We start from the raw sequence: 86,854 nt of genomic DNA on the forward strand, positions 1-86,854 counted from the left end.
CTTGATGCCGGGTTCCAGTTGCTCGATGAAGGGGCCGGCAATGTGCGCCCGGCGTTCCCATCAGGCTATGGTATTATTAGCAGAAGGTTTACTTCGGAAGGGCGGCCGCGATTCGTGTTCATTGAATCACCACCGCCCGCCCAGCGACTTCGGTCGCCCGGTCGCCCAGACGTCGTGGCGATCCCCAGGTCCGGTGGTTCAAATTGCTCGATAATCACAAGCTCTCACGCATCCGGACCTACCGCCCGTCAGGCCTGCTAGCTATGCATCCTTGTTCGATGTCACTCGGTAGCCTGACAGGTTAAAGAACATGTGGTCGATACCGCGGCTGGCCATGGTAAGCCCCGCGCTCTGCTGACGTACCAGACGACAGCGTCGCAATCAGGAAGCCCGCCCGGCGATGAAAATTAGTACGCCTGCGTAATCGGCGATGTAACCATGCTGGCCTTTCCTTTAATTATTTTCTAACGCGTGACAGAAGCCGGCACGTCGGCCCCGGTGCGCGGCTTCTGCGGACTTCCTCGACGGGCAAGGCTGGTTAAAGTTTCGTCAGGTCACTCGAACAGTGCGAGAGCGGTCTGTCAGCGAGTTGAAAAACGGATCCGCTGGGGGCCGTGCGAAAACAGCGCAAACGAAGCGTTGAACCCAAGGAGCGTGGAACACGCAACTGCAGCGAGGCCAGGCAGGGGGTTTGCGGTGAAAACGCTGTAACTGCCGCAAAGTAGCTCGGTGTGCTGGCGACCGAAATAGGAGGGAAAACAGGAAAGGAGCTTTCTTGACGGCGTTTCGGTCAGATTTTCTTGACGAGTACGAAAAGGGTGGCCAGCGAAGAACCTGGCGCGACAGACGTATGTCTGGTTTCTATCAGGAGCGCCTCGAAGTCATGAGAGAGCAAAGCCAAATTCCGCGATAGGCTTCTTGCCGACTGATGCCGGGGCCTGGCCTGCGCTGGAGCACCGCAAGGCGCGAGTTAGCATGCGCCAGAGCGTGCCGAAGGTCGCTAGCAAGTCAAAGCTGGCGCGAGGTGCACCATGGCATGCTGAAGCGAATTCTAGGGGCCGAGCGATGTTTCGGGTATCGAGAAGACGGGCCGCTTGCTCTGGAAGGGACTTGTCATGGCCTGTGCGAAGTACGGATACGAAGGGTGGATCGTTTTTTGACAGGGCGCTGCGGCAGCAGTCATACCACGAGCCGGCATGCGCACCACTGACAGACGATGAATGAAACAGAAGCCAGCGAACGTAACGACGTTGTGCGCTCCGGCGGTTGTCGGAGGGCGGCATGCCTTGAACAGGACGAAAACTGCTTGTGGGTGATTGACGCCGATGCGGGAAGGCGGCTATTGCGGCACACTGTCAGAGGGCATGCGCTCTGCCGAAGCCAATAGTCAGGTTCCGGGTTGTGTCGTTTCGGGTGGAACGGGGCCGAGGCTGTGCCGAGCCCTTCGGGCGCCCCCACCCCTGAACCCGCCCCCGAGGGCGGGAAGTCTCGCCGCGGACGACTCGTGGGGCGGGCTCAGAGGCCTGGGACGGAAGAAAAAAAAACCGCACCAGCCCCAAGCCTGAGCTACTAGCGTTTCTGGCGCATAAAGGGTTCGCTTCGTCGGGCTTCGCCCGCCCTGACAGCGCTTCCAACGCTCGCAACGCCGCTGGTCGGGGTGGACATGTAGCCGCAGCCACACACAGGTCGGTTGTCGCCGTTCCACACGAAAACGACATAGACCCTCAGTTCTTGATCGCGTTCTCGGAAGTGTCGCCGAGAGGCGATACCAGATCAAGGTTGTAGGACGTCAGCGGACCCCAGCATCAAATTCCCAGTCAAACCCCGTGCGTCGATACCCGGGTCGCTTATCGAGCGTCGTCGCCAATACCTGCTGCGCTTAGCTTGACAGACGGACGGTTCGCTGCGCAAAGCGTCGCCGGAGCTGGTACGTCCGGCACCCTACGGTCATTGCGTGAGGCGGCTCGCGCCACCCGGATGATGAAAGAAAATACGAGTGGGTGGAAACGGCAGAGGTCGAGCAATGAGATGGTGGTTGGGACCCCGATGCCTAACGTGACCCGCTGAACCGACTCGTACCCCGGATTGCCTCGTAGAGAGCGCACGGTAAAAAGGCCGCAGGGGCAACCCTGCAGGTTGTTTTCGGTCAAGCGCCGTTCCCACCCGTTCGTGACTTTACGGGGAAGGAGTAACGGATGGAACTGGCGAAACTGTACAAGCGTGTCGTCGGGCTGGACGTTCATCAGGCGAAGATCACGGCCTGTGCGATCACGGAAGATGAGGCCGGCCAGACGAGTGTCGAGGTTGGCCGAGTTTGGTGGTTTCAAGCGTGACCGCCAGGCGATGGCGAATGGTGGCGCCGCTCACGGCGCCGAGATTGGTCCGTCATGGAGTACAAGCACCGGCATTCTCCTGGAGAGCGCCGCATGCGGCGCAGAATGGAACCAGGTCGGGATCCGTATAGGGCGACGGTGGTTTCAATGAGAGCCGGCCGTGAAGACCGTACCCGGCCGCCAAGACGGAACTGGGCGGATGCGCATGGCTGGCCCCGATGCTGGCGAGAGCGGCATGATACGCGCGTCCTTTGTCCGCCAGGGCACCAGTTTCGGGCTTGCGCCACGTCGGGCGGACGACAACGACAGCCAGTGGGCGGATACCTTTTCGAAGCGAGAAGAACCGCGTGCACAAGCTCTCTCGAGGGCGGCATTCGTTTGCGGTGGGGTGAGCGGAAATCCACGGCTAGCCGGGCGGGCGATGGTCAAGGCGGTCTGATCGCCAGAGCACTCTCCCGACCGATGTGTTGATGCTCGCGGTCACACGTCTCAAGGCCGACCGGTATCGGAATCTGCTCGACCGCGCTCGACGGCGAACTCAACGGAAGACAACGCTTCGTGCGGCCTGAATGATCGCGCAAGATCGAGGAGCTCGAAAGCCGTACGGGATCGTTTCGACGTATCTGCTCGATAATGACACCTACGAAGCACGCTGGCATTTGGTGCGACCATCCGCATCGCCGCCCGTCGGTTGCTTGCGCCTTGCTGATGGTCGAGATCGTGTCATGACAGGCGTCTCGGAGCGGTTGATACGACTGGACTCTGGGTGGGCTTTGTCATGGCAACAACGAGTCCGCCGGCAAGCGAAAGAACGGACGGGATACGAAAAGGTAACCCATGGGTCCGCCCGCCTGCTTGCCAGTTCAGCGCACGCGGACCAGTCAGGACCGCGATATGTGCTTTCAAGTCCCAGTTCGGGCGCTTCGCTTGCGACGAGATAGGCGCAATCGTCGCAAATCGCCCCACAAGATTCTCAAAACGGTTCTTCCTGTTGATCAGCCGACAGGGGACGCATACCGGGATCGGCAACCGATTCGAAAGCCCATCGTTGCACGCAACGCCCCCTCGCTGGTTGAAGATGCTCAAGGAAGCACGGTTTTATCCCCGCTGCCGCCTGAAGCTACTCTTCCCGCCTGTTGCTCTCAATGGCATCAAGTGCCAGAGATTCGCTCGCCTTCAGGAGGGTGTTCTTTCACGGTAATCAGACTCCTCGGCCCAAGCTTTTCGAGCAACGGTGTCCGGTTGCCTCATAGGTATGCCAATAACAATGGCCGCAGCTGGGCCTCATAAAGCGCCTGCGAGGCCGGTTTGTGAAAACAGTGCTTGAAAGAAGCGCAGGACCTGGCGGCTCACCTTCGAGGTGTAGCGGAATACCGGGGTGCTCCAGTCGGGGCGATCGGTTCGTCGGTCGCGGAGGTCTGGCGCCGGTCCTGCTTGCGCAATGCTTTCTCGTCCTCGATTCCGTGCTGACCCATTTTGCGGTGCAACAGCAGGGCCACCAGGAGGCTGGTGACAATCGCCAGCGCCTCGACGCTCACGAAACCTGACCCTTTTTCGCTCACTAGAACGGATCCAGGAGATGCGCAGGAGTCGGCCATCTGCGCGATGCCGGCTGTGATCGAATGAGGTTTTGTGGCGGCGCGGCGGCGCGGCGACACGCTCCGTCCGACGGGGATTTTTTTGACGGTAAATGGATGCGCTTGGCGCGTGCGGCAGGGAGGCCTCGGAGCTGGGTCAAGGGCAGGCTGCGGCTTTTTGCAGCCTGGCGAAGCCTCCCTTGACGCCGCGGAGGGGCGCGAGACTGAGGGGTGGCAGTAAGCGCGGCAGTATCGGGCTTACTGCCCTGGAGACGGGTGTTTGCGTGGATCGAATTCGCGCCGATCGCCGTTTCAGCTACTGATTATGGTGACCCTCCCGGCGGCGGTCAGGGCGCGAGCGGGCGAGCAGCTCAGCCGCCGGCGAGCGATCCAGTGCACACGCCGCCGCGCCTTCAGGACGCCGCGGACTCGTTCGTTGGGGCGATGCTCCTCGACGCCGAGCCTTTCGCCGCCGCTACCGAGGCCGCCGTCGCGATCGTCGGGGCGCTTCCTGGCTCGCTGCGCAGAGAAGGTCCGCTCAAGCGCAGGATGATGCAACGATGCTGAAGTCGGTCGAGCAGCGCATCGACGAGCGGCTTCCTCTGAAACAGCTCGTACCAGTCGGGCAGATCGAGATTCGTCGTGATCAGCGTTGACAGCCCCAGGCTATAGCGCTGATCCATCAGGCGGAAGAAGGCGTTGACCTGTTCCGGCTTCAGGTTGAGGTAGCCCAGTTCATCGATGGCGATCAGCGGCATGCGGCACAACTGGTTGAGCAGGCCCACCGTCGAGCGATCGGCAAGCGAGGCATACAAGGCGTCGAGCAAAGCCTGCGCGTTGAAGAAGCGTGCGCGATAACCGTTCAGACACGCTTCACGGAGCAATCCCAGCGCGATCCCGGACTTGCCGGTCCCCGGCGGACCGATCAACAACACGTTCTCGCCCCGGCGCAGGAATTCCAGTCCGGCCAGCGTCATCACCTGCGCCTTGTTCACGCTCGGCTGCCGCGCAAACGGAAACGACTGCAAGGTCCACGGCCAAGGCAAATGCGCCTGGCTCAGGCGATAAGCCAGACTCTTCTCACGTCGGGCCGCGTCTTCCGCGCCGAGCAGACGGAAGAGCACCTCCGGAACCGGCGTCCCCTGGCGCTCGGCCAAATCGAGTTCCGCATCGAGCACCGCCGCCATCCCCGACCAGCGCATCTGCCCAAGCAAAGCCTTCAGACGCTCACGCATCATCACCTCCATCGTCGAGATTGAAGAAAATCCCCCGCCACCTGCTGCAGGATCATGTGCTCCAGGCGACCCATGTCGAACAGACCGAACTGCAGCGCCTGTGCCACGGCTGCCAGCAAAGGCTCCTTCGGATAGGTCCGCTTGAAGTCCAGCAAGCGGCGCAGCGGTCGCACCCCCCGGCCATGCGCCTGCCGGACCAGCGCGGCGACATACGCATCGAGCAGCGGGTCGTGCCCCTGCAACAATGTCGCCTCGCGAGGCGGCGTGCGCGGCCGCGGCTGCGGGGTCGGGTGATGCCCGGGGAGCTTCTGCTTCGTATCGCGCACGCCAAGCAGGCGGGCATGCACGGCGAGCAGTTGCTCACCCCGGCAGACCCTGACCTCGGTGGCATACAGATAGACGCTCAGCGCCTTGCCCACCCAGCGCTCGGGCACCGAATAGCGATTCGTCTCAAGCGACACGAAGCCCTGCAGATCGACCACCCGCTCGACGACTTGATAGACCGGCGGCAGCACCGCCGGCAGCGGCCTGCAGGCAAGGCCTCTCGACGGCGTAGGCGGCGCTTGGCGCCACCCCCAGAGCGCGCTTCGGTTTGGCATTGGCGACGTTCTCGCACCAGGCCAGCACCTGCGCGTTCAGGTCGGCGAAATCGCGGAACGTCCGGCCGGCCAGGAAATTGCCTTCGATCCAGGAAAAAGGTCTTTCAATCCTCCCCTTCAAATGAGCAGCCGACTGCACGTGATGCAGTCGATGGGCAAGAAGTCTTTCAGGTCACCCATCCCTTCCACCCCCTCTTCGGACGCGAGTTCGTTCTGATCGAGCGGCGCAATGCCTGGGGCGAGGAGCGCGTCTACTTTCACGATGACAGTGGCCGGGTACGCCGCCTGACGGCCGCCTGGACCAACGCGGTTGCGCCAGATCCGTTCGAGAGGGTGTCGGCCGGACGCTCGCACTTCCGCGTCGACCACCTCTTGCACCTCGTGGCGCTGATTGCCCGCCAGAACGAGGCCAAGGGTGCCCTCAGGGCGCGTCCGCGGTCGCGGAAAGTGTCAAGTAAATAATGCCGTCGATGTAAAGACAATTATGCCTTGTTTGACGAGGCCAGGCTCGTGGTCCGGCCTCTAGAAGGCGTATTGGCGGGCATATAGTGGATAATAATCCTTGGGTTATCGTCAGATTCTCACAAATATCCCTTGACGTCGTGCAATGTTTGACATAATTTAAATTACACATGGCCCACTCCTTCAAACCCGACCTCAAGCTCCTTGCGCTGGCAGAGAGCGGCACCGTGAATCCGCATGCGCAGGACGTGCAGGATGCCGCCTTCATCGGCAGCGATTTCTTCGATGCGCGGGATTTGGTGCAGGTGCGTTACGAGATGCTGCGTCGGGTACGCACCGAGGGTCAGAGCATTGCCGACATCGCGACGCGCTTCGGGGTCTCCCGGCCGACTTTCTACAAGGTCCAGGCAGATTTCGAACGGGCCGGTCTGGCGGGGCTGCTGCCGGCTAAACGGGGACCCGCACGGACCGCACAAGATCACCGCCGAGGTGATGGCCTTCATCGAAACGGCACGCACCCAGGAAGAAGGCCTGGAGGCCCAGGTTCTGGTCGAGAGGATCGCGCAGCACTTCGGGCTGGCCGTCCATCGGCGGACCGTGGAACGGGCTCTGGCCCGGAGCAAAAAAAAACACCCATGAAAGCCGCTACGGTGATCGGTGGCCACACGCTGGCCGAGCGTTACGAGTCCTTGCGGCAAGACGTGGTCGAGTTGTGCGGGCGCGGTGTGCACGGGCGCGCGCTGCTGATGTTCAAAGGGATGGCGGCCTGGATGCGCGGCGCGGACGAGACCGCCCCGCGTCCGATCCCCGCCGCCTCGCCAAGTGAGTCGCGCTTACCGGCGGGGATCGAGCAGAACCTGATTCATCTCGTCGCCAACATGACGCTGGCGATGGCAAGGGAGAGCCAGCCATGATGGGTGAGACACACGCGAAAGTGCAGGCACGACACCTCAAGAGAAATGCCTATCTCTACGTGCGCCAGTCGACACTGCGCCAGGTCCTCGAGAATACCGAGAGTACCAAGCGCCAGTATGCTTTGCGCGAGCGGGCCGTGGCGCTGGGGTGGCGTCTCGATCAAGTCATCGTCATCGATTCTGATCTCGGGCAATCGGGCGCGAGTGCAGTGGATCGCGAAGGTTTCCAGCATCTGGTCAGCGAGGTCGGTCTGGGGCGGGCGGGAATCGTCATGGGCCTGGAAGTGTCGCGTCTGGCGCGCAATTCGACCGACTGGCACCGCCTCCTGGAAATCTGTGCGCTGGCCGACACGCTGATCCTGGACGAGGACGGGGTGTACGACCCGGCGCACTTCAATGATCGCTTGCTGCTCGGTCTGAAGGGAACGATGAGCGAAGCCGAGCTGCACGTCTTGCGGGCCCGGTTACGCGGCGGCATCCTCAACAAGGCACGCCGTGGCGAACTGGAGATGCGCTTGCCGATTGGCTTTGACTACGATCCGGCCGGGCGCGTCCGTCTGGATCCCGATGTCCGTGTTCAGGAAAGCCTGCGCCAGTTCTTCCGGACGTTTCGGCGCACCGGCTCGGCGACGGCGACGGTCAAGGCCTTTCGTGCCGAAGGGCTGAGCTTCCCGCACCGGATTTACCGCGGCCCCCAAACCGGCGAGCTGTTGTGGACTGATCTCGAACACTCGCGCGCGCTATGGCTTCTGCATCATCCGCGTTATACCGGCGCCTTTTGCTTTGGACGCACGCGCGTACGCAAACGGCCCGACGGTTCTTGCCAGCATCAACGGCTGCCGACGGAAGAATGGATCGCGCTGATTCGTGACGCCCACCCCGGGTACATCACCTGGGACGAGTACGAGCAGAACCTCCAGATCCTGCGTGACAATACCCAGGGGCCGGCCGCGGGGCGTGATCGGGGCCCGCCGCGTGAAGGGCCGGCGCTGCTACAGGGATTGCTGATCTGCGCCAAGTGTGGTGATCGCATGACCGTGCGCTATCACCTGCAAGGCGCACGGCGCGTGCCGGATTATCTCTGTCAGCACCACGGTGTCGCGCATGCCGAACCTATCTGTCAGCAGATCGTGGGCGGCGAACTCGACGCGGCCATCGGCCGCTTGCTGGTGGAGGCGGTGACCCCGGTCACCCTGGAGGTGGCGCTGGCCGTGCAGAAGGAACTGGAGAGTCGCTCCGAGGAAAGCGACCGCTTGCGCCGTCAAGCCGTTGAACGGGCACGCTACGAGTCCGATCTGGCACGCCGCCGGTATATGCGCTGCGATCCCGACAACCGCCTGGTCGCCGACTCGCTGGAAGCGGAATGGAACCAGGCGCTGCGCAACCAGACGGCGGCCCAGGAGCACTACGACAAACAGCGCGAGAGCGAGACCGGGCTCGACGACCAGCAGCGCGCCGCCATCCTGGCGCTGGCGAAAGACTTCCCGCGACTGTGGAACGATCCCCATACGGCTGACCGGGAGCGCAAACGCATGGCTCGCCTGCTGATTGCCGATGTCACCTTGCTCAAGGAGAGCGGGGTCCGGGCGCAAGTGCGCTTTCACGGCGGTGCGACGCACACGCTACACCTTCCCCCGCCCAAGCCGGCCTGGCTGCTGCGCCAGACACCGGCCAAGGTGGTGGCCGAGATTGACCGACTCCTGGAAGATCATACCGACGGCGAAATCGCCGCCTTGCTCAACGGCCAGGGCTTGCTCTCGGGCGAGGGCAAACCCTTGCATCGCCTGATGGTTCGTCACATCCGAATGGCCTATGCGCTCCCCAGTCGTCATGATCGCCTGCAGACACGTGGCTTGCTGACCCTGCATGAAATGGCACAGCGTCTCGACATCTGTTCGGACACCCTCAAATACTGGCGCCGCGCCGGCCTGCTCAAAGCGCACAAGTATGACGACAGGGGCGGCTACCTCTTCGAACTGCCTGATTCTGACACGCCGATCAAGCATCAACATCAAGGCAAAACCACAGGCAAATCAACCACCCGCGAGGGAAGTTTCCCCGCACATACCGCATGAGGTGCAATATGCAGCACACTCCTTGCGATCGGGTTTGTTCACCGCGTGCGCGCGGAAAGCGAAGCCCAGCGTACGTGCCAGGGCGACCATCTCGGGCGCGAACACGGCCTCGTCGCCGGCCCCGGCGACGACGATCACGCTGGTATTGTCGATGACGCAGGTCGGGCAGCTGCCGGCCATGAAACGGACGGCTTCGAGCAGGAACTGCTTGGCTTCGAAACGCGTGAAACGCGGAAAGTACTGAACGAAGAGCCGCCGCGAGTACGCCAGGATCAGTGACGCGCATTGCGCCGTCAGCGGCTTGCCGGCCAGGATCACGCGATGCGGCGAGGTGTCGTGCTGCATCTCCTGGCGAAGTAATATTCGCCGGCGCGTTTCGGCGGCGTGCGCAGATCGGCTTCGCGGATCCAGCGGGTCAGCGTGCTGTAGCCCGGACGCAGGTCCAGCTCCGCCGCCAGCATCTCCTGGATCCGCACCCCATTGCCGCGCGCGCGCTCGAAGGCCGAGACCAGCCACAGCCGAACCGGCGCCGGGCACGCGACAGGCGCCGGGCACGCGGCTGGCCGCGCACCCTCTGCGGTATCGGGCGGAGCCGCCACGGGCGAGCGCAAGATACGGCGAACGGTGTTACGCGAGAGCTTCAAGAGCCGGCTGATCTCGCGCAGCGCCAGACCTTGCTGACGCAGTGTCTGCACGGCTTGATGAATTTCGGGCGATTTCATCGGGGCATACCTTCCTCAGATGGCACTGGAGAGACGCCAGCGCCAATTGCAAAGCGCCGACCGCGGCGGTGATGGCGGGCGGCAGCTCCGCTGGCGAGGGCGCCAGGGCGAACAGACGCCGAGTCAAGCGGGCGCCCACCGCGTCGAGAATGCGGATGTCGGCCAGCACCTCGCCTTCTGGACCCTGGTGCAGGCGCTCGGCGCTCTTCTCGTCGGCCTTGGCGGTCAGCGAATTGAGCAACAGTTGCGGCGCCTCGACCATCCGCTCGCGCACCGTCCGCGAAGCGCCTTGATAGTGCGCGAACCAGGTCGCCAGCTGCCGGGTCGTCAGCGGCGTCGTGTGCAAACTCTCCAGTAGCTGTTCGGCGTGGGCGCTGTTGGCGCGCGCCAACGGGCCGAGAATCCGCACCGCCGCCCAGGTCGAGACCTTTCCCTGGCGTACCGCCGTCAACACCGCATCCGAGAGGACCGTCACGAGTTGCAGGCGGCGACTGACCCAGCTCACGTCGCGGCCGCAGCGGCGGGCGATTTCATGCTGGCTCAGGGGGCCGCTGGCGATCAGTTCGCGCAGCAGCAGCGCTTCTTCGATCGGCGCAAACGCGCGGCTGCGGGTTCGTGCCAACACGCCCAGCAGGCCTTGCACCGGATCGCCGTCCCAGCATTCGACCTCGGCCGTATCCCGGCCGAGTTGCCGCAACGCGGCGACGCGTCGATAGCCGTCGAGCAGGATCGCCGAGTTGCCCTCGCCGGCGACCGCGATGCACGGGACGAGCTGGCCATTGACCGCGATCGATTGGGCCAGACGCGTGATCGCCGCCGTATCCAGCACGCGAAGATCGGCGTAGCGCAACTCCAGGCGGTGCAAATCCAGAGTCTGAGCCGTAGCGGCCGTGTGATCCATGCGCTTGACCTCCTATGGCATCCAGCCTAGCGAGGCGACCGCCGCAAGGCGATCGAGTCCTCTCTTTGCAAGCCGCGGCAGGGGCCTCAGGGCGAGGCGCAAGCGGCTGAAATAACGGTGATTTCAACCATCCACGCGTTCTTCTTTGCAAGCGACGCGTCCACTACCCGCGATAGGCGATAAGTGCCTGAGGAAAAGCCTGTTTCAGCCATTGACGCGTCCATCTTTGCAACGCCGGCCGGGGCGGGCGCGCGTTCCCGCTGCCGAGCCCGATTGCGTGCGACGTACTCCGGATGCTGCTCTCGATACGCCCGCCAGTAGTCGGGGTGACGCTCCGCCCAGGCCTTCTGCGCACGCTTCTGGTTATCGCGATAGTCGGGATCGTTCTGGCGCTTGGCCGCCTGCCAACGCCGTCGCCGTTCGCGCTGGCAGGCGGCGGCCGAACAGAAGCATTGGTCGGGGTTCTGCGGACGCGGCCGGAACGGCTGGTGACACGCCTCGCACTGTCGGAATTCCATGACGGTTTCTCCCCACACGACGTCGTGCGGGAAGAATGGGCCCGTGCCGGGCTTCCTGTCGCGGAGCCGGAGATCTGGCGAGGCCTGACCGCAACCTGGCGGCGGTCGGACTGCACGGACGCGGCGAGCTTGGCGAAGGGGCTTGACCGCGCAATCAGAAGGTCGGGCAGCCGGAGCTACACGCGCTGCCGCGTTGCCAACGGGCGATGCCTGCCGACTGAGCCTGGGGCGGAGCTACGAAGTTCGCTTCCCGGGAACCACTACGGGCCTCAACACGGGCTCACTGGGTCACGCTTGATGGGTCAGCTTTGGTGAGCAAGAGCGGGTCAGTTCCGGAGAGCGTCAAGGCCAGGCGGACCTGATTTTCGATGGCTGCGACACTGGCACCCCAGGCCTTGGCCTGGCTGAAGTCGTTCTTCCAGGTGTCAAAACACTTCTCCTCCTCCCAGCGGCGCGAGTAGAGGAAAGCGATGAGGCCGGGTTCGAGCTTGAACTCGTTGGTCAGAAACTCCACGAGATGCCCACGCCGGCTGCGGAAGGTGATCAAGCGCCAGTCTTGCCGGGAACTGCGCAGGGTGATGCGCAGATCCTTGAGCACGCCTTCGTTGGCCGGGAGGTCCGCCACCGGCAAGGGCTCGGTAGAATCGATGCACAGGCTGCTTTTCATGCGCGTGATCAGGGTCACGCCCAAGCGCTTTTTCCGGCTATCCCAGAACGCCGCGTCGATGAAAGCGCGGTCGACCAGCCACAGGGCATCCTTGTGACGGGTCATGGCCTGCTCGGACTGGTCGTAGTCGCGCAACAGTGTTATCTCGTGGCTGAGTGTGATCACCCGATTTGATGTTCTGATGTTCACCTACGGCGATGGTTGGTAGGGGTGATGGTAGGCGACCCTGGGGCTCCGCCCCAGACCCCGCGCTCGTCGCGAGGCAGCCGCCGGGGATGAACAAGTACTTCCCCGGCAACTGCTCGCAAGCATCGGGACCCTCCAAGGCGTCAAGAGGCTTTCGCGGCATAAACGGGCCGATGAAGCCGGCCCATTTATTCCACGGTCCTCTTGACGCCTTTCCTGGTCAAAGAGCCACCCCCTTCTGTCGGCTCGTTCGTCGAGAGGGCCAAGACGACGCCTCCCGAGCGGACTTTCCGTCCGTCGTTCCTGTCGCCGCTGGTCATTCCGTGACCGTCATGAATCCGTACCGCTGACCGAAAGCCAGCCACGCCCGTCGGGCTGAAGAACGAGCCGGGTCGGATACCTCCACTCGCCCCAGGAGGTCGAGCAGCGCCCGAAGTGGCGCGTCGGTCTCATTGCCGATGGCGTCAATGACCGTTCTTCGGTCGCGCATCCGCTGGGCACGCTTGCGCTCTCGGTCTGTCATCGCTCGCTCGCCCTGGGGTGGGCGGCCTCTTTTCGTGACGGTCACCAAGGGCTCGGTCATCTTGTCCTCCTGTTTTTGTGCCCGTCACGGGAAGAACCGAACGTTCTGCGGTAGCCCCTCCCAAGGTCCGCAGGCGTCGTTCCGCCCGGGGCAGCGGTCAAGGGTCTTGGGGCGTGATCGCACAACAGCGCGGGCCCGTCGCCTGGCGGGAGGGTCGTCACCGGCCGGCCGCCACACGACGCAGCGCAGGGGCCTCGGGTGACGCGAAGACCTCGAGGTAAAGTTTCTCGTCGAGTTGCGGCAACTCACGCTGCGCCGCGGCGGCGAGCAGTTCGGCCGCGAGGGTGGTCAGGATGCGGTAGTTACCGGCGGCGTGATCGCACAGCGTATGACAGAGTGCGGGGGTCATCAGGCTGGCGTTCCCGGCGCGGCTCAGCAGATGGGTCAGGCAGGCGAGTAGCTCGTCACGCGACGCATACTCGGTGGCGAGGCGGGTACGGATGCGGGAGCCGAGCGGGATCAACTCCTCACGACGCAGCTTCTCGATGAGACGCGCATCGCCGGCCAGCACCACACACAGGAGCGGCTGCGAATCGAACCGCGCACTGGCGAGCAGGCGCAACTCGCAAAGAACGGCCGGACTCATCTCCTGCGCCTCATCGACCAGCAACACCACCCGGCGACGGGTCGTTTCCAGATGCGCGAACCAGACTTCGCGCAGCGCCTTGAAGCCACCCCAGCGGTTATGCGGGCGCAAGGGCACGGTGAAGATGTCGCCCATTTCGCGATAGAAATCGGCCAGGTTGCTCTGCGGATGGTTGATCGCGCCGACGGTGACGTCCGACTGACTTCCCAGACGGTCGGCCAGGAGGCGCAAGGCCACGCTTTTGCCGGTGCCTGGATCGCCGTGGATCATCGCGAAGCCCCCTTCGCGGATCTGAGCGTGTTCGATTCGCCAGCAGAAGTTCTCGATCCGGGGCGGAACAAAGAGGACCTCGATTGGCAATTCAGGGGAGAAGGGATTCCACTTCAGCCCGTAGAGGGCGAGGAGCCGATGGTTCATGCCGGCTCCTTGTCGGCGGACGGTAAATACGCAGGCGGCAAGCCCGTCGCAGCGTAGTCAGCGAGCAGCTGGCGCAGCAGCGGCGCGATCCCGGTAGACGGCGGCGCCAGAGCCTCTGTCGTGACGGGCGCGAGGTGCCGACGCTGACCGTCGGCGTTGGCCGACTTGTCGAGCACCTTGACCGGGCACAGCACGACGCCGGTGCTCGGATCCACGAGATCGACGTGCCTGAGGTCCCAGCGGGCGTAGCGTAGATGAACCACCGGCAGGTGCCGATAACTGGCGGGGATCTCGAAGCGTATGCCAGCCAGACTGACCGTGCCATCGGCACGCCGCTGGCGGCGCGCGACCTCAATCCGGAAGGCGGCCTGCAGCGTGCCAGTATCCGGGCAGTCACGGCGAACACTGGGCCCAGCGAGATAGCGCGCCAAGGGGGTCGCATCGATCTCGGAATGGAGCGTACGGTGGTACTCTTGTTCGACCCAGGCCTGGCTGGCCTGATTGAGCAGGTCCAGCGTCAGCAATTTCTCGCCTTCGAGCATCGCCATCAGGCGCCCTTCGATGCGCCCCCAAAACGATTCCTGTTTGGCATTTTGATAGTTACGTGGCCGGCCACGTAACTATCAGTATGTGGCGCTCAAAGATATGTGGCCCCGGGCCTCATTCTCTTGAAGACACGAGGCCGGGAGCCGGGCAAATGCCACATAAACTTTGTCTACAAACCGCGCAAGAAAGCCAGCAGGTCTGGCTGTTGGCGCCAGGACTTATTGATCGCGCCCTCTGCCGCCGGCGCGCACATGGCCAGTGCACGGGCCTTGGTCGCAAGATCGGTCTCTGCATAGAGATTTGTCGTGGCGAGCGAAACGTGACCCAGCCAGGCACGGACAGTGTTGATGTCGGCGCCGGACCGTAGCAGATGGGTTGCCGCGGTGTGGCGAATCACGTGCGGGCTGACTCGCTTGCTGGCCAGCGACGGTGATTGCGCACAAGCTCTGGATGCGTAGCGTTCGACCAGCGTATGGATGCCGAAGCGAGTAAGAGGCTGACCGTTGCGGTTCAGAAACAGACGCTGCTCCGGCGCGCGGTTTGCCACCAGGAACTGCAACTCATCCAAGGTGTTTGGCCACAATGGACAGGCACGCCGTTTGTTACCCTTGCCGGTGATTCGAACGCATTGAGCATACCAGTCAATGGCGCTGACCCGGACCTCCGCCGCTTCGCTCGCGCGCGCCCCCGAGTTGTAGAGGAAGAGCAACAGCACGTAGTCGCGCCGACCCAGAGCGGTATGGCGATCCGGAGACGCCAGGATCGCATCCATTTCCGGTTTCTCGAGATAGGTGATGCCAGGGTGAGCCGTTTTCTTGAAGGGGATCAGCCGGATCTGTGCGCACCACGCGATGTGCTCGGGACTGTTCTGGCCGATGAATCGAGCCAAGGCGTGAAGGCCGCCGAGGCGTTGATTGCGAGTGGCGGCGATACAGCGACGCCTCGCTTCCAGATCAGCGAGGAACTGGCGGACCAGATCTACCGACAGATCTTCGACGGTCAGTCGGTCCACCGATTTCTTGAGATGATCGCCAACGTAGGGGAGGAGCAGCGCCAGCATGTCGCGATAGCTTCTCTGGGTGTTGATCGAAAGGTTGCGCTCCTGCACCAGATAGTCGATCAGGAAACGCCGGACCCAAGGTCCGAGCAAAGCGTGGTCAGTCATGATCATTCTCCATGGCGTAACGTTCGAATCGCCGGCTTGCCTCTTGAAGCAAGTCAGGCGTCATCGTCAAATAGTGTTGCGTGGCCGACAGGTTCACGTGGCCGAGGTAGGTCGCCAGCTTGGGCAGGAGATCGTGCAGGTCTGCGCCGCTGCGATACCAGGCGACGAGCCGATGAACGGCGGCCGAATGACGCAAGTCGTGGAGTCGTGGCTGCTCTCTTGAGCCACCGTCGCGGGCAACGCCGGCGGCAGTTCGCAGGCGTCGAAAGGTGCAGCGCGCGGCAGACTTGCTCAGCGGCGCGCCGTTCCGGAAGCAGAAGAACGGCGTGTCCCCGCCGCCTGAGTGGCGGTCGTTGCGTTTGCCCACATACTCGCTCATGACATGCGTCAGATCCTTGCCCAGTGGCACAAGCCGGCTCTTGTAGAACTTCGTCCCCCGGACGATCAGGCGGGCTTGCTCGAGGTCGACATCAGCGATGTTCAGCGAGACGGCTTCGCTGATGCGGAGCCCCGCCCCGTAGAGCAGCAAGAGCAAGGCTCTGAAGACATACGCGTCGATTGGCGCTCGGCCGGTACAGGCGATGGGGACCGCGTCGAGCAGGCGCTTGAGTTCGTCGTGGGAGTAGATGTAGGGCACGAAGACGGGAGTGTCCAGCCTCGGTAGGCTGTACGGCAACGGCACGCTGCTGACCAAACCACGTGCCAGGGCGAAGCGGTAGAACCCCGAAAGCACGTGGTACTTCTTGACCCAGTACGCGCTCACCGGTCCGTCGCCGTTCAGGAAAGCGAGCACGGACTTGCCTTCAACGCTGGCCAGTGGGCCTTCACCGACGGTCCGGCAGAAGGATTTGAAGATCGCCTCCTCGGTCTCGAACTTGTATCCCAAGGCGCGCTTATGAGCGATGTACATGGAAACCTGCGCGGAGAGCGTCATAGCAGTGCCCCCAGATCGAGTTCGGCCACCTGCCGCAGCCCCGTCAGGTCGACCTTGGTATAGCTCAGGGTCGAATTGGCGCTGCGATGTCCGAGATGGTCGCCAATCTGCTTCAGGGAGAAGCCCGACGCGAGAAGGTGGCTGGCACAGGCGTGCCGCAAACAGTGCGCCCCACGTGGCGACAGGGTGAGGCCCAGGCGACTCAGATGGGCATGCGCAACCGGCGTAATGCTCGGCGCCGACAGCGGGCGAATGGGTGCGCCGAGCGTCAAGAACAATGCCCGATGCCCGCAGCGCGGTCGCACTTCGCGCAGGTAGCGCAAGATCGCCTCGCCCACGGCGTGCAGCAAAGGATAACGCTGAGCACGACGTTGCTTGGGTCGCGTGATGTGGATCGACTCGCCTTCCCAATCCAGATCGTCCAGCCGCAACGCCGCGACCTCGCCTCGCCGCAGGCCGTAGACCGCGAGCAACATCAGGATGGCGTGGTCGCGAATATCTGCCGGTCGATCACCGCTTGTGGCGACAAGGAGGCGCTGGACGTCGTCCCAGCCTGGGCCTTCCGGGATACCTTCACGGGTATAGAGCCGCGGCGATTCGATGACCGCAGTGATTCCCGAAGGGCACCACCCGCGGGCTTCGGCGAAGGCGAAGAAGCTGCGCAACGAACTGGACAACGCGGCCAAAGAGGCACGTGTCCAACCTTTCTTACTCTTCGACTCAATGAAGGCGTCGACATCGGCAACGGTAATCGCGCTCAACGTATCCCGGGGCGGGCACAGTCCGGCAAAGAACCAGGTCAGGCGCTCACAACGCGTGCTGATCGTCACTGGCGACAGGCCTCGTTCGTCGCGCATATGGCAGGCAAAGGCGTCAATCTGAGCCATGAAGGCGTTCGGTGCCTCTTCGGTCGTAAGTATTCGGCCAACCCGTAGCGCGCCAGCGCCATTGCCGAGGCGGGTTAGCGGCAGAGGACTGATCGGAAGGCTCTGTGAAGGGGGTAGAGCCAGATGTCCTTGATCGGGAGGATGGACTTGCTGGTGGGGCATTTCTTGCCTCGCCCGGCGGTTTGACCGACCTTGATCCAGTTGGCGGCCTGGTAGCAGGTGCCGCGATGGCGGGGCGTCTCGACGAAGGTTTCGAGCAGTACGGGGCGGTAGCCGTAGCGCGCCAGCCAGTCCTTGGGCAGTTGCCGCTGCATAAGCGAGAGGATCTTGGAGGCCAGGCCCTTGCACTGGATCCAGGGCAGGATCAGAAAGCGGGCATTGTTCACCACCAGTTGCAGGTTCCTTTGTCGCTGCTCATCGTGCCAACCGATGAATTGCTCGCGCGCGGCGAGTTTCCAGGCGCTGGCGCCGAAGCTGAGCAAGGCGACCAGGGTCTCGCCGGCGAAGACGAAGTAGCGGCTCTGACTGCCCGCCATGGGCGTGTGGCCGAGATAGTGGTAGCGGGCGATGTACTCGTTCCACAGACGCGAGTTCGCCGAACCGACGACCTGATGCAGACGCAGCGGCGGCAGTTCATGCACCGGCTGAGTGAGCAACGGTTGTGGATCGGTGGCGTGAGTAGGCAGATACTCGGGTTGGCGAGGAGCGGCCCGTCGTGCCGCCGGCAGGGTGAGCAGGCCGTCGGCCTGCATACGCAGCATGGCCACCCGGCAGGTCATATCCTTCAGCTCGCCATTGGGCTTACGCCAGTCGAAGAGCTCACACACCTGGCGCGACAGTTGCGCGCGGCTGCTGCCAGGATGGGCTTCGATCAGGCGGCAGAGGGCCTGCAGTTCGTCGTCGGTAAAGTGACGCCCGCAATAAGGCTTCACGAGCTATCGATGGGACGGCTCTGATCGACCGGGATGCCACGCATCTGAGCCAGTCGATCGGTCGCCATCGCCCAGGGCAGAAAGGCACTCAAGTCCGTCGGCGGCAGGTTGCCGTTGGCGGCGCAGGCCTCCAGATACGCCGTCAGCCAGGTGCGCGGGTTGATTCCCCACAAGCGCAGCGTCAGCAGCAAGCTGAACATCGTCGCGGCGAGTGCGCCGGACCAGAGACTGCCCGACCCATAGAAGTTCTTGCGTGCGACCACCGGCGTGCGCTGTGCGCGCTCGGCGGCATTATTGTCCATCGCCACCTCGGGGCGGTCGACAAAGACGGTCAGGCCGGACCAATGTTTGCGCATGCTTCGCAGCACCTTGCTCGCCGGCATTTTGAGCGCCGGGTTCGCCAGTTCGCTTTCCCGTTGACTGGCCATTTGCGTGATCGCCTGCCGCAAGGCGCGGTCGCGTTCGGCCCACTGTACTGGGTCGCTACGGACTTCCAGGCGCCGTCCATTCAAGTGGTAGAGCTGAGCGATCTGCTCGACCCAGGCCAGTGCCCAGTCCGCGAGCTCCGGATGGGCGTTGGCCAGTTCCAGGAAATCACGCCGCTGATGTGCCCAGCAGAAAGCCAGAATGAAGTGGTCAAGGACTCGCGCGAGCTTCTTGTAGGCCGAATAGCGATCACAGATGATGACTCCTCCGGCGCTACCGGAGAGCTCCCGGATCGGCACCGCCGCCGAGCGGCTCGGGTCGAGCACGAAGTGGATGACCGATGGGCCGTGGAACACCCAGAAATACCAGCGATGTCCGACCTTCCCTTCGGTCTCGGCAAAGACCCGCCAGCGGGTCTCGTCTGCGTGCCACTGTTTCTCGCTGCGTAGTTGGCCAAGCAGTGCTTCTTCAAGCGGCTCGAACAGCGGTGCCAAGGCACGCAGTCCGCCGGCCACCGTTCCTGCCGAGAGCGTCAGTCCGTGGTCGGACAAGTCTCGCAGAAGCCGATGCGTCGGCTGGCCGTACAAGAACTTCGACAGCAGCAGGTGCACCCAGATCGACACGCCGTACTTTCCACGCGGGATCAATCGTGCCGGCGGTGGCGCGGTCAGAATACCCCGCGCGCCCGAACACTGACAGGTCCGCCGGTAGCGCCGCCGGCAGATCTTCCGGCGGTAGGCCTTGACCTCGATCTCGAGGACTTCACTGTCTTCCGTGCCGGGAAAGTCGACGTAGCCCAGACCACAGTCCGGGCAATGCGGGCAGTCGATGTCGATGACCTCGATCTGCGTCGGCAAGTGACTTTCCGGGTTCCGCCCGTGACCCGCTGCTCCCGGTTGCTGACCTCGAGCTCGCGACGATTTTTGGTCCGCCGCCGGGTTCTTCTCGGCTCCCGAAGAGCGTTCTGACTTGCGACCAAACAGGCGTTTTTGCAGATCGCGGATCTTGCCCTTGGCCTGCTCCAGTTCGCTGCGCAAGGCCGCCTCGCGCGCCGCCGCTTGCGCCATTTCCACCCGATGAGCTGCCTCCGATTGCGCCAACCGAACCAGCGCTTGTCGATGTTGGCTCCGCCAGAAGCTGGCCTCCCAACGGAGCTTGATTTCCTGCTCCTTGGTTAGCGTCACCAACACCTCGGCGAACGGCGCCACTTGGCGGTGACTTGCCGCCGATCCTCCGCCAATGATGTCCGCACCCGTGTCCATGCGCCGCATGGTGCCGGATTTCCGCTGCTGTGTCCAGTCCAGATTTCCGGTCTACCCGCCAATCGCTGACTGAACCACGCCGACCAAAAAAGCGGGGGCTACGGGTTCACCGAATACTTACCTTCGGTCTGCTGAAGGCAGTCCAGGTATCGCAGCCATTCCGTCGCGAAGTGGATAAACATCTGGCGTGTCCACACCGAGTCCTCGGTACGGATGGGCTGATGTCTCAACCGTCGTCTGCAGTCCGCAGCGCGCTCAATGTCCTGCGTACTGACCTTCCCATGCTCAAGGTCAAGGCCCTCTGCGACGGCCAGGAGTACCCAAGCGATCTTCTGCAGCATCGAGCGTGAGTAACCATCGTTGGCACATCGGTCGAGAAATTGTTCTCGCGCTTTTGCAAGCGGGCCTTCCCGGTAGCGCGCCAGCGCCGTGGGGCGCTTGAATAGCTCTTCAATCATGATCGATCTCCGTCTTCAACAAGATGGACGATCATCGTGATCCTGATCCGCGCAAACTTATGTGGCGTAAATTTGACCGACCGCCCGCAACCAAGCGGGGTGCCGGATTCGTCGCCACATATTTCTGAGCGCCACATACTGATAGGGCGAATACGGCAAGGTTGTCTGATGCACGACACCCAGACGGGCGAGGCCGCTGACGGTCTCTTCGGCGAGCATGGCGGCGCCGTTGTCGGTCATCAGGGCTCGTGGCAATCCGCGCTTCATGAAGGCCTGCGACAAGCCGTGCACGAGACTCTCGGCGGTCTCGTCGAGATACCACTGCAGATGGCAGACCAGCCGGGAGCGATCGTCGATGACGCCAAACAGCAGCGGCTTGACCCACAGGCCGGTTCGGGTCAGAACCTTGCGTGAGGCGTGATGGAAGTCGAGATGCCAGAGTGCGCCGACATAGTCGACTTCGTAGCTCCTGACTTCCAGCCGGTCGAGCCGATCCCGGGCCAACAGCGCCCCGGCGGTTGCCCGTTTGGCGGACGCCTGGCGGAACATTCCCCGGGCCTTGAGATAGCGACGGATCGTCGGATACGACGCCAGGGAAGAGTCGGTCCCGGCCAGGGCGACACGGAGGTTGTCGAAGTGCAGTTGCACCGTCCAGCCCGGATGCTCGTGGTACTGGGCGGTCAGAATCTGGATGGCCACGGGCGTGATGCTCTTGAACCGACCGACGTTGCTGCGCAGGCGATTCCTGAGAACCGCTACCGGATCGGCGGCCGCGCGGGCCGCGTAGTATCAGCGCTCAATTGTCGAGGCGCCAAAGCACACCTCCTGTCCTGATACCGGATGCCGCCAGGACTTGGTCGACAGGGCGCGCAGCGCCGGGGATAACTCGCCGGCGGCGGGCGGAGCCGCCAGCAAGGGGCCGATGATCGCAAAGCGCAGGCGCGCCCAGCGATCGCGTTTGAGGGGATCGATGTGAGAGGTCAAAAGGGTCTTCCAGAAGGTCGGTGCCGGCGGCACCAGGACGGGAAGTGAAGGCTACAAGCCCTTGAGGAACGGGCCTATCGACATCTTCTGCGGGTCATCAGCACCCCCCACGCAACGTGCTCGGCCGGACCGTGATCGGCGCCAGAAAGAGGAGGAAATGCCCCATGGCTTCTGTGGCGTCGCCGACAAAACGTTCCAGCAAACGGCTCGGGAAGTCGTCAGTTACCGGCGGCATGAAGCGCGCACAACACGCTTGCCATAGCGCGGTCAGCGGAAACTGTTCTTTCCACCACTGACGCCAACGCGCCAGGGTAAGCAACGGAATCGCCAGGGTCATGGAGAGCCGCGCCGCCGCTGGGTTCTGCCCGGCATGCCGGGCAGAACCCAGCACTACCAGCAGCGCCAGATAGACGCGCCGGCCCAGGAAACGTACGGACATCGAGGTCGTCCGACGACGACAAGCGTTGCAGCAGAAGCTGAACCGCCGAGCAAAGTCGGCACGCGCTTCCGGCGGGCACCCACGGGGCTTTCGCGGATAGTCAGCGCGGTGCAGAACGCCGCCGCACGCACATCCTGCCGCTCGCGCCTCGTCCGCCAGCTCCGTGTCAACGCGCAGCAACCATCGAAAAAATTGGGGATTTTGCAGGAGGGCATGGCACACTGGAATGGTCTCTTGGCGTCGAAACCAGAGACTCCCCCAACGGGTGCGTTTGTTCAAGCCCCCTGAGGGGGGTCACCACCTCAACATCACCCTGCTTGACCAGTCAGGCAGCGAATTCCACCACGATTGGTGACCGTGCTCAGCCGGAATCCCCGAAGCCGCCTGGAAAAACTACGTGGACTGTGCCGTTGCCGAAACGCTGCACAGCATGAACGAGACCAGGAAAGCGTTCCGCTTGATCGTCGTCAAATATCGACGGCAGGCCGAGCTGTTCGACGACGCACCGAAATACCACGTCATTGTCAGCAATCGGGTCGAATCGACCGCAGACACCTTGATCTGGTATCGCCAGCGCGGCGAAACTTCCGAGAACGGGATCAAGGAACTGAAGATCGGCTTCGGCATGGAGCGCATGCCCTGCGGACAGTTTGCCGCCAACGCCGCCTTTTTCCGCATCGGCGTCATCGCCCACAACCTGTTCGTCCTGTTCAAGCAGGCCGCCCTGGACACCGCCTGGCAACGCCACAAAGTCGCTACCGTTCGCTGGCGTCTGTTTCATCTGCCGGGCAAGGTCGTGCGCCATGCCGGGGCATGGGTGTTGAAGGTCGCCGGCGACACCGTCGACTTATTCCACAGCATTCGCACCCGTAGCTTCGCGCAGGCCATGGCAAGTCCTCCATAGCAAGCGCCCGTTCTCTCTCGACACGCCGGAAAAAACTCCCCCGCGCCGCGATGCGCGAGGATCGGTTCGCCCAGAATTCGCGTCAGCAATGCCATTGGGATCCTTTCGTCCCGCTTTTGACTGCTCAGCGACCTTCAGCACGCTCTGGCGCAGGCTAACTCGCGCCTTGAGGTGCTCCAGCGTAGGGCAGAGCCCCGGCATCAGGTCGGCAAGAATTCCAATCGCGGAATTTGGGACCGAAGCTTAACGTGCGTTATTTTCCGTTTTCTGAGAGGATCCCAACTAGGCGCGCGCGACCAACCTTGTCCGAACGAGCCGGTACCTATCGCTGTCAGAGCGCAAGTCCTCCGGCTTGGTGTTGCGAACTGCCATAGCCGCAAGTGAGCCGGTCCGGTAGAGTTCGGAACACCGTGCCAAGTGATCCGCATATGCCGAACGAATTCTTCCCTCATAGTGTTCTGCCACCTTCTCCAGAGGCTCCCCGCCTGTGACTGCGACAAGGCATGCGGCCAACAGCACGGCCCCGCGTAGGGCATGCCCGGTTCCATCCCCACCCATCGGATCGAAGGACACAGCAGCGTCACCCACGGCCCACACTCCTTGACGTTGCATCGGTGTCGTCAGAGCTGGGGACGCGTCGAAGCGCAGCCAGCAAGACTTGCGAGCACCGAGCCGTTGACCGATCTCTGGTGGCAGTTCCACGGCCCCTGCAGGGACTCGCTGAAGCACGGCGGTCGCGTGACTCACAGGCTGAAGAAAAAACCAGGCACCTCGATGCATGGACCAGATTGCACTAGTGTTTAATTGCATAGATTAACGATAGTATTCCGCAGCTGCGCGCCCTTGACCTCTCGCTTTCGCCAGGCGAATGGGGCGGCGTTCTGGTTGTAAGCCGCGGTGAAGCTGTGAATGGCGGCAACGAGTTGATCCAGGCTCGAGAAGCTGGCGTTTCTCAGGGTCTTGCGCTGGAAGATGCCGAACCAAAGTAAGCGTCCAGCCCGACCATCTATAAGTTATCCCTGCTCTCGTTCAAGCTGACGACTTTCGACGAGAGGAAGACATGGACAAGAACGCGGAGCGGGAAGCGTACTGGCGCGCGCATGTGGGTGCCTGGCGGGCGAGCGGCGAGAGCCAGAAGGCGTATTGCCACCGTCAAGGGCTGAAGGAGCACTCGCTCAGCTACTGGCACCTTCGCCTGGCAAGAGGCGAAAGCGCGCCTGGAGCCGAGACGCCATTGACGCTGATTCCGGCGGTGAAGATCGGCAATAGCCCGAGCGCACAGCCGAGCCTGTCGCTCGACACGCCCACCGGCTGGCGCCTGGAATTTGCGGCGCTGCCTCCGGCCACGTGGTTGGCCGCGCTCTGCGCTGAACATTCATGATCGCCCCGCTCAGCCGCCCGTTGGCCGGCGTCTGGCTGGCGATCGAACCGGTGGACATGCGCCTGGGCATTGATGGCCTATCCGCTCGCCTGCAGAACAGCCTTGGGCGCTCCCCCTGCGACGGCAGCGCCTACGCCTTCACCAATCGCAAGCGCAGCCGCCTCAAACTACTGCTCTGGGACGGCGCCGGCGTCTGGTTATCGCAACGGCGACTGCACCGCGGGAGCTTCACCTGGCCCCAAGCCGGCGACCCCGTATGCGCCCTGACAGCGGCCCAATGGCGGTGGCTGATCGCCGGCGTGGACTGGCAGCGTCGCGACGCGCCCGCACCGGCGCACTGGCAGGTCTAAGCACCTGTGCTTGATAAGAAAGCTAGCAAAAGCGGCTACTTGCGCCCCTTCCGGACGATCTGTTTGGTATAATCTGTTATGGATTTCGCCACCGAACTTGCCGCCTTTGACCCCTCGCCAGAACTGCTGGCGTGGATGGAAAAGCGGGTCGGTGGCCTGGTCGAAAACGCACGTACCCGGGCCACGGAGATTCACTGGCGCGACGTCAAAATCGAGAAGCTCACGCTCGAACTGGCGCATTTGCGCCGCATGAAATTCGGCGTCAAGAGCGAAGCGCTGATCGCCGGCAACAGAGACCTCTTCGATGAAACGCTGGCGGCGGACCTGGCCGTCTGCGAAGCGCGCCTGGCCGAAGAACGCCAGGCGGCCGAAATGGGGCCGCATCAACCGCTTCCCGAAAAACCCAAGCGCGAACGTGCTGGCCGTCAGCCCCTGCCCGCACAGCTGCCGCGCGTCGAGCACCGGCACGAGCCCGAGACGTGCACCTGTGGTCAATGCGGTCAAGCGCTGGTACTGATCGGCGAGGACGTGACCGAGAAGCTCAATATCGTTCCGGCCGAGTTCTTCGTCGATCGCCACATCTACCCCAAGTACGCCTGCCGCCCCTGCGCGACCGTGACGGCGGCAGCGGCCGTGCCGTCGGTGATCGATGGCGGCCTGGCCGCGCCGGCCTTGCTGGCCTGGGTCATGGTCAGCAAGTACGCCGATCACCTGCCGCTCTATCGTCTGGAGCAGCAGGCGGCTCGTTCGGGGGTATCGCTGGCGCGCTCGACCCTGGCCGACTGGGTCGGGCGCATCGGCTACGCGCTTGAACCGCTCGGCGATCGCCTCGCCGACTTGCTGCGTCAAGGAACGATGCTGCATGCGGACGAAACGCCGGTACAGCAACTCGACCCGGGCAAGGGAAAAACCAAACGTGCGTATCTCTGGGCCTACCGCAGCAATGACCTGAGCACCGATCCGCCGATCGTCGTCTTCGACTACCAGACGGGCCGGGCCGGGGCGCATGCGGTGAACTTCCTGAACGGCTGGCGAGGGGTCTTGATGGTCGATGATTTCGCCGGTTACAAAGTGCTGTTTCGCGGCGGCACGATCGAACTCGCCTGCATGGTGCATGCGCGACGAAAGTTCTTCGACCTGCACAAGGCGAATGGCAACCCGATCGCCGCGGAGGCGGTGCGTCGGATCGGCGAGTTGTATGCGATCGAAGCGCAGGCCAAGGAGAAAACGGCGGCGGAACGGGCCGAGCTACGCCAGGCTTACAGCAAGCCGCGGCTTGATGCTCTGCACCTGTGGCTCTCGCACACCCGCCGCTCGGTCGCCGACGGCGGCGCCCTTGCCAAGGCCATCGACTACAGCTTGAGGCGCTGGTCGGCCTTCGCCCGCTATGCCGAGAATGGCTTCTACCCGATCGACAACAACCCCGTCGAAAATGCCATCCGCCCGATTTGCCTGGGGAAAAAGAATTGGCTGTTCGCCGGTTCCGAGGCCGCCGGCCAACGCGCCGCAGTGATTCAGTCCTTGCTCGCCACCGCCCGACTGAATGGTATCGAGCCTATGGCCTGGCTCACCGACACGCTCGAGAAACTCCCCACCTGGCCCAATAGCCGCATCGACGAGTTGTTACCCATCAAACAACCCGCCTGATCTGCACAAGGGAAGGTGGGTGCGCTGCACGCTTACGAACCAAATCTCCACTTGGTTTAGCCAACTGGCGCTGGTGGGCGTGAAGTGAAAGGTGACGTTGGGGTGAGCGGCGAGCCACTCGTCGTTTTTCTTGTGCGTGTTGAGGTTGTCCAAGATGACGTGGATCTCACGGTCGACGGGTTCATCAGCGATGGTCTCCTCCATGAAGGCCTGGAAATCAGCGCGCTTCTTGGTTAGGGTAGTCTTGCCTCGAATGACGCCGGTGGCCACTTCGAGGGCGGCGAACAGGTTGACCGTGCCATGGCGTTTGTAGGTGCTTTTCAGTCCCTGAACCACCTTTCCGCTACTGGTTTGGACATAGCCGCGCCGACGCTCCAGAGCCTGGATCGAGGGTTTCTCGTCGACGCTCAGGACCAGCGCGTTTTCAGGTGGGTTAAGGTACAACCCGATGACATCCGCTGCTTTGGCGGCGAACTCTGGGTCCGTGCTCACGCACCAGGAGCGATGCCGCTGCAGCTGGATGCCCTCCCGACGCAACACGCGCCACACGGCATCGTCCGATACTTCCAGCGCCTTCGCCAGCGAACCACCATCCCAACTTGCCATACCTTCCGGCGGTGTCCGTTCGAGTTGCGCCAGAATGCGGTCACGCAGATCCTGCCCGTACTTCGCCGGCTTGCCCGGCCGCGCAGCATCACGCAAGCCCGACAAACCATGCTCGGCAAAGCGCCGACGCCACAGCCCCACCGTGTTCGCACGTACGCCAACTGCGCGGGCAACCTCGTCGTTTCGCAGACCCTCCAAACAACCCAGCACGATTCTCGCTCGCTCGGCCAAGCGAACCTCGCCACTGCGACTCCGTGACATACGCTCCAATTCCTCCTTCACCTCCGCTGTGCAAGACAGCGCCACCGCCACACGTCCCACCACATCTACTCCACCACGAAGCAATGGAGAAGCATGATAGTTACTACCGGTTAACAATGCAATTAGACACTAGCATTGTGTTCACTCAACTCGAAATATGCTTGGTCAGCCCAGCGATCATCTGCGCGGATGCGCTGTACCTCTGGTTGTTGGCGCAGTACTCGGGCTCCACGCCCCGTGGCGTCGATCGTTTTGCTGGAGTCGAGTGGTTGGTCGCCAACGCCCAACTCTTTCAGGCGCGCCACCATACGTGTTGCCAATACGGCAAGGTCGACGACAGGCGTGCGAACCTGTTGAATGCCATGTCGATGGCCATCATGGTGCACTTCGCGTTCTGCGACCCTCCACGCATCAACGAGAATGTTCGGCCCCCACAGGTCAGCAAGGAGGCGCTCAGCCGCCGGCGAGAGTCCGATAATGGGTGCGCTGTGTGTGGGCTGGCGTACCTGAGCCACCCGCCACCCAGCTGTTGCCAAGAGTAACGCGACAGTGCATCCGGCCACACCGCCACCGTGGACCGTAGTAGCTTTCATTACTATGTCCCAGGCCTGCGCAGCCGAACGACGCGGCTCTCCGCATCGTTGTCGACCGTCAGGCGGTAAACATATATCCCCCCGGGGAGACCTTCGCCGCCGTCGTTGTCGCCGTCCCACTCCAAATGCCTGAACCCGGAAGCGGGGCTCTCGTCGTCGACCAATGTGCGCACCAAGCGTCCAAACTGATTCCAGACGTGCAGCGCAGCATGGCGAGCCCCCTTGGGAATGGTCAATTCGATTCCGATAGGGCCATCGAAGGATGCCGGCTGAGTCGTCGTCAGCATCTTTGCGCAGGGGATGCCGGGGGGGCTGGATTTCGGAAGTGCGCCCACCGTCAGCTTATATACGGTGCGACCGCTTGCATAGCCAGTGTGCACAGGGTCGCCGAAAAAGCGAAAGCGGTTGATGAAGGCGCCAACCTCGTTGGCATTCGCCCAACTTTCGCCCGCATCGGTAGTGGCACTGGTGAAGCCGCCGGTGAATGTGTCGTCGCCCCAGCCACCTACCCAGCCCCGGTTTTCATCAATGAATCCGACGCCTTCGAGATTTGCGTTGGTCTGGGGGTCGTTTATAGCCAGCCGTACCCACGTCTGCCCCCCGTCAACACTCTTGGCGATGGCTCCGGCGTTGACGTTTTCGAGCGAGACGTAACCGACATCGTCGTTGACCCAATGGATCTTCCAGCCCCACTCTCCTCGAGGATACTCATCCACCGTGGCGGCGAGGCGGTCGCGCCAAGTCGTGCCTCCATCATCGGTGTAGAGGATCACCGGCTGGACATCAGATCGGGAGGGCTCGCCCTTTCCGGATCGATCGAGCCCCCCGACTACCATACCCCGCTCGGCATTGAAGAAGTAGATATCCACGAGCAGGGTTGCGTTGGCCGACATGTCGAAGACCTGCCAAGTAGCTCCACCATCGGTCGTCTTCATCACCCGTGCTGGGTCATCCGGCTCGTTTGTACCGGAGGCCCACACGGTGTTCTCGTCGACGATGGATAGCCCACAAATCTTGACCGGTGCGTCTGAGGGGAGGTTGTTGACCGCCCGCCAGCTCTGGCCACCATCTTCAGTGTCGAACAGCACCTGCTCGGCAGAGATGGTTCCTGCCCACCCCCGTCGGGATGTGGCGAATGCCACCGAGCGAAGATAGATGGGGCGTCCATTCACCAGCGGCGTCTGGAACTGGCGGTTCCAGGAGTCACCGCCATCTGTTGTATGCAGGATATGCCCGTTGCTGTTCACCGCCCATCCAGTGTCCTTGTCCAGAAACCAGATATCGTCGTAGCGGGAACTCGCGTCCGGAGCGCCCGTCGGTGTCCAGTGGAAAGGCATGGGCTGCGGCTCCCCCACGGGACATCCCGCGTCGAGCCATTTGCGGAAGCACGTGATCTGCTTCGGCGCCCATGGCTGGCCGGGCGGCATGGACCCGCTCTTCACGGATCGGTAGATCACTTCGCCCTGCTCTTTTACCTGCTCGTAGCGACCGAGGTTTAGACCACGCATCGTTAGCATGCAGCTAATATCCCGTGCAGTGAACATCCCGCGAATGGTTCCGTGCCAAGTTACCTGCTCGGGGCAGTCGAAGGGGCGACCGTGGACAGAGGCTGCCCATTGGATGAATGCCTGCACGCGCGCCGAGGTCCAGCTGCCCTCCGGGTTTCGGTAGGCTGCGGGTGCGTCCTCGTCACCCAAGAGGTAGTTTGGCGGCATCGTGACCGAGCCGCCTGCACCCGTCACTCGCTCCAGGATTTGCACGACATTCTCGCGAATGGCGTCTTCGGACGCGATCCACGTGCCCATGCGGAATACATCTAGTGTCTAATTGCATTATTAACCGGTAGTAACTATCATGCTTCTCCATTGCTTCGTGGTGGAGGAGATGTGGTGGGACGTGTGGCGGTGGCGCTGTCTTGCACAGCGGAGGTGAAGGAGGAATTGGAGCGTATGTCACGGAGTCGCAGTGGCGAGGTTCGCTTGGCCGAGCGAGCGAGAATCGTGCTGGGTTGTTTGGAGGGTCTGCGAAACGACGAGGTTGCCCGCGCAGTTGGCGTACGTGCGAACACGGTGGGGCTGTGGCGTCGGCGCTTTGCCGAGCATGGTTTGTCGGGCTTGCGTGATGCTGCGCGGCCGGGCAAGCCGGCGAAGTACGGGCAGGATCTGCGTGACCGCATTCTGGCGCAACTCGAACGGACACCGCCGGAAGGTATGGCAAGTTGGGATGGTGGTTCGCTGGCGAAGGCGCTGGAAGTATCGGACGATGCCGTGTGGCGCGTGTTGCGTCGGGAGGGCATCCAGCTGCAGCGGCATCGCTCCTGGTGCGTGAGCACGGACCCAGAGTTCGCCGCCAAAGCAGCGGATGTCATCGGGTTGTACCTTAACCCACCTGAAAACGCGCTGGTCCTGAGCGTCGACGAGAAACCCTCGATCCAGGCTCTGGAGCGTCGGCGCGTGTTACGTCCGGCCGTAATCCAGACTCCTTGGCCCAAGCTTTTCGAGGTTGAAACGATGGCCGAGTCCCTCGCTGCAAGCGGAAGAGAGATCCCGCCTTGACGCTCTCAGGAATTGACCCACTTTTGCTCACGAAACCGGACCCGCCTAGTCGTCATGGCTGTGCGCACGAAAATGCCGCGCACACAGTCATTCCCGAGCGTACTCGCCTCTACACGGCGTCAAGGGTACGCTGCGCCGGGCTGCAAAAACCGCAGCCCGCCCTTGACCCCGCTCCGAGGCGAAAACCTGGGTGTTGGCGCGCGCCAACGGTGGGTCAATTTCCGTGAGCGAAAAAGGGTCAGTTTTCGTGAGCGTTGAGATCCCGGCGGCAGCGTGGGATGAAGGCCCTACCGAGGCGGCAGCGGTGGCGTCCGCCAAGGGGCTTCGGGATCGTACAGATTAATCTGCCGCTGGTGATAGCGGCGTAGCTGCACGAAGTAGGGGCTTTCGCATGCGGCGGCGAGCTGATTAAGGAATTCACTGAGCGCTGCCGCGCTTTCATCGGAGAGCCCATCGGGGAACAGCGGGAGAGCCGGATGGCGCTTCATCGCAATTCCTCGATCGCCAACTGCAACAGATCGTCCGGCAAATGATTCAGGCCACGCGGCACCGCCAGGCGCATCGCCGTGCGCAGAATTCGCCCGGCATGCCGCGGCAAGCCCTTGCTCGCCTGGCGCAAGATCTCCAGGCCTGAATCGCTGAGCAGCGTACTGGTACAACCGGCACTCTTCAGGCTGTGCTGGATCAGCTGCGCGAAGCGCTCGCGTTCGAGCACCGGCTTGAGCTGCACGCGCACCTGAATCCGCCCCGCCAGCGCCGCGTACGGCGCCCGCTCCAGCGTTTGCGCCAGTGTCGGATGGCCGATCAACCAGACCGCCATCACATCGCGCGTATCGAAGGCGAAGTTGAGGAAGGCCGGCAAATCCCGAAAGAACTCCGGCGGCAGATTCTGCGCCTCATCGATGATCCACACCGGCATCAGCTGACGGCTATCGACCAACTGCAGAATCCGCTCCTTCAGATCGCGCCACAGCTGCGCCCGCCGATACCCCGGCTCGACACCCAGCGCCCGTGCCAGACCGCGATAGATATCCAGCCGACCAAAGTCGGTCTCCGCCTGATAGATCACCTGATAACGATGCGGATTCAGGCCACGGGTCAATTGGCGCAAGGCCGCCGTCTTGCCCACCCCGGGTTCGCCGGTGATCAGGCCGACCCCGGGCGAGTGCAACAACCAGGCAAAGCGCTCGGCCAACTGTCCCAGCGTACCGTCATCCCACAGCTCGGCCGCTTGCTTGCCCAGCGGCGGATGCCGCAAACCAAAGTGTTGAAGGTCCACCTCACTCTCCTTCGGGGTCGTAGTACTGCTGATAGATCTGCTCGATCAGATTCGGGCCGCTCGTCCCTTTCTGGGGTTGGCTAGCGTCCGCCGGGTCAGGCGAGCGTCGTTGGCGCGTGGCATTGGCCAGCGCATCGAGTGGCGTCGCCGCACCGATCGATTCCCCTTGCTCGTCCTCGACGCCGATCACCGTCTCGGTATGCGGATCGACCACCAGAGACACCGTTTTACCCGACAGTTCAAAGGGCACCTCGAAGCGTTGTCCCTGATACGATACCGTGCCATCTTTGCGAACCAGTCGCGTGACGCGATGCTGGAACAGGGCATCGAGGCTTGCCGCCAACGGCCCCAACGGACGAATCCTGGACAGGTCCTGCTGGTAACGCGCCAACTGTGCGCGGCGGCGTGAATTTCGGTGGAAATGGGCGGTTTGAAATTCGTGCCTGTAAAGTGGCCGAGAGAGCGACGATTGGCGGCTCAATCGGGTCGTTCGAGCTATAGATCGTGGTCGTGATGAGGAGATGTTTCGCCCTGGTGGATCTGGCCGCCGGGTTCGAAACGCAACGGGCTAACGGACGCGTGCAATCGCCCGTCGACAGAAATCTGCGACGGGCGGTAGCCAGACTGGCGGCGAACTACCGCTTGTTACGCGGTAACGCGAAGTACTGATCGAAGACCTCGTCGCTCATCGCCCGCGTGGTGATCCGATCGGCGTCGAGGATGAGCTTTTCCAGGAAGGCCCGTCTCGTCACGCTGGCGTGGCGAGCCAAGCGAGCCAGAGCGAGGGCCGTCGCGGTCGAGACCCATACCTGCAAACGGCGTTCGCCGTTTTCGCCGGCGCAGGGTCGCTTGGCACGATAGGCTCGCTGCCTTTCTGCGGAAGTCGTCGCCATGAGCGCTCGTCCGTTACCGCGTAACGCCGACCGGATTGGCACCGGCGAACGACAGGTGCGCGCAGATCGGCCGGCAAATGGTGCCAGTCATGGCTCGATCTGGTCCTTCATGCGATAGCTCTTGCCCTCGATGATGACGGTTTCGGCATGGTGGAGCAGGCGGTCGAGGAGCGCTGAGGTCAGCGTGCTGTCGTGGTTGAAGATTTCCGACCAATGTTTGTAGGCGAGATTGGTCGTGATGACCAAGGCGCCGCGCTCATAGCGTTCGCTGATCACCTGGAAGAGCAGATCGGCGCCATGCTTGTCGATGGGCAGATAGCCGAGCTCGTCGACGACCAGCAGTCGCGGCTGCAGATACTTGCGCAGCTCGCGCTTGAGGCCACCCTGCGCCTGCGCGGCAGAAAGCGAGTTGATGATCTCGACCGCCGTGGTAAACAGCACCGGGTAGCCGTGCAGACAGGCGGTGTGGGCCAGCGCGATACTGAGATGGCTCTTGCCCAGGCCGACATTGGCCATGAAGATCACATTGCCCTTGTCCTCGATGAAACGCAGGCGAAAGAGATTCTGGATCTGCGGCCGGTTGATCTTCGTCGGCCAACTCCACTGGAACTGATCGAGCGTCTTGAGCACCGGCAATCGAGCCAGCCCGACGCGTCGCTGGATGCTGCGATCTTCACGGGCATGCGCCTCCCCTTCGATCAGGCGCGCCAGATACTCGACGTGCGACCACTGCTCGGCGCCCGCTTGCTGCGCCAGGGATTCAAAGTGCTCGCCCAGATGCGACAGTTTCAGGCTCGCCAGTTGGACGCGTAAGGCCTCGCTTGCCGCGGTGCCGGAAGCTTCAGTGCGCATGGCCATGCCCCTCATAAAGGGAGAGATCGGGTGCGGCGATCTCGATTTCCAGGAGGTCCTGGCGGCGGGTGAGATGGAGCGCACCGGCCGCCGGGATTTCGCGGGCCCGCATCTCCAGGATGTTGGCGACGTACTCACTACTGTAGGCGGCAAAGGCAATGCCATCCTGGATCGCCCGGTCGACGGCGTCGGCGCCATAGATCTCGCTCAAGGCGACGATCTTGCGCAGGTGATGGCGCGAGTTCACGCGGCGTTGCTCGATGCCCTCCAGATAGGCCGATGCGTGCCGCGAGAGACTCAGGAACTGCACCAGCAAGCGCTGCTCACGGGCATTTCGCCGCTGCGCGAGCAGCTCCTTCGGATGCTCGGGGTCCTCGATATCCTGGCGGCGATCGTAGCTGCGGACATGGCGGGCGACGAGCTTGTTCTGGTGGTAAATGCACACCCGGTCCGGGTACGCCTTCAGCGTCACCCGCTGACTCGCCAACTCGGCGGGGACCGAATAGTGGTTGCCTTCGAGCGCCACACGGAACTGCTTGGAAGCGCGCTGACTCTGGATGCGAGCGATGTCGTAGGGCATCGGATTGAGTGACTGCAGCTTCGCTTGCTCGTCCTTGAACAGGTCGACGGGTCGCTGGTGCGTTTCCCCATGGATGCGAACATTGGCGATGCTCGCCAGCCACAGCTCGGCGGCCGGGTTCACCGCGCTGAAGTCGAGAAGCTCCAGACCGTTCAGGAAATTCTTTTTGACATAACCCACACCGTTTTCGACGCGTCCTTTTTCGTGGCCTTGCCCGACGTTACACGCCGAGATCTCGAACCCCCAATGACGAGCGAAATCGACGTAGCGCGGATTGAACAGCGGCGCCTCACCGACGACGCGGGCGAGCACCGCCGATTTCAAATTCAGATTTCCTGATCTCGGAGGAAACCGGGTTGGCACTTCAGACAAGAGTGAAGGTCATTCTTGCCCCGGTTTCCGGATGCGGAAAATCTTGCAGGGTGAGTTCCTCGAGGAGCGCGGCGATAGCGCGATCATGAGCTGGGCTGGCCATCCGGTGAATTTTGATGGTCAGGGTGTTGGCTAGCGCGTTCGGTTCGATGTCAGCGGAAGAAACGAACAATTCGCGAATGAGCGCACGTGCGTCGTCCTCCTTCTTCAAGTGGCGGCGCAATAGCGCCACCATGGCGGTCTCGGCCCGGTAGGCGACCATTTTCACGGTATCGCAGAGCATCTTGTTCAGCGGCGGCAGTTGGGTCGGTCGCTCGGTCTCGGGCAGACTGTCGATCGTCACCTTTCGGGGGCTTGCCTTGCGCGCCGCGCAAAGTCGCTTGAGCTCCTCCTGAACGGCCTGCAGTGCTTCGACAGACTCGGCGTTTTTCTGGATTTCGCCGCCGTCGTTCAAGGCCGTCCTGGCGATTGCGGCCTGCAGTTTTCTTTCGCTCTGGCGGGTTTGCCTGACGGCCTTGTCGAGTTCCCGCCAGCGGGGGTTGACGACCTGGTGAGTGCCGGGAAGAGAGTGTAAGTATTCGGTGAACCCGTAGCCCCCGCTTTTTTGGTCGGCGTGGTTCAGTCAGCGATTGGCGGGTAGACCGGAAATCTGGACTGGACACAGCAGCGGAAATCCGGCACCATGCGGCGCATGGACACGGGTGCGGACATCATTGGCGGAGGATCGGCGGCAAGTCACCGCCAAGTGGCGCCGTTCGCCGAGGTGTTGGTGACGCTAACCAAGGAGCAGGAAATCAAGCTCCGTTGGGAGGCCAGCTTCTGGCGGAGCCAACATCGACAAGCGCTGGTTCGGTTGGCGCAATCGGAGGCAGCTCATCGGGTGGAAATGGCGCAAGCGGCGGCGCGCGAGGCGGCCTTGCGCAGCGAACTGGAGCAGGCCAAGGGCAAGATCCGCGATCTGCAAAAACGCCTGTTTGGTCGCAAGTCAGAACGCTCTTCGGGAGCCGAGAAGAACCCGGCGGCGGACCAAAAATCGTCGCGAGCTCGAGGTCAGCAACCGGGAGCAGCGGGTCACGGGCGGAACCCGGAAAGTCACTTGCCGACGCAGATCGAGGTCATCGACATCGACTGCCCGCATTGCCCGGACTGTGGTCTGGGCTACGTCGACTTTCCCGGCACGGAAGACAGTGAAGTCCTCGAGATCGAGGTCAAGGCCTACCGCCGGAAGATCTGCCGGCGGCGCTACCGGCGGACCTGTCAGTGTTCGGGCGCGCGGGGTATTCTGACCGCGCCACCGCCGGCACGATTGATCCCGCGTGGAAAGTACGGCGTGTCGATCTGGGTGCACCTGCTGCTGTCGAAGTTCTTGTACGGCCAGCCGACGCATCGGCTTCTGCGAGACTTGTCCGACCACGGACTGACGCTCTCGGCAGGAACGGTGGCCGGCGGACTGCGTGCCTTGGCACCGCTGTTCGAGCCGCTTGAAGAAGCACTGCTTGGCCAACTACGCAGCGAGAAACAGTGGCACGCAGACGAGACCCGCTGGCGGGTCTTTGCCGAGACCGAAGGGAAGGTCGGACATCGCTGGTATTTCTGGGTGTTCCACGGCCCATCGGTCATCCACTTCGTGCTCGACCCGAGCCGCTCGGCGGCGGTGCCGATCCGGGAGCTCTCCGGTAGCGCCGGAGGAGTCATCATCTGTGATCGCTATTCGGCCTACAAGAAGCTCGCGCGAGTCCTTGACCACTTCATTCTGGCTTTCTGCTGGGCACATCAGCGGCGTGATTTCCTGGAACTGGCCAACGCCCATCCGGAGCTCGCGGACTGGGCACTGGCCTGGGTCGAGCAGATCGCTCAGCTCTACCACTTGAATGGACGGCGCCTGGAAGTCCGTAGCGACCCAGTACAGTGGGCCGAACGCGACCGCGCCTTGCGGCAGGCGATCACGCAAATGGCCAGTCAACGGGAAAGCGAACTGGCGAACCCGGCGCTCAAAATGCCGGCGAGCAAGGTGCTGCGAAGCATGCGCAAACATTGGTCCGGCCTGACCGTCTTTGTCGACCGCCCCGAGGTGGCGATGGACAATAATGCCGCCGAGCGCGCACAGCGCACGCCGGTGGTCGCACGCAAGAACTTCTATGGGTCGGGCAGTCTCTGGTCCGGCGCACTCGCCGCGACGATGTTCAGCTTGCTGCTGACGCTGCGCTTGTGGGGAATCAACCCGCGCACCTGGCTGACGGCGTATCTGGAGGCCTGCGCCGCCAACGGCAACCTGCCGCCGACGGACTTGAGTGCCTTTCTGCCCTGGGCGATGGCGACCGATCGACTGGCTCAGATGCGTGGCATCCCGGTCGATCAGAGCCGTCCCATCGATAGCTCGTGAAGCCTTATTGCGGGCGTCACTTTACCGACGACGAACTGCAGGCCCTCTGCCGCCTGATCGAAGCCCATCCTGGCAGCAGCCGCGCGCAACTGTCGCGCCAGGTGTGTGAGCTCTTCGACTGGCGTAAGCCCAATGGCGAGCTGAAGGATATGACCTGCCGGGTGGCCATGCTGCGTATGCAGGCCGACGGCCTGCTCACCCTGCCGGCGGCACGACGGGCCGCTCCTCGCCAACCCGAGTATCTGCCTACTCACGCCACCGATCCACAACCGTTGCTCACTCAGCCGGTGCATGAACTGCCGCCGCTGCGTCTGCATCAGGTCGTCGGTTCGGCGAACTCGCGTCTGTGGAACGAGTACATCGCCCGCTACCACTATCTCGGCCACACGCCCATGGCGGGCAGTCAGAGCCGCTACTTCGTCTTCGCCGGCGAGACCCTGGTCGCCTTGCTCAGCTTCGGCGCCAGCGCCTGGAAACTCGCCGCGCGCGAGCAATTCATCGGTTGGCACGATGAGCAGCGACAAAGGAACCTGCAACTGGTGGTGAACAATGCCCGCTTTCTGATCCTGCCCTGGATCCAGTGCAAGGGCCTGGCCTCCAAGATCCTCTCGCTTATGCAGCGGCAACTGCCCAAGGACTGGCTGGCGCGCTACGGCTACCGCCCCGTACTGCTCGAAACCTTCGTCGAGACGCCCCGCCATCGCGGCACCTGCTACCAGGCCGCCAACTGGATCAAGGTCGGTCAAACCGCCGGGCGAGGCAAGAAATGCCCCACCAGCAAGTCCATCCTCCCGATCAAGGACATCTGGCTCTACCCCCTTCACAGAGCCTTCCGATCAGTCCTCTGCCGCTAACCCGCCTCGGCAATGGCGCTGGCGCGCTACGGGTTGGCCGAATACTTACAAGAGAGTCGTCTCCGTACTCGATAAGTCCATCAATATCATAGTGTTCCATCATGTACGCGAAGTAGTTTTCCTGGCACCAACGGGCGAACATCCGCCCAGCGATGGTGGTGTTTCCGAGTTGCCGGGCGGTCGTGATCACGGCTGTTTGATGTCCCGTCTGGGTCAGCCGACGAACTTCGCTCACGGCCAGGCTGCTATCGCCTGTGCCGAGTCGGGTTTCGCGCATGGCGAGTTTCATCCCGGTGCTGCCGCCTGCCGGCAGATGGACTTCCTGTTCCTGAAACACCTCTTCGGACCAGAGGTCCTTGACGTTCTTGCGGTAGGTCAGTGCGCCGATGCGCTGTTTCCAGAGTCTGCCGAGGAGACTCTGGGTGGCCCCTTCCCGATCGAAGACCATGACAAACCGGTGCAGGGTCGGGTCGGCGTCCAGTTCGGCCGGCGTCGGCTGTCCCGGGACAATCTCCAGCAGTTGGGGGACGATGTCCTTGAGCAGGGTCTCGGCGAGTCCGTCATTGAGCGGCTGCGAAACCACAAAGAACGGGCGACCCAGGGCATCGTTAACCCAGTAGTCGGTGGTGCCCCGCAGGCACAGGCGTTCGCGCGAGACGTAGCGCTTCGACAGCCTGGCCTGCTCGCCGTGATACACCCGAACATGACCATCGACATACAGGTAACCCGCTTCTTCTGGCTCACTTTCCATCCAGAGCTTCGCGAGATCCCGCATCCAGGCTGCCGGGTCACCCGTCTTGGCCAGCAGATGGACCTTTTCCCGCAGGGTGCGGACTTCCGGTACCCGGTCCAGGCCGATGACTTTGCCGAGTTCTCCGGGCGAGGTTTGTCGCAGATGTTCCGGCCGCTTGATTCGCCCCAGGGCCATGAAGCCGAGGACGAGAAGGATGTGCAAGGCGCTGTAGAATCCCCGGGGCAGCTTGAGATGGCGATCCAGGCCGGTCAGTAGCCCGTTCGCGCACAAGGCCGGCAAGCCGGCCAACAGCCCCCCCATCGCCACATCGTGGCTCGCTTCGAAGCGCGTCGTCGCACCGGTCGCCAATCCCAGCGCCGTTTGGATCCGCTCGTCGGCGCGCGTGCAGGCGGTGCCCATCCCCGCGGCGGCTTCCGCATCCGCCCGGCTGCGCTCACTCTTGGTGCTCGCCGCTTCCAACTCCCCTGCCTCTTGCGGCAAGGCGGCCAACTGCGGCACGCCCTGGCGCCGGATCGCCTTGCGCAGCGTCGACTCCTGGACGCCCACCTGCCGTGCCACTTCGGCAGGACGCTTTCCCTCGCTCAACAGCCGCGCGCATTCGGCACTCTTGTCCGGCGTCATGATCCGCGGCCGGCTCGCCGCCGCCGGTCGAAAGAAAGACGATGGCCCGGCTTTGCGGCTTTGTCCCACCCAGTTCATCAGCGTGCGGTGCGGGATGCACAGCGGTGGCCTTTCCAGTTCGACCGCCTTGACGTGCCCGTTCTCCATCAGGCTGGTCAGAGCGAACCTGCGGCCAGCGTCGTCTCCTACGGGGTGCGAGAAGTAATTGTCTCCCCCAACAAAGTAGATCGCTTGGCCATCCTTCTCCAGAATCGCCAACCCTTCTCCCACTTTCTGCGCACCATCCGGAAACCCTGGAAGCCACGATTGCCTCAACGTCTGCTCCTCCTTGCACTCCTAGCGAAGCTTGGTTTATGCCATAAGAAAATCATGGCCGTCAAAATAAAGTGCCACGTGCAATTCCGGAATTCTACCTACATTCCCGGCCGGGATCAGGAAATCTGAAATTGTCGATCATCAAGCGGGCTGGGCAACCCCGGAACGCCGTGAAGGCGTGCTCATGGGCGGCGAGGAAATGCTCCATGGTTTGCGAGACGGTGAACTCGACGTACATCAGGCGGCTGTAGCACAGCACCATGACGAAGAAGGACAGTCGCCGACGCGTCGAGCCGACCGCGATGCTGCCGTATTCGCCCCAGTCAACCTGGGCGCATTCCCCGGGGGCAAAGGAGAGCTTGAGAAAGGCGGGCCGACGCACCGGCCGGACCTTGCGTACATACGTCTTGACGATCGTGTAGCCGCCCGTAAAACCTTCCTCGCGCAGGCGCTGGAAGATCTGCTGCGCGCTGTACGGGTGGCTTTCCAGCAGGCGAACGATGCGCGCCTTGAAGGGGTCGAGGCGACTGCTGCGTGGTGGCGACTGGCGGGCATGAAACTGCGCGACGCCGACCCACTTCGCCACCGTGTCCGCATCCAGAGCGAGGGCGCGGGCGGTCTGCGCGATGGTCAGCTGCTGCCGATCGTGGTGATCCTTGATCTTGCAGTAGGTTTCGTAGTCGATCATGGCGTCCGTCCCAGAGCAGCGCGCAGCTGACCGATTCGGATGTCAATCTCGTCCGCTGCCAGTTCGTCCGCTTCGATGCGCCGGGCAGCATCTAGCGCCAGTACCTGGTAGAGCGGGCGTTGATAGGCGATCAGGCCGACGTGGACGAGGTCGCCACGTGCCTGGCTGAGCCGGGCAAGGCCGATCGACAGGCGCCGGCCGAGTACGGCATCCGAGTAGTAGCTGCGCCCCTGGGCGTCGGCGACGGTGACCAGAAACAGATAGAGTGCCGCCGCTGGGGGATCACAGCGATCGAGGTAAGGTTGCCGCACCAGGCGGTGGTCGACCCAGCTGAACTGGGCCGGGATCGTTCGCATCCGTTCCGGACAGAGCACCCGTTTGATGGTCATCGCCGATCCTCCCCGCCAAGATGTCATGCCCCAGTTGTAGCAGCTGGCGGGTGCTCCTGGCGATGTCATCCTGTAACGCACTGCCCGTGAATTGTGCGATAAAGCCAATCAAAACAGCGGGTTGGTCGCGCCAGACATCTTGTAACGCCGTTTCTGCCTTATTCTGGAAATCTTCAGCGATTTCAAGCGCTTGGACCGGGCAGACCTCTTGTAACGCAAGCGTTGGGGGCGACTCCGCAGCGCTTGCCTTGGGTGGTCGTCGCCAGTAGCCCGGGTGCTCAGCCCGCCAAGCCTGCACCCGCGCGACATTCTCTGGTCCGCGGAAGTAGTCCTGGTTCTCCGGTTTGGCGAGCCAGGCGCGACGACTCGCCGCCCGGCTTGCCTTCCGACAGTCCACTTTGGCGCAGTACTTCTGGCGGCCCGCGTTGCGCGCATCCGCCTGGAAGATCTCTCCGCAAAACAAACAGTTGTGCCGTCCCTGGTGCGCCATGGCTCGCCCTCCTTGCGCCGCATAATGCAACGCCATGGCATGCTACGAGGCCCCACGCGCACGCTGACGGAAAGGAGGAAAAGCGAAGAACGAAAAAGAGCGAAGAGCGAGGAAGAAGAGCCAGCAAACCCTTCAGAGGAAAGCCGTCGAAGAAGATCGACGAAGAAAATACACGACTTTCAAACCGCCAGAATTAACGGACTTTCAGAACGCCGCTGACACCAACGGCGTCATGCCGGCGAGACCGGCGTGCGGGCTGCGGTGATAGACCTGTTCAAGCCACGCCCAGAGGCGGGCATTGAGATCGTCCAGGCTGGCGATATGGCGCTCATCGAGTTCGCTGAGAAACTGATCGCGGCAGCGGCGGTGCCAGCGCTCCAACTTCCCTTTGCCCTCGGGCGCGTACGGCCGGCAGTGAATCAGATGGATGCCCAGCCGGGCGCAGATCCCTTGCAGCGTCTCGGCGCGGTAGGCGGCGCCGTTATCGACCACCAGCTTGAGCGGAATGCCGCGCTTGAGCACCGCCTGCTTGAGCACGCCTTCGATATCCAGGGCGGTTTCTCCGGGGCAGAAGGCGCTGTGCGTGAGCAGCCGGGAGGCGTCGTCGAAGAGCGATACGAGATAGCTCTTGGCGAGTTTGCCGTCGATCGGCACGCGTGGGCCGTGCATCACGTCGCCGTACCAGATCGCCCCCGCTGTCGCGGCGACGAAGCTGCGTTTCTCCTCGGGCAGGCTGGCCGAGCCGGTGATCCGTGACAGGCCGTGCTGCTGCAGCAGACGGTGAATGGTCGACCGGGCCAGGCGGCCACGGGCGACGGTGCCGGTGGCTTCGAGCAATTGTCGAATCTGGCACAGCGAGCGCCGCGGGTTGTCGCGCTTGGCGGCGAGAATGGCCGCCTGGGTGGCGGCCGGGAGCTTCGATTGGCCGCGGTCGGCGCGCGGCTTGGGCGTCAGGCCATCAAGCTGGTGGAGGCGCCAGGCGTAGTACCACGCCTGAATCGTCTTCTCGCTCAGATAGCGCCGACGGCTGCCGGGGATGGCGTACTCGCGGCTGGCCAGCTCCCGGAGGAGCTGTTGCAGTTCGCCACGTTCCAGCCGCTCGCGGCTGATCAGGGGACCGAGAACGGACAGGCGAAACAGGGCTTTCGGATCAATCGGGTTCATAACCACTCCTGGTGATAAATCGGAGCGGTGATCAAACCAGAACGGCCGTTCTAATGACAGGAGCAAACTGTGTGGGGTCCCCGCCCGGGCGGGGACCTCACCGTCTGCCGCTCGTTCGGAATCAGTTCATCACGGGACGCTGATCTGCCGATCAAGCCAGGTCATGGCCTGTGCCAGGCCGATCGATTCGAACACCCGGCGCCAGAAAGCGCTGCCGTCGACCGTCCGCCCGAGGTCGGCAAAGCGAGCACGCAGGTGAAACTCGAACAGCAGGCGGCGCTCCTGGAGCCAGGCCCACCAGCGACCGGCGGTGCGCCGCTCGGGCGCCGCGCCGGGTGCGCCGGGGCGATCGGGCGCGCCGCTCAGCCGCTGTGCCAGGACCGCTTGCTGCACTGACCAGTCATACCAGCGGCGCGGCGCGATGCACGCCGGCAGACGCGAACACGTCCGCCGACATCCAGAGCAACAGTAGCGGCAGATCGGCACCGGATTGAGTGAATCCTGCCCGGCTCGCCGGTCGGCCTTGCGCTCGTAGTGCCCGTGCTGCCAGAGAATCTTCAGGCCGCAATGCGGGCAGCACGGCGGTCGATACGCTTCGGGGGTTTGCTTGATGGCCTCAAGATGCTGCTCGATCGTCTCGATGCCGGCTACAATTCGCTGCATGGGCTGGGCGCTTTGCTGTGTGGTTTGTCTTGATAACTTCCCACGATAGCAGAGTTGTCCCGGCCCTTCTTTCGTTCACTTCGTCCCAACATCCTTCAGGCAGGCCGCCTTCTTTCGCTCTGACCGTTCTCGGGATGAAGCGCGCCGTCAGACCCGGGAGAGCGGCGGACGTAGCACTTTGCTCGCCTCGTCGACCGCGTGCTGCGCTTCCGGAGGCATGTAGTTCTCGTCGTGCTTGGCCAACACCTCGTTGGCCATGAAGTGGCCGTTGGCGTCGATCTGGCCGTGGGCGACGACGCCCTTTCCTTCGCGGAACATGTCGGGGAGGATGCCCGTGTAAGCCGTCTGGATATCCTTGGCGGTGTCGGTGACGACCAAGTTCACCGTCAGGTTGTCGCGCTTGACCGAGCCTTCCTTGACCAGCCCGCCGATGCGGAAAGCACGGTCCCTGGGTGCCTCACCGGCGGCGACCTGGGTCGGCGTAAAGAAGAAGACGAGGTTGCTGTTCATGGCATTGAGGACCAGCGCGGTGGCGACGGCGAGGGTCGCCAGTCCGCCACCGATCAAGGCCAGCCGCTTCTGTCGGGGCGTCATGCAGGCCCGGCATTGTTGCGCAGCGCGGCGATACGTTCGGCCAGCGGCGGGTGGGTCATGAACAGGCGCTTGATGCCGCTGCCACCGCCACCGCTGATACCGAAGGCCGCCAGTTTTTCCGGCAGGGGCGCGGGATGCTGCGAGTTCAGGCGCTCCAGCGCGGCGATCATCTGCGGCCGCCCGGCGAGAGCGGCGCCGCCCTGGTCGGCGCGGAATTCGCGTTGGCGTGAGAACCACATGACGATGATCGAAGCGAGGACGCCGAGCACCAGTTCGGCGACGATCATGGTGACGTAGAAAGCCGGCCCCTGGCCGCGCTCGGTCTTGAAAACGACGCGATCGACGAGATGGCCGATGACGCGCGACAGGAACATGACGAAGGTGTTCACCACGCCCTGGATCAGCGCCAGCGTCACCATGTCGCCGTTGGCGATGTGGGCGATTTCGTGACCGATGACGGCTTCGGCCTCGCTTTTCGACATCTGCTGCAAGAGGCCGCTGGAAACCGCCACCAGCGAACTGTTCTTGCTCATGCCGGTGGCGAAGGCGTTGACCTCGGGCGTGTCGAAAATGCCGACCTCGGGCATCTTGATGCCGGCTTTGGCCGAGTAGCTGCGTACCGTTTCCAGCAGCCAGAACTCGGTGCTGTTCGCCGGCGTCTCGATCACCTGCACGCCCATCGCCTTCTTCGCCGACCACTTGGAGATGGCGAGCGAGATGAAGGAACCGCCAACACCCATGACCGCGGCAAAGATCATCAGCGACGTGAGATTCAGCCCGTTGGCGTTCAGGTAGGGCTCGACACCCAGCACGCGCATGCTGACGGAGAGCACCAACACGATGGCCATGTTGGTGGCGAGGAAGAGCACGACGCGTTTCATGGATTGTCCTTGGCGGTGAGGTTTGGCGACGGCGTTTGGCGAAAGCCGGACGGCGCCGTTGCGCCGACCGCGAGCATCGGTTTCAGGGCGCGGATTTCGTCGCGCAGGCTGCGCATCTCGGCGTGCAGGTCGGCCTCGATGTGCTCGCGGGCCGCTTGCACGGCCAGGTTCGTGTCGTGCTGCTCGGCCTCGGTGTAGCTTTGCATGGCGTTGACGATGATGGCGATGAACAGGTTGAGCATGGTGAAGGTCGCCACCAGGATGAAGGGGATGAAGAAAGTCCAGGCGTAGGGGAAGTTCTCCATCACCGGGCGGGCGATGCCCATCGACCAGCTCTCCAGGGTCATGATCTGGAACAGCGTAAAGAGCGAGCGGGCGAGGTCGCCGAACCATTCCGGGTGGGCCGCGGCGAACAGCTTGGTGGCAATCACCGCGAAGACGTAATAGATGATCAGCAGCACCAGGGCGATCGAGCCGAGGCCCGGAATCGCCGCCAGCAAGGCGCTGACCACGCGTCGCATCGACGGCACCATGGTCAGCAGACGCAGCACGCGCAACACCCGTAGCGCCCGCAGCACGGCCAGCGGCCCGCTCGCCGGGAGCAACGCGATGGCGACCACGGCGAGATCGAAGACGCTCCATGGGTCGCGCCAGAAGGCCGCGCGGTGAGCGTAAAGGCGCAAGGCGATTTCGCCGACGAATACCGCCAGAATGGCCCGGTCGAACACGGCGATCAGCCCGCCGGTCGCCGCCATCGCACTGGCCGAGGTTTCCAGGCCGAGCAAGGCGGCATTGAGCACGATCAGCGCGATGATGAAGTTCTGCACGCGCGGCTGCTCGAGCCAGGCGCGTAGCCGCTGGCGGGCATCGCTTGGCAGGTGGTCATCGATGTTGGTATTCATGACCGTTTCAGTGGTACACCAGAAAGCCCAGCGCCAGCAGCGCCACCGTCGCCCAACCCAGGCGGTCGATATAGCGGTGCAGGGCCGCTTCCATGCGCGCGCCGCCCCTGGCCATCAGCGCTGCGACCAGGAAGAAACGCGCGCCGCGGCCGATCAGCGAAGCGATCGTGAACGGCAACAGGGCCATCGACAGGGCGCCGGCGGCGATGGTGAACAGCTTGTAGGGAATCGGTGAGAAGCCAGCGATGAACACCGCCCAGAAGCCCCAGCGCTCGAACCAGTCGACCGCTGTCTGATAGGCCGGCCAATAGCGGCTGCCCTGCAACCAGTGCAGGACAGCGTCGATGGCGAAGTAGCCGATGCCATAGCCGAGGAGCCCGCCGGCCACCGAGGCCAGCGTGGTCAGCAGGGCGAGACGCCACGCGCGCCGCGGCTGCGCCAGGCACATCGGCGCCAGCATCACGTCCGGCGGGATCGGGAAGAACGACGACTCGGCAAAACTCATGCCGCCCAGGTACCAGGGCGCGTGCGGATGCCGGGACCAGACCATGGCCCGGCGATAGAGCGATGAAAACAGTCTCATTGGCGGACATCGTGCGGGTCAAAAGCACGGCAGGGTCCAAGGATGGTCGCCATGACCACGCCGTCCTGCACGGCGCGCCGGCTGCCCAGCAGCGAGCTCCGGGAATAACGCCGTCGCCCCGGCGCGACGGCCGGCGCATCGCTGCGGCCAGGAGCGTCGTCGGCGATGCCGGCAAGCGCCGCCGCCGCCGCGCTGTCCGTCAGCTCCTCGGGGATTTCGGAAAACTGCTCGTCGCCAGCGGGCTCTTCCGGCGCCTGCGGTCCGAAGCGCTTGGTCAGGTACTGAAACGCCAGAATGACCAGAAACACCAGGACATAGAGCAGTTCCTCAGGGATGCTTTGCATGCACTTGCTCCTGGTTTCGCTGCGTGGCCAGCGGCGCGTTATCGGCGCCAGCGATCTCTTCGCGCATGCTCGTATCGGCTTGCAGGTTTTTCATGCGGAAATAATCCATGATGCCCAGGTTGCCCTGGCGGAAAGCCTCGGCCATGGCGCGCGGCACCTCGGCCTCGGATTCGACGACGCGCGCGCGCATCTCCTGCTCGAGCGCGACGGCGATGGCGCGGCGCTCCTCGGCCTTGGCCTGGGCGATCTGCTTGTCGGCATTGGCCTGGTCGATCTGCAACTTGGCGCCGATGTTCTCGCCAACCGTCACGTCGGAGACGTCGATGGATAGAATCTCGTACGCCGTACCCGCGTCCAGGCCCTTGGAGAGGACGTGCTTGGAGATGTGATCCGGACTCTCCAGCACGCTCTTGTGGCTCGCTGAAGAACCGATGGTGCTGACCATCCCTTCGCCGACGCGCGCGATGATCGTCTCCTCGCCGGCGCCGCCGACCAGGCGGTTGATGTTGGTGCGCACGGTGACCAGGCAAACGGCAATCAACTGGATGCCGTCCTTGGCCACGGCGGCGATTTTCGGCGTCTGGATCACCTTCGGCAGCACCGACATCTGTACCGCTTCGAGCACATTGCGTCCGGCCAGATCGATGGCTGCCGCTTGCTTGAAGGGCAGGGGAATGTTCGCCTTGTCCGCTGAAATCATGGCGTTGACCACCCGCACGACATTGCCGCCGGCCAGGAAGTGGGCCTCCAGATCGTTGATGGAAATATCCAGGCCGGCCTTCACCGCGCTGATTCTTGCCGTCACCACCGTTGCCGGCGGCACCCGGCGCAGGCGCATGGCGATCAGTGTGAAGAGGCCGACGTAGGCCCCGGATGCCCACGCGGAAATCCACAGCGGGATGGGCACCAGATAAAGCACCAGGGCCAGCCCCGCCATCACCACCATGAGAATGCCCAGTTCGCCGGTCATGCCATTCAGGATTTCGATCATTTTGGTGTCCTTTGTTGCCGATGTGCGGTATTCGCCGCACGACGATCGCCGCAGAAGCCGCGGCTACTCATTGCTGTTGGCGAACCCCAACAGCGGCAGTGCAGGGGCAGGAAGGTCGATCGCATGGCTCATGCGGCTTCGCCTGTTGCGACCGTTTTGGCTTTCGACAGGGCCAGGCTGGCGACGACCGAAATCACGATGATGCTGCCGACGATGCCGAGTGACCACTGGATCGGCATGTGGAACCACGGCGCCGCCAGCATCTTGCCGCCGATGAACAGCAGCACCAGGGCCAGTCCATACTTGAGCAGGTGGAAGCGATCGGCGACGCCGGCGAGCAGGAAATACAGCGCGCGCAGGCCCATGATGGCGAAGATGTTCGAGGTGAAGACGATGAATGGATCGGTGGTGACGGCGAATATCGCCGGGATGCTGTCTACGGCGAAGACCACGTCGCTGGCCTCGATCAGGATCAGTACGAGAAACATCGGCGTCGCCCAGACGATGCCGTTCTGGCGGACGAAGAAGGATTCGCCCTGGAAGCTCGGCGTGATGCGCAGATGCCCGCGCAGCCAGCGGAGCAGCGGGTTCTTCTCCAGGTCCGGCTGGTGGTCGGCAAAAATCAGCATCTTGATGCCGGTGATCACCAGGAAAGCTCCGAAGACATACAAGGCCCAGGCGAACTCCGATACCAGCCAGACGCCGGCCAGGATCATGCCGGCGCGCATGACAATGGCGCCGAGCACGCCATAGAGCAGCACGCGGCGTTGCAGCTCCGGCGGCACCGCGAAGTAGCCGAAGATCATCAGGAAGACGAACATGTTGTCCACCGACAGCGATTGTTCGATCAGGTAGCCGGCGATGAATTCGAGGGTCTTGCGTTGGGCCACCTCGGCGCCCTGCGTGCCGTTCAGATACCACCAGAGCAGGCCGGCAAAGAGCAGTGCCAGGCAGACCCAGGCAATCACCCAGGCCAGCGACTCCTTGACCGTCACCCGGTGCGCCTTGCGGCCACCGAAGACGAACAGGTCCAGCGCCAGCATGCCGAGCACGAAGGCAATGAAGCCGGCCCACATCGGGCCGGTGGCGAAACTGTCGATGTTGGTGCTCATGCCGGATGCTCGGTGCTAGCGCGCAGCAGCGCCATGATCTGGCCGGCGTCCAGGGTCGAGGCCTGCTGCTGGATTTGCGGCAGGTATTGCGCCTGCAGCTGTTTGGCGGGGCCGAGCAGGTTCTGGAAAGCGTCGCGCAGCATCGCCGTGTGCATCGTCCGGCCGCCGGCGTAATAGCGCTTGGCGACCATCCCGAGCGCGTAAGTGGTGGCAAAGGAAAAGGCCATGCCGACGGCGGCGCCGCCGACCTTGCCGGAGGTCTTTCCCGCCGTCTTGCCGAAGGTCTTGCCGGCGGCCTTGCCGAGCAGCCCGCCGAGCAGCTTGCGGCCGAATTGTTCAAGGTATTGCGAAGTCAGGCCGACCCCGGCGGCGGCAATGAATTCCTTGATGTGACCCTGATCTAGTTCGACCCCGTGGGCGCGGCCGATGCCATAAACCATGCGTATTTGCAGCGGGATGATGGCCATCGATGCCCAGGACTGCGGCAGCAGTTCCAGCGCACCGTTCAACAGAGCGTGCTTGAGAATCGATTGGTCGAGCTCGGCTTCGGCGACTTTCGGCTGTGCCGCCAGCGTGCTTGGCGGCGTGTTGGCGACTGCGATGCCGCTGTTCACCGGTGCGCCAGCCTCGCTCTGGTCGACGATGTCGTCGACCTCCCCCTCGATCAACGCCGCCTGAGCGCTGTCGAGCCCGAGGAGGGGCTGCAGCGTTGCCAGGAAGCGCCGCTCGGCATCGGCCAGGCGTCCGTCGGCCTCGCAGACGCACACCGCCATTTCATAGGCGAGCTGACGCTGGCCGGGATCGGTCAGCGCTGCTGCAGCGCTGGCCAGTGGCAGGCGCTTGAGCAGCACGTCCTGATATAGCCTGGCGAGGTCGGGCGCGCCGGACTGCTCGGCGAGGGCGTCGGCGATGCGGCGCACTTCCTGGCGTTCGTGGTCGTTCTTGACGCCGTCGGCGAAGGCGGCGTACAGCGCAATCGCCAGAACTGCTTTTTGTTCGTCGTGATTCATGCTTTTGTATTTCCAGTAGAGGCCTGGATTATGGCTATGGACAATATTCGAAACAATCATATATAAACACGCGTTACGATCGAAAAATACGAACATTGGAGGCGCCATGATCAACTACAAACACTTGCATTACTTCGTCAGTGTGGCCCGCTCGGGCGGCGTCATCCGCGCCGCGGAGCGCCTGCATCTGACGCCGCAGACGCTCTCCGGGCAAATCTCGCAGTTCGAAGAACGGCTGGGCGTGGCGCTGTTCCAGCGCGTCGGGCGGCGGCTGGAACTAACCGAAACGGGCAAACTGGCGCTCTCCTACGCCGAGGAAATCTTCCAGACCGGCGCCGAGCTGGAAGACATGCTGAAGAATGGCGCCGAGGAGCGCTTCATCACCTTCCGCATCGGCATCGCCGACGTGGTGCCGAAATTCATCGCCCATCGCCTGCTGACGCCGGTCTTGGGGCTGCCCACGCCAGTGCGTCTGATCTGTCAGGAGGACCGCCTGGAGCGTCTGCTGGCGGAACTGGCGATCCACCGTCTCGACATGGTGCTGGCCGATCGCCCGATGCCGCCGGGAACGGAGATCAAGGGCTACAGCCATCCTCTCGGTGAGTCGGCGCTGGCGTTCATGGCGGCGCCGGCCTTGGCGGCGCGGCTGACGGGCGGCTTCCCGGACTGCCTGGACGGCGCGCCGCTACTGCTGCCCGGGCGCGATAGCGCTCTGCACGGCGCCCTGCCGCGCTGGCTGGAACGAACCGGGAAGCGTGTGCGTATCGTCGGCGAATTCGACGACAGCGCCTTGATGAAGGCTTTCGGCGAAGCCGGCGCCGGCGTCTTCCCGACGCCAGCGGCCAGCGTGGCGGACGTGACGGCGCACTACAAGGTCGTCAAGCTCGGCGAAACGGAGGAGATTCGCGAGCGATTTTTCCTCATTTCAGCCGAGCGGCGGCTGACCCACCCCGCTGCGCGGGCGGTCAGCGAGAACGCTCGGGCCGGGGTGTTTGCTACGCTGCCCGAGGCCGGTTGAAGAGAGAGTGCGTCGCGGGATTAATGTGAAAGTTGCGTACGCGACTTACCATTCCAACAGCGTACGCCCCATCCCCGGAGTGGATGGCGGGAAGGGCTCGAGTGGCAGTGAGCACGAAGCGCGAAAGCGCAGGTCAATGGCGAACCGCCTCGGTCGTGCGACTACGACGACGATTCCCCGTCGTCGAGACCGGTAAGCTTCCTAACCCTGCGCCGAATCTCTCGCTGATCGCCGCCAAGCCCTGCCGGATCGCTCTCGGCAAGCCACAGCAGATGCTCATGGAGCACTCCGCTGGCGGCCTCGGCGTCCTCGGCCTGGAGGAGCGCGGCGAACAGATTCCACGCGGAGATCGACGTCTTCGGGTGCTCCTCGCCCAGCACCCGCCGGCGCATCGCCAGCGTCTGTTCATGGAGCTTCCGCGCCCCGGCCAGATCGCCCTGCGCCTTCAGCGCTTCGGCGAGGTTGTTCATCGAGGGGAGGGTAGTAGCCGGGTGCTCGTCGCCTAAAGCTTCGCGGCTCAACGCGAGGGCCCGCTCGATTAGGTTCGTGGCCTGCGAATACAGGGCGGGACCGTATTGAAGATAGGTCGCAATCCGATCCCACAGGCGTCTCAGGCGGGCGGGATCCAGCGGAGAGTGCCCGTGGAGCGGCGCCAGATGCACAGCGTGCGGCCAAAGTGCGGCACAGCGCGGCCAGGCGGCAGGAAGTGCAGCGTGCTCGGGCAGTGCGGCATGCAGCACGACCAGGAGCGTCTCTGCATCGCGCGCGGCATCGGTCAGCATCGCCCGCACCACCTGCTGAGTCAGTCGGTGCAGGGTAAGCGTGCTCGCAGTCGCCATTGCCGGCGTCGAGCGCCTCGATCTCGATCCGCTCGGCCAGCCCGTAGCGGCGCAATTCGGCGACGGTGCTTTGCCAGGCTAGAGGGTTGGCGGCGGCTGTGTTGAGTGCGTCCGGCAGTTGGTCGGCCGCTGCAAGCAGGAAGCGTTCAGGCAGGGGCTCTGGCGCGGCGAACGAGGCCAGGCGAAGCAGTTGTTGCGCCGCCGGTGTGAGTCTGGCGAAGGCCAGCGACAGGGTAGCCGCGACGCTGCGCTCGTAGCCGGTGCTGGCGCGGCCGGCGTCCAGCACCAGCGCGCCGGTAGCTACGCCGGCCTGCAGCCGACGGTATTCGGCGATCGCCAGGCCGGTTTCTTCCAGATAGCTGGCGGCCTGTTCGAGCGCCAGCGGCAAACCGTCGAGGTCGGCGCTGAGCGCGCGCAGGTCATCGCGGCGCCGACCAGCAAACCTCGCTTCAAGAAAGTCGGCGCCCTGTTCTTCGCTCCAGGTCGCCAGCCCCAGCGGCTCGGCCAAGCCACCCCAGGCCGGATTGCGCGAGCTCAGCAACACGTGGTGGCGATCGCCGTCGGGAAGCAGGGGTCGCAACAGCTCGGATCCTCGGCGTTGTCATAGACCAGAAGCCAGGCGGCCGGCTGGCCTGCGAGCCAGCGCTTCAGCGCGGTGCTGGCGGCTTCGCCCTCGCGCTGGGGCGCAGCCACCGCTGCGCAGCAGGCCGCAGCGTCAGCCTCCAGCAGGTCCGCGCTCTCGGCACGAAACCACCACACGCCGGCATAGCGGTCACGAAAGTCGTGGCTGTATTTCAAGGCCAGCTGCGTCTTGCCCAGCCCGCCCATGCCATAGATCGCGGCGCGCGCGACCAGCGCCACCCGCTGCCCGCCAGCCAGTGTTTCACGGAGCTGGCCGAGCTGAGCGTGCGGGTCCTGAAAGTGGGGACTGAGCACCTGATCGATCAGGCGGAACGGCTGCTCGACGCCGGCCGGCAAGCGGAAGCGCGGCGGCGGCACGCCGGGAAGCGTCTTCAGCTTGTCGAGCAGGCGCATGAACTGAAGCTGCCAGTCCGCATCCTTGCCGATGAATCGATGGACCTCGATTTCGGCCAGCGCTTGCAGCGATTCCGGCAGCAAGGCGAAGTTCGGCAGCGTTTCTCGGCCGAGTAGCAGCGGGATCAGCGCCAGTTCGCCAGCCGCGGCGCGGGCCAGGCCGATTTCCACTTCGAGCCGTACCCAGTCTTTCACGCCACCCAATTTGGCCCGCTCGGCCAGGATATTTTCCCAATCCGGCCCGATCACCACGAGCAGTACCCTGGCGCCGGCCAGCCCTTCAAGCCAACAGGCCGGGGGCAGGCGAGTACCGGTAGTGACACGCTTGACGAGGCCTTGGCGATCGACCTTGCGATGCTGAACGTCAAGGTCGGCACCAAGGTCATTGCGGGGCAGGCAGCCGCTTCGTATCATGAGCCATTCGGCGACGTGCTCTACCGCAACTGCAGCACCGACGCGGAGTTGGCAATTCAACCAACTGCGCTTACATCGCTTGCCGGCAGCGCTTCCCTTCAAGAGTTTCAGGATATGACTCGACCATGACGACAACGACCAACGCCCTTGATGCGCTGCTGTATATCCGGGATGGCAGCACCACTGCCCGCTGGAATTTTCCCGATGCCGTCGGTGGCCCGCTTGCCTCGCCAGCGGGGATTGGCCATTCGGTCAGCCTGACCTACAGCTTTCTGACGGCGACTCCTGCCTATTTTCTCGAATCCACTCTTGTGGCGTTTGACAGCACCCAGAAACAGGCCACACGTGATGTCCTGGCCTTGATCGCAGAGGTGGTAGGCGTCAAGTTCGTGGAAGTCTCAGGGGTCGGGCAGATGACATTTGCCATGTCGTCACAGGCCGCTGGGCAAGGGGGCTACGCCTATTCGCCGAGTTATTCCTACAGCTATTCAGGCGCTACGATCACGTCCGTGACCGAGCAAGGCGTCGCCGGCGATGTCTGGCTTAACCGAAATGCAGGCTGGAAAGCCGAGGATTGGCAGCCCGGCCACAATGGCCATCTAACGCTGATCCATGAGATTGGTCATGCCTTGGGATTAAAGCATTCCTTTGCATCAACGCAGAGCGGCTACACGCTGGTGTCGTCTCTGGAAGACGAGAGTCATACGGTGATGTCCTATGCAAGAGCCCCGCATTCGCGCTTGATCAGCGTCTCCGGTACCGCAATGAATTACTCCTGGCAGGAAAGCTTCCTTCGGCCAAGTACCTTGATGCCCCTGGATATCACGGCACTGCAATATCTTTACGGTGCCAATACCGCGACCAGATCTGGTAATGATGTCTATCAGTGGTCACCCAACGCCGAGTTGTTGGCAACGATATGGGATTCTGGTGGCGTCGATACCATTGATTGCTCCAATCAAACGCTGACCTGCGTCATCGACTTGCGAGCAGGCAATTACAGTTCGATCGCCTATCGTCAGACCGATGCCGAGCTTCGCCTGGGCCTCGATTTGCCCTCCTGGTTTACCCAGCCGCTGCCGTCAGATATCTACGACGGCAGCAATAATCTGGCCATCGCGCCCGGCGTTGTCATCGAGAAGGCCTTCGGCGGCATGGGCAACGACCGGATAACCGGTAATGATGCCAACAACACGCTGAATGGCGGCGGTGGAAATGACAGCATCTTTGGGGGCTTGGGCAGTGACAGCATCGACGGCGGCTCCGGCAATGACACTATCGATGGCGGCTCCGGTATCGACAGCATGGTCGGCGGCGACGGCAACGACATCTACTACGTCCGCGACGTCGGCGACATCGTCATCGAGACCAACGCCAGCGCCAGCATCGGCGGCACCGACACCGTCTACAGTTACCTCGCCAGCTACACCCTTGGCACCAACGTCGAGAATGGCCGCATCCTGGCGACGGGCGCCGCCAACCTCACCGGCAACAGTCTTAACAACGTCCTCTACGCCGGTGCCGGCAACAACGCTCTCGACGGCAGCAGCGGCACCGACACCGCCTCGTACGTTTATGCCACCGCCGCAGTGAAGGTCAGCCTCGCGGTCGCCACCGCCCAGGCGACCGGTGGCTCGGGATCGGACACGCTGGTCGCGATCGAGAACCTGACCGGTTCGACATACGCCGACACGCTGACCGGCAACGCCGGTGCCAACGTCCTCGACGGCGGTGCCGGCATCGACACCATGCTCGGTGGCGACGGCAACGACATCTACTACGTCCGCGACGTCGGCGACATCGTCATCGAGACCAACGCCAGCGCCAGCATCGGCGGCACCGACACTGTCTACAGTTACCTCGCCAGCTACACCCTCGGCGCCAACGTCGAGAATGGCCGCATCCTGGCGACGGGCGCCGCCAACCTCACCGGCAACAGTCTTAACAACGTCCTCTACGCCGGTGCCGGTAACAACGTTCTCGACGGCAGTAGCGGTACCGACACCGCCTCGTACGCTTATGCCACCGCCGCAGTGAAGGTCAGCCTCGCGGTCGCCACTGCGCAGGCGACCGGCGGCTCGGGCTCGGACACGCTGGTGGCGATCGAGAACCTGACCGGTTCGACATACGCCGATACGCTGACCGGCAACGCCGGTGCCAACGTCCTCGACGGTGGCGCAGGCATCGACACCATGCTCGGCGGCGACGGTTCCGATATCTACTACGTCCGCGACGTCGGCGACATCGTCATCGAGACCAACGCCAGCGCCAGCTCCGGCGGCAGCGACACCGTCTATAGTTACCTCGCCAGCTACACCCTCGGCGCCAACGTCGAGAATGGGCGCGTTGTCGCGACGGGAACCGCCAACCTCACCGGCAATACCCTCGCCAACGTCCTCTACGCGGGTGCCGGCAACAACGTTCTCGACGGCAGCAGCGGCACCGACACCGCCTCGTACAAATACGCCACGGCCGGGGTGACGGTCAGCCTCGCGGTCGCCGGCGCGCAGGCGACCGGCGGCTCGGCTTCCGACACGCTGACCTTGATCGAGAACCTGACTGGTTCGAAATACAACGACACCCTGACCGGCGACGCTGGTGCCAACGTGATCAATGGTGGAGCTGGCAACGACACCCTGAGCGGCGGCCTGGGTTGCGACATCATCCGCTTCGACTCGGTACTCGACGCGCTGACCAACAGCGACACGATCGTCGACTTCAACGTCCTCGACGATACGATACAACTCGAGAACGCCATTTTCACGTCGCTGACGACTCTCGGCATCCTCGCCGCCGATTTCTTCCGCTCGGGAGCAGGAGTCAGCAGCGCGGCCGATGCCAACGACTTCGTGTTGTACGACAGCACCTCCGGAGCCCTCCGCTATGATCCTGACGGTAGCGGCGTTGCCGCCGCTGTACAATTCGCCACGCTGAGCAGCGGCCTGGCGCTGAGCAATGCGGACTTCCTGGTGACTTGAGCCGGCCCAAAGCGCCTGGTGACCGAGCGGGGGGGCGCAAATCGGAGCAAAGCGGCGGAGCAAACCGCAAACCGGGACAGACGACTGTTTCTGACGTTTGCCAATGATATTGAGAACGGATCATCAAGCCGCTTGCTCAGGCAAAGTTTCCCGAGAACTTGTGAGCAATGCCTCGGGCCATGATCGCCGGGTCCGCTGCGTTGCTCGCGCCAGGCACTGACCGTTATCTGGCCTCAATGCCAGCACCCGCCGGTACCCGGAGCCAGCGCGGCGGCGGCTTGATTGCAAGCGCTGGTCAGAACCGCCTCGTGATCTTCGGCGCGCCGCGCCGGGTAGCCTCAGAGCCGAGACCCGGCCGTCGCAGCGTCGGGGTCGCGGCCACCGTCGGCCTTTCGGGGCGCTGGCTCGGCGCAGGGCTTCGGCGGCGCGCAAAGTTCGCTATAATCCGCCGCGAACCGTTCTCATCTTCGCTCGCCACCATCAGGCTCCGGGGGAGTCTCTCCGATGCGCAATGAATCACTGACGCCAGCGCCTGTTTCAGACGCTCTGCTCGGCTTCACCCCACCGACTTCGCCAGCGACTTCGCGGCACGCCGACAGGACGCTGGTCGACAAGTATGGGCGGCACGTCACCTACATCCGGCTGTCGATCACCGACCGCTGCGACTTCCGCTGCAATTACTGCATGGCCGAGGAGATGACTTTTCTGCCACGTGCGCAGGTGTTGACACTCGAGGAATGCCTGCGCGTTGCCCGTACCTTCGTCGATCTTGGCGTGACCAAGGTGCGCGTCACCGGCGGCGAACCACTCGTTCGACAGAACGTCGTCTGGCTGCTCGAACAGATCGCCGGCCTGCCTGGCCTGAAAGAGCTGGTGATCACCACCAATGGCTCGCAGCTCGATCGCTTTGCGCCGGCCCTGCGTGCCGCCGGCGTCAAGCGCATCAACGTCAGCCTCGATACGCTGCGCGCCGATCGCTTCCGGGCGATCACCCGCGTTGGCGACCTGAGCAAGGTTCTGCGCGGCCTGGACGCGGCGCGGGCGGCGGGTTTCCAGCGCGTCAAACTGAACACGGTGATGATGCGCGGCAGCAACGACGACGAACTCGTCGACCTCGTTCAATTTGCCGTCGACCGCGACATCGATATTTCCTTTATTGAAGAGATGCCGCTCGGTGAAATCGGCCACGGGCGCCAATCAACCTACCTCGGCAGCGAGGAGGCGCTGGCCAGCCTCGAGCAGCGCTTTGTCCTGCTGCCATCCACCGAAAGCAGCGGTGGGCCGGCGCGTTACTGGCGGATCCCCGGCACGGCGACGCGCGTCGGCTTCATCTCGCCGCACAGCCACAACTTCTGCGAGTCGTGCAACCGGGTACGGATCACCGCCCGCGGCGACCTCTATCCTTGCCTGGGTAACAACGACGCCGTGCCCCTGCTGCCGTTGCTGCGTGCGCATCCGACCGACGACGCGCCGCTGCGGGCGGCGATCGTCCATGGCATGGGCATCAAGGCCAAGGGCCACGATTTCAGCCGCCAGATGGACGCCCCGCAGGTCGTCCGCTTCATGTCGATGACCGGCGGCTGATTGGCCGCCGCGGCGCCAGCCGATCGGCTCCGCCTGCCGCCCGCGAGCAGCTGGTCCAGTACCAGCCGGGCTCCGTCAACAGACCGATCAACCCACCAACAAGGTGACTCGCCATGAGCCTTACCTCCCGCTTCAGTTGCCTCAGTGACCACGACCCCAACACCCTTTCGGTCGATCAGGCGCGTGCCTTCATCCGCAGCCAACTGACGCCGCTGGCGATGCACGAGCGTCTGGCGCTGCGCAGCGCGCTGGGCCGCGTCCTGGCCCGCGACGTGATCGCGCCGTTCAACGTCCCGGCGCACGATAACTCGGCGATGGACGGCTACGCGCTGCGCCACGCCGAACTCTCGAGCAGCGCTGAAACGCATTTGCGAATCGTTGGCACGGCGCTCGCCGGCAAGGTGTTTACCGGCACCGTCGGCGCCGGTGAGTGCGTGCGCATCATGACCGGCGCGCTACTGCCGGCGGGCTCCGACACGGTCGTCATCCAGGAGAGCGTCGAGACAGACGGTGAGGACATCGTCGTTCCGGTGGGGCAGCGAGCGGGCCAGAACATTCGGCTCGCTGGTGAAGATCTGGCCGCCGGCCAGCCGGCGCTCGCCGCCGGGCGGCTGATCCGCCCGGCCGAACTGGGGCTGCTGGCTTCGCTGGGCTGTGCCGAAGTCAGCGTCTACCGTCGGCTACGCGTCGCCTTCTTTTCGACCGGTGACGAATTGTGCTCGATCGGCACGCCCCTGGTCGATGGCCAGGTCTACGACAGCAATCGCTACACGATCTTTGGCATGCTCAGCCGTCTCGGCTGCGAAGTCCTTGACATGGGCGTCGTCGGCGACGATCCGGTGACGCTCGAAGCGGCGTTTCGCGACGCCGCGGCGGCCGCCGACGTGGTGATCACCAGCGGCGGCGTATCGGTCGGCGAGGCCGATTTCGTGAAGCGACTGATGGCGCAGCTCGGCGAAGTTCTGTTCTGGAAAATTGCCATGAAGCCCGGTCGCCCGATGGCCTTCGGTCGCCTCGATGGTGGCCCGCAGTCGGCCTGGCTTTTCGGCCTGCCGGGCAATCCGGTGGCGGTGATGGCGACTTTCTACGAGTTCGTTCGCGACGCGCTGTACGTCCTGATGGGTGCCGACCCCGTTCCTGTCGTGCCGCTGCTGCCGGCACGTTGTGCCGCGGCCATCAGGAAGGCGCCGGGGCGTACTGAATTCCAGCGTGGCGTTCTCGGTGTGGTAGATGGGCAGTGGAGCGTTCGTCCGGCCGGCGCCCAGGGTTCGGGCATCCTGCGTTCGATGTCCGACGCCAACTGTTTCATCGTCCTCGAACACGATCGCGGCCCGGTCGCCGTTGGCGATCAGGTCCAGGTGCAGCTGTTTGAGGGACTGGCCTGAGGCGGCAAGCGCCAGCTCGTGCCGTCGGCGAGTGCCCTGAGTGCGCCGCTACACGTTCAGCCGGTCGGCGTAACCCGTCATTTCCAGGTAGCCGCGGCCGCGCACGCTGCCTTCGACGTGCACCAGGCCTTCCCAATAGACGATCGTCGCCGGTTGGTGGGTCGATAGCTCCTGGTCGTCGAGCACCGGGCGCGTGCGTAGCGTCAGCTCGCCGACGCGGATCTCGATCTCGACCGGGTAGCGGCCGCCGCTGCGCGGCGACGACCAGTCCCGCCGCGGCGTGAAGCTGACCTGGTCGGTCGCGAACTGCCGCAAGCGGCCGCCGGCGTCGCGCCAGGCGGCGTGCGCGAAAAGCGTTTGGCGCTGCGCGTCGCGCATGCGGAAAGCCATCAGCGCGCCGCCGTCGTCGAGGTTGATGCCGACCCAGTCCCAGCCGACGGCGCCCGCACCGAGAATCGCCGTCGACCATTCGTGATCGAACCAGGCGCGACCGCTGGCGTTCTGCCGCTTGCCGTCGAGTACCAGCACGCCATCGACGCGCAGCTGCGGCCAGCTGACGTAATAGCTCGCCAGTTCCGGCGCGTCTCCCTTGCGCGAATAGCCGCCGTCGCCCTGTAGCAGCGGCGCTTGTGAAGGCGTCAGCGTGAAGTCGTACGAAAATTGCGGGCTCTGCATCTGCAGCTTAAAGACTTCGCCGCTGCGGCGCTCTGCGCGGGCGATCCGCCAGGCGCCGATATGGACGTCGCAGTCGACTTCGGAAAAGCCGGCGCCGAGATTGGCGCGCGCGGCGCGTTCGCTGTGCCGCAGGCGGTCGCCGGGAAGCGTCAGCGCCGCGTGCGCAAAGAGGATCTGGCGCGCGGCAATCGGCGACTGCAGCGCTTCGGCGACGCCGGGTCGGCTGCGGAAGAAGGTCAGCTGAAAACCGCTGTCGGCGATCGGCGAGTCGAGCGCGCCGGTGACGTACCACCATTCGGTGCGGAAATCGGCGTGCGCGCCGTGGTCGCGCGGGAAGGCGAGGGCGACGCCGCGGCGCACCGGCGGATAGACGATCAGCGCGCTGTTGGCGGCGTCGGCAGCTGCCGATTCGGGCATCACCGTCGCCGCGGCGCGCGCCAGCGCTGGCAGCACGAAGGGCGTGGCGAGGAAGTGGCGGCGGCGCATGGTGATCGTTCGCGGGGCGGCTACTGGGCGCTGGCCAGGACTTGCGCCACCGGCAGTCGGGTGGCCTGGCGCGCCGCGTAGCGACTGGCGAGAACCGCCGCCACCAGGGTCATCGCCGCGCCGGCGATGACCGTCGGCCAGGGGATGTCCAGTGGCATTCGCCAGTGGAAAGCTTGCGGATTGACGACGTAGGTGAGGATCGCACCGATCGCGACGCCGCAAGCGAGGCCCAGCAGCAGGCCGATGCTGGCGATCAGTGCGCCTTCGAGCATCACCGCGCGGCTCAGCATCTGCCGGTCGAAGCCAAGCGCGCCGAGGGTCGCCAACTCGCGGGCGCGCAGCCAGACGCTGGCCGCCAGCGTCACCGCCAGGCCGAACAGCCCGATCAGCATGGCGGCGGCTTCAAGTGCGTAAGTCACGGCGAAGCTCTTGTCGAAGATCGATAGGCTCAAACGCCGGATCTCGGCGCTGTCGACGAGTTCGAGTCCGTATTTGCCGGTGTAGGGCGCCAGCCAGGCGCTGGCGGCTGCCTCTCTTCCCGGGAGAGGCCACAAGGCGAGGTCGGTCGGCTGGAAATCGCCGCCGAGGCGCAGGTAATCGTCGCGGCTGATGACCACCGCGCCGAACTGCCTGGCGTAGTCGCGCCAGACGCCGCCGACGAAGACCTCGACCTGACGTCCGAGCAAGGGCAGGCGCAGCCTTTGCCCGGCGATAAAGCCGTAGATTTCGTGCAGCGGTTCGCTGATCCAGACCACCGGCAGGTCGGCTGGCGGCGCGATCAGCGGGCCGGTGAAGGGTAGCCGCGCCGCTGGTCTGTCGCGATCGAGTTCGCGTATCAGCAGCGTCACCTTGGGCCGCTGCGGGTCGATCGTCAGCGACGCGCTGGCCAGCCCCTCGACGCTGGCGAACGGTGCGTCGGGTTGGCTGAGCGCGTCGAGCAAGTCTTGCGGTAGCGGCGTCGCCTTGCTGCGCAGGTACAGTGGCGCTGGCAGGACGTGCTCCAGCCAGTGGTCGACGGCGACGCGAAAGCTCGAGACCATGATCACCATGCTGGCGGTCAGCGCGAAGCTGACGATCAGTCCGCTGGCCGCGACCTGCGCCATCAACGGCGCCTGCGCGACGTTCTGCAACGCGATCCGTTGCGTCGCCGGCAGCGGCAAGCCGCTGAACCAACTGAAAAGAACTTGCGTCAGCAGGGGTGCGCTGGTGATGCCGACGCCGAGGGTCAGGGCAATCGACGCATAAGCGGCGAGCGGCAATTCGAACAGCGCCGGCAGTTGCGCCAGCGCCAACGCCGCCACCGCCAGCAGCAGCGGCAGCAACAGTTTGCTGCGTGCGGCGTCGCCGGCCGCGGCACGCTGCGCAAAGCCGGTTTTCAGCGCCTGCGCCAGCGGCTGCCTGCCATTCAGGAAGGCCGGGTAGGCGGCGCCGGCGACGCTCGCCAGGCCGCCCAGTGCCAAAAAAATCAGCGCCGGTGCGAGTGCCGGAACGAGCAGTGGAGCGCTGGCTGCGAAGTAGCCGCCGCCGAGGTCGCCACCGAGCAGGCGAGTGAACACGACGGCCAGCGCGTAGCCGAGCGCCAGCCCGAGCAGCGAGCCGGGAACGCCGATCGCCAGCCCCTCGAACAAGACCTGCAGCAGACGCATGCGCGGCGACAGACCAAGGACGCCGAGCACGGCGAACTGCGTCGAGCGTTGCGCAACCGCCGTCAGTTGCGTGGCGAAGACCAGGAAAGCGCCGGTCAGTAAGGCCACCAGCGCCAGGACGTTGAGGTTGACGCGATAGGCGCGCGACAGATTCGAGACGCGCGCACGGTCGTCGTCGGCGGCGCGGATCAGCAGGCCCGCCGGCAGTCGCTGCGCCAGCGCCGTCCGCCAGCTTGCCGGGTCGGTGTCGGGTGCCAGGCGTACGCGACCCTCGCTGACCGCGCCGGCGGGGCCGAAGTACTCCTGCACCCAGGCGATGTCGGCGACCAGCAGCAGCTCGTCGGGGCGTGCCGCCGGCAGGTCACCGGCAATCGTCGTGCGCCACTGCTGCTCTCCGCGAACCAGGGTGAGCGCCGCGCCCGGCTGCAGTCCGAGTTTGTCGAGCAGCGCCGGTGACGCGTAGACGCCGCCGGCGAAGATGTTGGCCGCTAGCGCGCGTTGGTCGTGCCGTGGTAGCAGTTGCGGCATCACGGCCGCGGCGCTGAAGACGTCGAGACCGATCAGCGAGACCGCTGTCGGCGACTGGTCGATGCGCACGCGCGTTTCGATGACCGGTGCGACGAGCAGCACCGCCGGGTCGCTGGCCAGCGCGTTGATGCTCGCCAGCGGCACGCTGCCGGCGCTGTCGCGCGCGGCGAGCACGGCGTCGGGGTCGCCCTGGACGCTCGTCATCGCCCGCGCAAAGTCGGCCAGCGCGGCGTCGTTGATCAGATGGATGGCGTAGCCGAGCGCGACGCCGAGCGCGATCGCCAGCATCGACAGCAGCGTCGCCGCGCGCCGCGTCCGGAACTGCGCGCCGATCAGCCACCAGGCGAGCGTTGCCAGGGCGCGTGTCGAGCTCACGCCAGGCCATCCGGAGTCAGCGTCAGAATCCGGTCGCAGCAGCGCGCGACTTGCTGCGAGTGGGTGACCAGCAGGGCGCTGGCGCGCTGTTCGCGGACGCGTTCGAGGAGCAGCGCGAGAACCTCGTTGGCGGTGCGTGGATCGAGGTTGCCGGTCGGCTCGTCGGCGAGAATCAGCGCCGGCTGGTGCACCAGCGCGCGCGCGATCGCCACGCGCTGCAGTTCGCCACCCGACAGTGAAGCCGGCCAGCGCGATGCGAAGCCCGCCATGCCGACGCGCTCGAGCAGCGCCTGCGTACGTGCGCCGTGCGTGCTCGCCGGCGCGCCGCAGAGCAGCAGCGGTACGGCGATGTTCTGCGCGACGGTCAGCGTCGGCAGGATATGAAAGGCCTGGAAAACGAAACCGATGTGGCGTGCGCGTAGCGCCGCGCGGGCGCTTTCGTCGAGGCGGACGATGTCGATCGCCTGCGGGCCGATGCAGATCGAGCCGCTGTCGGCGGTTTCCAGCCCGGCGATGCAGTTCAGCAGCGTGCTCTTGCCGACGCCCGATTCACCGACCAGGGCGACGATCTCGCCGGCAGCGACGGCAAAAGCGAGGCCGCTGAAGAGCGGCCGGCTGGCCAGAGCGTGCCGCTTGGCGAGGTCGGCGAGCACCAGCATCGCGCCGCCGCTGGCGGCGTCGGCCGTGCTCATGGTCGTGCCGGCAGGTACGACCAATTGATCTTGCGGCGCGGCAGCAGGTAGTCGAGTTCTTCGGCCGGACGCTCCTGCAGCCGCAAGGGCCGCTCGACGGTGAGCGCGCTGTCGCTCGCCAGGTCGATGATGATCGACTGGCGGCGCGGTACCTCGGGCGCGTAAATCATCACTTTCGGGCTGAGCGGCTTGCCGGCCGGCGCCGAGCCGACGACCGCGCCGACCCGGCCGTCGCTGAGCTCGACAATCGAGCCTGGCGGATAGACGCCCATCGCGCGCACGAAGAGTTGCAGCAAGGAGCTGTCGAAGGCTTTCTGTTCGCGCGTCCACATCGTCGACAAGACCTCGGAGGGAGAACGCGCGCGGCGCTGGTCGAGCGGATTGACGAGATTGTCGAAGCGGTTGGCAATGGCCACCATGCGTGCCGCCAGGGGTATCGCGTTGCCACTCTGGCGGTCCGGGAAGCCGCTGCCGTCGAAGCGCTCGTGATGGCGCAGGATGGCGTCGAGCATCGGTTGCGACAGGCTGCCGGCGCGCGACGCGAGGTCGAAGCCCTGGCGGCAGTGCGTCTGATAGAGCGCCTCTTCGTGGCGGTTGCGCTCCTCGCTGCGCAGGACCGCCGGACTGATCGCCAGCTTGCCGATGTCGTGCAGCAGCGCGCCGATGCCGAGCGCCCGCAGCGCCGCTTCCGGCAGCTTGGCCTGCTTGCCGAGCAGCAGCGCCAGCGTCATGACCGACAGCGAGTGCGCAGCGTGGCCGTCGTCGTGCGCTTTTTCGGCAATCAGCACGATGGCGCTGTCGGGGTCGGCGAGCAGCGCCGCGGTCGACTCCTCGCTGACCTGGGCGACTTGCCTGATCGACTCGCGCGGGTTGCGGGTGAAGCCGCTGAGCGCCGCACCGACCGCCCGCGCGGCGCCCAGGTAATGTTGCTGCGCCTTGTCGAGCCGCCCCCTGAGTTCGCTCATCACGCGTGCGCGCTGGTGCTTCTCGGCCATGCGCGCGGCGGCCAGGGCGGCCAGCCGCTCGTTCTCGGCGGCACGCTGCGCCTCGTTTTCGGCGCCGCGTGTGTCGTCGGCGGGCGCGTTGCCCGGCGGTGCCAGCGGCACCGTACAGCGACTGGGGTCGGAGAACAGCTGCGGCAGTTGCATCGCCGCGATCTGTCGCACCTGTTCTTCATCCGCAATGACGAAGGAGTTGAACATGAACTGGTGCTCGATCCACGCCACCGGTAGCCTGACGTGCATTCCCGGACGCAGTTGCGATACGTCGATGGAGATTTCACCTGCGTGCGGGGTGACCGCGTCGGGGGCTGGCGGCATGTCCTGTTCTTTCGTGCGAAACAAGCGCGCGGGCGCGCGCGGCAGCCGCCACTATAGGGCAGTCTGGCCGGCAATCGCTAGCCGCGTCGTGCTCTACGGCGGCAAGCGCGCGGCGGCGCCTGCTCTTTCCGGCTGGCGGCCAGCGGTGCTGGCGCTTACTGGTTAGCGCGCAGGCTGCTCAGCAGCTTCTGCCCGGGACGACCATCGGCTTTCATCCCCAGGCGTTGCTGCTCGACCTGGATCGCCTCGCGCGATTTCGCGCCAATCATCCCGTCGACTTCGCCGATCGGGTGTCCGCGCGCCGCGAGCAGCGTCTGCAGTTCGCGGCGCTCAAGGCGCGAAAGACCCGCGTCGTCGGTTGGCCACGGCGTCACGAAGGGCGTCCCGCCCTTGATCCGGTCGGCGAGGTGCGCGATCGCCAGCGCATAGCTTTCGGCGGCGTTGTAGCCGTAGATCACGTCGAAGTTTCGGAAAACCAGAAAGGCCGAGCCTTGCGGACCAGCCGGCAGGAGCAGGCCGGCGGCGGCATCCGACGCGACGATCGGCTGGCCGTCGGCGCGGCGCACGCCGCGGCCCGTCCAGTACGAAAGCGGCCGCTTGTCGCGGCGTCCGGAAACGCTGGCGTCGAAGCCGGCCGGCAGGATCACCTCGTAGCCCCAGGGTTGGCCTTCGCGCCAGCCGCCCTTGTGCAGGAAGTTGGCGGTCGATGCCAGCGCGTCGGGGACGCTGCCCATCAGGTCGCGCTTGCCGTCGCCATCGCCGTCGACGGCCAGCCGCAGAAAGGTCGACGGCATGAACTGCGTATGGCCGAAGGCACCGGCCCACGATCCGAGCAGCTTCTCCGGCGCGATGTCGCCGGAATCGAGGATCTTCAGCGTACTCACGAACTCGCCGCTGAAATACGATTGCCGGCGGCCGAAGCAGGACAGCGTACCGAGCGAGGTGAGCAGCGGCCGTTTGCCGAAGTTGCGCCCGTAGTTGCTTTCGACACCCCACACGGCAATGATCGTCGCCGGGTCGACCTGATAGCGCTCGCTGGCCAGCGCCAGCGTATCGGCCCACTTGGCGCGCATCGCGATGCCGTCGGTGACGCGCTCGGCGTCCACCAGGCTGGCCAGATAGTCCCAGATCGGCGACTGGAATTCGGGCTGGTAGTCGAGGAATTCGAGCACACTCAGGTCGGGTGTCAGGCCGCTGGTCAGGCGATCGAAGGACGTCGTCGAAACGCCTTTCGCCGCCGCCACCGAGCGCAGTGTCTTCAGGCACGCAGCGAAACGCTCGTTCGGCGCCGCATCCTCGGCGGCTACGGCGCTGTTCATCAGCGGCAGAGCAAGTGGCAGAGCAAGCGAAAGGCAGAGGAGGAGGGGCGGGCAGGTGGATTTCATGGGTCGGCGAGTCGTCGGTGGAGGCTTGGGAAGATGCCGGGGCGCTCAGGCTCCGGCATCACGGGTTGCGCAGCCCTGGCTGGCGAGGCGGCCGTGCGGGCCACGGTGATCGCCTGCGGCCGCCGGCAGAACCATCAAAGCGGCCGGCCTGGTCGCGCGTCAGCTCAGGATTCGTCGCGCGTCGAGTTCCGGTTCGGCCGCTGGCTGCCTGCCGACGAAGCCGGGTCGGCCTCGTCGTTATCAGCGCTGATTACTTCGCCCTCGATCACGCGCCCACCCGGCTGCCGCGCGTCCTGTCGCGAGCCCTGCCGGGCGGCCTGCTGCTGCATCTGCTCGGCGAGATCGCGCAGGTCCCCCGACATGTGGCGGGTCTTCCACTTCAGGTAGGCGAAGAACAGCACGCCGACGATCAGCACGACGCCGAGCGCAACCAGCGAGAACATGAAGGCGACGACCAGAATGGCCACGCCAGCGACGATCGTCAGCAATTTGCCGAAGACGCCGCCGGGCGGCGCCGCGAGTTGCCCTCGCCGGGAGCCGGATTGTTCGTCGTTGCTCATCAGAGTCCTTGAGTCCTTGTCGTCGAAATGTGCGAAAGCTGCCAGGTCGTGCCGCGCCGGCAAAAAAAAGCGTGCGGCACTCATTGTAAGCGCTGCTCGGGGCGCGGACCATCGCCAACAAAGCGTCAGACGCCACCGCCGCTGCCGCGATGCCGAGCGTCAGACCGCTATGGCTCCACGTACAGCAGCCAAAAAAAAGGCCCGCCAGGGGGGGCTGGTCGGGCCTGTGCTGCTGTCGCCGTGACGCTCCCAACGAGGGGAGGGGGAGGAGGAGCATCGCGTCGACAGGGTGGATGCTACGGAGCAAGGCGCTCGGCGTCTGTGTCAACTGTGTTCCACTGTGTGACGGCGTGTAAGAAGTGCTCGTGAACAATTAAAGTGGCGAATAAAGTTACGCATACAACGTTATTCGTTTATGCAAATAGCGACTATGTTTGACGAAGCCGCGACGCAGAGAGAACCGCGGTGCTGAGCTGCTCGCCGCAGCCCGGCGGCGCTAGACCTTGAAGCGCCCGACCAGCGCGCTCAGCGTCCCCGACAGCGACTCGAGATGTCGGGCGGCGTCGTTCACCTTTTTGACGGCAACGGTATTTTCGTCGGTCATCTGGGCAATTTTCTCGACGTTCTGGGCAATCAGTTCGCTGCTGGCGCTTTGTTCGTGCAAGGCCGACGAGATCTCGGACACCGCGCCCTGGACGCTTTGGCTGCTGGCTTCGATATCGGTCATTGAAACGCCCGCCTGCGCTGCCATGCGTACGCCCTCGCCAAGCTGCACACCGCCTTCGCTCATGCCTTGCATGGCGCTCTCGGCGCCGTTCTGGATGGCTTCGATCATGCCCGCCACTTCCTGCGTCGCGACGGTCGTGCGTTCGGCCAGTTTCCTGACCTCATCGGCGACGACAGCGAAGCCACGGCCCTGGTCGCCGGCGCGTGCGGCTTCGATCGCTGCGTTCAGGGCCAGCAAATTGGTCTGGTCGGCGATTTCCTTGATGACCTTGACGATGACCGAGATCTTTGTCGACTGCTCTCTGAGGTTGACGATCAACTCGCTGGAACGTTTGAACGAGTCGGCAATCTTGTTGATCTCGGCGACCGCGCCTTTGACTACCCCTTCGCCTTCGCGCGACAGGGTTCCAGCGGCGACCGCCATCTTGCGCGCATCGTCGGCACTCGACGACACCTGGCGGATGCTGGCGGTCATCTCCTCGACGGCCGCCGCCATCGAACCGGCGGCGTCGCTTTGCTGATTGGAGCCCAGCGCTACTTGATGGGAGGCGGCGCTCATCTTCGTGGCATCGTCAGCCAGGCGGCCAGCGGCATCGCGGATCTGGCCGATGACGTCGTGCAGCGAGGCCTGCATGTGCTTGAGGGCGTTCAGCAGGCTGGACTGGTCGTCACTCCTGGTGGTAATCGCTTCGGAGAGGTCGCCGGAGGCTATCCGGCGGGTGACCGCCGCCGCGTGCGCCGGGTCGCCGCCGAGCACGCGCATGATGCCGCGCTGGATGACGATCGACAGGGTGATGACAACCGCCAGACCGAGCAGAGTGAGCGCGGTGAATAGCGTGCTCGCGCGTTGGTAGCTGGTTTCGGCCCGCTGAGTCTCGATCGTGATGCGCTCCTGGCTATGCTGCTCCATTTGCATCGCGGCCTTTTCCATGCCGGCGCCGGTCGCGCGGTCCATGCCGGCTACCAACTCGTCGACGTGGTGACCGCTCAGGGGGTCGGCCTTGTCGAAGGATTTGAGCGCTGCCCGGTACTTGTCGCCCATCTCCTTGTGGTGACCCTGCAGCTGTTGCAACTCAGCGACGGCGATGCCTTGCTCCTTCATCACCACGATGGCCTCCGCCAGGAAGTCCTGGACCTTCTTTTCCTGCTCGGCAAACTGGCCAACATACTTGTCGAACTTGGCCGCATCGTTGCCGCGAAGGAGGATGTTCTTCCATTCCTGGACCTGGACCTTGAAGTGCACGTGCGCGCCTTCGATGGCCACCAGGATTTTGTTCTCGGTCTTGGCGGCGTTGAGGTCGGCGGAAATTTCCTCCGCCAGCTTGCGCATCTGGTAGATCCCCGTGCCACCGAGCGCCGCGAACAGTGCGGAAGTGACAATCGCCAGCAGAAGCAGCTTCGCATGCGTCGTGAGCTTGTTCATCGAATGGTCATCCTCGCCTTTTTGGTTTTTCAGATTTCTCGCGGTCGACAGGACATCGCACGCCCGTTTCGCGAAGCGCGTGACGCCGCTTGAAGAAACCGCTCTCGTTGCGCACTACGATTTGCCGATTGCGGATTCTATACGAGCGGGCTCGCTCGCTGTACACCTGTTAACTCAACAAGTTGGACGAAGGCGCTACGCTACGCGGGTAAGTATTCGGTGAACCCGTAGCCCCCGCTTTTTTGGTCGGCGTGGTTCAGTCAGCGATTGGCGGGTAGACCGGAAATCTGGACTGGACACAGCAGCGGAAATCCGGCACCATGCGGCGCATGGACACGGGTGCGGACATCATTGGCGGAGGATCGGCGGCAAGTCACCGCCAAGTGGCGCCGTTCGCCGAGGTGTTGGTGACGTTGACCAAGGAGCAGGAAATCAAGCTCCGCTGGGAGGCCAGCTTCTGGCGGAGCCAACATCGACAAGCGCTGGTTCGGTTGGCGCAATCGGAGGCCGCTCATCGGGTGGAAATGGCGCAAGCGGCGGCGCGCGAGGCGGCCTTGCGCAGCGAACTGGAGCAGGCCAAGGGCAAGATCCGCGATCTGCAAAAACGCCTGTTTGGTCGCAAGTCAGAACGCTCTTCGGGAGCCGAGAAGAACCCGGCGGCGGACCAAAAATCGTCGCGAGCTCGAGGTCAGCAACCGGGAGCAGCGGGTCACGGGCGGAACCCGGAAAGTCACTTGCCGACGCAGATCGAGGTCATCGACATCGACTGCCCGCATTGCCCGGACTGTGGTCTGGGCTACGTCGACTTTCCCGGCACGGAAGACAGTGAAGTCCTCGAGATCGAGGTCAAGGCCTACCGCCGGAAGATCTGCCGGCGGCGCTACCGGCGGACCTGTCAGTGTTCGGGCGCGCGGGGTATTCTGACCGCGCCACCGCCGGCACGATTGATCCCGCGTGGAAAGTACGGCGTGTCGATCTGGGTGCACCTGCTGCTGTCGAAGTTCTTGTACGGCCAGCCGACGCATCGGCTTCTGCGAGACTTGTCCGACCACGGACTGACGCTCTCGGCAGGAACGGTGGCCGGCGGACTGCGTGCCTTGGCACCGCTGTTCGAGCCGCTTGAAGAAGCACTGCTTGGCCAACTACGCAGCGAGAAACAGTGGCACGCAGACGAGACCCGCTGGCGGGTCTTTGCCGAGACCGAAGGGAAGGTCGGACATCGCTGGTATTTCTGGGTGTTCCACGGCCCATCGGTCATCCACTTCGTGCTCGACCCGAGCCGCTCGGCGGCGGTGCCGATCCGGGAGCTCTCCGGTAGCGCCGGAGGAGTCATCATCTGTGATCGCTATTCGGCCTACAAGAAGCTCGCGCGAGTTCTTGACCACTTCATTCTGGCTTTCTGCTGGGCACATCAGCGGCGTGATTTCCTGGAACTGGCCAACGCCCATCCGGAGCTCGCGGACTGGGCACTGGCCTGGGTCGAGCAGATCGCTCAGCTCTACCACTTGAATGGACGGCGCCTGGAAGTCCGTAGCGACCCAGTACAGTGGGCCGAACGCGACCGCGCCTTGCGGCAGGCGATCACGCAAATGGCCAGTCAACGGGAAAGCGAACTGGCGAACCCGGCGCTCAAAATGCCGGCGAGCAAGGTGCTGCGAAGCATGCGCAAACATTGGTCCGGCCTGACCGTCTTTGTCGACCGCCCCGAGGTGGCGATGGACAATAATGCCGCCGAGCGCGCACAGCGCACGCCGGTGGTCGCACGCAAGAACTTCTATGGGTCGGGCAGTCTCTGGTCCGGCGCACTCGCCGCGACGATGTTCAGCTTGCTGCTGACGCTGCGCTTGTGGGGAATCAACCCGCGCACCTGGCTGACGGCGTATCTGGAGGCCTGCGCCGCCAACGGCAACCTGCCGCCGACGGACTTGAGTGCCTTTCTGCCCTGGGCGATGGCGACCGATCGACTGGCTCAGATGCGTGGCATCCCGGTCGATCAGAGCCGTCCCATCGATAGCTCGTGAAGCCTTATTGCGGGCGTCACTTTACCGACGACGAACTGCAGGCCCTCTGCCGCCTGATCGAAGCCCATCCTGGCAGCAGCCGCGCGCAACTGTCGCGCCAGGTGTGTGAGCTCTTCGACTGGCGTAAGCCCAATGGCGAGCTGAAGGATATGACCTGCCGGGTGGCCATGCTGCGTATGCAGGCCGACGGCCTGCTCACCCTGCCGGCGGCACGACGGGCCGCTCCTCGCCAACCCGAGTATCTGCCTACTCACGCCACCGATCCACAACCGTTGCTCACCCAGCCGGTGCATGAACTGCCGCCGCTGCGTCTGCATCAGGTCGTCGGTTCGGCGAACTCGCGTCTGTGGAACGAGTACATCGCCCGCTACCACTATCTCGGCCACACGCCCATGGCGGGCAGTCAGAGCCGCTACTTCGTCTTCGCCGGCGAGACCCTGGTCGCCTTGCTCAGCTTCGGCGCCAGCGCCTGGAAACTCGCCGCGCGCGAGCAATTCATCGGTTGGCACGATGAGCAGCGACAAAGGAACCTGCAACTGGTGGTGAACAATGCCCGCTTTCTGATCCTGCCCTGGATCCAGTGCAAGGGCCTGGCCTCCAAGATCCTCTCGCTTATGCAGCGGCAATTGCCCAAGGACTGGCTGGCGCGCTACGGCTACCGCCCCGTACTACTCGAAACCTTCGTCGAGACGCCCCGCCATCGCGGCACCTGCTACCAGGCCGCCAACTGGATCAAGGTCGGCCAAACCGCCGGCCGAGGCAAGAAGTGCCCCACCCGCAAGTCGATCCTCCCGATCAAGGATATCTGGCTCTATCCCCTTCACCGATCCTTCCGATCAGTCCTCTGCCGCTAACCCGCCTCGGCAATGGCGCTGGCGCGCTACGGGTTGGCCGAATACTTACCTACGCGGAGGAAAGCGCGGTTGCCGCAAGATGGCGGGCTTGTCCGCTGTCGCCGCGACGATTCTCGACACAAACGGCGAGCGGCAGCAAAGTCATCGGAAGCTCAAGGGCTGGCAGCCGAAGACGAGCGCGCTCGCGCTGGCTCGACTTCCACGCGCAGGTCCATCTCTTCGCTCCCCAGGGCGGCGTTGATGCGGCGAAGCGGGTCCGCCAGAACGCCGCGCCGCGGCAGCTGCCGGCGCGCGTGCTGCAGGTCGCCGACACGCCGCGCAGCAAGAGCGGTAAGATCGGCGAACTCGCGCGCTGCTACGTGGTCCATGGCAGGGCGGTGAAAAAGGCCGAGGCTCTAGCCAATCCGGCCGCGCTGGAGTCTTTTCGGAATCGTCATGAACTGCGGAACTGGGCGCGCCAGCCCCGTCCGCTCCTTGGCGCCCGCGACGGCTGATGAACGAACGCGCCGCTGTTATCGCCCGATCTATCGGGCGATTCTTCGCTAGTATGGCGAGCTCCCGACACGCGTGGCCGCCATTCCGTTCGCTTCCGCAAGGTCGGTGCAGCAAACCTTCTCCAAGTCACTGAAGTCGGCGGCTCAACGAGGCAGGACAGCAATGAAAAAGATACTGTTGTGGATAGTGTTCTTGACGGTTGTCGGCGCGCAGGCCGCCTCGTCCGACCTGGCGACGCTAGCGGCTCCGCCCTTGCAGCCGCTGCCGGAACAGTCAAAAGCGGCACGCCTGTCGGCGGAGCTGCTGACGCGATACCACTACAGGGCAGTCCCTCTGGATGACGCCCTGTCGGAAAAAATCGCCGAGCGCTACCTGAAATTGCTCGACAGCGAGAAGCTCTTCTTTGTCCAGGGCGACATCGATCAACTCAAAGTGGCGCGCACCAAGTTTGATGACGCAATCTATGCCGAAAACCTTGGCCTTCCCTTTGCCGTCTTCAATCTCTATACGCGACGCGTCTTCGAGCGTTTCACTTACGCCCGCAGTTTGCTTGCCGGCGGCTTCGATTTTAGCGAGAAGGAACGCTATGACTATGGTCGAGAAAAAGCGGCCTGGGCGAAGTCCGGAAAAGAGATCAATGAGCTCTGGCGTGCGCGCGTCAAGAACGACTGGTTGCGACTCAAACTGGCCGGCCGCGACGACAAGAGCATTGTCGAGACGCTCGACAAGCGCTATGAAAATTCCCTGCAGCGAGTTGGCCGGACCAAGAGCGAAGACGCTTTCCAACTGTTCATGAATGCCTACGCGACGGCCATTGAACCTCATACCGACTATATGGGGCCCAGGGCCGCCGAGGAGTTTGAGATTGCGATGCGGCTTTCGCTGGTAGGGATCGGTGCCGTGCTGACCCAAAAGGACGACTATACGGTGATTCGCGAGCTTGTTCCGGGTGGCCCGGCGCAACTCTCCGAGCAATTGAAGCCCGGCGATCGCATCGTCGGTGTCGCGCAGGGCAAGAAAGGAGCCATGACCGACATCGTCGGCTGGCGCATGGACGACGCCGTGGCGCTGATTCGCGGCGAGTCCGACAGCGTCGTGGTGCTCGACATACTTCCCGTCGATGGCGGCCCCGATGGCAAGCACAAGGTGGTTTCCATCACCCGGAAGAAGATAACGCTGGAACAGCAAGCGGCCAAAAAGTCGGTGATCTCGGTGGCTGATGGAAAGACGACTCAGCGCATCGGGGTGATATCGCTGCCGACCTTCTATGCCGATTTTGAGGCGCGCGGAAGAGGCGCCGCGGACTACAAGAGCGCGACTCGCGATGTCGCTCGCCTGCTGGATGAATTGAAGGCCGACAAGGTCGACGGCGTCCTGGTGGATCTGCGCAACAATGGCGGTGGCTCGTTGGCCGAGGCGGTCGAGCTGTCGGGTCTGTTTATTGGCGCCGGGCCAGTGGTACAACAGCGCGATGCCAAAGGTGGCGTCACCGTGGCCAGGGCCGCCGATGCCGTCCTTGCCTGGAACGGACCCTTGGCTGTTCTGATAAACCGGCGTTCGGCGTCGGCATCCGAGATCTTTGCCGCGGCAATTCAAGACTATGGCCGTGGCCTGGTGATTGGTGAGCGAAGTTTCGGTAAAGGCACCGTGCAAACGATGGTCAATCTCAATCGCTTCGTCAAAGACAAGACTCCGGAGCTCGGCGAATTGAAAATGACCATTGCCCAGTTCTTCCGGGTCACTGGCGGCACCACGCAACTCCGGGGCGTCGAGCCGGACATCAGCTTGCCGTCGTTTGCGGACGAGGACAACTCCGGGGAATCAAGCCTTGAGAACGCGCTCCCCTGGGTAAAAATCCCGGCTACGGATTATGCCCGACAAGGCAATCCGAAAGCGCTGGTGCCGGCCTTGAAAATGCGCCATGAGGCGCGTGTCAAATTCATGCAGGACTATCAGTTTCTGAAGGAGGATGTGGCCGAACTGGGTCGCCTTCGCAAGAGGAATTCAATCTCCTTGAACGAGGCGGAAAGGCGCCAGGAGCGTGACACGCAAGAGGCCAGGATCGCCTTGCGAGAGAAATTGCGAGGCGACGGCAAGAGTGCCGGCTCCGACGCTCGCGGCGAGGCCGGCAATGCGGGCAACAGATCGTCATCCCGGGACGATGGCCTGCAGGCGGATGAACGCGATCTCGGCAATGAACTGGCGGCGGAGAAAGCGCGCAAGAACGCCAAGGATATTCTGCTGGAGGAGGCCGCCCGGATCCTTGGTGATGAGGTGGGATTGCTGCCGCGCGAAAACAGGGTGGCGGCACGCCACAAGGCGGATTCCTCGATAATTCCCGGTCAGAATCGCCAGTCCGAACGCGCGCCAGCGACCATTCGGTGAAACCGTCCAAGCGGCGCGTGAACTGGCGTTGCTAGCGGCCGCCAGCGGTTTTCAGCCGCGCAAAATGGCATCGCCATTTTTAAGCCGCCGTCAAACGCTGGAGAAGAAAAAACGCGGTGATTGTTTGCCGACCGGCCTTTCGTTGAGGCGCCTGGAATAGAACAAAGCAATTTCAGCTTCGCTCTTAAACAGTGCTAAACAGGAACCTGGGCTCGCCGCCTCACGTTCATGGCTCAGAATCGCAAGCTCGAAGCTCTGAGCCTTGATTTCGCAGCTCTGAGCTTTGACTTCGAAGCTCTGAGCCTTGACTTCGAAGCTCTGAGCCTTGAAGTCGAAGCTCTGAGCCTTGACTTCGAAGCTCTGAGCCTTGAAGTCGAAGCTCCGAGCCTTGACTTCGAAGCTCTGAGCCTTGATTTCGAAGCTCCGAGCTTTGACTTCGAAGCTCCGAGCCTTGAAGTCGAAGCTCTGAGCCTTGACTTCGAAGCTCTGCTTGATTTCGAAGCTCCGAGCTTTGACTTCGCAGCTCCGAGCCTTGACTTCGAAGCTCGGAGCCTTGACTTCGAAGCTCTGAGCCTTGACGTCGCAGCTCCGAGCTTTGACTTCGCAGCTCCGAGCTTTGACTTCGCAGCTCTGAGCCTTGACTTCGCAGCTCCGAACTTCAGCGGGATGATCCCGGCTTGGCCTTCACCTGCCGGCGTGCCTGTGGACGCGCTCACGCCGTTCAGCAAAGTATTCGGCATTGGCTGCCCCTGGCGGGCGCGACGAGGTCCCGGCCAACAAATCTCAGCTCGGCGATACGCTCTGATTCAGACCGAGCACCTGGTTGCGGCCGCCCTTCTTGGCGAGATAGAGCTGCTTGTCGGCAAGCGCTACGATGCCGTCCGAGTCCGAGCGCTTGTCGAGAGAGACCGTGACGACGCCAAAACTGGCCGTCACCCGCTGCGAGGTGGCTGAGGCGCTGTGCCGTATATCCAGCAGTTCGATGGCCAGCCTGATCGTGTCGGCCAGGCGCATGGCTCCCTCGTGCGGGATATCGGGAAGGATGACCGCGAATTCCTCGCCGCCGTATCTTGCCGCCAGGTCCGACGATCGCTGGGCGACGTCCTTGAGGACCTCGCCGACAGCGCGCAGGCAATTATCTCCCATGACGTGGCCATAGGTGTCGTTGTAGTTCTTGAAGTGGTCCACGTCGAGCATGATGAGCGACAGCAGCTTGCCCGCGCGCGCGACACGCTTGATTTCCAGCGCCAGCCGGTCGTCGAACAGCCGGCGGTTGGCAAGACCGGTCAGGAAATCCTTGCGGGCCAGGCCGGCGAGTTCCTGATTCATGGTTTCGACGTCCCTGGCGGTGGTTTCCACCAGCCGGTGCAGCACGCGCATGCTTTTGAATTGCCGGGACGCCGCGTTCACCGCTTCTGGCTGGTCGTCGATAATCTCATCGCGCTTGCGGTGGCCCTTGCCTTCCGCGAGACAGAGGACGGTCAAGGTCTGACTCAGCAAGCGGGGCTTCTCGTAGGGGCGGCCGAAAAATTCGCCGTAGGAGAAAAAGCCCGTCGAAGGGGCCACACTGTTGACGGGAGCGAGTTCGACGAGTACATCGGCGCCCAGGATCCATTTGCGCGATACGCAGGAGTAGACGAAGGCCGTCTCGGCCGGCTGCGCGCTCAATTCCTCGCAGAGTCTTTGCGCGCCAAGGCCGACGAGCCCGGCGTGGCAGTGGCCGAAGCGGAGTTGTTCGCCGGCGGTGAAATTCTGGATGTAGTCGACGGAGCCATCGGCGTTGACTCCCGTGGCGTGGATGGCCATCAGAACCCCGTCGCGCTCGATCATCAGGGAAAATTCCGCCGCCGATAGTGGCAGGCCGTCCGCTACTTCCTGGCCCAAGTAGTAACTGTAGATATCGTAGGGCGTCTGGCCGTCGATTGCGAAGACCCTGGGTCCTTCAGCGCGGGTGATGGTCAGCGTCTTGCCGATGGGCACCCAACTGAGCGTGTAGGCGTTATTGGCAATCAAGTCCGCACCGGCGATCGAAACGGCGGCCACGCCCTGGTCGGTGATTCCCTGGTCGGTAAAAACCAGAGTCCGGGTGCCCCTACCGTTATCGGCCGCCTGTCCGCCGGCGATGGTGGCCTCGGGTAGTTGTTGGCGAAGTGCTTCGAGCAGCGGTTGCGCCAAAACGGTTCGTTTGTCCTTGATGCCGCAGCTGAAGGCAACCACGACCCTGGTGTCGGGCTGCTTGAGATTGATTCCCAACAGGCGTCCGGCCTCGGGCAGATCGTCGTTCTGCGTGGCCAGCGACGAGCGCACCGTGGAATGTTCAAAACAGCTGATATTGAGAACAACAGAATGGTCGAGTGAGCGCCCTTCGAAAACCTCTCCCGCGGTTGTCGTACCGAGAATGGCGGCGCCCGGGAAGCGGGGTTTTAGTTCGTCCAGCAATCGCTCGATCCGGTCATCGTCCAGAACGCCAGAAAACACCTGGATGAGCATCTTGCCGGGAGCGTGCGCGAGAATTTCTTGTGGGAGTCCGGCTAGATCATTCTCGTTCCGATACAAGATGCTGAGACTCCGAATCACGACGCTTTCCTTCTGGAAATGCAGGACCACCGCCAATCCTGAATCCCGAGTATACGGCAGGCGGCATCTCGATTGAGCGAAACGGCGTGCTCGCGCAGGGCAATTACATGAATCCTGTACAAATGGAGCGGGGTCGGCAAAAGGCGAGGAGAACGGAGCGGCGGCGGTGCTTCAGCGGTGGCAGCAGTTCGTCGAGGTGCCGCCATCCCTGCTTCGGCAAAGCGTTGAGCACCTTATTTTGAGCAAGCCGGGCGACTTCTTCCGCTAGCTCGCACCCGCCTTCATCTGATTTGTTTTGATTGACTAGCAGAGCGCGAATGGCTTGGCCGCGTCGGTGAATAGATTGTTCAGCAGCTGCTGTTCCCGGCGCTCGATCGACGCCAGGAAGTCGGTCGCGGAACCCATTGCGCGAAAGGCATTGAAGCCGCGTTCGAGAAATTCGTGCAGATCGCCCATGCCGGCGAGCTGCGCCGGCCGGCGCATCAGCTTGAGCAGGCCGCTCAGCACCGGCTTTCGTGCGAGCTTGTCGAGTGCTTGTCCGGTCTCGCCGATCAGCACGATCTGGCGTTGCCGCTCGGCCCGGTAGCCGACGGCGCGGTAGGCCGCGGCGTAGGCGTCTTCGTCGAGGAATTCGATCTCGCCGGCGCGGCGCAGTTCGGCGACCATCGCCGCGTCGAGCTGCTCGGTCAGCGCGTCGAGCTCGACGGCCAGCGCGACGGTGCGCAGCGCCGACGCCGGCAGCATCTTGATCAGCAAGGGCAGGATGCGCTCGACTTCTTCGTCGCGGCTGCTAAAGTCCTTGGGCCCGTAGAGATCCGAAATGAAGAACTGCGCGGCGCGACCGAAGCGCGGGCTGGCGAGCAGGTCGGCGTGCGTTCGCGTCAGTCTGGTCGCCTGCCATTCGCGGAGCAGCAGCCGCTGGCGCGCCGCCGGCGGGTCGAAATTGACTCGCGCCCGCAGGCACCTGGCGGCTTGCAGGTGCCGACGCAGTGCTTTGACGTGCTGCTGTTTTTCGATCGAGCTGGTCGTATCGTCCATGGCAATGAGTTTTCCCCGAATCTGTCGGGGATTATGCCTCGCGCGCTGGACTTCGTTTAGAGGGCTTCGCCTAACGGCAAGCGGGCGCGCGGCATACACTGCCCTGGACAAAACACTCCGCGAAAGATCACTCGTGACTCAGGAAGGAGAAAAAGATGCTTCATCCCGACTCGCTGGCCGAGCGCTTTGCCCGCCAGCAGCACGCCGTGCGGTGCGATCCGAATCCGCACGCGGCGCTCCGCGAGCGCCGCCTGGTGGCGCTTGATCGCTTGCTGCGCGACAACGCGCCGGCGATCGTCGACGCGGTCAGCCGTGACTTCGGCCATCGCTCACCGGCCGAAACGCGCTTGCTGGAGCTTTTTCCCAGTTACGAAGCGATCCGCCACGCGCGCCGACACCTGCGCCGCTGGATGCGTCCGCAAGCGCGCTCGGTGTCGCTGTGGTTCCAGCCCGGGCGCGCCGAAGTGCGCTACCAGCCGCTCGGTGCGGTGGGCATCATCGTCCCCTGGAACTACCCGATCTTTCTCGCCATCGCGCCGCTCGCCGCAGCGCTTGCCGCCGGTAATCGCGCGTTGCTCAAGATGTCCGAGATGTCGCCGCATAGCGCGGCGCTGCTCGCCGAGCTGGTCGGCAAGCACTTCGCCGAGGACGAGGTGTCGGTCGTCGAGGGCGACGCCAGCGTCGCGCAGGCGTTCGCCAGGCTGCCCTTCGATCACCTGCTCTTTACCGGCTCGACGCCAGTCGGCCAGCACGTGATGCGCGCCGCCGCCGACAACCTGACGCCGGTGACGCTCGAACTCGGCGGCAAGTCGCCGGCGATCATCGGCCCCGGGCTGGCGTCAACGGCGCATTTCGCGCGTGCCGTCGAGCGCATCGTCATCGGCAAGTGCCTGAACGCCGGCCAGACGTGCATCGCGCCGGATTACGTCCTGCTGCCGGCCGGTCAGGAACAGGCCTTCATCGCCCGCGCTCGCCGCGTCGTCGGCAAGTGCTATCCGGGCATCGCCAACAGCGACGACTACTCGACGATCGTCGATCAGCGTCATTTCAGACGGCTCTGCGCCTACGTGGACGAAGCCCGGGCGAGTGGCGCCAGGATCGTCGACCTGGCGCCCGGCGCGGTCGCCGATCCGCTGACCCGCCGGCTGCCGCCACTGGCGCTGCTCGAGCTTGGCGACGACCTGCGCGTCATGCAGGAGGAGATCTTTGGGCCGCTGTTGCCGATCCGGACCTACCAGCATCTCGACGAGGCGATTGCCTTCGTCAATAGCCGGCCACGGCCGCTGGCGCTGTACTACTTCGATAGCGATCGCGGCAACATCGACCGCGTACTCAACGAAACGGTTTCCGGTGGCGTGACGATCAACGACACCATCCTGCACATCGCGCAGGACGATCTGCCCTTCGGCGGCGTCGGCGCCAGCGGCATGGGTTGCTATCACGGTTTCGAAGGCTTCCAGACCTTCTCGGCAAGGAAGGCGGTCTTCCGGCAATCACGCTGGTCGGGAATCGGCCTCTTCAAGCCGCCTTACGGCGCGCTGTTCGAGCGGCTGACGCGGATCATCATGCGATGATCGTCAGCCGTCGGCGCTTCATCCAGACTGGCCTGGCCGGCAGCGTGTTGCTGTCGTGCGCGGGTTGGCTGAACGCCGCCGGGCCGCGCGCGCTGAGCGCTGGCGAGCGCGAGATGCTCGCCGCGGTGGTCAACGCGATGCTCGATGGGGTGCTGCCGAAGGACCATCCGGAACGGCTGCGGCTCGTCGCGCTGACCGTAGACGGCGTCGCGACGGCGGTCTCGGGGCTCTCTGCAGCGACGCAGAAAGAGCTCGGCGAGTTGTTCGGGCTATTGCTGATGGCGCCGGCAAGGCTGCTGCTGGCTGGTGTCAGCAAGCCGTGGCGCGAAGCCAGCGTCGGCGAAGTCAGCGAGTTTCTCGAGTCCTGGCGAGCGAGTCGGCTGCGCCTGCTGCAGAGCGCCTACGGCGCGTTGCATGATCTGAGCTTCGGCGCCTGGTACGGGCGTCCCGACAGCTGGCCGGCGATTGCCTATCCGGGCCCACCACGGGGGTATTTCTGATGGACGATCCGATTCGTCTCGGGCTGGCGGCCGGCTGGAAGCATATCGACGCGTCGACGCTGGACAAGAGCCAGGTGATAGACACCGACGTGCTGATCGTTGGCACCGGCGCCGGTGGCGGGGTGAGCGCCGACCTGCTCAGCGCCGCCGGTTTGCGCGTCGTGCTCGTCGAAGAGGGGCCGTTGCGCTCGTCGACCGACTTCAAGATGCGCGAGAGCGATGCCTACCCCGAGCTGTACCAGGAGTCGGCGGCGCGCAAGACCGCCGACAAGGCGATCAATATCCTGCAGGGACGCTGCGTCGGTGGCTCGACGACGGTGAACTGGACCAGCAGCTTCCGCACGCCAGCGGAAGTCTTCGACTTCTGGCAAAGCCATTACGGCTTGCACGAACTCAGCGCCAGTTCGATGAGTTCGTGGTTTGCAGTAATGGAACAGAAGCTCTGGGTGCGCCCCTGGGAGACGCCGCCGAACGCCAACAACAAGGTCCTGGCGCTCGGCGGCGAAAAACTCGGCTTCTCGATTGGCGCCATCAAGCGCAACGTCAAGGGCTGCTGGAACCTTGGCTACTGCGGCATGGGTTGCCCGACCAACGCCAAGCAGTCGATGCTGCTGACGACGATTCCGGCAGCGCTCGAGCGTGGCGCCACCCTGTACACGCGCTTGCGCGCCGAGCGCCTGCACTTCGCCGGCAGCCGCGTCTCGGCGCTCGACTGCAGCGCGCTGCAGGCCGACGGCATTCATCCCTCGGGGCGGCAGTTGCAGATCCGCGCCAGCCACTTCGTTATCGCCGCTGGCGCCATCGGCAGCCCGGCGCTGCTGCTGCGGAGCAGCGTCCCTGACCCTTACCGCCTGCTCGGCAAGCGCACCTTCCTGCACCCGGTGGTGATTTCGTCGGCGCTGATGCCCGAGCGCGTCGACGCCTACGCTGGCGCACCGCAATCGATCTATAGCGATCACTTCCTGCACCAGGCGGCGATCGACGGACCGCTGGGTTTCAAACTCGAAACGCCGCCACTGCATCCGGTGCTCTACTCGACGACGCTGCAGGGTTACGGCGAGGCGCACGCGCGCCTGATGCGCGAATTCACCCGCGCTAACGTGATTCTGGCGCTGCTGCGCGATGGCTTCAATCCCGAGAGCCGCGGCGGTCAGGTGCGGCTCGGCAGCGATCGCCTGCCGGTGCTCGACTATCCGCTCGGTGAGGTGATCTGGGAAGCGGCGCGGCGGGCGCTGCTGGCGATGGCCGAAATCCAGTTCGCCGCCGGCGCGCGCTGGGTCAACCCGGTGCACGAGAGCGCGCCGGGCTATACGACCTGGGACGCGGCCCGCCAGGGGATCGCCGCCTTGCCGCTCAAGCCATTGCTGTGCCGACTGGTCAGCGCGCACGTGATGGGCGGTTGCGGCATGGCCGACGCGCCGCATCGTGGCGTCGTCGATCACCGTGGCCGGCATTTCTGGCTCGATAATATGTCGGTGCTCGACGGTTCGCTTTTCCCGACCAGCCTGGGCGTCAATCCGCAGCTGTCGATTTACGGCCTGATCGCCCGCAATGCCAGTCTGCTGGCCGCCGAACTGACTGGCAAGCCATTATTGCCCGCCACCCCCTGAACGAATCGAGACCAGACCGCCCATGCTCGCCTTTGCGCTCCGCCTTTCCCTGCTCCTGGAAATCATTTTCTACGCCGCCCTGACCATGAACTTCGCCGATGCGTCGCTGGCACCGGCGGTCTTCCTGGCGCTGCTGGCGATGCTCGGCGTGCGTGCCGGGGTGATCGCCGTCACCTACGGCTACGCCTGGGCGTATCGCGATCGTTCGCCGAATGCTGCACGGCGTCTTTCACCGCGCCAGGCGATCATGATGGTCCTTGGCGAGTACGCGGCGATGTTGTTCACCTTCATGGTCCTTTCGCCTTTCGAAGCCTGGTGGATGGGCGACGATCGCCTGCCGTCGCCGGCCGGCGGCAAACGGCGCCAGGGGGAGGGCAGCGACGCGCCAGAGCAGCGGCCGCCGATCCTGCTGGTGCATGGCTACGGTTGTTCGCGCGCCGCCTGGTGGTGGTTACGGGCGCGGCTGGAAGCCGCCGGCTGGAGCGTCGCGACGATCAGCCTCGAGCCGATCTACACCAGCATCGACAACTACGTCGAGCCACTGGCGCGGCGGATCGACGCGGTGCTGGCGACGACCGGCGCCGAGCGACTGATCCTGGTCGGCCACAGCATGGGCGGGCTGGTGGCACGCGCCTATCTGCAGCGCTATGGCGAGAAGCGGCTAGCGCGGCTGTTGACGCTAGCCACACCGCACCAGGGGAGCGAACTGGCGCGCCTGGGAATCGGCGAGAACGGCCGTCAGATGCGGCCGCACAGCCGCTGGCTGCAGGCGCTCGCCAAGCCCGGCCCGGCGCTGCCGACGCTGGCCATCTACAGCCCGCAGGACAACTTCGTGATGCCGCCGTCGCTGCTCGAATTGCCGGGCGCGAGGAGCGAGACGATTGACGGCGTCGGGCATCTGGCGATGCTCTACTCGCCACGCGTCGTGCAGGTGCTGCTGGCGGCGCTCGATGAGCGCGGCGTCGCCGGGGCTGGCGGCGAAGCGACGCCCGCGGCCGAAGGCTAACTGAGGTGCAAGAAGCCGGCCAGGAAGTCGAAGAAGAGGCAATACAGCGCGATCGGCAATGGTAGCCCGAGTAGCGTGCCGAGCATGTATTGGCGAAAGCGAACGCCCGACAAGGCCAGCGCGTAGTTGAGCGCCGGCACCGTCTGAAAAACGACGCGCAGGAAAAAGATGCTGCGGATCGGATGCGCGTCGAGCTGCGCCAGCAAGCGAACCGCGAAGCGGCCGGGCAACTGCCGCAAGGCGTCGCCGCCGAGCAGGCGGATGCTCAGGAAAGTCAGCGCACAAGACGTACTCGCGGCGACGTAGGTCAGCGCGCCGCCCGACAGCCGGCCGAGCGCCAGCACCGCCGCCGCGAGGAAGATCCAGCCGGGGATCTGGATCAGGTTGCCGAGCGAGAACAGCAGCACGAAGATCAGCGCGCCGCTGAGCTGGTTATGCGCGAAGCGCTCGCGCAGGAAAGCCAGGCTGAAATGCTCACGCAGCCCGGACAGCTCGAAGACCGCAAACAGCACGCCGAGAAACAGCGCCACCGCCAACAGCCGCGCGTACGGAAAGCTAGTGAGCTTCAACATGCAGCGGACGGGCAAGCGCTTTTCATCGTCGGGAAGAGGCCTGGAATGATCGGTTTCATGCTCGTTTTTTCGGTGCCAGTGTAAGCCTTTGCCGGGTCCTGACGACGATATCAGTGCCATTTCCACGAACCCGATACCGCGCAGGAGTCAGCCCATGTACGCTCGTCTGTTTTTGCCCGTTCGCGCCGAGCTGCCGTACGCCGGCCGGCGCGCCGCCGCGCGACGATCGCCGCTGCTGCTGCCGCCGCTCCGCCGCTGGCCTTGCTGCCGACGCGTCGGCAAACACGCGCATGCTAACGCGCCCTACCGGCGTGCCGTCGAAATGATCGTCGCGGCGTTCGCGATCGTCGTCGCGTCGCTCGCCGGCGCACCCTGCTTGCCGATGCCTGGGCGCGCCGACGCCGTGCGCCGTGCTCACGGCGGCGTCGCCAGGCGCTGCGGCCGATCCATAACTTCCAAACCGAAAGAATGACGATGAACGCGAGCACCGCCAGCAACGACCTCAGCCAGTTCCAGGGACTGTTTTTCTGGGGCTTCCTGCTGTCTTCGGCGCCCTGATGTACCTGATCTCGCCGCGTACGCGCGACGACGCGGGTTTCTTCCGCGGCCACGACGAACAGGGCCGGCCGCCGTCGGAGTGGGCCTGATGATGAGCGTTTTTCATCAGCTGGATCTTCGCCAAGTCGGTGACCAACGCCGCCAACCTCGGCGCGACCTACGGCATCGTCGGCGGCCTGGCCTACGCCACCTACTGGCTGTCGATCCCGGTCGCCGGGCTGGTGATCTACCGCTTGCGGACGCGCGAAGGCGCCAGCGGCCTGGTCCCCTTCCTGATCGGCAAGTACGGACGCGGCGCCGCGCTGGCGTTCTCGGCGGCGATTCTCGTCCGCCTGTTCAACGAAGTGTGGAGCAACACCGCCGTCGTCGGCGGCTATTACGGCGACGCCGGGTCGGCGGCTTTCATCGGCGCGGCGCTGCTGTTCACCGCCGTGGTGCTGTTCTACAGCCTCAAGGGTGGCTTGCGCAGTTCGATCTTCACCGACGTCGTCCAGGCCGTCGTCTTTGTCGTTTTCCTCGGCGTCGTCGTCGCGCTGGTGTTGCCGGCGCATGCGCCGGCGCAGCTGCTGAGCCAGGGCAGCTTCACGCTGGCTGGCGGCGTCGACCTGCTGCTGGTGGCGCTGCTGCAAGTGCTCTCGTATCCTTTCCACGACCCGGTGCTGACCGATCGTGGCTTCATCTCGAACGAAAAAAACATGTTGCGTGCGTTCGTCGTCGCCGGTGTCCTCGGCTTCGTCGCCATCGTCGCCTTCAGCCTGGTTGGCGTCCATGCCCGTCTCGAAGCGATCAGCGCCGGCAGCAACGTCCCCGCCGAGGTCGCGCGTGGACTCGGCTTCGCCGGCTTCCTGGCGATGATCGCAGTGATGATCTCGTCGGCGGCATCGACGCTCGACTCGACCTTCTCGTCGCTGTCGAAGTCGGTTGCCTACGAGCTGCCGCTGCTCGCCGGCCGCGCGCCCCTGCCGCGCGCGATGCGCGTCGGCGCGCTGGCGATGATCGTCTTTGCGCTGCTCGGCAACCTGCCGATGCTCGCCGGCACCGACATCCTCAAGGCGACGACGATCAGCGGCACGATGGTCATCGGCCTGGCGCCGATCTTCCTCTTCTCGCAGCTGGTCGGCTATTCACCGCTGTCCTTCCATCTCGCGTTCTGGACCGGCATGCTGCTCGGCGTCCTGCAGGCGATCAGCCTGATCCCCGCCAGCTGGGCGATCGGCGACGGCAAGTACGCGATCCTGCTCGGCACCAATCTCTACGGCCTGCTGCTCTGCTCGGCAGCGTTCCTGCTGCCGCTGTTGCTGCCCCGCCACCGCCTGCGCGGCTGCGCCAACCCGGCTTGACGCTGGCCGGCGCGCTCGCGGCGCGGGTCTAATAGCGCGCGTCCTTCGGCTTTCCGCCCTGGCGCCAATCGTCTTCCTTGCCGGCAAGGTCGGGGCGCGGCTGTGTGGTGAAGAAGGCGGCGACGTCGAAGGCCTCCTGATCGCTGAGTGTGCCACCCTGGCCCAAGGGCATGTTGGCTTTGACGAAAGCGGCGGCGGTATTCAAGCGCGCCATGCCGGCGCCGATGTTGAACGACCGCGGGCCCCACAGCGCCGGGAACAGGTAGCTGCCGTCCGGGTTATTGATGCCGCCGCCTTCGGCGCCGTGGCACGACGCGCATTTCTCGGCGTAGATCGTCTTGCCCTTGGCCTTGTCCGGCGTCGCCGGCGCGGTTATTTTCCTGAAGCCGCGCCCGTCGACGTCCATGCCGGTCGGCACGCCTTGCGACAGCCACCACACGTACGACAGGACGCCGAGCATCTCGGGGCTATCGTTCGGCAAAGCCTGGCCGTTCATCGAACGTTGGAAGCAGTCGTTGATTCGCGTCTGCAGCGCGTTGACGCTGGCGCTGCGCGAGCGGTATTCGGGAAAGACGCCCCACAGGCCGACAAAAGGCGCTGCCCAGGCGACCGTGCCACCCGTGAGATGGCACGACGAGCAATTGAGCCCGTTGCCGACGTAGGCCTTGGCGTAGGTCTGCGTTTGCGTAACGACCTTGCGTCCGAGCGCGATCGCCTCGCCCATCGCTCCGGCAGGAATGCTCGTCTCGTCGGGTACCTTGAACGGCCAGGCCTTCGTTGGGTCGGCCGCAGCGGCTAGAGGAATCGGGCCAGTGGCGATCAATAGCGATGCCGCGATCAATGCTGCTCGTCTGTTCATTCGTGCGTCCTCCAGTGTTTGAAGAAGCGGTGCGCCGACGGCGCTGGCGGTCCGCGCTTGCGGCGGCAAACCGCGTGGTCCGGGACTTCGCTTCGTCGATGATAAGCGAGAATCGATGATCGACCGATTTGGCGCCAAGCGTACCTGCTGATCTGGCTGGAAGTGTAGGCCGTGCCAGGCACCATCGTGACGGCGACGAACGCGCCAGAATTAACTCCGCTCGATCGCTCACTTCGGCGCAAGCTTGGTCAGCTCGATCTACGGCCGGCTACTCGCCAGCAAGCGCCCAGCGGACGACGGCAAAGGCCATGCCGGCAAGGTACAGCGTGCCAAAAATGAGCTTGTTGTGCCGGGCCAGCCACTGCGGCAGGTAGATGTCGAAGTTGTCGCGCCGGTCGTCGGTGTAGCGCGCGGCGATTGCCGTCAGCGGACAGCGAAAGCCGTTCGCCGCCAGGACGAGCACCTCGCCAGCGACAGCCGCCGCACTCCAGGCGGCAAGCGCGTGCTTGCCCTGAATTGACGCCAGCGGAATGGTGACGATCAGGCCGGCAAAAAACGCCCAGACGAGCGTATGCGTCAGCTTGACGACGAGCAGAGCGTTCGCCGGCTGCAAAGCGCTCAGCCGATCCGCGGCTGGGCGCAGCGGCGATGCGGGCGACCGCCACGCGCTGCGGTGATCGTCGACCGCAACGGCGAGGAGATCGAAAAGGCCAAGCCGGTGATCTGCATTCTGCGCGGCGTCTCTGGCGTCTATCAGCGGCTGGGGAACAGGCCGCGGCCGACGCGATTGCCGATCGAAAAGCCGAAGCCACGAGCGGCGTAGCCGTTCGACCAGTGCGCGAGGGAATTCGCGAAGGAGGGATTGCGCTTCTGTCCGCGCCAGGAGCAAGCGGTATGCAGCGCCGCTATCCACTGAATTACCGGTATCGTCGGTCTGCAGCGCTTGCTGGTCTTGTGGCAATGACCGTCAACGTTTGTTCGCGGCGGCCGAAAAAACCGAGGCTGGCGAGAGCAAGGACGAGCAGTAGCAGCGTGCCCGGCTCGGGTACGGCGGCTATGCCGGGTGCGGGCAGCTTGCCGCCGCCAGGGCCATACCCGGGCGGGTCATAACGCTCGCTCAGCGAGCCGAGCGTGTAAGCACCTCCCGAGCTGGCGCCGACAGCGATCAGGTTGTATACCCGGATCGAGTCCTGATCTGAAAATGTGAAGCCGGACGCCAGGCTTGAAAAATTCAGCAGTCCGAAGTAGTCCATGCGCGCAAACAAGTCGCCGGTGAGGTTGCCGTCGATGAACTTGCCGCTGGCGTCGAAAACGAATTGCAGCGCGGAACCCAGGGCGATATCGGGCAGGCCGTCCGTGGGAAAGCTGTCCGGACCGACGGTGACCGCTGCGGCGGCGGCCTGCAACAGGTCCGCGCTGCGAATGGGCCCCAGCAGCGACGAATCCCGAGTCACGTCGTAGAAGAAGCCGGTGAGCTGCAAGGATTGGATATTGCCGGCGGTGACCGACCAGGTTGGCGCACCATCGAAGCGCAGCCCCGGGTCCACTCCCCACCCGGATTGTCTGGCAAGGACGACC

General features: G+C 64.1%; 76 protein-coding genes and 9 pseudogenes. 27 read left to right on the top strand and 58 right to left on the bottom strand.

The window, feature by feature from the left end:
- Window positions 1-2,195: 2,195 nt before the first annotated feature.
- The gene (locus QZ656_RS18065; RefSeq protein WP_291994709.1) at window positions 2,196-2,333 is read left to right on the top strand and encodes a hypothetical protein; all 138 of its coding nucleotides are present in this window, start codon (window positions 2,196-2,198) and stop codon (window positions 2,331-2,333) included.
- Between the two features lie 1,349 nt (window positions 2,334-3,682).
- Here QZ656_RS18065 and QZ656_RS18070 read toward each other — a convergent pair.
- The 3 genes from QZ656_RS18070 to QZ656_RS18080 all read right to left on the bottom strand — a co-directional run bounded on the left by QZ656_RS18070 (window position 3,683) and on the right by QZ656_RS18080 (window position 5,660).
- Window positions 3,683-3,895: a hypothetical protein gene (locus QZ656_RS18070; RefSeq protein WP_291994710.1), complete on the bottom strand. Its 213-nt coding sequence runs from the start codon at window positions 3,893-3,895 to the stop codon at window positions 3,683-3,685.
- Window positions 3,896-4,323: 428 nt separating this feature from the next.
- Window positions 4,324-5,145 carry an IS21-like element helper ATPase IstB gene (istB, locus tag QZ656_RS18075; RefSeq protein ID WP_291993031.1) on the bottom strand — a complete coding sequence of 274 codons (822 nt, stop codon included), beginning with the start codon at window positions 5,143-5,145 and terminating at the stop codon, window positions 4,324-4,326.
- 2 nt (window positions 5,146-5,147) lie between these two features.
- The gene (locus tag QZ656_RS18080; RefSeq protein ID WP_291994711.1) at window positions 5,148-5,660 is read right to left on the bottom strand and encodes a hypothetical protein; all 513 of its coding nucleotides are present in this window, start codon (window positions 5,658-5,660) and stop codon (window positions 5,148-5,150) included.
- Between the two features lie 48 nt (window positions 5,661-5,708).
- Between QZ656_RS18080 and QZ656_RS18085 the strand changes: the two genes are divergently transcribed.
- The 3 genes from QZ656_RS18085 to QZ656_RS18100 all read left to right on the top strand — a co-directional run bounded on the left by QZ656_RS18085 (window position 5,709) and on the right by QZ656_RS18100 (window position 9,195).
- Complete coding sequence (locus QZ656_RS18085) at window positions 5,709-6,206, top strand: DUF5372 family protein (protein ID WP_291993194.1); 498 nt, start codon at window positions 5,709-5,711, stop codon at window positions 6,204-6,206.
- Window positions 6,207-6,376: 170 nt separating this feature from the next.
- Window positions 6,377-7,120: a helix-turn-helix domain-containing protein gene (locus QZ656_RS24180; RefSeq protein ID WP_366522195.1), complete on the top strand. Its 744-nt coding sequence runs from the start codon at window positions 6,377-6,379 to the stop codon at window positions 7,118-7,120.
- Window positions 7,117-9,195, top strand: a complete 2,079-nt coding sequence (locus QZ656_RS18100) for a recombinase family protein (protein ID WP_291993197.1) — start codon at window positions 7,117-7,119, stop codon at window positions 9,193-9,195. The genes QZ656_RS24180 and QZ656_RS18100 overlap by 4 nt, the downstream gene beginning before the upstream one ends.
- Here the strand turns inward: QZ656_RS18100 and QZ656_RS18105 are convergent.
- The 16 genes and pseudogenes from QZ656_RS18105 to QZ656_RS18180 form a co-directional block, all read right to left on the bottom strand.
- Window positions 9,154-9,540 (bottom strand): hypothetical protein, encoded by a 387-nt coding sequence (locus tag QZ656_RS18105; protein ID WP_291994100.1) that lies wholly within the window; start codon window positions 9,538-9,540, stop codon window positions 9,154-9,156. The two genes, QZ656_RS18100 and QZ656_RS18105, sit on opposite strands and share 42 nt — an antisense overlap.
- Before the next feature lie 257 nt (window positions 9,541-9,797).
- Window positions 9,798-9,917, bottom strand: a pseudogene (locus QZ656_RS18110) (helix-turn-helix domain-containing protein); the annotation flags it as partial.
- 676 nt (window positions 9,918-10,593) lie between these two features.
- Window positions 10,594-10,818 (bottom strand): annotated as a pseudogene (locus tag QZ656_RS24185) (ParB/Srx family N-terminal domain-containing protein); the annotation flags it as partial.
- Window positions 10,819-10,904: 86 nt separating this feature from the next.
- A complete protein-coding gene (locus QZ656_RS18120) occupies window positions 10,905-11,336 on the bottom strand; it encodes a hypothetical protein (protein ID WP_291993034.1) in 432 nt (143 codons plus the stop codon).
- Between the two features lie 280 nt (window positions 11,337-11,616).
- On the bottom strand, window positions 11,617-12,168 hold the full coding sequence (locus QZ656_RS18125; protein ID WP_291994712.1) for a transposase: 552 nt from the start codon (window positions 12,166-12,168) through the stop codon (window positions 11,617-11,619).
- A gap of 337 nt (window positions 12,169-12,505) precedes the next feature.
- A complete protein-coding gene (locus QZ656_RS18130) occupies window positions 12,506-12,772 on the bottom strand; it encodes a hypothetical protein (protein WP_291991609.1) in 267 nt (88 codons plus the stop codon).
- A 157-nt stretch (window positions 12,773-12,929) separates the two neighbouring features.
- Window positions 12,930-13,775, bottom strand: coding sequence for an ATP-binding protein (locus QZ656_RS18135; protein ID WP_291994713.1), 846 nt, complete (start codon window positions 13,773-13,775; stop codon window positions 12,930-12,932).
- Window positions 13,772-14,383 (bottom strand): annotated as a pseudogene (locus tag QZ656_RS18140) (IS481 family transposase); the annotation flags it as partial. The gene QZ656_RS18135 and the pseudogene QZ656_RS18140, both read right to left, overlap by 4 nt.
- Window positions 14,384-14,490: 107 nt before the next feature.
- On the bottom strand, window positions 14,491-15,486 hold the full coding sequence (locus QZ656_RS18145; protein ID WP_291991600.1) for a tyrosine-type recombinase/integrase: 996 nt from the start codon (window positions 15,484-15,486) through the stop codon (window positions 14,491-14,493).
- The gene (locus QZ656_RS18150; RefSeq protein ID WP_291991599.1) at window positions 15,479-16,396 is read right to left on the bottom strand and encodes a tyrosine-type recombinase/integrase; all 918 of its coding nucleotides are present in this window, start codon (window positions 16,394-16,396) and stop codon (window positions 15,479-15,481) included. The genes QZ656_RS18145 and QZ656_RS18150 overlap by 8 nt, the downstream gene beginning before the upstream one ends.
- Window positions 16,397-16,416: 20 nt before the next feature.
- Window positions 16,417-17,307 (bottom strand): tyrosine-type recombinase/integrase, encoded by an 891-nt coding sequence (locus QZ656_RS18155; protein ID WP_291994714.1) that lies wholly within the window; start codon window positions 17,305-17,307, stop codon window positions 16,417-16,419.
- Between the two features lie 74 nt (window positions 17,308-17,381).
- Complete coding sequence (locus tag QZ656_RS18160) at window positions 17,382-18,239, bottom strand: DUF4338 domain-containing protein (protein ID WP_291991636.1); 858 nt, start codon at window positions 18,237-18,239, stop codon at window positions 17,382-17,384.
- A complete protein-coding gene (locus QZ656_RS18165; RefSeq protein WP_291991655.1) occupies window positions 18,236-19,936 on the bottom strand; it encodes an IS66 family transposase in 1,701 nt (566 codons plus the stop codon). The genes QZ656_RS18160 and QZ656_RS18165 overlap by 4 nt, the downstream gene beginning before the upstream one ends.
- Before the next feature lie 89 nt (window positions 19,937-20,025).
- The gene (locus tag QZ656_RS18170) at window positions 20,026-20,385 is read right to left on the bottom strand and encodes a hypothetical protein (RefSeq protein WP_291994715.1); all 360 of its coding nucleotides are present in this window, start codon (window positions 20,383-20,385) and stop codon (window positions 20,026-20,028) included.
- Between the two features lie 138 nt (window positions 20,386-20,523).
- Window positions 20,524-21,369: pseudogene (locus tag QZ656_RS18175) on the bottom strand (DDE-type integrase/transposase/recombinase); the annotation flags it as partial.
- A gap of 97 nt (window positions 21,370-21,466) precedes the next feature.
- Window positions 21,467-21,808: a hypothetical protein gene (locus QZ656_RS18180; protein ID WP_291991894.1), complete on the bottom strand. Its 342-nt coding sequence runs from the start codon at window positions 21,806-21,808 to the stop codon at window positions 21,467-21,469.
- Window positions 21,809-22,205: 397 nt separating this feature from the next.
- Between QZ656_RS18180 and QZ656_RS18185 the strand changes: the two genes are divergently transcribed.
- The gene (locus QZ656_RS18185; protein ID WP_291994716.1) at window positions 22,206-22,712 is read left to right on the top strand and encodes a transposase; all 507 of its coding nucleotides are present in this window, start codon (window positions 22,206-22,208) and stop codon (window positions 22,710-22,712) included.
- Window positions 22,713-22,994: 282 nt separating this feature from the next.
- Here the strand turns inward: QZ656_RS18185 and QZ656_RS24190 are convergent, their stop codons facing one another.
- On the bottom strand, window positions 22,995-23,522 hold the full coding sequence (locus tag QZ656_RS24190) for an FAD-dependent monooxygenase (protein ID WP_366522197.1): 528 nt from the start codon (window positions 23,520-23,522) through the stop codon (window positions 22,995-22,997).
- A pseudogene (locus tag QZ656_RS18190) lies at window positions 23,513-23,698 on the bottom strand (IS630 family transposase); the annotation flags it as partial. The gene QZ656_RS24190 and the pseudogene QZ656_RS18190, both read right to left, overlap by 10 nt.
- A gap of 74 nt (window positions 23,699-23,772) precedes the next feature.
- On the opposite strand from QZ656_RS18190, the gene QZ656_RS18195 reads away from it, so the two are divergent.
- From QZ656_RS18195 to QZ656_RS18205, 3 genes are all read left to right on the top strand, one after another.
- Entirely contained in the window at window positions 23,773-24,093 is a 321-nt protein-coding gene (locus QZ656_RS18195) for an IS66 family insertion sequence element accessory protein TnpB (RefSeq protein ID WP_291992153.1), read from the top strand.
- Complete coding sequence (gene tnpB, locus QZ656_RS18200; RefSeq protein ID WP_291992154.1) at window positions 24,090-24,443, top strand: IS66 family insertion sequence element accessory protein TnpB; 354 nt, start codon at window positions 24,090-24,092, stop codon at window positions 24,441-24,443. Before QZ656_RS18195 ends, tnpB begins: the two co-directional genes overlap by 4 nt.
- Window positions 24,444-24,521: 78 nt before the next feature.
- Window positions 24,522-26,090: an IS66 family transposase gene (locus QZ656_RS18205; RefSeq protein WP_291992155.1), complete on the top strand. Its 1,569-nt coding sequence runs from the start codon at window positions 24,522-24,524 to the stop codon at window positions 26,088-26,090.
- 24 nt (window positions 26,091-26,114) lie between these two features.
- Here the strand turns inward: QZ656_RS18205 and QZ656_RS18210 are convergent.
- Both QZ656_RS18210 and QZ656_RS18215 read right to left on the bottom strand, forming a co-directional pair.
- Window positions 26,115-27,017 (bottom strand): annotated as a pseudogene (locus tag QZ656_RS18210) (IS630 family transposase); the annotation flags it as partial.
- A gap of 535 nt (window positions 27,018-27,552) precedes the next feature.
- Window positions 27,553-29,355, bottom strand: a complete 1,803-nt coding sequence (locus tag QZ656_RS18215; protein ID WP_291994718.1) for a YCF48-related protein — start codon at window positions 29,353-29,355, stop codon at window positions 27,553-27,555.
- A gap of 84 nt (window positions 29,356-29,439) precedes the next feature.
- Here QZ656_RS18215 and QZ656_RS18220 point away from each other — a divergent pair.
- A pseudogene (locus QZ656_RS18220) lies at window positions 29,440-29,997 on the top strand (IS630 family transposase); the annotation flags it as partial.
- A 395-nt stretch (window positions 29,998-30,392) separates the two neighbouring features.
- Here QZ656_RS18220 and QZ656_RS18225 read toward each other — a convergent pair.
- The 7 genes from QZ656_RS18225 to QZ656_RS18255 all read right to left on the bottom strand — a co-directional run bounded on the left by QZ656_RS18225 (window position 30,393) and on the right by QZ656_RS18255 (window position 34,703).
- Window positions 30,393-30,593, bottom strand: coding sequence for a hypothetical protein (locus QZ656_RS18225; protein WP_291994719.1), 201 nt, complete (start codon window positions 30,591-30,593; stop codon window positions 30,393-30,395).
- Window positions 30,590-31,384, bottom strand: a complete 795-nt coding sequence (locus QZ656_RS18230) for an ATP-binding protein (protein WP_291991614.1) — start codon at window positions 31,382-31,384, stop codon at window positions 30,590-30,592. The genes QZ656_RS18225 and QZ656_RS18230 overlap by 4 nt, the downstream gene beginning before the upstream one ends.
- A 1-nt stretch (window position 31,385) precedes the next feature.
- Window positions 31,386-31,775 (bottom strand): Mu transposase C-terminal domain-containing protein, encoded by a 390-nt coding sequence (locus QZ656_RS18235; RefSeq protein WP_291994720.1) that lies wholly within the window; start codon window positions 31,773-31,775, stop codon window positions 31,386-31,388.
- Window positions 31,776-32,019: 244 nt separating this feature from the next.
- Window positions 32,020-32,277 (bottom strand): hypothetical protein, encoded by a 258-nt coding sequence (locus tag QZ656_RS18240; protein WP_291991757.1) that lies wholly within the window; start codon window positions 32,275-32,277, stop codon window positions 32,020-32,022.
- Window positions 32,278-32,364: 87 nt separating this feature from the next.
- Window positions 32,365-33,129 (bottom strand): IS21-like element helper ATPase IstB, encoded by a 765-nt coding sequence (gene istB, locus QZ656_RS18245; protein ID WP_291994721.1) that lies wholly within the window; start codon window positions 33,127-33,129, stop codon window positions 32,365-32,367.
- Window positions 33,119-34,033: a hypothetical protein gene (locus QZ656_RS18250; RefSeq protein WP_291994722.1), complete on the bottom strand. Its 915-nt coding sequence runs from the start codon at window positions 34,031-34,033 to the stop codon at window positions 33,119-33,121. Before QZ656_RS18250 ends, istB (QZ656_RS18245) begins: the two co-directional genes overlap by 11 nt.
- A gap of 40 nt (window positions 34,034-34,073) precedes the next feature.
- Window positions 34,074-34,703 (bottom strand): putative transposase, encoded by a 630-nt coding sequence (locus QZ656_RS18255; protein ID WP_366522201.1) that lies wholly within the window; start codon window positions 34,701-34,703, stop codon window positions 34,074-34,076.
- A 60-nt stretch (window positions 34,704-34,763) separates the two neighbouring features.
- Here QZ656_RS18255 and QZ656_RS18260 point away from each other — a divergent pair, with 60 nt between their 5' ends.
- Complete coding sequence (locus QZ656_RS18260; RefSeq protein WP_291991655.1) at window positions 34,764-36,464, top strand: IS66 family transposase; 1,701 nt, start codon at window positions 34,764-34,766, stop codon at window positions 36,462-36,464.
- Window positions 36,461-37,318: a DUF4338 domain-containing protein gene (locus QZ656_RS18265; RefSeq protein ID WP_291991636.1), complete on the top strand. Its 858-nt coding sequence runs from the start codon at window positions 36,461-36,463 to the stop codon at window positions 37,316-37,318. Before QZ656_RS18260 ends, QZ656_RS18265 begins: the two co-directional genes overlap by 4 nt.
- Here the strand turns inward: QZ656_RS18265 and QZ656_RS18270 are convergent.
- From QZ656_RS18270 to QZ656_RS18330, 13 genes and pseudogenes are all read right to left on the bottom strand, one after another.
- Entirely contained in the window at window positions 37,260-38,951 is a 1,692-nt protein-coding gene (locus tag QZ656_RS18270) for a helix-turn-helix domain-containing protein (RefSeq protein ID WP_291994724.1), read from the bottom strand. The two genes, QZ656_RS18265 and QZ656_RS18270, sit on opposite strands and share 59 nt — an antisense overlap.
- 151 nt (window positions 38,952-39,102) lie before the next feature.
- Window positions 39,103-39,696, bottom strand: a complete 594-nt coding sequence (locus QZ656_RS18275) for a hypothetical protein (protein ID WP_366522198.1) — start codon at window positions 39,694-39,696, stop codon at window positions 39,103-39,105.
- Entirely contained in the window at window positions 39,693-40,085 is a 393-nt protein-coding gene (locus QZ656_RS18280; RefSeq protein ID WP_291994725.1) for a hypothetical protein, read from the bottom strand. The genes QZ656_RS18275 and QZ656_RS18280 overlap by 4 nt, the downstream gene beginning before the upstream one ends.
- A gap of 712 nt (window positions 40,086-40,797) precedes the next feature.
- A pseudogene (locus QZ656_RS18285) lies at window positions 40,798-41,739 on the bottom strand (DDE-type integrase/transposase/recombinase); the annotation flags it as partial.
- Window positions 41,740-41,868: 129 nt separating this feature from the next.
- Window positions 41,869-42,402: a DUF6431 domain-containing protein gene (locus tag QZ656_RS18290; protein ID WP_291991638.1), complete on the bottom strand. Its 534-nt coding sequence runs from the start codon at window positions 42,400-42,402 to the stop codon at window positions 41,869-41,871.
- 147 nt (window positions 42,403-42,549) lie between these two features.
- On the bottom strand, window positions 42,550-42,996 hold the full coding sequence (gene ccmE, locus QZ656_RS18295) for a cytochrome c maturation protein CcmE (RefSeq protein WP_291994726.1): 447 nt from the start codon (window positions 42,994-42,996) through the stop codon (window positions 42,550-42,552).
- Entirely contained in the window at window positions 42,993-43,877 is an 885-nt protein-coding gene (gene htpX, locus QZ656_RS18300; protein ID WP_291994727.1) for a protease HtpX, read from the bottom strand. The genes ccmE and htpX overlap by 4 nt, the downstream gene beginning before the upstream one ends.
- The gene (locus QZ656_RS18305) at window positions 43,874-44,779 is read right to left on the bottom strand and encodes an ion transporter (protein ID WP_291994728.1); all 906 of its coding nucleotides are present in this window, start codon (window positions 44,777-44,779) and stop codon (window positions 43,874-43,876) included. Before QZ656_RS18305 ends, htpX begins: the two co-directional genes overlap by 4 nt.
- A 7-nt stretch (window positions 44,780-44,786) precedes the next feature.
- Window positions 44,787-45,362, bottom strand: a complete 576-nt coding sequence (locus tag QZ656_RS18310; protein WP_291994729.1) for a YqaA family protein — start codon at window positions 45,360-45,362, stop codon at window positions 44,787-44,789.
- Entirely contained in the window at window positions 45,359-45,706 is a 348-nt protein-coding gene (locus QZ656_RS18315) for a hypothetical protein (RefSeq protein WP_291994730.1), read from the bottom strand. Before QZ656_RS18315 ends, QZ656_RS18310 begins: the two co-directional genes overlap by 4 nt.
- Entirely contained in the window at window positions 45,690-46,676 is a 987-nt protein-coding gene (gene floA / locus QZ656_RS18320; RefSeq protein WP_291994731.1) for a flotillin-like protein FloA, read from the bottom strand. Before floA ends, QZ656_RS18315 begins: the two co-directional genes overlap by 17 nt.
- 149 nt (window positions 46,677-46,825) lie before the next feature.
- Complete coding sequence (locus QZ656_RS18325) at window positions 46,826-47,809, bottom strand: TerC family protein (protein WP_291994732.1); 984 nt, start codon at window positions 47,807-47,809, stop codon at window positions 46,826-46,828.
- Window positions 47,806-48,819 (bottom strand): DUF533 domain-containing protein, encoded by a 1,014-nt coding sequence (locus QZ656_RS18330; RefSeq protein ID WP_291994733.1) that lies wholly within the window; start codon window positions 48,817-48,819, stop codon window positions 47,806-47,808. The genes QZ656_RS18325 and QZ656_RS18330 overlap by 4 nt, the downstream gene beginning before the upstream one ends.
- A 106-nt stretch (window positions 48,820-48,925) precedes the next feature.
- Here QZ656_RS18330 and nhaR point away from each other — a divergent pair, with 106 nt between their 5' ends.
- Window positions 48,926-49,837, top strand: a complete 912-nt coding sequence (gene nhaR / locus QZ656_RS18335) for a transcriptional activator NhaR (RefSeq protein WP_291994734.1) — start codon at window positions 48,926-48,928, stop codon at window positions 49,835-49,837.
- A gap of 161 nt (window positions 49,838-49,998) precedes the next feature.
- Here the strand turns inward: nhaR and QZ656_RS18340 are convergent, their stop codons facing one another.
- Window positions 49,999-50,619, bottom strand: coding sequence for a tetratricopeptide repeat protein (locus QZ656_RS18340; RefSeq protein WP_291994735.1), 621 nt, complete (start codon window positions 50,617-50,619; stop codon window positions 49,999-50,001).
- 247 nt (window positions 50,620-50,866) lie between these two features.
- Here QZ656_RS18340 and QZ656_RS18345 point away from each other — a divergent pair, with 247 nt between their 5' ends.
- Window positions 50,867-51,283 carry a hypothetical protein gene (locus tag QZ656_RS18345; protein WP_291994736.1) on the top strand — a complete coding sequence of 139 codons (417 nt, stop codon included), beginning with the start codon at window positions 50,867-50,869 and terminating at the stop codon, window positions 51,281-51,283.
- Here QZ656_RS18345 and QZ656_RS18350 read toward each other — a convergent pair.
- Complete coding sequence (locus QZ656_RS18350; protein WP_291994737.1) at window positions 51,211-51,963, bottom strand: hypothetical protein; 753 nt, start codon at window positions 51,961-51,963, stop codon at window positions 51,211-51,213. The two genes, QZ656_RS18345 and QZ656_RS18350, sit on opposite strands and share 73 nt — an antisense overlap.
- An 84-nt stretch (window positions 51,964-52,047) precedes the next feature.
- Between QZ656_RS18350 and QZ656_RS18355 the strand changes: the two genes are divergently transcribed.
- The 4 genes from QZ656_RS18355 to glp all read left to right on the top strand — a co-directional run bounded on the left by QZ656_RS18355 (window position 52,048) and on the right by glp (window position 58,072).
- Entirely contained in the window at window positions 52,048-52,254 is a 207-nt protein-coding gene (locus QZ656_RS18355; protein WP_291994738.1) for a hypothetical protein, read from the top strand.
- Window positions 52,251-55,103, top strand: a complete 2,853-nt coding sequence (locus QZ656_RS18360; protein WP_291994739.1) for a matrixin family metalloprotease — start codon at window positions 52,251-52,253, stop codon at window positions 55,101-55,103. Before QZ656_RS18355 ends, QZ656_RS18360 begins: the two co-directional genes overlap by 4 nt.
- A 504-nt stretch (window positions 55,104-55,607) precedes the next feature.
- Window positions 55,608-56,687 (top strand): GTP 3',8-cyclase MoaA, encoded by a 1,080-nt coding sequence (moaA, locus tag QZ656_RS18365; protein ID WP_291994740.1) that lies wholly within the window; start codon window positions 55,608-55,610, stop codon window positions 56,685-56,687.
- 113 nt (window positions 56,688-56,800) lie between these two features.
- Window positions 56,801-58,072: a gephyrin-like molybdotransferase Glp gene (gene glp / locus QZ656_RS18370; protein WP_291994741.1), complete on the top strand. Its 1,272-nt coding sequence runs from the start codon at window positions 56,801-56,803 to the stop codon at window positions 58,070-58,072.
- Window positions 58,073-58,120: 48 nt separating this feature from the next.
- On the opposite strand, the gene QZ656_RS18375 is transcribed toward glp, so the two are convergent.
- From QZ656_RS18375 to QZ656_RS18405, 7 genes are all read right to left on the bottom strand, one after another.
- Window positions 58,121-59,233, bottom strand: a complete 1,113-nt coding sequence (locus tag QZ656_RS18375; RefSeq protein ID WP_291994742.1) for a lipocalin-like domain-containing protein — start codon at window positions 59,231-59,233, stop codon at window positions 58,121-58,123.
- 20 nt (window positions 59,234-59,253) lie between these two features.
- Window positions 59,254-61,782 (bottom strand): ABC transporter permease, encoded by a 2,529-nt coding sequence (locus QZ656_RS18380; RefSeq protein ID WP_291994743.1) that lies wholly within the window; start codon window positions 61,780-61,782, stop codon window positions 59,254-59,256.
- Complete coding sequence (locus tag QZ656_RS18385) at window positions 61,779-62,474, bottom strand: ABC transporter ATP-binding protein (RefSeq protein WP_291994744.1); 696 nt, start codon at window positions 62,472-62,474, stop codon at window positions 61,779-61,781. The genes QZ656_RS18380 and QZ656_RS18385 overlap by 4 nt, the downstream gene beginning before the upstream one ends.
- A complete protein-coding gene (locus tag QZ656_RS18390) occupies window positions 62,471-63,793 on the bottom strand; it encodes an HD domain-containing phosphohydrolase (RefSeq protein ID WP_291994745.1) in 1,323 nt (440 codons plus the stop codon). The genes QZ656_RS18385 and QZ656_RS18390 overlap by 4 nt, the downstream gene beginning before the upstream one ends.
- A 155-nt stretch (window positions 63,794-63,948) precedes the next feature.
- Entirely contained in the window at window positions 63,949-65,178 is a 1,230-nt protein-coding gene (locus QZ656_RS18395; RefSeq protein ID WP_291994746.1) for a lytic murein transglycosylase, read from the bottom strand.
- A gap of 164 nt (window positions 65,179-65,342) precedes the next feature.
- Complete coding sequence (locus tag QZ656_RS18400) at window positions 65,343-65,738, bottom strand: hypothetical protein (protein WP_291994747.1); 396 nt, start codon at window positions 65,736-65,738, stop codon at window positions 65,343-65,345.
- Between the two features lie 496 nt (window positions 65,739-66,234).
- Window positions 66,235-67,887, bottom strand: a complete 1,653-nt coding sequence (locus tag QZ656_RS18405) for a methyl-accepting chemotaxis protein (RefSeq protein WP_291994748.1) — start codon at window positions 67,885-67,887, stop codon at window positions 66,235-66,237.
- A 320-nt stretch (window positions 67,888-68,207) separates the two neighbouring features.
- Here QZ656_RS18405 and QZ656_RS18410 point away from each other — a divergent pair, with 320 nt between their 5' ends.
- From QZ656_RS18410 to QZ656_RS18425, 4 genes and pseudogenes are all read left to right on the top strand, one after another.
- Complete coding sequence (locus QZ656_RS18410) at window positions 68,208-69,908, top strand: IS66 family transposase (RefSeq protein WP_291991655.1); 1,701 nt, start codon at window positions 68,208-68,210, stop codon at window positions 69,906-69,908.
- Window positions 69,905-70,762 carry a DUF4338 domain-containing protein gene (locus QZ656_RS18415; RefSeq protein WP_291991654.1) on the top strand — a complete coding sequence of 286 codons (858 nt, stop codon included), beginning with the start codon at window positions 69,905-69,907 and terminating at the stop codon, window positions 70,760-70,762. Before QZ656_RS18410 ends, QZ656_RS18415 begins: the two co-directional genes overlap by 4 nt.
- A 248-nt stretch (window positions 70,763-71,010) precedes the next feature.
- A pseudogene (locus QZ656_RS18420) lies at window positions 71,011-71,256 on the top strand (hypothetical protein); the annotation flags it as partial.
- Window positions 71,257-71,419: 163 nt separating this feature from the next.
- Complete coding sequence (locus QZ656_RS18425; protein WP_291994749.1) at window positions 71,420-73,642, top strand: carboxy terminal-processing peptidase; 2,223 nt, start codon at window positions 71,420-71,422, stop codon at window positions 73,640-73,642.
- A 783-nt stretch (window positions 73,643-74,425) separates the two neighbouring features.
- Here QZ656_RS18425 and QZ656_RS18430 read toward each other — a convergent pair.
- Together QZ656_RS18430 and QZ656_RS18435 are read right to left on the bottom strand one after the other, a co-directional pair.
- A complete protein-coding gene (locus tag QZ656_RS18430) occupies window positions 74,426-76,249 on the bottom strand; it encodes a GGDEF domain-containing protein (protein WP_291994760.1) in 1,824 nt (607 codons plus the stop codon).
- A gap of 273 nt (window positions 76,250-76,522) precedes the next feature.
- Window positions 76,523-77,257: a hypothetical protein gene (locus tag QZ656_RS18435; protein ID WP_291994750.1), complete on the bottom strand. Its 735-nt coding sequence runs from the start codon at window positions 77,255-77,257 to the stop codon at window positions 76,523-76,525.
- Between the two features lie 155 nt (window positions 77,258-77,412).
- On the opposite strand from QZ656_RS18435, the gene QZ656_RS18440 reads away from it, so the two are divergent.
- Genes QZ656_RS18440 through QZ656_RS18455 form a run of 4 tightly spaced genes read left to right on the top strand, consistent with a single transcriptional unit; the run spans window position 77,413 to window position 81,947 of the window.
- Entirely contained in the window at window positions 77,413-78,831 is a 1,419-nt protein-coding gene (locus QZ656_RS18440; RefSeq protein WP_291994751.1) for a coniferyl aldehyde dehydrogenase, read from the top strand.
- Window positions 78,828-79,331: a hypothetical protein gene (locus QZ656_RS18445; protein WP_291994752.1), complete on the top strand. Its 504-nt coding sequence runs from the start codon at window positions 78,828-78,830 to the stop codon at window positions 79,329-79,331. The genes QZ656_RS18440 and QZ656_RS18445 overlap by 4 nt, the downstream gene beginning before the upstream one ends.
- A complete protein-coding gene (locus QZ656_RS18450) occupies window positions 79,331-80,941 on the top strand; it encodes a GMC family oxidoreductase (RefSeq protein ID WP_291994753.1) in 1,611 nt (536 codons plus the stop codon). Before QZ656_RS18445 ends, QZ656_RS18450 begins: the two co-directional genes overlap by 1 nt.
- Window positions 80,942-80,963: 22 nt before the next feature.
- On the top strand, window positions 80,964-81,947 hold the full coding sequence (locus QZ656_RS18455; protein ID WP_291994754.1) for an alpha/beta fold hydrolase: 984 nt from the start codon (window positions 80,964-80,966) through the stop codon (window positions 81,945-81,947).
- On the opposite strand, the gene QZ656_RS18460 is transcribed toward QZ656_RS18455, so the two are convergent.
- The gene (locus QZ656_RS18460) at window positions 81,944-82,519 is read right to left on the bottom strand and encodes a VTT domain-containing protein (protein ID WP_291994755.1); all 576 of its coding nucleotides are present in this window, start codon (window positions 82,517-82,519) and stop codon (window positions 81,944-81,946) included. The genes QZ656_RS18455 and QZ656_RS18460 overlap by 4 nt on opposite strands.
- A gap of 154 nt (window positions 82,520-82,673) precedes the next feature.
- On the opposite strand from QZ656_RS18460, the gene QZ656_RS18465 reads away from it, so the two are divergent.
- Both QZ656_RS18465 and QZ656_RS18470 read left to right on the top strand, forming a co-directional pair.
- Window positions 82,674-82,991: a hypothetical protein gene (locus QZ656_RS18465; protein ID WP_291994756.1), complete on the top strand. Its 318-nt coding sequence runs from the start codon at window positions 82,674-82,676 to the stop codon at window positions 82,989-82,991.
- Window positions 82,992-83,205: 214 nt separating this feature from the next.
- The gene (locus QZ656_RS18470; RefSeq protein ID WP_366522200.1) at window positions 83,206-84,417 is read left to right on the top strand and encodes a sodium:solute symporter; all 1,212 of its coding nucleotides are present in this window, start codon (window positions 83,206-83,208) and stop codon (window positions 84,415-84,417) included.
- 28 nt (window positions 84,418-84,445) lie between these two features.
- Here the strand turns inward: QZ656_RS18470 and QZ656_RS18475 are convergent, their stop codons facing one another.
- From QZ656_RS18475 to QZ656_RS18485, 3 genes are all read right to left on the bottom strand, one after another.
- The gene (locus tag QZ656_RS18475) at window positions 84,446-85,276 is read right to left on the bottom strand and encodes a c-type cytochrome (RefSeq protein ID WP_291994757.1); all 831 of its coding nucleotides are present in this window, start codon (window positions 85,274-85,276) and stop codon (window positions 84,446-84,448) included.
- A gap of 268 nt (window positions 85,277-85,544) precedes the next feature.
- Window positions 85,545-85,889, bottom strand: coding sequence for a hypothetical protein (locus QZ656_RS18480; RefSeq protein WP_291994758.1), 345 nt, complete (start codon window positions 85,887-85,889; stop codon window positions 85,545-85,547).
- A 304-nt stretch (window positions 85,890-86,193) separates the two neighbouring features.
- Window positions 86,194-86,854 (bottom strand): PEP-CTERM sorting domain-containing protein (locus QZ656_RS18485; RefSeq protein WP_291994759.1); only part of this gene is annotated, 661 nt, incomplete at its 5' end.

The organism is Candidatus Accumulibacter sp. ACC003 (assembly GCF_907163085.1).
In the GTDB taxonomy this organism is placed as follows: Bacteria; Pseudomonadota; Gammaproteobacteria; order Burkholderiales; family Rhodocyclaceae; genus Accumulibacter.

Excerpts from the sequence above, each read along its gene's own strand:
- QZ656_RS18065 (WP_291994709.1), top strand. The coding sequence starts at position 2,196 with ATGGAACTGGCGAAACTGTACAAGCGTGTCGTCGGGCTGGACGTTCAT.
- istB (WP_291993031.1), bottom strand. The coding sequence starts at position 5,145 with ATGCGTGAGCGTCTGAAGGCTTTGCTTGGGCAGATGCGCTGGTCGGGG.
- QZ656_RS24180 (WP_366522195.1), top strand. The coding sequence starts at position 6,377 with ATGGCCCACTCCTTCAAACCCGACCTCAAGCTCCTTGCGCTGGCAGAG.
- QZ656_RS18100 (WP_291993197.1), top strand. The coding sequence starts at position 7,117 with ATGATGGGTGAGACACACGCGAAAGTGCAGGCACGACACCTCAAGAGA.
- QZ656_RS18105 (WP_291994100.1), bottom strand. The coding sequence starts at position 9,540 with ATGCAGCACGACACCTCGCCGCATCGCGTGATCCTGGCCGGCAAGCCG.
- QZ656_RS18120 (WP_291993034.1), bottom strand. The coding sequence starts at position 11,336 with ATGGAATTCCGACAGTGCGAGGCGTGTCACCAGCCGTTCCGGCCGCGT.
- QZ656_RS18130 (WP_291991609.1), bottom strand. The coding sequence starts at position 12,772 with ATGACCGAGCCCTTGGTGACCGTCACGAAAAGAGGCCGCCCACCCCAG.
- QZ656_RS18135 (WP_291994713.1), bottom strand. The coding sequence starts at position 13,775 with ATGAACCATCGGCTCCTCGCCCTCTACGGGCTGAAGTGGAATCCCTTC.
- QZ656_RS18145 (WP_291991600.1), bottom strand. The coding sequence starts at position 15,486 with ATGACTGACCACGCTTTGCTCGGACCTTGGGTCCGGCGTTTCCTGATC.
- QZ656_RS18150 (WP_291991599.1), bottom strand. The coding sequence starts at position 16,396 with ATGTACATCGCTCATAAGCGCGCCTTGGGATACAAGTTCGAGACCGAG.
- QZ656_RS18155 (WP_291994714.1), bottom strand. The coding sequence starts at position 17,307 with ATGGCTCAGATTGACGCCTTTGCCTGCCATATGCGCGACGAACGAGGC.
- QZ656_RS18165 (WP_291991655.1), bottom strand. The coding sequence starts at position 19,936 with ATGCGGCGCATGGACACGGGTGCGGACATCATTGGCGGAGGATCGGCG.
- QZ656_RS18170 (WP_291994715.1), bottom strand. The coding sequence starts at position 20,385 with ATGATTGAAGAGCTATTCAAGCGCCCCACGGCGCTGGCGCGCTACCGG.
- QZ656_RS18180 (WP_291991894.1), bottom strand. The coding sequence starts at position 21,808 with ATGTCCGTACGTTTCCTGGGCCGGCGCGTCTATCTGGCGCTGCTGGTA.
- QZ656_RS24190 (WP_366522197.1), bottom strand. The coding sequence starts at position 23,522 with ATGCAATTAAACACTAGTGCAATCTGGTCCATGCATCGAGGTGCCTGG.
- QZ656_RS18195 (WP_291992153.1), top strand. The coding sequence starts at position 23,773 with ATGGACAAGAACGCGGAGCGGGAAGCGTACTGGCGCGCGCATGTGGGT.
- tnpB (WP_291992154.1), top strand. The coding sequence starts at position 24,090 with ATGATCGCCCCGCTCAGCCGCCCGTTGGCCGGCGTCTGGCTGGCGATC.
- QZ656_RS18205 (WP_291992155.1), top strand. The coding sequence starts at position 24,522 with ATGGATTTCGCCACCGAACTTGCCGCCTTTGACCCCTCGCCAGAACTG.
- QZ656_RS18215 (WP_291994718.1), bottom strand. The coding sequence starts at position 29,355 with ATGGGCACGTGGATCGCGTCCGAAGACGCCATTCGCGAGAATGTCGTG.
- QZ656_RS18225 (WP_291994719.1), bottom strand. The coding sequence starts at position 30,593 with ATGAAGCGCCATCCGGCTCTCCCGCTGTTCCCCGATGGGCTCTCCGAT.
- QZ656_RS18240 (WP_291991757.1), bottom strand. The coding sequence starts at position 32,277 with ATGGCGACGACTTCCGCAGAAAGGCAGCGAGCCTATCGTGCCAAGCGA.
- istB (WP_291994721.1), bottom strand. The coding sequence starts at position 33,129 with ATGCGCACTGAAGCTTCCGGCACCGCGGCAAGCGAGGCCTTACGCGTC.
- QZ656_RS18260 (WP_291991655.1), top strand. The coding sequence starts at position 34,764 with ATGCGGCGCATGGACACGGGTGCGGACATCATTGGCGGAGGATCGGCG.
- QZ656_RS18275 (WP_366522198.1), bottom strand. The coding sequence starts at position 39,696 with ATGATCGACTACGAAACCTACTGCAAGATCAAGGATCACCACGATCGG.
- QZ656_RS18280 (WP_291994725.1), bottom strand. The coding sequence starts at position 40,085 with ATGACCATCAAACGGGTGCTCTGTCCGGAACGGATGCGAACGATCCCG.
- QZ656_RS18290 (WP_291991638.1), bottom strand. The coding sequence starts at position 42,402 with ATGCAGCGAATTGTAGCCGGCATCGAGACGATCGAGCAGCATCTTGAG.
- ccmE (WP_291994726.1), bottom strand. The coding sequence starts at position 42,996 with ATGACGCCCCGACAGAAGCGGCTGGCCTTGATCGGTGGCGGACTGGCG.
- htpX (WP_291994727.1), bottom strand. The coding sequence starts at position 43,877 with ATGAAACGCGTCGTGCTCTTCCTCGCCACCAACATGGCCATCGTGTTG.
- QZ656_RS18305 (WP_291994728.1), bottom strand. The coding sequence starts at position 44,779 with ATGAATACCAACATCGATGACCACCTGCCAAGCGATGCCCGCCAGCGG.
- QZ656_RS18310 (WP_291994729.1), bottom strand. The coding sequence starts at position 45,362 with ATGAGACTGTTTTCATCGCTCTATCGCCGGGCCATGGTCTGGTCCCGG.
- QZ656_RS18315 (WP_291994730.1), bottom strand. The coding sequence starts at position 45,706 with ATGCAAAGCATCCCTGAGGAACTGCTCTATGTCCTGGTGTTTCTGGTC.
- floA (WP_291994731.1), bottom strand. The coding sequence starts at position 46,676 with ATGACCGGCGAACTGGGCATTCTCATGGTGGTGATGGCGGGGCTGGCC.
- QZ656_RS18325 (WP_291994732.1), bottom strand. The coding sequence starts at position 47,809 with ATGAGCACCAACATCGACAGTTTCGCCACCGGCCCGATGTGGGCCGGC.
- QZ656_RS18330 (WP_291994733.1), bottom strand. The coding sequence starts at position 48,819 with ATGAATCACGACGAACAAAAAGCAGTTCTGGCGATTGCGCTGTACGCC.
- nhaR (WP_291994734.1), top strand. The coding sequence starts at position 48,926 with ATGATCAACTACAAACACTTGCATTACTTCGTCAGTGTGGCCCGCTCG.
- QZ656_RS18340 (WP_291994735.1), bottom strand. The coding sequence starts at position 50,619 with ATGCTGACCGATGCCGCGCGCGATGCAGAGACGCTCCTGGTCGTGCTG.
- QZ656_RS18360 (WP_291994739.1), top strand. The coding sequence starts at position 52,251 with ATGACGACAACGACCAACGCCCTTGATGCGCTGCTGTATATCCGGGAT.
- moaA (WP_291994740.1), top strand. The coding sequence starts at position 55,608 with ATGCGCAATGAATCACTGACGCCAGCGCCTGTTTCAGACGCTCTGCTC.
- glp (WP_291994741.1), top strand. The coding sequence starts at position 56,801 with ATGAGCCTTACCTCCCGCTTCAGTTGCCTCAGTGACCACGACCCCAAC.
- QZ656_RS18375 (WP_291994742.1), bottom strand. The coding sequence starts at position 59,233 with ATGCGCCGCCGCCACTTCCTCGCCACGCCCTTCGTGCTGCCAGCGCTG.
- QZ656_RS18385 (WP_291994744.1), bottom strand. The coding sequence starts at position 62,474 with ATGAGCACGGCCGACGCCGCCAGCGGCGGCGCGATGCTGGTGCTCGCC.
- QZ656_RS18390 (WP_291994745.1), bottom strand. The coding sequence starts at position 63,793 with ATGCCGCCAGCCCCCGACGCGGTCACCCCGCACGCAGGTGAAATCTCC.
- QZ656_RS18395 (WP_291994746.1), bottom strand. The coding sequence starts at position 65,178 with ATGAAATCCACCTGCCCGCCCCTCCTCCTCTGCCTTTCGCTTGCTCTG.
- QZ656_RS18400 (WP_291994747.1), bottom strand. The coding sequence starts at position 65,738 with ATGAGCAACGACGAACAATCCGGCTCCCGGCGAGGGCAACTCGCGGCG.
- QZ656_RS18405 (WP_291994748.1), bottom strand. The coding sequence starts at position 67,887 with ATGAACAAGCTCACGACGCATGCGAAGCTGCTTCTGCTGGCGATTGTC.
- QZ656_RS18410 (WP_291991655.1), top strand. The coding sequence starts at position 68,208 with ATGCGGCGCATGGACACGGGTGCGGACATCATTGGCGGAGGATCGGCG.
- QZ656_RS18425 (WP_291994749.1), top strand. The coding sequence starts at position 71,420 with ATGAAAAAGATACTGTTGTGGATAGTGTTCTTGACGGTTGTCGGCGCG.
- QZ656_RS18435 (WP_291994750.1), bottom strand. The coding sequence starts at position 77,257 with ATGGACGATACGACCAGCTCGATCGAAAAACAGCAGCACGTCAAAGCA.
- QZ656_RS18440 (WP_291994751.1), top strand. The coding sequence starts at position 77,413 with ATGCTTCATCCCGACTCGCTGGCCGAGCGCTTTGCCCGCCAGCAGCAC.
- QZ656_RS18445 (WP_291994752.1), top strand. The coding sequence starts at position 78,828 with ATGATCGTCAGCCGTCGGCGCTTCATCCAGACTGGCCTGGCCGGCAGC.
- QZ656_RS18450 (WP_291994753.1), top strand. The coding sequence starts at position 79,331 with ATGGACGATCCGATTCGTCTCGGGCTGGCGGCCGGCTGGAAGCATATC.
- QZ656_RS18455 (WP_291994754.1), top strand. The coding sequence starts at position 80,964 with ATGCTCGCCTTTGCGCTCCGCCTTTCCCTGCTCCTGGAAATCATTTTC.
- QZ656_RS18460 (WP_291994755.1), bottom strand. The coding sequence starts at position 82,519 with ATGTTGAAGCTCACTAGCTTTCCGTACGCGCGGCTGTTGGCGGTGGCG.
- QZ656_RS18465 (WP_291994756.1), top strand. The coding sequence starts at position 82,674 with ATGTACGCTCGTCTGTTTTTGCCCGTTCGCGCCGAGCTGCCGTACGCC.
- QZ656_RS18475 (WP_291994757.1), bottom strand. The coding sequence starts at position 85,276 with ATGAACAGACGAGCAGCATTGATCGCGGCATCGCTATTGATCGCCACT.